The organism is Streptomyces sp. ISL-66 (genome assembly GCF_018614135.1).
Lineage (GTDB): Bacteria > Actinomycetota > Actinomycetes > Streptomycetales > Streptomycetaceae > Streptomyces.
Window position 1 is genome coordinate 1 of record NZ_JAGGOW010000040.1, and the last position, 81,413, is coordinate 81,413.

The following is an 81,413-nucleotide window of genomic DNA, read 5'->3' on the forward strand; positions in this document are numbered from 1 at the left end:
TCTGGACTCCAGACAGGACCTAAGGCGACGGGGGATTCCAGCGTGGTCGTCACAGTGAGACTTCCTCTCTCGACGCTTGGGGCCTGGTTACGCGGCGGGCGGGTGCGGGAACGTCTCGCCGCCCTCCTTGTCGCCGGGGTCGGTCATCGCTTCACCTCCTTCGGTTGATCAGGGGGCTCCGGCTTTCCCTGGTGCCGGAGCGTTGCCCTCACCGCCCAGGGCGGCACCCCGGCAAAGGGGCGGACCGGGGGGAGAACCTGAGCACGTCAACTCAGACGGGACACGTCGTGTCCCTGTTCAAGCCTTGTCCGGTCGGGGGTCTACCTGTCTCCCGTCGGGAGGGCGGCGGTGACAGGATTCTGAGAACGGCTCAGCGAGCCAAGGGGTCCCGCAGTGCTTCCGCTATCTGCTCCACCACGTCAGCCGGGACAGTCCCGAGCTCGACGTAGGCGCGACCGGTCTTCGTGACCACAGGCCGAACGCTGCTCCACGCGGCCTCAGGGACATCCAGCGCAGCCAGAGCCGCGCGTATCGCCTCGGCGGCGTCCGTGGCCCGGGTCCAGCTGTCTCGCCACGTCTGCATGTCCATCACGCGGCCACGCTCACGCTCGGGCACTCGTTCGCGTGTTGGTAGATCACCACAGGAGAGGCCGAGGCCCGCTCGATGGCACCCCGGCGAACCGGCTCAAGGGGTTTGATGCCTTGCCGACACGCAGAGCACCGGCTTCCCGTCGGTGCGTAGGTCACGTACTCCCACAACTGTTCCGCCAACTGCGTGGTGCCCGTCATGGCGCCCTCCCGATCGCTTCCGAGGTCGATGGAAGGACCCTAGGAAGTGAGCAGTGCCGGGCTCCACAAACTTGCATGAGCTTGCACAGCAATTCGCTTGGTTGGTAGCACTATTGACGCTGTCTCTGCTGCTCAGCCAAGCTCATGCAAGCCCCAGCAAGCACCTAGACCAGGGAGCCAGCCATGGCCGTAGAGTTCGTCGGAATCGACCCCAACACCGACCGGGACCACTGCCCCACTGTGTGGGCGGACGCGGAAGCTCAGGAGATCTTGTTGCAGGGATGGAAGCCGAGCCCCGAGACTCAGACGGAGTGCGAGGGGAGCAGCCCCGCGAACGGTCCGGTGCCCGACAGTGAAGCCATCGTCAGGATTCCGGCCCGGATGATCCCGATGATCAGGGAGGCGTGTGATGCCGTCGAGCGTGCCCAGCTTCGCTGAGCTGCTTGGCCGGTGCGAGCGGTCCGCCGTCCATCTGGAGTTGCGTGATTCCTACGCCCCAACGGACCGGTTCGAGGCATGGAAGCGGGGCGAGCGGATCAATTGGGAGGACCGCGAATCCTGGTGGCATCCCTATGACCAGTTGATCACGGATACCGTGGCCCGGGGCGTGGCGATCCGCCGGGCCCGGGTGATCTCCGAGCCCGTATCGGAGTACATCCGCTGGGAGCATTACGTCACTCACGCCAACGTCACTGCGGGTGAGGAGGTCCGGTGGCTGCCACGGCGACGGTCCACGAGTATCCCCCTGCCGGGGAATGACTTCTGGCTGTTCGATGGTGCGTTTCTCCGGGTGCACCACTTCTCGGGTGACGGGGTGGTGGTGGAGGACGAGATCACGGCCGACCCGGAAGCCGTGAAGCTGTGCTCCAACGCCTTCGAAGCGGTCTGGGAGCGAGCGATCCCGCACCACCTGTACGAGATCTGACGAAGGCCGGCTCCATGCCCACACACCCCTCTTCCAGCGTGCAGAAGGCCCGCGAAGACCTTGCCGGGCGGCTGCGTGAGATCCGGAAGGATGCGGGGATCAGCGGGCGGGAGCTGGCTGTCAGGTGCTGCTGGTCCGAGTCGAAGTCGTCCCGGATCGAGAACGCCAAGACCCCTCCCTCCGACGCGGACATCAAGGCGTGGTGCCTGGCCTGCGCCGCTGACGATCAGGTCCCTGACCTGATCGCAGCAAACAGGCAGTCCGCCGATGCTCATGTGCAGTGGAGGCGACTCCAGCAGAGCGGCCTCCGTCGCCTGCAAGAGTCCACAGGCGACCTGTACCAACAAACCAAGATGTTCCGGGTCTACGTTTCCGACGTGATCCCCGGATTCCTCCAGACGCCCGGATACGCCGCCGCCCTTCTGTCGTCCATCGCGGACTTCCGGGGAACCCCCAACGACGTGAGTGACGCCGTGGCGGCCCGCATAAGGCGTAACGCGGTGCTGAGCAACGGCGCACGCCGGTTCTCGTTCGTCCTGGAGGAGTCAGTGTTGCGGTACCGGCTGTGCAGCGCCGAAACGATGGCGGCACAGCTTGGCCACCTGCTCGGGGTCATGGATCTCCAGAACGTCGCCGTGGGGATTGTCCCGCTCTCTACGCAACGGACCGTATGGCCCATGCCCACCTTCACGATCTTCGATGACACCAAGGTGCACGCGGACACGCTGGATGCCGCTTCCACCCTCACGCAGCCTAGCCAGGTCGAGCTGTACGTCCGAGCCTTTGAGCGGCTCGCACAGGGGGCAGCGCGGGGAGCTGCGGCACGATCTCTCATAGCGGGGGCGTTGGCGTCCCTGGACTGAGTCCGGTGGCGGCCAGCAGGAGGCTCTACTGCCCGGAGCTGGACCGGTTGACCACGTGACCAACGCATGACCAACAGCGGTCCGGAACAGGCAGAAACAGCAGGTGAGCGGGGCCAACCGTGGCAGCCCCGGAGGCCTTCACAGGGGTATTCATGCAGGTCAGGGAACTAACAAGCTGGTGCCCGAGTGGAGAGTTCAAGTCCCCCCTCGGACACCAAGCGAAAACCCCACTTCACGTGGGGTTTTCTGCGTTGGGGGGCCGCGCTCCCGGCGGATCGGCCGCGGCCGGGTGGGGATATTCTGCTGGGGTGAACCAGAATCTTCCCCCTTGTCCCACATGTTCCTGTGAGTACACCTACGAGATGGACGCGCTCGTGGTGTGCCCCGAGTGCGGTCACGAGTGGGTGCCCGCCGAGGGCGGTACGGACGGCGCCGAGGGCGGCGGGAGCCCCGGCGAGCGGGTCGTGAAGGACTCCGTCGGCAACGTGCTCCGGGACGGCGACACCGTGACGGTGGCCAAGGCGCTCAAGGTCAAGGGCAGCCCGTCGGGGATCAAGGCCGGCACGAAGGTGCGCAACATCCGCCTCGTCGACGGGGTCGACGGCCACGACATCAACTGCAAGATCGACGGCTTCGGCGCGATGCAGCTGAAGTCAAGCGTGGTCAAGAAGGCCTGACCGGTGCCCGGGCGACCCGGAACGAAGAGGAGAGGGACCCCGCCTCGGCGGAGTCCCTCTCGTCGTACCGCGTCCCGGTCAGCCGCGCGGGGCGTGCGGGGCGTGCGGGGCGTGCGGGACCTGCTCCACCGACTCCGCCGCCTGGTCGAGGCGGAAGGCCTCGTTGCCCAGGCCGATGCGGGCGTGGACCTCGGGGCGGGTGGAGCGCAGGACCAGGCCGTACGCCACGCCCACGACGGCCGCGGCGGCGATGATCCCGGGCAGGACCCAGCTGAGGGCGGAGCCCTCCTCGGCGCCGACCAGGACCCCGAAGTCCTTGACGGTCCAGAAGGCGATGCCGAGCAGCGCGAGGCCCGCGAGCCCGGCCGCGACCAGGCGCCAGACCTGGGCTCCGGCGGTGCCGCGGCGGACGAAGAAGGCGATGACGGCGAGGGAGGCGGCGGCCATCAGCAGGGTCACGCCGAGGGCGCCGACGCTGCCCATCCAGGTGAACAGGTGCAGGACGGGCGCGGTGGGGTCGCCGGTCGGCAGGTCGTCGGTGAACGCGAAGGCGAGGACGACGACCACGGAGACCACGGTCTGCAGGAGCGAGCCGGTGGCGGGGGCGCCGGTACCGGCGTTGGTGCGGCCGAAGGAGGCCGGGAGCAGGCCCTCGCGGCCCATCGCGAAGGCGTAGCGGGCGACGACGTTGTGGAAGCTGAGCATCGCCGCGAACATGCCGGTCACGAACAGGACGTGCAGGGTGTCGGTGAAGGCGCCGCCCAGGCGGCTCTCGGTGAGCTGGAAGAGCAGTCCGGGGCCGGCCTCGGCGGAGGCCTTGACCACCTCGCCGGGGCCGGTGGCGACGGTGAGGGCCCATGCGCTGAGCGCGAAGAAGAGGGCGACGAAGCCGACGGCCAAGAACATCACCCGGGAGACGACGATGTGCGGCTTGCTGGTCTCCTCGGCGTACACCGGGGACTGTTCGAAGCCGACGAAGGCGGCGATGCAGAAGCACAGGGCGGTGCCCAGTCCCGCGCCGCCCAGGGTCTCGGGGTTGAACGCGTGCAGCGAGAGGCCGTCGGGCCCCGGCTTGCCGAGGGCGGCGAGGTCGAAGACGACGACGAGGACGACCTCGATGAGCAGGAGGAGGCCGATGACCTTGGCGTTGAGGTCGATCTTGAGCCAGCCGAGGGCGCCGGTCAGCACGACGGCGGCCAGGGCCGGTATCCACCAGGCGAGTTCGATGTCGAGGTAGGTGGCGAAGAGGCCGGAGACCTCGAAGCCGAGGATGCCGTAGACGCCGACCTGCATCGCGCTGTACGCGACGAGGGCGACGAGCGAGGCGCCCGCGCCGGCGGTGGGGCCGAGCCCGCGCGCGATGTAGGCGTAGAAGGCGCCGGCGTTGTGGACGTGGCGGCTCATCTCGGCGTAACCGATGCTGAAGAGCGCGAGGACGGCGCCGAGGATGACGAACAGCAGCGGCTGTCCGACGATGCCCATGACGCCGAAGGTGGTGGGCATGACGCCCGCGACCACCATCAGGGGCGCGCTCGCCGCGAGTACGGAGAGCAGCAGGCCGGCAGTGCCGAGGCGGTCGGCGCGCAGGGCACGGTCCTGGCCCTTGTACGTGCGGATCTCGGCCGGGCCGGCGGGGCCTGCCGGGTCCGTGAGCGTGGTGGATCTGCCCGTCGGCATGGCGGGTCGTCCTTTCGGGGCGGGGACTGAACGGGGCTGAGCGGGACTGAGCGGGGCTGAGCGGGACTGGTCCGGGGTCAGGCGGTGCCGAGCGCGGCGCTGCGCGCGGCGAGGAAGGCCTTGTGCGGGTCGAGGTCGGGGTAGGACCACGGGGCGCGGGTGGCGTGGCTGCCGATGCGGTGGAAAAGCGCGGCGGCTTCGGCGGGGCGGCCCTCGCAGAGCTTGGCGTGGGCCAGGAAGTTGAGGTCCACGCGGTTGCGCGGGTGGTCCTCGCGCTCCCATTCCAGCCACCAGTCGAAGGCGGACCGCAGCACCTGGCGGGCGCGGCGGCCGGACCAGTGCTCGGTGATGCCGCCGGGGGTGTGCCCGTGGACCGAGGCGAGGACCCGGTAGCGCTCGGCGTGGGCGATGACGGGGAGCACGGCGAGCGGGGAGTCTGCCGGGGACTCCTCGGCGGCCCAGGCGGCGAAGTCGTAGACCTCGTGGAGCGGGTCGTGGCCGGCGCCGGGGGTGCGTTCCGCGAGTTTGGAGACCATCAGGTGGTGGGCGTGGTGGTGCTCGCGGTGGCGGGCCCGGACCTGGTCGAAGTGGCGGCTGAACTCCTCTTCGGTGCCGAAGGCGCGGGTGAGGAGGAGCAGGCCGAGCCAGGGGGTGGGGTCGGCGGGCAAGAGGGCGGCGGCCCGGCGGCAGGCTTCTTCGGCTGCCTCGGGGGTGCCCTTGCGGCGCAGGGCGTTGAAGACGGCCGCGCAGGCGAGGAGGGTGACGGCGTCGGCGCTCTCCGGTTCGGCGAGCAGCCATTCGCGGGCCCAGGCGGTGGCGGCCGGGGTCTCGGCGAGGACGACGAGCCGGTGGCCGCGGCGGTCCCAGTCGTCGCCGGTGGTGACGAGGAGGGAGCGCGCCTTCGCCCAGCGGCCCTGGGTGAACTGGGTCCGCACGTCGACGAGTTCGGTGTCGCACAGCGCCGGGTCGAAGAGCTGGGCGTCCCGCTTGCGGGCGCGGCCGAGGGGCGGCGGAGGCGGAGACATCCGCGGATTCCCTCCAGGACGCGGGCGGTTGGACTGTGTTGCCGGATGATCACACACAGCAAAGCGGTACGCACAGCTCCGAGTCAAGGTCCAGTCCACTGCGTGGCCAGTTTCAACTGGTCCTGTGATCCACCCAGTTGAGACGGTTGTTCGGGTTCGCGCCGGGTCGCTCCGGGTTCGCGCCGGGTTCGGCCCGGCCCCGGCCCGGCCCCGGCCCGGTCCCGCGTGGGGTCGTAGAGTGGGATCCATGACCGCGTACGAGGACCTCCCTCCCGCTCTGTTCGCCTTCCCGGGGCCGCTGCGCGACGCGCTGGTGGCCGCGGTGCTGAGCGGGGCCAAAACCACGACGACGGGGCTCCTGGCCGACTACGAGGCCGCGGGAGACCCGCTGCCGGTAGCGGGTGACCTGAAGGCGGTCATCGACTCCGCCGGGTGTCCGGTGGGTGTCATCGAGGTGACGGACGTACGGGTGCTGCGGCTGGCGGAGGTGGACCTGCGGCACGCCCTGGACGAGGGCGAGGGGTATGCGTCAGTGGCTGAATGGCGATCCGTTCACGAGGGGTTCTGGCACGGCCCGCAGATGCGGGAGGCCCTCGGCGACCCGCACTTCACGGTCGCCGACGACACCCCGGTGGTGGCGGAGCGGTTCCGCCTCGTCACCCTCCTGCCTCAGGACACGGCCGCCCCGGCGGCGCGGCCCGCCGCGCGGCCCGAGAAGATGCAGCCGCCGAGGAACGTGCCCTCCAGCGCGCGGTAGCCGTGGACGCCTCCGCCGCCGAACCCGGCGGCCTCGCCCGCCGCGTAGAGCCCGGGCAGCGGGTCGCCCGTGTCCGTGAGGACGCGGGAGGAGAGGTCGGTCTGCAGGCCGCCCAGCGACTTGCGGGTCAGGATCGAGAGCCGGACGGCGATCAGCGGGCCCGCCGCCGGGTCCAGGATCCGGTGCGGGGCGGCGGTGCGGATCAGCTTGTCGCCGAGGTACTTGCGGGCTCCGTGGATCGCGGTGACCTGGAGGTCCTTGGTGAAGGGGTTGGCGATCTCCCGGTCCCGGGCGACGATTTCACGGCGCACCGTTTCCTCGTCCAGGAGTCCTTCCTTCGTGACCGCGTTCATGCCGCGCACGAGGGCGGAGAGGTCCTTCTCCACGACGAAGTCGACGCCGCTGTCCATGAAGGCCTTCACCGGCCCGGGGACGGCCTGCCGGGCCCGGTCGATGACCCCGCGGACCGACTTTCCGGTGAGGTCCGGGTTCTGCTCGGAGCCCGAGAGTCCGAACTCCTTGCCGATGACGCGCTGGTTGAGGACGAACCAGGTGTGGTCGTGGCCGGTCTTCATGATGTGGTCGAGCGTGCCGAGGGTGTCGAAGCCCGGGAACAGCGGTACGGGCAGCCGCTTGCCCGTCGCGTCCAGCCAGAGCGAGGAGGGGCCGGGCAGGATGCGGATGCCGTGCTTGGCCCAGATCGGGTTCCAGTTCTCGATGCCCTCGGTGTAGTGCCACATCCGGTCCTTGTTGATGTGGCTGGCGCCCGCGGCCTCGGCGATGCCCAGCATCAGGCCGTCCACGTGCGCCGGGACCCCGGAGAGCAGCCGCTCCGGAGGGGTGCCGAGACGGGCCGGCCACTGCTTGCGCACCAGGTCGTGGTTGCCGCCGATGCCGCCGCTGGTCACGATCACGGCCTGGGCCCTCAGGGAGAACTCCCCGGTGGCCTCGCGGCCGCTCGCCGTGCCCCGTACGGCGTCGCAGGGGGCCAGGACCTCGCCGGTCACGGTGTCGAGCGTGCCCGTCGTGCGGGAGAGCCCGGTGACCCGGTGGCGGAACCTCAGCTGGACGAGGCCGCGGGCCACCCCGGCCCGTACGCGGCGCTCGAAGGGCTCCACCAGCCCGGGGCCGGTCCCCCAGGTGATGTGGAAGCGTGGGACGGAGTTGCCGTGGCCGTTGGCGTCGTAGCCGCCGCGCTCCGCCCAGCCGACGACGGGGAAGAAGCGGACGCCCTGGGCGTGCAGCCAGGGGCGCTTCTCGCCGGCCGCGAAGTCCACGTAGGCCTCGGCCCAGCGGCGCGGCCAGGCGTCCTCCTCGCGGTCGAAGCCGGCGGTGCCGGACCAGTCCTGGAGGGCCAGCTCGCGGGTGTCCTTGATCCGCATGCGGCGCTGCTCGGGCGAGTCGACGAAGAACAGGCCGCCGAAGGACCAGTGCGCCTGCCCGCCGATCGACTGTTCGGGCTCCTGGTCGAGCAGGATGACCTTGCGGCCGGCGTCGACGAGCTCGGCGGTGGCCACGAGACCCGCGAGTCCGGCCCCGATCACGATCACGTCTGCGTCGTACGTCATGCGAAACCCGTCCTCCGTCGGTGGTGGGGCGATCCTTTGCTACGGAGCGGTAACCAGTCAACAGGAGTGGGAGAACGAAGCCATGAGCGCGGCCGACGAGGTACTGGACGTGGTGGACCGGGAGGACCGGGTGACGGGGCGGGCGCGGCGCGGGGACGTGTACGCGGCCGGGCTCATCCACCGGTGCGTCTTCGTACTGGTCCGGGACGGTCTGGGACGGGTCTTCGTCCACCGGCGGACCGCGTCGAAGCTGGTCTTCCCCTCGCACTACGACATGTTCGTGGGCGGGGTGCTCGGCGCCGGCGAGAGCTACGCGCGGGCCGCGCTGCGGGAGGCCGAGGAGGAGCTGGGGGTGGCGGGGCTGGCGCAGCCGGAGCCGCTGTTCAAGTTCCTGTACGAGGGCCCGGGCGGTGCCTGGTGGTCGTACGTGCACGAGGTCCGCTGCGAGCTACCGGTCCACCCGCAGGTCTCGGAGGTGGCCTGGCACGCGTGGCTCCCGGAGGAGGAAGTGGCCGAACGGGCCGCGGACGGTTCCTGGCCGTGGGTGCCGGACGGGCTGGAGGCCTACCGGCGGCTGCGGGAGTTCCGGGGGCCGGCGGACGTCCGGTCGGAGCGCCGGTAGGGCGGGGCCCCAGTAGATTGGCCGGGTGATCGACTTCGTCAAGGACGTGCGGCTCTGGTTCGCCCCCGAGCGGGTGAAGGAGGAGGGCGAGACCCCCGACTACCGTTTCTCGCTGGCCAACGAGCGCACCTTCCTGGCCTGGATCCGGACCGCCCTGGCCCTGGTCGGCGGCGGGTTCGCCGTGGACCAGTTCCTGCCCGACCTGCGGTGGGGGGTGCGCGTCGGGATGGCGTTCGCGCTGCTCGCGGTGGGCGCGGCCTGCGCGCTGCGGGCGGTGAACCACTGGATGCGGTGCGAACGGGCGATGCGGCGCGGCGAGGACCTGCCGCTGTCCCGGTTCCCGGTGGTGCTGAGCCTGGGAGTGGGGCTGGTGGCGGTGGCGATGGTGGTGGTCGTGCTGCTGGGCTGGACCACGGGGCGGTGAACACCCCGGCCGGGGCGGACGCCCGTGACGCCGGGCTGCAGCCGGAGCGGACCCGGCTCGCGTGGCGGCGTACGACGCTGTCGTGCTCGGTGACGGCCGTGCTGGCGCTGCGCCACGCCCTGCACGGAAGCGGCTCCCCGGTGGCGCTGGCCGGGGTGGCGGTGATCGCGCTGCTCTGGGTGGCGTTCCTGTGGGTGGCGCACCGGCGGGTGCGGGGGCTGGCGGCGGCGCGGCCGGGCGCTCCTTCGCCGGGTGCGGTGCTGGCGGCGACGGCGTGCACGGTGGCGTTCGCCGTCTTCGCGATGGCGCTCATCGTCTGAGGGATCAGCATCGGGGCGCTCATCGTCCGACCCGACGAACCGATGATCCGCCTTTGCGCGCCACTCCGGCGCGCAGCGGACACAACGGGCGATACGGGCCCGTCCCCCACTAGCCTCGGCGCCATGACGACCATGCACCGAGAGCACCCCACGGACGAGCACGCGCACGGTCCGGACTGCGGCCACACGCGGGTCGAGCACGGCGACCACGTCGACTACGCGCACGACGGACACCTGCACCGCGAGCACTCCGGCCACTGGGACGAATGCGAGCCGGCCGCGCACACCGAGCACGTGGCCCACGCGCACGCGCACGGCTCGGACTGCGGGCACGCGTCCGTCCGGCACGGGGACCACGTCGACTACCTGCACGACGGCCACCGGCACGCCGAGCACGACGGCCACTACGACGACCACTGACGGGGCCTGACGACCGCGCCCCCGCCCTCCCCCCGCGCCGCCGCGACTGACAGGATGCCGACGGCCCGTCACAGCGACCCGGGGAGCACGCGGATGCCCGTAGCAGAGCCGTACCTCGTCCAGCCCGCGGCCGGGGTGTACGCCTACGTGCAGCCCGACGGCGGCTGGTGTCTGAACAACGCCGGCTTCGTGACCGGCGGCGGGCGGACCCTGCTCGTGGACACCGCCGCCACCGAGCGGAGGGCGCTGGCCCTGGGGGCCGCGGTGGAGGCCGCCGGGGCGCCCCTCCCCCGCACGGTGGTCAACACCCACCACCACGGCGACCACACCTACGGCAACGGCGTGTTCGCGCCCGGGGCGCTGGTCCTGGGGCACGAGAACGCCCGGTCCGAGCAGCTCGCCGCCGGGCACCAGTTGGAGATGATCTGGCCGGCGACCGATTTCGGCGCGATAGACATCACCGCGCCCGACCTGACGTACAGCGACCGCATGACGCTGTACGTCGGGGAGACCGAGGTGCGGGTCATCCACCCGGGCGTCGCGCACACCACCGGCGACTCGATCGTGTGGCTGCCCGAGCAGCGCGTCGTGTTCACGGGGGACCTGGTCTTCGCGGAGGGCACGCCGTTCCTGGCGATGGGCTCGCTGGCCGGGTCGCTGCGGGCGCTGGAGCTGCTGCGCTCGCTGGGCGCGGAGACGGTCGTACCGGGCCACGGCCCGCTGACGGACCCCGGCGCCTACGAGGCCACCGAGCGCTATCTGCGGTACGTGGCCGAGCTCGCCCGGGAGGGCCGCGCGAAGGGGCTGACCCCCCTGGAGGCGGCCCGGCAGGCCGATCTCGGCGAGTTCGCGGCCTGGCGGGAGAGCGAGCGGCTGGTGGCCAACCTGCACCGGGCGTACGCGGAGCTGGCCGGGGAGCCGGAGGGCGTCCCGCTGGACATCCTGGGGGTGCTGCGGGACATGACGGTGATGAACGGCGGGACGCCGATCCTCTGCCACGCCTGATCCGGGCGGCCGGCCGGAGGTGTTTCTTCGACTCGCTTTCTTCGGCCCGCCCCTGGACGGCATACCGACTGGTCGGCATGATGGGTCGCGTCCGTTCCGTCACCGACAACTCCGTACGGAGGTGCGCACCATGACCGCAGCGCCGCCATCGCCATCGGCCCCATGCGGCCCGCGAGGCCTCGATCTGGAGCGGCTGCGAGGCCATCTCGACCGAGTACGGCCGGGCCTCGTGGCCGGGCCGCTGACCGGCCGGCTGATCGAGGGCGGCCGCTCGAACCTGACCTACGAGGTCGGCGACGGCGGCTCCCGCTGGGTGGTGCGCAGGCCGCCGCTGGGCCACGTACTGGCGACCGCGCACGATATGCGGCGCGAGCACCGGGTCATCGCCGCCCTGCACGGCACGGCGGTCCCGGTGCCCGAGCCGCTGCTGCTCTGCGAGGACGAGTCGGTGCTGGGAGCGCCGTTCTACGTCATGGAGTACGTGGACGGGGTGCCCTTCCGCACGGCCGGCCAGCTGGCCGCGCTCGGCCCCGAGCGGACCCGCCGGGCGGTACTGGGCCTCGTGGACACCCTGGTCGACCTGCACGCGGTGGACCCCGAGGCGGTGGGGCTGGGCGATTTCGGCCGGCCCGAGGGCTTCCTGGACCGGCAGCTGCGGCGCTGGGGCAAGCAGCTCGCGGCCTCCCGGGGGCGGGAACTGGCCGGGATCGACGAACTGCACGGCGCGCTCGGCCGCGCCCTGCCGGACTCCCCCGCGCCCACGGTGGTGCACGGGGACTTCCGGCTCGACAACGTGCTGATCGGGGGATCCCCGTCCGGCACCGACACGATCCGGGCGGTGCTGGACTGGGAGATGTCCACCCTCGGCGACCCGCTGACCGACCTCGGGCTGCTGGTGATGTACAGCTCCGACCTGGGTCTGACCGACTCCCCGGTCAGCACGACCAGCGGCGCACCCGGCCACCCCTCGCCCGCCGAGCTGATCGAGCGGTACGCGGCGCGCTCGGGCCGGGACGCCTCGCGGATCGCCTGGTACACGGCCTTCGCGTGGTTCAAGCTCGCGGTGATCCTCGAGGGCATCCACTACCGCTTCACGCTCGGGCAGACCGTCGGCGCGGGCTTCGACCGGATCGGCGAGCTGGTTCCGGTCTTCATCGAGCACGGTCTGACCACCCTCCAGGAAGGCTGAGGAGCCACGATGGATTTCGCATTCGACGCCCGGACCGAGGAACTGCGCGGACGGCTGCTCGCGTTCATGGAGGAGTACGTCTACCCGGCGGAACCCGTCGCCGCCGAGCAGCGCGCGCGGCTGGCCTCGCCCTGGGACACCCCGGCCGTGTTCGGTGAACTGAAGGCCGAGGCGCGCCGTCAGGGGCTCTGGAACCTCTTCTTGCCGGATGCCGAGTACGGCGCCGGTCTCACCAACGTGCAGTACGCCCCGCTCGCCGAGATCACGGGCCGCAGCCCGCACCTGGCACCGATGGCGACGAACTGCGCGGCCCCGGACACCGGGAACATGGAGCTGCTCGCGCAGTTCGCAAGCGAGGAGCAGAAGAAGCAGTGGCTGGAGCCGCTGCTGGCCGGGGAGATCCGGTCGGCCTTCGCGATGACCGAGCCCGAGGTGGCCTCCTCGGACGCGACGAACATCGAGACCCGGATCGAGCGGGCGGGTGAGGAGTACGTGGTCACCGGCCGCAAGTGGTTCATCTCCGGCGCCATGAACCCGGATTGCAAGGTCTTCATCGTCATGGGCAAGACCGACCCCGACGGGGCCGACCCGCGCCGCCAGCAGTCCATGGTCCTGGTCCCCCGCGACGCCCCGGGCGTCGAGGTCCGGCGGGCGATGACGGTGTACGGGTACGAGGACCACGACCACGGCGGCCACGCCGAGGTCGTCTTCGACGGGGTCCGGGTCCCGGCGGCGAACCTGATCGGCGAGGAGGGCGACGGCTTCGCCATCGCCCAGGCCCGGCTGGGGCCGGGCCGGATCCACCACTGCATGCGGCTCATCGGGATGGCGGAGCGCGCCATCGAGCTGATGTGCCGGCGCGCGATCGGCCGTACGGCTTTCGGCAAGGAGCTGGCCGCGCAGGGCGTCGTGCAGAACTGGATCGCGGACGCCCGGGTGACGGTCGAGCAGCTGCGGCTGCTGGTGCTGAAGACGGCCTGGCTGATGGACACGGTCGGGAACCGGGGCGCGCACACGGAGATCCAGGCCATCAAGATCGCGACTCCGCGGGCGGTCGTCGGGATCCTCGACCAGGCGGTGCAGCTGCACGGCGCGGGCGGGGTGAGCCAGGACTTCCCGCTGGCCGAGCTGTGGGCGGCGGCGCGGACGCTGCGGCTGGCGGACGGGCCGGACGAGGTGCACCAGCGCTCGCTGGCGTACCGGGAGCTCAAGCAGTACCGGGGCTAGCGTCCCAGCGCGCCTCGGCCGGTCCGTACGCGCGCGGGCCGGCGGGCTACACCGACTATCCCGCGCTCCTACGGGCGCAGCGCCCGTAGGAGCAGGTCCGCGAGGTGGTCGGCCACCTGCTGCGGGGTGAGCGGGCCGTCCTCCCGGTACCAGGTCGACAGGTGGTGGACGGAACCGAAGTGGTAGTCCACCACCAGGTCGGCCGGGGTCGCGGTGGAGAAGACCCCGGTGCGCTGGCCCTCCTCGACCAGCGCCCGGAACCGCTCGTGGTAGCGCCGGCGCTCCGCCCGCACCTGCTTGAACTTCTCCGGGCTCAGCTGGTGCATCGACCGGAAGAAGATCGACGCGTCGTCGAGGTTCTCGATGGTGGTGACCACCACGTCGGCGGCCGCGGCGCGCAGCCGCTCCTCGACGGGCGCACCGGATTCGGCCACCGCGTCGAGCCGCTGCTGCTGGAGCCGCAGCATGCGCGCGTACACCTCGTGCAGCAGATCGTCCTTGGAACCGAAGTAGTGGTAGAGCGCGCCCTTGGTGACCCCGGCCGCCTCGACGATCTCCTGCACCGAGGTCCGGTCGTAGCCGCGCTCGGCGAACAGCCTGGTCGCGACGGCCAACAGCCGCTGCGGTACCGGGGCCTCGTGTGCGCCGACGGTCTCCGTCGTGGTCCTGGCGGCCATGGCGCTCGCCTTCCTTTCGTGATCCCTCGCGTCGACCCGGCCCGCGGCTCTTTTCAGCCGAGGTCCCGGTCGCGCAGTACCCGTCGCAGGATCTTGCCACTGGTCGTCTTCGGAAGGACAGGCAGGATCTCCACCTGGCGCGGGTATTTGTACGCGGCGATGCGCTCGGCGCAGTACGCGGACAGTTCCGCGGGGTCGGCCGTGGCCCCGGGGCGCAGGCTGACGTAGGCCTTCACGCTCTCGCCGCGGTAGGGGTCGGGGACGCCGACGACGGCCGCCTCGCGCACGGCGGGGTGGGTGTAGAGGACGTCCTCCACCTCGCGCGGCCAGACCTTGAAACCGGACGCGTTGATCATGTCCTTCTTGCGGTCGACGACGTAGAGCCAGCCGTCCGCGTCCATGAACCCCACGTCCCCGGTACGCAGTTCGCCGTCCGGGAAGGCCTTCGCGGTATCGGCGGGCAGTCCCCAGTAGCCGGGGACGACCTGCGGTCCGCGGACGGCTATCTCGCCGGTCTCGCCGAAGGGGACCTCGGCTCCGCCCTCGTCGAGGATGCGTACGACGGTGTCGGCGCCGGGCAGGCCCACGGAGAGGGTGCCGGAGACGGGGTCCACGGGTGCTTCGAGGTGCGCGGGCACGGATGCGCAGGGGGCGGTGCACTCGGTGAGGCCGTAGCCGTTGCGCAGGTAGAAGCCGAAGGCCGCGCGGAGGCGTTCGACGAGGGCGGGCGGGAGCGGGGCTCCGCCGGAGGAGACCACCTGGAACGAGGTGAAGTGGTCGGGGGTGGCGCCGGGGTGGGCGGCGAGCGCCATGAAGGCGGTGGCTGGGCCGACGGTGTAGGCGGGGCGGTGTTCGAGGAAGGCGTCGAGGACCACGCCGGCGTCGAAGCGGTGGGCGAGGACGAGGGTGCCGGCGTTGGTGAAGCAGGCGGCGAGCTCGCAGACCATGCCGGTGATGTGGAAGAGGGGGGCGAGCGCGAAGTAGCCGGAGCCCTCGGGGAGGGGGTGGCCGGTGACCTGGCGGGTGGCGTTGTGGGTGAGCGCTCCGTGGAGGTTCATGGCGCCCTTGGGGGTGCCGCTGGTGCCGGAGGTGTAGCTGATGAGGGCGGTGTCGGCGGCGGTCAGACCCGGGTCGGGCGGGGCGGGGTGGCGTCGGCGGGCGACCGTGGCGAGGTCGGCGGTGTCGGGGGTGGGGGTGGGGGTGGTGGTGTCGGTGGCATCGGCGGCCGGGGCGCTGGCCGTTGCGGTGGTGGCGTCGGTGGCATCGGCGGTGGGGCCTGTGGCCTTCGCGGCGGTCTCGGCGTCGGCCGGTGGGGCCGGTTGCTGGGCCGGTGCGAGGACGCGTGGATCGTCCCGGGTCTGGAAGTCCCGGTCGCGGGCGGTCAGGACGGTCCGCACTCCGGTCCCCCGCGAGGCTTCGCGCAGGTACGCCGGCCAGGCGCGGGCGTCGCACACCAGCGCGGCGGCCCCGGAGTCGCGCAGGACGTGGCCCACCTCGCCCGCCTTGTACATCGGGTTGATCGGGACCACGACCGCCCCGGCCTTCCAGGCGGCCAGGACGGCGAGCACGAAGTGCGGGGTGTTCTGGAGCATGACCGCGACCCGGTCCCCGCGGCCGATGCCGCGGGCGGCGAGGTGGCCGGCGAGGGAGTCGGAGAGCTCGTCGGCCTCGGCGTAGCCGATGCGGCCGTCGAAGTAGGCGAGCGCGGTGCGGTCGGGGGCGCGGGCGACCGCGGCGCGGAAGGCGTGCAGCACGCTGGGCGGGGGCGTGATCGGGGCCCGCTGAACCGGGCTGAGGCGGGCGAGCCAGGGCCTGGCGGCGTAGCGGGAGGCGGCCGCGGGCTCGGTGGCCGACGGCGCGGTATTCGGGGTCGGCGCGGCTGGCGCGGCCGGGGCGCCGAGGATGCCGGGGACGGGCACGGCAGGGCTCGGCGCGGACGGGGCCGCGGGGGTGCCGGGGGCGGGCGCGGACGGGGTCGGCGCGGACGGGGCGGCGGGGGTGCCGGGGGCGGACGGGGTCGGCGCGGACGGGGTCATTCGCCCTCCCATGTGCGCTGGAGGCGGTTCATGCCGCTGAGCCAGCGGTCCGGCTCGGTGGCGCGGGCCGCGTAGAAGTCCGCGACCTCGGGGTGCGGGAGGATCAAGAACCGGCCCTTCTCCATGCCGTCGAACAGTGCGTCCGCGACCGCTTCCGGCTCGATCGCGGTCGGCGCGAGGACCAGCTCGCCCGCCGATCCCGCGGCGGTGAGCATGTCGGTCCGGACCCCCTGCGGGCAGATGGCGTGGACCAGGAGCCCGCGGTGGCGGTAGGTCAGCGAGAGCCATTCCGCGAAGGCGAGCGCGCCGTGCTTGGTGACACTGTACGGCGCCGCTCCGATCATGGTCAGCAGCCCGGCGGCCGAGACGGTGGACACGAAACGACCGCTCCCGCGCTCCAGCCAGTCGGGCAGCAGCAACCGGGCGGCGCGGACGTGGGCCATGACGTTGGTGTCCCAGGCCGCCTCCCAGACGGCCTCCTCCGCGAAGGCGTCGCCGCCGGAGGCGAGGCCGGCGTTGGCGCAGTACACGTCCACCGTGCCGCCGAGCGCCTCGCGGGCCTGCAGGGCGACCGCGGAGGCGTCGCCGGGCACGGCCACGGCGCGGGCGCCGATCTCGTCCGCGACGGCCGCGGCCCTGGCGGGGTCGAGGTCGTTGACCGCGACCGTGGCCCCCTCGGCGGCGAAACGACGGGCGAGGGCGGCTCCGATGCCGCCGCCCGCGCCGGTGACGACGACTCGCTGGTCCTGGAACGCGTTCACGGGTCCACCCTTCGTGGCCTGCTGCCGATGCCGGATCACCGGCAGACTAACCAGTCGGTATGTCGGGGCGGAAGGGGTCAGCGCCCTAGTTTGGCGCGATGACGCTGTCGCGACGCGGGTTGCTGGGACTGGCCGGTGCGGCGGGGAGCCTGGGGGTCGCCGGGGCTGCTGGGGCTGCTGGGGCTGCTGGGGCTGCTGGGGCTGCTGGGGCTGCCGGAGCCTCCGTGGTCCCAGGTGCTGCAGGTACCCCAGGGGCTGCGGGCGCTGCGGGTGCTGCCGCGAGCAGTGCTTCGGCCGCCGGGCGGGGCCGGGTCCCCGGCCCCGTGCGGACCGGCTTCGAGTGCCTCGCCGCCGACGGGTACGCCGTACTGGCCGGTCAGCGGGTCGGCGTGGTCACCAACCCCACCGGGATCACCGCCGACGCCCGCCACCTGGTCGACGTACTGCACGCCGACGAACGCGTGGACCTGGTCGCCGTGTTCGGCCCCGAGCACGGCTTCCGCGGGACCGCGCAGGCCGGTGGTTCGGAGGGGGCGGGGCGGGATCCCGCGACCGGGCTGCCCGTGTACGACACGTACGACAAGAGCGGCCAGCGCCTCGCGGACGTCTTCACGGCGGCCGGTATCGACACCGTCGTCTTCGACATCCAGGACGTCGGGGCCCGTTTCTACACCTACATCTGGACCCTCTACGACTGCATGCGCGCGGCCGCCCTCGCCGGCAAGGCGGTGGTGGTGCTGGACCGGCCCAACCCGGTCGGCGGCCGGCGGGCGGCCGGGCCCGTCCTGCAGCGCCCGTACGCGAGCTTCGTGGGCCGGGAACCGATCGCGCTCGCCCACGGCATGACGGCGGGCGAGCTGGCCGGCCTCTTCGCGGGCGAATTCCTCCAAGGAGGCGGCCCCGCCCGGGGAGGCGGCCCCGGCGCGCGGTCCGTCCGGCTGCGCGTGGTGCGGATGGCCGGGTGGCGGCGGGAGTCGTTCTTCGACGCGACAGGGCTGCCCTGGGTGCCGCCGAGCCCGAACATGCCGACCCCGGGCACGGCCCTCGCGTACGCCGGCACCTGCCTGTTCGAGGGGACGAACCTGTCCGAGGGCCGCGGCACGACCACCCCCTTCGAACTCCTCGGCGCGCAGGGCGTGGACCGGCGGTGGGCGGAGGCGGCGAACGCGCTGGAACTGCCCGGGGTGTGGTTCCGGGAGGCCTATTTCACGCCTTCCTTCTCCAAGCACTCCGGGAAGGCCTGCGGAGGGCTCCGGCTGCTCGTGCACGACCGGGACACCTTCGACCCGGTACGGGCCGGCATCGGGCTGCTGGTCACCGCGCGGCGGACGTGGAGCGGCTTCGCGTGGCGGCCGGACCACTGGATCGACCGGCTGACGGGCTCGGACCGAGTGCGGCTGATGGTCGACGCGGGGGCGGGGGTCGAGGAGATCGCGGGCGACTGGGCGGCGGGGCTGGCGCGGTTCGCGGCGGTGCGGGAGAAGTACCTGCTGTATCCGTGAGCCGGGCGGCCTCCGGCGGGACGGCTCCCGCCGGGGGGCTGGCCGGACGGGCCCGTCCGCAGGATGCTGTCGGGGAGGGAACGGCGTGGAGGGGGGACGTCATGGTGGGCATCGGCGCACTGGCTACGGGGGCGGCGGGGATCGGGGTCCGCCCGTACGTGGAGCTGACCTTCGACTCCGAGGGCGACGCGGCCCCGGGCGCGAGGGAGGCGGTCTTCGGGATCGAGGCCACCGATCTGCTGGTCTTCGCCCACGGATGGAACTCCGACCGATCCACGGCGGTCCGCCTCTTCGACCGCTTCTACGCCCCCTTCGCGGATCTGGTGGGGACCGGGGCGCGGCTGGGGTACGTGGGGGTCGTGTGGCCCTCGATCCGCTTCTCGGACGAGCCGATACCCGACTTCGACGGCCCCGGCGGGGCGTTCGGCTCTCCGGTCGGCGGTGCGGCCACCGGGCCGGTCGGCGGGCTGGGGGACGGACTGGTCGGCGGGCCGGTCGGCGGGCCGGGGGGCGGTGCGGTCGGCGGGCCGGGGGGCGGTGCGGAGCCGGTCCACGGGGTGGCGCTGGACCGGACCACCCGGCAGGCGCTCGGGGCGTTCTGGCCGGGCCGGGCGGCGGAGCTGGACCGGATCGCCGAACTGCTGGCGTTGCGGCCGGCGCACGAAGGGGCGTTCGCCGAGTTCGGGGCGCTGGTGCGGGAACTGGCCGGGGTCGACGGAGTCGGCGCGGGCGACGACCTGGCGGCGGCCTTCGCGCCGCGCGAGGTACCCGCCTTCCTCACGGAGGACGTCATCGAGGTGTGCCGGACCTTCACCGAGGCGCTGGCCCGGGCGGGCGCCCGGCTGCCGGAGGAATCCGCCGAGGGCTCCGTCGAGGGCTCCTCCGTAGGCTCCTCCGAGGGCTTCCCCGGCGCCCGATTCTCGGTCGGCGGCGGGCTGCGGACGCTGTGGAACGGCGCCAAGGAAGTGCTGCGCCAGGCGACGTACTACCAGATGAAGGCGCGGGCCGGGGTGGTCGGCGAGCACGGTCTCGGACCGGTGCTCGCGGAGCTGTCCGGCCGCCGGCCCGCCCTGCGGGTCCACCTCATCGGCCACAGCTTCGGCGGCCGGGTCACATCCTTCGCGCTGCGCGCACTGCCCGTCGGCGCACGGAACGTGAAGTCGGTGACGCTCCTCCAAGGAGCCTTCTCCCACTACGCGTTCGCCGAAAGCCTGCCCCACGACCCGGGCCGCGGCGGCGCCCTGCGCGGACTGCAGGCCAGGGTCGACGGCCCGGTGTCGGCCTGCCACTCCCCCCACGACTCCTCCCTCAAGGTCTTCTACCCGCTGGCCTCCCGGATGGCCGGCGATTCGGCCGGTCTCCTCGGCTTCGACGAACGGTGGGGCGCGATCGGGCACGACGGGGTGCGGGGCGTGCCGGGAGCGCCGCGGCTGACCCTCGACGCGGCCCTGCGCGGTGGTCTCCCGACCACGGGCTGCGTCAGCGTGGACGCGGGTTCCGTGGTCCGCCGGGGCGGCGCCCCCTCGGGGGCGCACAGCGACATCTGCCACGAGGAGCTGGCCCGGCTGGTGGTCACCGCGGGGCGCATGGGGCGCTGACTTCCGGCCATGTGCCACCCGCACGCCTCGACCGCCCCCGCATGCGCCCACACCAGTCAGGGCATGTTGGGCACACGGGAGCAGATCAATGCGCGGTACGGGTGCGCGGCGGAGGTGAAGGTGTGATGGCGGGTTTCCGGAGTCTGGCCCACCAGGTGCGCGATGCGCGCAACGACCGTGCCCTGCGGCGTCATTCGCTGCGCCGCTGCCTGGAGCGGTTCGCCCCCTACGGCCACCGCGCGACGTGGTGGCACCTGTGCGACCGGCACGGGATCGGCCCGGAGGACCGGGCCGCCGATCCGTCGCGGCTGGTGGCCGCGCTGGAGGAGCTGGAGGAGGCGCGGGCGGTCTGGCTGGAGTACGAGCGCCAGTTCGCGGAGCGCCGGCGACGGGAGAAGCACGACGGGCTGCGCCGGCCCGAGTGGGCCTGGGGCGGGAGCGGGGACGCGGTGGTGCGGTGCGCCGACCCGGGGATCCGGCCGCAGGGGGCGCTGGGCGAAGTGCTGCGGCGGCTGGTCGTGGCACTGGAATCGGAGCCGGGGACGGTGTGCCCGGTCTGCGGGACGCGGGAACTGCACTGGCCGACGGCCTCGGTGCCCGGCGCGGTCGCGGTGTGGGGATGGGACGGACCGGTGTGCGCGGGCTGCGGAATCGTGGTGCCCAGACCGGCCCTCGCGGAATCCCTGTCGGCCGGAACGGGGCTGGCGGGCGCGGCATGAGACCGTCGGCCACGGGATCCGGGGCGGCGGGGTGCGGGGCGACTGGGTCCGGGACTGCGGGATCCGGGAATGCGGGCTGCGGGGCAGCGGGATCCGGGACTGCGGAGTCCGGGATGCAGAGCTCCGGGGCCGCAACGCCGGGGGCGCCGGACTGCGGGGCGACGACGTCCGGGACAGCGGGGCGCGGGACGGCGGTGCCCGGGGCGGCTGGGTCCGGGACTGCGGGATCCGGGACTGCGGAGTCCGGGGCGCAGAGCTCCGGGGCGGCAACGTCGGGGGCGCCAGACTGCGGGGCGACGACGTCCGGGACAGCGGGGCGCGGGACGGCGATGTCCGGGGCGGCTGGGTCCGGGACTTGGCCGTTCCGGCGGCCCCCGCTGTTGGTGTCGTTGAACGGTTCGCGGGGTGCTGCGGACGGCCCGGCCGTGCCCCTGTCCCCCGGGGACCTGGTGCAAGCGGCCCTGGAGGCCGTGGCCGCCGGGGCCGGTGAGGTACTGGTGCATCCGCGCACCCCGTGCGGGCGGGAGAGCCTCTCGCCCCGGGTGGTCGGACCCGTCCTGGAGGCCTTGCGGGGCGCGGTGGCGGGCGTCGGCGGCGGCACGATGGCCGGTGGCCGCGCGGAAGAGCCGGCCGGGGCCCGATCCCTCGCCGGTGGCGGCGTCCGAGAACCGGCTGGGGCCGGGGCTGAAGTAGGGGCCGGGGTCGGGATTGGGGCCAGGACTTGGGCCGGAGCCGGGACCGGGTCCGGGGTCGGGTCCGGGGTCGGGGTCGGGTCCGGGGTCGGGGTCGGGGTCGGGGTCGGTGTCGGTGTCGGTGTCGGGGGCGGGGTCGGGGGCAGGGCTTGCGCCGGGGTTGGGGGCGGGTCCGGGGTCTGCGTGCAGCTCTCCGTGCTCGCCAGTGTCCCCGCCGAGCCCGATCCGGCGGGGCGCGTGGCGCGGGTGCGGTCATGGACGGTACTGCCGGACCGGGCGGTGGTGCGGTTCGCGGAGCCGGGGGCCCGGGAGCTGGCCGAGGCGCTGCTGGAGCGCGGCGTCGCGGTGGACGCGGAGGTCCCGGTGGGCGGGTCGACCGAGCCGCTGGCCCGCTTCCTGGCCTGGCCGGTACGGGATCCCGCGCGGGTCCGCATCCTGGCCGAACTGGCCTCCGCCGACCCGGGGTCGACCGTCGAACTGCTGCGGCGGCTGCCGCCGGTGCCGGTGCTGCTGTTCGGGCGGGACGCTGCGGCCTGGCCGGTGCTGCGGCTGGCCGCGCGGTGCGGCACGGGCGCGCGGATCGGCGTAGGAGACGTGCTGCACCTGCCGGACGGGCGGTCGGCCCGCTCCAACGCGGAGCTGGTCGCGGCGGCGGTCGCCGTGCGGGAAGCCGGGGCCTGAGCCGGAGACGAGCCCGGGACCGGGGCAGAGACCCGCCGGAACAGGGACCCGGCCCAGGACACAGACCCGGCCCGGGACACAGACCCGGCCCGGGACAGGGACCCGGGCCGCTACAGCCTGGAGCCCGTGAGGCGGTCGCCGAAGACGTCGTCCGGGTTGGACAGCGCGCAGTTCTCCAGGGAGAGGCAGCCGCAGCCGATGCAGTCGGTCAAGTGGTCGCGCAGGCGGCTCAGTTGGTCGATCCGGTGGTCGAGCTCGGCGCGCCAGCTGACGGAGAGGCGGGCCCAGTCCTCGCGGTTCGGGGTGCGTCCTTCGGGGAGTTGGGCGAGGGCGTCACGGATGCTGGCGAGGGGGATCCCGACGCGCTGGGCGGCGCGCACGAAGGCCACGCGGCGCAGGGCGTCACGGCTGTAGCGGCGCTGGTTGCCGGAGGTGCGGCGGCTGGTGATCAGGCCCTTGGTCTCGTAGAAGTGCAGCGCGGAGACGGCGGCGCCGCTGCGCGCGGACAGCTGGCCGACGGTGAGCTCGTGGACCTTCTCGGGAATCTGCGGCACACCGCCGAGCGTAGTCGGCCGGTCCGACGGCGGCGGACGGACCCGTCGTTGACAGATACATACGGTCGCAGCATGCTGGGCGCGCTGAGCAAGCGCTTATTAGCCAGGAAGAGGTACGGGCATGTCCGAGCCGAGGATCTTCACGTCCGCCGAGGAGCTGACCGCCGGGGTCGGCGAACCGCTCGGCCCGAGCGACTGGCTGGAGGTGGACCAGAAGCGGATCGACCTCTTCGCGGACGCCACCGGCGACCACCAGTGGATCCACGTGGACCCGGAGCGCGCGGCGGGCGGGCCCTTCGGCTCCACCATCGCGCACGGATATCTCACACTGTCGCTGCTGCCGAGTCTGGTGCCGCAGATCATGCGGGTCGAGGGCATGAAGATGGGCATCAACTACGGGGTCGACAAGGTGCGCTTCCCAGCGCCGGTACCCGTCGGCTCGCGGCTGCGCGCGACCGCGCTGATCACGGAGGTCGTGGAGGCGGGCGGCGGCGTGCAGGTGTCGGCGACCGTCACGGTGGAGCGCGAGGGCGGCGAGAAGCCGGTGTGCGTGGCGCAGTCGGTGTCCCGCTACTACTTCTGAGTCCCGGGTTGCCCGCTCGCGAACCGCTCCCCGCCCCGAAGCGCTTCCGGGCCCCTCGCGGGCCTTGGCCTTCCGGGCTATTTCCGGGCGTCCCCGCCGGCGCCGCCCGTGCCGGCGCCCACCATGCGGAGTACGAGGTCGGCGTAGAGGGAGCCGACCTCGTCGGGCGTTCGGCGGCCGTCCGTGCTGAACCAACGGGCGACGTCGATGCAGAGCGAGAGGACGGCGAGGGTGGTGCCGGGGACGTCTGGGACGTCGAACTCCCCCGCGGCGACCCCGTCCGCGATGATGCGGCGGACGGCGGCGTCGCTCCGCCGGCGCAGCGCCACGATTTCGGAGCGGTGCTCCGAACCGAGAGCATCGAGCTCGTACTGGACCACGCGCGCGGTGGTGTGGTGGGCCGCGTGCCACCGCACGAAGGACCGTACGGCCTCGGTGAGCCGATCGGCGGCGGTTCCCGGGCCGGAGGCGGCCGTGTCCAGGATCTCCAGGGCCTTGTCGTGGCCGATCCGGCTGATCCGGTGGAGCAGCTCTTCCTTGGTCTTGTAGTGGATGTAGAGGGCCGCGGGGCTCATGCCGGCCCGCCCGGCGATGTCACGCGTGGTGGTGGCGTGGTACCCGCGCTCCGCGAAGGCCTCGACGGCGGCGACGAGCAGCCGCCGCGCGGCGTCGGGAGTGACCTCCGACCACGGCTGGTAGCCGCCGGCCGTCTCCTGCGCGCTGTCCATCGCCGTCTCACCCTCTTCGCGAACGCTGCCCCGCAGTGCCCTGACTCACTGGTGCACTGGTGCACTGGTGCACTGATCCCTCACCCCCTGGCCCCCTGACGCTCTGATGTCCTGACGCCCTGATGCCCTGGTGGGAAGGGACAGCCTACCGGAGGGTGAGCAAGCGCTTAGGCCGCCTGACCGCCGTGCGCCTTCGGCTTCGGCGCGTAGGGGTCGTACTCCGCCATCATCTTCTCCATCCGGGCCTGGTCGACCCGGCTGACGATCTGCGTGACCTCCTGCCGGTCGCGGACCACCTTGGCGAGGGTGAAGGCCGAGGTGGTGAGGTACAGGATCGCGATGCCGAGAAAGGCGCGCACCCAGCCGTCGGCGTCCATGTTGTAGATCCCGAGGGACACCGCGGCGATGGCGATGCCGAAGGAGGCGACGGCCTGCCCGTAGTAGGCGCCCGTGTTCTGCTGCTTGACCGGTGTCTCGTTCATGGGTCCAGCTTGGCGCGGGGGTGGGCCCGTCACATCCGCGCTCGTACTCACGCGCGTACTCATCCCGCGCCGAGGGTCCACTCAGAACGCCGAAACTCCCGTACGGGCTCGGCCGATCAGCAGCTTCTGGATCTGACTGGTGCCCTCGTACAGGGTCATCACCCGGGCGTCGCGCAGCAGCTTGCCGGCCGGGTACTCGTCGACGTAGCCGTAACCGCCGTGCACCTGGAGGGCGTTGCTCGCCGCGCGGACGGCCGCCTCGGAGGCGAAGAGCTTGGCCGTGGAGGACTCGGTGGCGAAGGGCCGCCCGCGGTCGATCAGGTCGGCGACCCGCCAGGTCAGCAGGCGCGCCGCGTCCACGTCGACGGAGATGTCGGCGATCAGCTCCTGGACCAGCTGGTGCCCGGCGATCGGCTTGCCGAACTGCTCGCGCTGGGCGGCGTAGGCGACGGCCGCGTCGAGCGCCGCCTGGGCGATGCCCACGCAGCCGGCGGCGACCGACATCCTGCCCTTGGCCAGGGCCGACATGGCGACGGAGAAGCCCTTGCCCTCGGGGCCGAGCATCGCGGAGGCGGGCACGCGGACGCCGTCGAGGGTGAGTTCGGCCGTGGCCTGGCCGCGCAGGCCGAGTTTGCCGTGGATCTCGCGGCGGGTCAGGCCGGGGGCGTCGGCGGGGACGAGGAAGGCGGAGATCCCGCGGTGGCCGGGCTCTTCGTTGGTGCGGGCGAAGAGCAGGACCACGTCGGCCCAGGTCCCGTTGGTGATGAACGTCTTGCCGCCGCTGATGACGTACGCGTCCCCCTCGTGCGCGGCGCGGGTGGTGAGGCTGCCCGCGTCGGAGCCGGTGCCCGGCTCGGTGAGACCGAAGCAGCCGAGCGCTTCGCCCGAGCACAGGCGGGGCAGCCAGGACCGCTTCTGCTCCTCGTTCCCCCAGGCGGCGATGGTCTTGGCGACCAGGCCGAGGGAGACGGAGACGATCCCGCGCACGGCGGAGTCCGCGCGGCCTAGCTCCTCGGTGACCAGGACGTAGGAGAGATGGTCGCCGCCGGAGCCGCCGTACTCCTCGGGGACGGTCAGGCCGAGGAAGCCGACGGCGCCGAGCTTCTTCACGATGGCCCGGTCCACGCTCTCGGCGCGGTCCCATCCGGCGGCGTACGGGGTGATCTCGCGCTCGGCGAACGCGCGGGCGAGATCGCGGACGGCGGACTGCTCCGCGCTGAGCTCCAGGTTCACCGGGCACCTCCGGTTGGTCGGCGCGAGGTCAAGGTCAAGGTCAAGGTCTACGAGACATTAACTAGCACCGGTAGTTTTTGGCGGGCAGCCCCTACTATGTGGCGCATGGCCAGACCGCGCAAGCCCCTCCTCAGCAGAGACCGCATCGTCGGGGCGGCGGGTGCGCTGGTGGACGCGGAGGGCCTGGAAGCCCTCTCGACCAGGCGGCTGGCGGCGGCGCTGGGGGTCAGCGGACCCTCGCTCTACAACCACTTCCGCACGAAGGACGAGATCCTGGACGCGGTCGCGGACGCGGTGAGCGCGCGGGTCGACTTGTCGATGTTCGAGCCGGACGACCGGCGGGAGTGGCGGCTCGCGCTCCACGACTGGGCGCACTCGTACCGGGCCGCGCTGTCCGACCATCCGAACATCGTGCCGGTACTGGCGCGGGGCCCGGGCCGCCGGCCGGCCGGGCTGCGGGTGGCGGACGCCGTCTTCGGCGCGATGACCGCGGCGGGCTGGCCGCCGGCGCAGGCGACCCGGATCGGCGCGCTGATGCGGTACTTCATCCTGGGCTCGGCGGTGGCCTCCTTCGCCCGGGGTTTCGTGGACGACCGGACGGCGTACGACCCGTCGGACTACCCGCACCTGGGCCAGGCCCACCTCCTGGCGGAGCGTCAGCAGGAGGTGGACGAGGGCGCCTTCGAGACGGGCCTGGCGGCCCTCCTGGACGGACTGGCCCTGCAGTACGAGGCGCTGAAGGAGCCGGAGGGGGAGCCGTGACGGACGCCGGGCCGGAGAGCGTCGTAGCGGTCCGGGCGGGGACGCCGAGCCGTGGCGGCCCCGGCGGGCTGCGCTGACCGAGTGCTGGCGCTGCTGGGCACCGGAGCGGATCCGGGCGCCCCGGGTACCGGCGGGCTGCCCCTCCTGCGGGGGCGTGTCCGGGCTCCTCGACTTCGACGCCACACGGACGCGACGACCCCGGATGGCGACACGAGCAGGGCACCGGCCGGGCACGGCACGGGCAGGGTGCGGGCACGGGCACGGCACGGGCAGGGTGCGGGCAGGGCACGGGCACGGCACGGGCACGGCACAGGCAGGGCACGGCGAGGCGCGGGCCTCACCGGGCCGTGCCCGGGCCCCGCGCCAGCCCGGGGCTAGAAGACGATCAGCGAGCGGCCGCCCTTGCCCGCGAGCATCGCGTCGAAGGCGGCCGGGATGTCGTCGAGGGTGATGTGGTCGGTGACCAGGGCGCCGAGGTCGAGCCGGCCGGCGCGGACGTGCGCGGCGATCACCGGGAGGTCGCGGGCCGGGTCGCTGTTGCCGTAGACGCAGCCGGTGAGGGTGCGGGCGAAGTGGAAGATCTCCAGCGCGTGGAAGGTGACCTGCTGCTCCTTGCCGCCGATGCCGACGACCGTCGTACGGCCGCCGCGCCGGGTGGACTCCCAGGCACCGCGGATGGTTTCGGCCCGGCCGACGCACTCGATGGCGACGTCCGCGCCGTGCCCGCCGGTCAGCGTGCGGATCTCCTTCGCGGTGGTGTCGGAGGCGAGGACGAACTCCGTGGCCCCGGCCGCTCGCGCCAGCTCCTCCTTGGCCGGGGAGACGTCCACGGCCACGATCGGGCCCGCCATGGCGATGCGGGCCGCCTGGAGTGCGGCGAGTCCCACTCCGCCGACTCCGAAGACGGCCACCGATTCGCCCGGGCGGACCTGGGCGCTGTGGTGGACGGCTCCGTAACCGGTGAGGACGGCGCAGCCGAGCAGGGCTGCCTCGGTGAGTGGAATACCGGCGGGAGCGGGCAGCACGCAGTTGGCCGCGACGACCGTCTCCTCGGCGAAGGCGGCCACGTTCAGCCCGGGGTGGAGTTCGACTCCCCTGGCGTCGTGGGCGTAGACGTCCCCGACGCCGGCGAGGGCCTTGACGCAGAGCCAGACCTCGCCGATGGAGCAGTGGTGGCACTTCCCGCAGGACGGGGCCCAGTTGAGCACCACCCCGTCGCCGGGCGTCACGTGCGTGACCCCTTCCCCGACGGCGAGGACCGTGCCCGCGCCCTCGTGACCGAGGACGGCGGGTACGGGGACCCGCATGGTGCCGTTGGTGAGGGAGAGGTCGGAGTGGCAGACCCCGGCGGCGGCGAGCCGCACCCGGACCTGCCCGGGGCCGGGCTCGGGCAGCACGATGTCCCGGATCTCCAGCGGTGCTCCGACGGCGGGCAGGATGGCGGCGCGGACCATGGTCGTCGTCTCCGTGGGGTGCGGCTTTGCGGGCGGGTGTGCGGGCGGATGCGTGAGCTTGTGCGCCGATATGACCGAGTATCGGGTGATACGCGGTACGGGTCTGTCGGCGTACGGGTTCAGAACTGCAGGGACTTGGTCTGCAGGTACTCGGCGAGGCCGTGTGGGCCCAGTTCGCGGCCCACGCCCGACTTCTTGTACCCGCCGAAGGGCGCGAGCGGGTTGAAGCGGCCGCCGTTGATGTCCACCTGGCCGGTGTCCATCCGGCGGGCGAAGGCAACCGCCGTCTCCTCGTCCGCCGCCCAGACCGCCCCGCCCAGCCCGTAGTCGGTGCCGTTCGCGATGGTCAGGGCCTCGTCCTGGTCCTCGTAGGGCAGGATCGACAACACCGGGCCGAAGATCTCCTCCTGCGCGATGGTCATCCCGGGCGTGACGTCGGCGAACACGGTCGGGGCGATGAAGTACCCCTGCTCGTGCGGCGTCTCGGTGCCGCCCGCGACCAGGCGCGCGCCCTCCTCCACGCCCTTGGCGATGAAGCCGCGCACGCGGTCGCGCTGCTTGGCGTTGACGACCGGGCCCAGGCGGGTGCCCGGGTCGCGGGGGTCGCCGGAGGGGTACTTGGCGACGGCGGCGGCCGCCAGCGCGACCGCCTCCTCGTACTCGTCCCGGTGGACGAGCATCCGGGTGAGCGCGTTGCAGCTCTGGCCGGCATTGTTCATGACGTGGCCCACGCCTGCCGCGACGGCCTTGGCCAGGTCGGCTCCGGGCAGGATGACATTGGCCGATTTGCCGCCCAGTTCGAGGGCGACCCGCTTGACGGCGGCGCCGGCCGTGGCGCCGATCTGCTTGCCGACAGCGGTGGATCCGGTGAAGGAGACGAGGTCGACCCCCTCGTGCGCGGCCAGGGCCTGGCCGGCGACCGGGCCGGTGCCGGTCACCAGGTTGAAGACCCCGGCCGGTATCCCCGCCTCGTGCACGGCTTCGGCGAAGAGCTGCGCGGTCAGCGGGGTGTCCTCGGCGGGCTTGAGGACGAGGGTGCATCCGGCGGCGAGAGCGGGCGCCACCTTGGCAACGATCTGGTGCAGCGGGTAGTTCCAGGGCGTGATCGCCCCGACCACGCCGACCGGTTCCAGCAGCACGGTCGAGTTCCCGATCCGCTCCTCGAAGGCGTACGAGGCCCCGAGCTCGGCGAACGAGGACGCCACCGCGATCGGCGCCCCCACGTGCACCATCTCCGAGAAGCCCAGCGGGGAGCCGAGCTCAGCGGTGATCGTCTCGGCCATCTCGCCCTTGCGGGCGACCAGTACGTCGCGCAGGGCCCCGATCAGGGCCGCCCGCTCGCCCGGAGCCGTGGCCGCCCACGACGGGAAGGCCGCGCGGGCCGCCCGTACGGCCGCGTCGACGTCCTCGGCCGTGCCGGCCGGGACCGAGGCGATGAGCTGCTCGTCGGCGGGGTTGAAGACCTCGATGTGGCCGCGTCCGACGGCGGCCCGCCACTCGCCGCCGATGTACATCCCGTCGTGGGCCTTCATGGCATTCCTCCCGAGCACGCACGAGCGCGTAGGCCTGTGGACCTGACGTCGCCGACAGCCTACAAACTAGCGTCGGTAGTTTTGCGGGCGCCAGGGGCGGGCGGGGTCAGATGATGCCGAAAAGCATCCCTGCGCCGAGGACCACGAGGGAGGTCAAAGCCGCCCATTTCACGGTGAACCGGGTGTGGTCGGCAAACTCGACCTTGGCCATGCCGACGAGGACGTAGACGGCCGGAACCAGCGGGCTCGACATGTGCAGGGCCTGGCCGACCAGCGAGGCGCGGGCGATTTCGAGCGGGGAGACCCCGTGCGCGGCGCCCGCCTCGGCGAGGACGGGCAGGACCCCGAAGTAGAAGCCGTCGTTCGACATGAAGTAGGTGAGCGGGAGGCTGAGCAGGCCGGTGACCAGCGCCATGTGCGGGCCCATCCCCTCGGGGATGGCACCGACGAGCCAGTCGGCCATGTGCTTGACCATGCCGGTACCGGTGAGGACGCCGGTGAAGACCGCGGCGGCGAAGACCATGCCGGCGACGTTGAGGACGTTGTCGGCGTGGGCGGCGATGCGCGCCTTCTGGTCCGGCATGTGGGGGAAGTTGACGGTGAGGGCGAGGGCGGCGCCGAGGAGGAAGAGCACCGGGATCGGGAGCAGCTCCATGATCATGGCGGTGAGCAGGGCCACGGTCAGGGTGGCGTTGAACCAGTAGAGGCGGGGGCGCAGGGTCGCGCGGCGCGGGTCGAGGCCCTGGAAGCCGTCTTCGTCGGCGGCCGCCACGGAAACGGAGCCTGCGCCGCCGGTACCGATGGGGGCGGCAGCGGGGGCCTCGGAGGTGGCGGACGAGGCGGACGAGGCGGACGAGGCGGACGAGGCGGACGGTGTACGGGAGCCTCCGTCGGCCTGGCCCGTACCGGCGGCGACCAGGATCTGGTCCTCGGCCTCGACGCCGGCCGTCCGGGCGTCGGCGGGGAGCGACAGCAGGCCGATCCGGCGGCGCTCCCTGAGGCCTAGGACGTAGGAGAGGACGAAGACGAAGACCAGGCCCGCCGCGAGCGCGGGGATCATCGGCACGAAGATGTCGGCGGCATCGAGCTTGAGGGCGGTGGCGGCGCGGGCCGTGGGACCGCCCCAGGGCAGGGTGTTCATGACGCCGTTGGCGGTCGCCGCGACACCGGTCATCACGACGAGGCTCATGCCGAGCCGCTTGTAGAGCGGGTACATCGCCGAGACGGTGATCATGAAGGTGGTCGAGCCGTCGCCGTCGAGCGAGACGATGGCCGCGAGGACGGCCGTGCCGACCACGACGCGCATCGGGTCGGCCTTGCAGAAGCGCAGGATCCCGCGCACCACCGGGTCGAAGAGCCCGACGTCGATCATCAGGCCGAAGTAGACGATGGCGAACATGAGCATGGCGGCGGTCGGCGCGAGCTTGCCGACTCCGTCGATGACGTAGCCGCCGAGCTGCGCGCCCTGTCCGGCGAACACGCAGAAGAGCGCGGGAATGAGGACGAGCGCCGCGATGGGCGACATTTTCTTCAGCATGATCAGGACGAGGAAGGTCGCGATCATGGCGAAGCCGAGGAAGGTCAGCATGGGGGGAACCTAGGTGCCGCCTCCTGGGCCCAACAAGACGTCCGGACGTGAGCAATACGAGCAAAACCCCAGCTCAGGGGAGGGGTGTCAGTTCGACGGGGAAACCGTTGAGCACGGCCGTGCCGGAGAGCGGGTCGAGCCGGGTGCCGTCGAGGAGCTGATTGACGTTGGCGCCGGGCGTGGCCGAGGCCACCGAGAGGCGGGTCCCGGAGCGGTCGTGGCCCCAGCCGTGCGGGAGGCTGACGACCCCGGCGCGGATGGAGTCGGTGACCTCGACGGGGACCTCCAGACTGCCGCCGTCGGCGGTGATGCGGGCCAGGCCTCCGTCGGCGAGGCCGAGCCGGCCGGCGTCGTCCGGGTGGACGTGCAGGGTGCAGCGGTTGGAACCTCCGGTGAGGGCCGGGACGTTGTGCAACCAACTGTTGTTGGACCGCAGATGGCGGCGGCCCACGAGCACCAGGCCGGCGGGGCGGTCGGCGAGGGCCGCGCGCAGCCTGGGGAGCTCGGCCGCGATCGGGTCCGGCAGCAGCTCGATCCTGCCGCTGCGCGTCTTGAGCAGCCCGGGCAGCCGGGGCCGCAGCGGGCCCAGGTCGATCCCGTGCGGGTGCGCGAGCAACCGCGCCAGGCCGAGGCCCGGCCCGGCCCCGGCGTCGATGCCGTCCGAGTCCGAGTCCGAGTCCGAGTCCGCGCCCGCGTCGGCGCCGGCTCCCGAGCCCGCGCGGAAGCCCATGGCTGCGCCCGAGCCCGCGCGGAACGCCGTAGCCGCGTCCGCGCCGCCGGGCAGGCCGGCGGGCAGGCCGAACCGGTCGCCGTACGGCCCGATCCGGAGCATCAGGTCGAGCCGGCGCTCGGGGCCGGTGACGCCGGTCAGGAGTCCAGCGAGGCGGGCCGGGTCCTGCCCGTGCAGCGGGGAACACGGGTCGGCGGTCTCTCTGGCGAGCGTGGTCTGGATCGCCAGGTCGTCCACGGCCTCCGGCTCGGTTCCGTGCATGCCGGAGACGGCGAGGACGAGGCGCGCGTGGATCTCGCACTCGTCCATCCCCCCGTCTTCCAGCGGAACGGCGGGCGGCGAGTAGCGGACTTGGTTGCGGATGGCGAAGCTGTTGAAGGAGAAGTCGAAGTGGGCGCTCTGCGAGGGCGGCGGCGGGGGCAGGACGACGTGCGCGTGGCGTGAGGTCTCGTTGAGGTAGGGGTCGACGCTGATCATGAAGTCGAGCCCGGCGAGGGCCGCGTCGAGCCTCCGGCCGTCGGGTGCGGACAGCACGGGGTTCGCCGCGATGGAGACGAGGGCACGGATCTGCCCCTCCCCCGGGGTCTCGATCTCCTCCGCCAGGGCGGCCATGGGGAATTCGGCCTTGGCCTCGGGATGGCCGCTGACCCTGCTGCGCCAGCGGCCGAGGCCGAAGCCCTTGCCGGGAGCGGCCGGCCGTGGTGCGCGGTCGGTCGCGGAGAGCGGGAACAGGGATCCGCCCGGCCGGTCGAGGTTGCCGGTCAGGACGTTCAGTACGTCGACCAGCCAGCTGGCCGGCGTGCCGTACGCGACGGTGCTGCTGCCGATCCGCCCGTAGACGGCGGCGGTGGGCGCGGCCGCGAGAGCGCGGGCGAGGTCGCGGATCTCATCGGCCGGGAGGTCGCAGGCGGGGGCTACGGCCTCAGGAGTGAAACTGGCGAGCGCTCCGGAGAGTTCCCCGAATCCGTCGGTGTGTTCCGCGAGTTCCCCGAGGTCGGTCAGCTTCTCGGCGAGCAGCGTGTGGGCGAGGGCGGCGAGGAGCAGCGCGTCGCTGCCGGGGCGCGGCGCGAGGTGGCGATCGGCGAGCTGGGCGGTGCGCGTTCGTCGGGGGTCCACGACGACGAGGGTGCCGCCGCGGGCGCGCAGCGCCTTGAGTCGGCCGGGGAAGTCGGGGGCGGTGCACAGGGAGCCGTTCGACTCGAGCGGGTTGGCACCGAGGAGGAGCAGGAAGTCGGTGCGGTCGAGGTCCGGGACGGGGATGGCGAAGGGGTCACCGAAGAGCAGGCCGCTGGAGACGTGCTTGGGCATCTGGTCGAGGGTGCTCGCGGTGAAGAGGTTGCGGGTGCCGAGGGCCTTGAGGAGCAGCGGCGGGTAGAGCTGGCCGGCCATGGTGTGGACGTTCGGGTTGCCGAGGACGACCCCGACCGACTGGGCGCCGCGTTTCCGCACGAGGGCGGGTACGGCTGCGGCGATGGCCTCGTAGGCCTCCTCCCAGGTGGCCTCCTCGAGCCGGCCGTCACGCCGGACCAGGGGGCTCCGGAGCCGGTCGGGGTCGGCGTCGAGGGCCCCGAACGCGGCGCCCTTGGGGCAGATGAAGCCGTGGCTGAACACGTCTTCGCGGTCGCCCCGGGCGCCGGTGACGGTGCTGCCCTCGATGGTGAGGGTGAGGCCGCAAGTGGCTTCGCAGAGGGGGCAGATGCGCAGGGCGGTGCGGGGCATGGGCCCTCCAGGGAGGCAGGCTGCGGCACGGGCGCGCGGGCCGTTCGGCACGCGGGCGGACCGAGCATACCGACCGGTAGGGAGGGAGGAGAGGGGTCTGCGCAACCCGAACCGCGCCGGGGACCGGCGGGCTGGTCTCGAGCGGGCGGGCGGAGCCCGGCAGCGGGCCCGGCGGGCCGGGTCTCGCGCGCGGGCGAACGCCGGGGCAGGACGCGGCCGGTGCCAGTGCCGGTGCCGGTGCCGGGCGTCAGTCCAGGACGCGGGCGAGGTAGGCGTGCATCATCGCGCGGGTCTCGGCGACGATGTCCGGGTCGCCCGAGGGGTCGTTGCGGAAGGCCAGCTGGATCAGGGCGTCGGTGGCCTCCACCGCGACCAGGACGGCCCGTTGCAGCGCGGCGTCCGGGGTGAGGGCCAGGTGGGCGCTGAGCAGCTCGGTGAGGCGGACGGCGACGAGGTGGTTGGGATCGGAGGCCGGGCCCTCGGGCGGCGGCGCGGGCACCCCGAAGTCGACGAGGGCGAAGCCGGGGACGCCCTGCTTCATGGCGAGGTACTCGTCCAGCACGGCGTCCAGGACCGGCCGCCAGTCCGTGGCGGGGAGATCGGCGAGCCGCTGCTCGATGCCGTCCGCGTAGTGGTCGAGATTGCGGTGGGCGAGGGCGATAGCCATCGCCCGCTTGTTGCCGAAGAACCGGTAGACCGAACCGATGGGCACGCCGGCACGCAGGGCGACGGAACGGGTGCTGAGGTTCTCGTACCCGGTCTCGTCGAGGAGTTCGGCGCAGGCGTCGAGGATCCGGGCGAGCCGGTCGGCGCTGCGCTGCTGGATCGGCGTACGGCGCAGGGAGTGGGCTGGGGGCACGGGGTCCATCATGCCGCTCCTGGAGGTCCGGCTCGGCGGCGGTGTCGGTTCTCGGGGCTCCGGCGGCCGCCTCAGTTCAGCAGCAGGCTGAGGCCGCCGACCGTGTACGTGATCATCAGCGCCAGCATCGGCAGTTGTCCGGCGACGGCTTTCGCGGGCGGGAAGAGCCGTACGGAGCGGTCGTGCGCGGCGATCACGCCGAGCACGTGGCCGGTGACGACGGCGATGACCTGGAGGGCCGCGAGGCCGCCGGGATCCAGTGGGGACAAGGGTTCGGGGGCGTTGTCAGTGCCCAGCGCCATGATGACCGTGCGTGGTCCTTCGACTACAAGGAGGGAGAAGTAGTGGGCGATGAGATAGCCGAGGGCGATCGGTACGAGTGAGTGCGCGAAGGCGGTCAGCGGGCCGGGGTGCGGGCCGCAGACGAGGCGGGTGGCCGCCGCGCAGAGGCAGTAGAGGGCGGCGACGAGGGCGATGGAGCCGAGGAGTCCGAGGGTGGTCGTGGGGGTGCGGCCGAGGGGGGAGGTCTGGATCGCGTTGATCCATGAGGGGTTGTCGGAGAAGCCGTCGTAGGCGGTGGATCCGAGCAGGACGCAGACGGTGGCGACGAGTCCGGGCCGCTCGGGCGTCGCGTCGAGTCCGTGGAAGGGGTTGCGGAGTACGAGGCGGCCGTCGCTGCGGCGGCCGAGGGGGGAGAGAGCGGCCAGGAGGGCGGAGTACGCCTCGAAGGCGTCTCCGACGGCGAACCAGCGCTCGCCGAAGCGGGCGGCGAGCAGGAGCTGGGCGACGGCGTAGCCGGTCAGGGCGATCAGGAGGGTGGTGGTGGAGGCGGGATCGGCAGAGACGAGTTCGAGCCAGGTGAAGGCGAACAGCCCGGCGGCGGCGGGCCATTGCCCCAGCCGGGCGGGGAGGGGGCGAGGTCGGGATCCCGGGTGCCACAGCGGGGAGAGCAGGCGGTGCAGGGCTCGGAGTGGGCTGAGGAGGCGCCAGGCGGGGCCGAGGAGGAGGGAGGCGGGGACGAGGCCGACCCAGAGGAGGACGTAGACGGCGCCGGGAGCGGGGTTCCGGGCGGGGTCGTCGGGACCGAGAAGGAGGTACAGGAGGACGGCGAGCGCGGCCGCGAGGCCGAGCCCGCGCAGGGCGGTGCGGGTGGCCGGCGCGTCGGCCACCCGCTGGAACCCGGCGGGCAGGGCGATGCCGGAGCGGTCGCCGCGGAAGCGGGAGGCGGACCAGAGGAGGGCGAGCGCGAGGAAGGAGACGAAGAGTGCGGTGAAGGCGCCGGCGAACGCGTAGAAGGGAGAGATGGGCAGATCGTGCTGGGACCCGATGCCGTGTGCGAGCACGGTGAGCGGATCGGCCGGGTGTCGGACCACGCCCTGGCCGTACCCGCCGCCGGACGACGCGTACGGCAGGACACCCGGCACGGACGGGGACACGACCGGCCACCCCTGCGGCGCCGCAGCCGCCGCTGCCACTGCGGCCGGGGCCGGAGCCGGGGTCAACGCCGCCCGCCCGGGGGCGGGGCCACCATCGGGCGCGGGCGGGTGCGCGGGCACGGGTCCGGGCACAGGTCCGGGAATGGGTCCAGGCCCCGGTCCGGGAATGGGTCCGGGAGTGGGCCAGAGCCCAGATGCGGGAGTGGGCCGAGGTGGGTGGGTTTTGACGGACGGGGCTTCGGGTGGGTCATCGGACGAGGAGTTGGGTCAGGACCAGGTCGGACTCGTGGGTCTCGACCTCGAAGAGGCCGGTGCGGTCGGCCGTCAGGACCAGGGTGGCCTCCTGGCCTGCCGGCAGGGCGAGTTCCTTGTCGAAGCCGTGGACGTGCAGGGTGTCCGCGCGGTCGCTGGTGACGCGCAGGGCCACGCGTTCGCCTCGGGCCAGCTCGACGCGGCCCGGGGCGGGGATGACCTTGCCGTCCCGGACAGTGATGGTGACCGTGCGGTCGGCCTGCGCCGCCTCCGGGGACGGAGGCGGGGGCGGGGCCGAGGCTGGGGATGAGGACGGGGGCGGAGCCGGGGGTGAGGACGGGGTGTGGGTGTGGCCCGTCTCGCCGGGGGCGGTCTGGCCGGGGGCGGTCTGGCCGGGGGCGGTCTGGCCGGGGGTGGCCGTGAGTTGGAGGGTGCCCTCGACCGGTTTGCCGGAGACGGCCCAGGCGGTGTGGTCGTCCGCGTAGAGGCGGACGGTCAGGGTGTGCGCGCCCTGGGGTACCTGCGCGGCCGGCAGGTGGAACCAAGGGCCGTACAGGCGGGCCAGTTTGCGGCCGTCCAGCTCCAGGTGAGCGTGCCCGGCGCCCCGCAGGGCGGCGCCACCGGTGCTGTCGGGGGTGAAATGGAAGTTCTTCACCGTCAGCTGGAGGTTCCAGCCGTCCTCGGAGTCCGGCCGGGCGGCGAGCTGGACCTCCGGCGCGCCCTCGGCCGGGACCTCGCGGAGCCGGTGGCCGGCCCCGTCGTCGGTCGTGAGCAGGGTGCCCGCGTTGCCGGAGGCCTGCTCGTGGCTGGTGCCGGGCTTGTGGTGGGTGGTGGCCCTCCCGCCGCAGCCGGCCACCGCGCCGCCGGCCAGAAGCACGGCCAGGGCGAGCAGCCCGGCGGTCCGCACTCCCCGCCCGGGCCGGCGCGGCGGGCAAGGGGGACCGCAGGCGAGACCGCAGGCGTCGCAGCGGACCCGGTTCTCGGGGCGACACCCGGCGGTCCGCACTGCCCGTGGGGGCCGGCGCGGCGGCGAGTGCGGACCGCAGGCGTCGCAGCGGACCCCGTTCTCGGGGTGGTCGCCCTCGTACGCGGTCACGGCCGCGCCCCGTCGGCCGGGCCGGTCTTCGGCTCGCGGGCGGCCTCCGTGCCGAGGGCCGGGTCCGGACCCGCCGGTACGGGGACGCGGTCGCCCGCCGGGTCGTCGCCCGGTCCCGCGGGGTGGGCCGGGGCGGCGCTCCGCGGGCCCGGCCGGGCGGCGGCGATGACGGCCCACAGGGTCCACAGCACCGCGACGAGGGCCCGTATCCAGGCGGGGCCTAGGGGGATCCAGGGGATCATCAGGACGGCCTTGTCGAAGGCGTCGAGGAGGGTGAGCGCGGCGAGGAGGAGGGTGAGGCGGGCCAGCCAGGGGCGGTCCGGGCGCAGGGCGACGCCGATGCCGGTCCACCACAGGCCGAGGCAGAGCAGCGCGAGGGCGGGCACCGGGCTCGCGACCAGCTCCATGGTGGAGCCCGCCACGTCCAGGGCCAGGCCCGCGAGGCCGAGCAGGGTGGCCGCCGTTGCGAGCCGGGCCAAGGCGGGGCGGATGCGTCGCAGGCGGCGCCACCACAGGAGGCCGCCAACCAGGAGCAGGACGGCCGCGACGGCGAGGGCGATCTGCGTCTCCACCCGCTGGAGGCCCCGGGCCCCGTACCAGTCGCAGCCGGCGGGGAGTTTGCGCGCCTGGACGCTGTAGTCGGCGCAGACGAGGAGTTGGGCGAGCTTGACCGGTTCGCCGGCCAGGCGGGTGGAGCCGCCGGAGACGGAGCCGCGGCGCTCACCGCACTCCGGGAGCGTGCCCGGGGTGGAGCCGTCGGGGCCCTGTCGCCAGCAGTTCCCGCGGCCCTGGCCGTCCCACCAGACGTCCATGCCGTTGGGGCGGGAGGCGCCGGACTTGTCCTTGCCGAGGATGTTGCCGGCGTAGCGGTTGTGGTGGGAGGTGTCCGCCTGCTTGGACCACTCCTCCTCGCCGCGGATGAAGGCGGGCACCGCCGAGAGGAAGAAGCCCGCGCGCTGGTGCCCGTACACCCAGTTGTTCTCGTAGAGGTTCCAGTTGCCGCCCGCGGTGATGATGCCGGTGCCGGGGGGCATGGAGATCTGCGGGCAGACCGTTCCCTGCTCGTAGCCGCGCTCGATCGGAGGTTTGGCGCAGGTGCCGTCGGCGACGAAGTGGTAGTAGTCGGCGTTGTTGTCGTGGATGAGGTTGCGTTCGAAGTGGGCGTGGTTCTGCGGGAGGCCGGGGTGTCCGGGGAAGGCGCTGTCCATCGAGGCGCCGCCCATGTTCTGGTCGAACTCGTTGTCGTGCACCCACACCGAGTCGCCCGCGGTGCCGGAGTAACCGACCATGTTGTGGTGGCTGCGGCAGCCGGTGATCTCGATGGAGTAGCGGGGGACGTCGTAGCCGCGGCCGTCGTTGATGTCGGAGGCGCTGCCGGGGTAGATGCCGGAGTCCCCGTTGCCGTACGACTCGCAGTTCTTGTAGAGGCCGTGGTCGCTGGCGAAGGTCAGGAAGCCGTACTCGTCGTTCCAGCGGGTCAGGACGTCGTCGATGACGAAGCCGTCGCCCGCGAGCACATAGAGCGAGTTGAAGGTGGTGCGCTGCGCGGTGAAGTTGCGGAAGTAGATGCCGTTGGACTTGTCCGCGCGGATCGCGTTCAGCTTCTGGTACTTGGCGTCGATGACGACGTCCTGCCGGGACGCTCCGGTGCCTTCGATCTGCAGATCGGTCTTGCCGAGGATGGCGATGAGGTTCTGGTTGTGGCGGCAGGCCAGCTGCTGCTCGTAGCTCAGGATCTGGTAGCCGAGCGAGGAGTTGGGGGCCTTGAGGGAGGCGCACTCACCCGTCGGCTTGGGGAGCGAGGGCTCCTCCTCGTAGAGGCCGGGGAGGATCGCGATGTTCATGCCCGGACGGTCCACGGCGTCGACGGCCGCCTGGAGGTCCCGGAAGCCGTTCTTCTCGCAGCGCTCGTAGAGGACGAGGTTGCGCTCCTTGAGGGTGTCCGGGAAGGCCGATATCCGGCGCTCGAAGGCGGGCCGGTCCGTCTTGCAGACGATCAGGTCGGGCTCGCCGGCCCGGTAGCGGGGTACGGAGCCGGTGCCGTTGGGCAGCTCGACGGGGCGTTCCTCGTGCGCGCTCGCGACGGGCGCGGCGGCGAAGAGGGACAGGAGGGTCAGGAGGGCGGCGAGGAGCGCCGCCGGCACGGCAGGGAACCTGCGGGTCCACGACATGCGCGTGAGAGTAGAGCAATGTTCACCTTTTGGGATCCCCTCCCGCGCGAATCGGCTTCCGCCCGAGGGATTTCGACATCGGGGCGGGCTCCGGGCTCGCCCGGACGGGCGTTCGATCCCGCCTCCGGGCCCACCTCCCGGCCCACCTCCGGGCCGACCTCCGGGCCCACCTCCGGGCCCACCTCGGGGCCGACCTCGGGGCCGACCTCCGGGCCCACCTCGGGGCCGACCTCCGGGCCGACCTCCGGGCCGACCTCCGGGCCGACCTCCGACTGAGGCGCCCGCAGGCCCCGCCCCGTACGCCCCGGACAGCAGCGGCCAACAGCAGCAGCCCCTCCCCGTACGCCCCCGAGACACCCCAGGACACCCCGCGACCGGTTTCTCCCGTTGACGCACCGGCCCAGGAATCCTACTGTCAGGCATAGGATTCCTTCGGCAGACCGGGAGCGTGCAATGAGTGGCGGCGGCAGCAGCAACGGTGGCGGCAGCGAACAGGCCCGGAAGACGGCGGAGGCGCTGAGCCACCTCACCGGGTTCGGCAACGAGCACAGCTCGGAGGCCGTCCCCGGTGCGCTCCCGATCGGCCGGAACTCGCCCCAGCGCTCCCCCCTCGGCCTCTACGCCGAACAGCTCAGCGGCAGCGCGTTCACCGAGCCGCGCGCCCTCAACCGGCGCTCCTGGCTCTACCGGATCCGCCCCTCCGCCGCGCACCCGCCCTTCACCCGGGCCGACAACGGCGCGCTGCGCACCGCGCCCTTCACCGAGGCCCCGGCGAACCCCAACCGGCTCCGCTGGAACCCGCTGCCCGACCCGGCCCCCGGCACCGACTTCCTGGCCGGCCTCTGGACCCTCGGCGGCAACGGCGACGCCACCCAGCGCAGCGGCATGGCCATCCACCTCTACGCCGCCAACTCCCCCATGACCGACCGCGTGTTCAGCGATTCCGACGGCGAACTGCTGATCGTCCCGGAGCGCGGCGGCCTGCTGCTGCGCACCGAGTTCGGCCTGCTCAGCGCCCGTCCCGGCGAGATGGCCCTGATTCCCCGCGGGGTCCGCTTCCGCGTCGAGCTCCTCGACGCCGACGCGCGCGGCTACGTCTGCGAGAACTACGGCCGCCCCTTCGAGCTGCCCGACCTCGGCCCGATCGGCGCCAACGGCCTCGCCTCCGCACGGGACTTCCGGGCGCCCGTGGCGGCGTACGAGGACGAGGAGCGCCCGACCGAGGTGGTCAACAAGTTCTGCGGCAACCTCTGGACCGCGACCTACGACCACTCCCCGCTCGATGTGGTCGCCTGGCACGGCACGCACGTCCCGTACGTCTACGACCTGCGCAGCTTCAACGTCCTCGGCTCCATCAGCTACGACCACCCCGACCCGTCGATCTTCACCGTGCTGACCTCGCCCTCCGACACCCCGGGCCTGGCGGGCGTGGACTTCGTGGTCTTCGCCCCGCGCTGGCTGGTCGGCGAGGACACCTTCCGCCCGCCGTACTTCCACCGGAACGTGATGAGCGAGTACATGGGTCTGATCGAGGGCGCCTACGACGCCAAGGCGGAAGGCTTCGTCCCTGGCGGCGGCTCGCTGCACAACATGATGTCCGCGCACGGCCCCGACCGGGAGACCTTCGACCGGGCGAGCGCCGCCGAGCTGAAGCCGCAGAAGATCGACGACGGCCTGGCCTTCATGTTCGAGACCCGCTGGCCCATCACGGCCACGGCTCAGGCCGCCGCGGCGGACCACCTCCAGAGCGGATACGACGACGTCTGGCAGGGGCTCCAGCGTCACTTCCGCGCCTAATATCACGAGCACTGCCGTGCCACGGCGCAACCGCGCCACCGCGCGACCCCGCCACGACGCGGCAGTGCTCCCACGTTCACCCCGTCGTACGGAGAATGACCCGTGACCGCCTTCGCCCCCGACTCGCTGGTACTGAACCGGAAGCTGCCCCTCTGGTACCAGGTATCCCAGTCGTTGCGCGCCTCGATACTCGGGCGCACCGCGGACGCCTCGCTGCGGCTGCCCACCGAGGAGCAGCTCGCCGAGCACTACGGGGTGAGCGTGCTGACCATGCGGCAGGCGCTCAAGGAGCTGGAGACCGAGGGCCTCATCAGCCGCCACCGGCGGCGCGGGACCTTCATCGAACCGGCGGCGATGCGCGGGGCCCCGGTCCGGCTGCTGGGGTCGGTCGACGCGATCGTGGCGCAGCAGTCGGGTGATCGCACGACGATTCTCGGCCATGAGCGGACACCGGTCTCCGGGGAGCTGCTGGCGCACTTCCCGGACACGCCGGAGGTGGTCACCTACCGCAGGCTGCGCCACGACAGCGAGAGCGGAGAGCCGACCAACTGGGCGGAGAACGCGGTTCTTCCGGAGCTGGCCAAGGCCATCGACCTCGCGGATCTGGTGCGTTGGCCCATGACGAAGGTGCTGCGCGACATCGCGCAGGTCCAGATCAGCCGCATCACCGACACCGTCGAGGCGCGCCTGGCCGACCCGCTCACGGCCGAACTGCTCCAAGTGCCGCTGCTGAGCCCGATCTTGCACTACACGGGCGTGACCTACGACAAGAGCGGCCGGGTGGTCGACGTCGCGCGGATCCGGTACCGGGGCGACCGCTTCTCCTTCACGGTGACGGTCGACGCCTCCTGACGCCGCGCGGGCCGCGGCGCCAGGGGTCCGCTACTTCTCGTCGTCCTCCTTGCCGCGCTCACCCTCCGCCTGCGACGGCGTGGTCCGCGACGTCTGGGCGTGACGCTGCTTCTTCTGAACCTCGTCCATGTCCTCGTCGAGCCGCTCCCCCTCGGCCTGCGAGGGAGTCGAGTACTCGTCGTACTGGCTCATGACCGCCTCCTGGGTCGCACAGGTCGCACAGATCCGTACATAAGGAGCCTAACTCTCCGGCCTGGACGCGGCCCGGCCACCGGACGGCATCGCTACCATCTGCCGGGTGAGCGCTGACGCACCTCCACGGACCCCGCTGCTGGACGATCTGATGCCCTGGGCCGTGGGCCCCCTGAGCCTGGGCCGCGCCTGGGTGGCGGCCCCCGACCCGGCGATCCTGCGCACCCGCTGGGCCACCCTGACCGGCGCCGACGCCCCCGAGCGGGAACGACTGTTCCGCCCGACCCGGGCCCGGACCCCCGCCGCCGGGGCCGCCGCACTGCCGGGCCAGCGCGCGGGATCCACCGCCCGGTTCACGGACACGCCCGGACCCTGCCCCGATCCCGTACGGGTGCTGCGCGATCCCTTCGACGAGCAGTGGCTGCTGCCCGACCAGCGGCTCATCGACCGGGCCCGCCCGGAGCTGTGGCGGGTGCTGGACGAGCACCAGCTCTTCACCGTCGAGTCCCCGCAGGCGGCCGGGCTGCTGGTCACCGCACACCTGCCCGCCGGCCGGCTCGGCCGGATCCGCCCCCTGCACCGGCGCCCCGGGGGCGCCGAGCCCAATCTCGCCCCCGGCCTGCTGCCGCTGCTCGGCGACCGCTACGGCACCTGGGTCACCCCCGAGGACGTGCTGTGCTGGATCCTCGCCGCCGGACGTCCGGGGCCGCGGGGGTACGAGGTCCCGCTCACCGCCGACCCCGAGCGCTGGCGGGCCGGGCTGGAGCTGGGCCACCGGCTGCTCGCGGTCCAGCTGCGCGGGGCGCGCGGCGGCGAGGCGCCCCGGCTGCCCGGCGGGCGCCGGCCCTACGTCCGCTCCGCGCTGCCGCTCTGGCCGCGCGAGCTCGCGTACGACCCGGAGAGCGAGACCCTCCGCATCGGCGGCGGGACCGTCTCCCCCGTCCCCGCCGGGGCGTGGGAGTACGAGGTCCAGGGCGTGCGCGTCCTGGAGGCGTGGTTCGGTGCCCGGCTCGCCCACCGGGACCCTCAGGCCGACGGACTGGAGGCGCTGGGTCCGGCCGAGTGGCCGCAGGACTGGACCTCGGAGCTGCTGGCCCTGGTGACGACCCTGGCGCTGCTGGCGGACCTGGCACCGGAGCGGACCGCCTTCGAGCCCGGACCCCCGCTGGGCGACGCCGGGCCGCACGCGGCCGGAGTTCTGCCGCCGCCCTCCTGGGCCCGGCGCCCGGCTTCGGTACTGGACCACCAGGAAGAGGGACCCGGCGGGCAGTTCGCACTCCTCTGAGCCGCGCCGGAGACCTGCGGCGGGCCGGGCGCCGCGCCGGGGCCGGCCCTGCCCGCCCTGCCTCCATTCCGTGGCCGCCTGCCCCGCCTTGCCCTGTTGCGCTCCGCCCGCCCCCGCCCGCGAGGGTCCGAAACGGGACCGGCTATTCCCCCCAAGCCCCCAGCAGCCGTGACACCGACCGGTCGAACACCTCGTCCGGTTCGGTCAGTTCGCCCGGCACCCCCGGCGCGGACGCGAGCACGCCCGCCAGGAGCGGGTACTCCCCCGTCGCCAGCCGGGAGCCGAGCCAGGCCGCCCGTACGCCCTGTTCGGCGGCCTCGCTCCAGGGGAGCTGGCGGGCCCGCTCGGCCAGGGCCAGTTCGCCCGCGACGAAGGCGGCCACCGTGCCGTTGATGGCGGCGATCAGCTCCAGTTTCTCCCCGCCCGGGGCCCGGAGCGGCGCCAGGCAGGCCAGGCTGTGCTCGAGGTACCGCAGGGCGTTCGGCCCGAATCCGTAGACCGGGCTCAGCAGCCGGGGCAGCCATGGGTGCCGGTGCATGATGCCCCGGGTCTGGCGGGCCAGCGCGAGCTGGTCGGCCCGCCAGTCGCCGGCAGGCGGCGCGAGCTCGTACTCCCCGCTGACGGCGTCGACCATCAGCTCGTACAGGTCCTCCTTGCGCGGCACGTAGTTGTAGAGGGACATGGTCCCGGCGCCGATGCCGGCCGCCACGCGCCGCATGGAGACGGCCTCGATCCCTTCGCCGTCGGCGATCCGCACCGCCTCGGCGGCGATCGAGTCGCGGCTGTGCGCGGGCCGCGGGCCGCGGCCGGCCCGCGGCGGGCGGGCCCAGATCACTTCGGGTTCAGCGGAGCGGCCGCTGGGTGTCATCGCTCATCACCTCGTCCATCGCTCACCATCGTAGTTACGTACGACGTACGTAGTCAGGTAGGGTGCACCGCATGACTACTACGTACGCCGTACTTAGTGAGGGTCTGGAGAAGAACTACGGCGAGGTGCACGCCCTTCGCGGCCTCGATCTCGCCGTCCCCGAAGGCGCGGTCTGCGGCCTCCTCGGCCCCAACGGCGCGGGGAAGACCACCGCCGTCCGGATCCTCGCCACCCTCACCGCGCCCACCGGCGGCCGCGCCCTCGTCGCCGGCCACGACGTCGTGCGCGACCCGGCCGCCGTCCGCCGCGCCATCGGGGTCACCGGCCAATCCGCCTCGGTCGACGGGGACTTGACCGGCCGCGAGAACCTGCGGCTGTTCGCCCGCCTCGCCGGACTGCGCGGCCGGGCCGCCCGGGAGCGCGCCGACGAGCTGCTGGACCACTTCGGCCTCGCCGGGGCCGCCGACCGGGTGGCGGGCACCTGGTCGGGCGGCATGCGCCGGCGCCTCGACCTGGCCGCCGGGCTGGTCACACGGCCCCGGGTGCTCTTCCTCGACGAGCCGACCACCGGCCTCGACCCGGCCGCCCGCGAACAGATCTGGACGGCCGTACGGAGCCTCGCGCGGGAGGGGACGAGCGTGCTGCTCACCACCCAGTACCTGGAGGAGGCCGACCGGCTCGCCGACGACATCGTGGTCGTGGACCACGGCCGGACCGCCGCCACCGGCACCCCGGCCGAGCTCAAGGCGCGGATCGGCTCCTACGCCGAGGCCACCGTCGCCGGGGCCGGGGCCCTCGCGGGCGCGGCCGCCGTGCTCGACCAGCTGACCGGGGGCCTGCCCGTCCTGGACCGGGACCGCCTCACCGTCGGCGTGACCGTGCTCGACGCCGGACTCACGCTGCCGCGGATCGTCCGCGCACTGGACGCGGCCGGGATCGCCGTCACCGACGCGAGCCTGCGCCCGCCCACCCTCGACGAGGTCTTCCTGCGCCTCACCGGGGCCCGTCCCGCCACCACCGAGCCCAAGGAGCACGCCGCATGAGCACCCTCCTGTCCGACGGCGGCGCCGTCCTCACCCGCCAGTTGCAGAAGGCCCGGCACGCCCCGGCGCTGCTGATCCTGACCCAGACCATGCCGGTCGCCATGCTGCTGTTCTTCGGCTACGTCTTCGGCAGCGCGCTCGCCATGCCCGGCCGGGAGTACCGGCAGTTCCTGGTCCCGGGACTGCTCGCCGCCACCGCCGCGAACGGGCTGATGGCGGGGATGTTCACGGCGGCGCAGGACGCGCACCGCGGGGTGACGGACCGCTTCCGGACCCTGCCGATGAGCCGGACGGCCGTGCCGCTGGGACAGACGGCCGCGGATCTGCTGACCACCGCCGTCTCGATGGTGCCGCTGATGCTGGTGGGGCTGGCGATGGGCTGGCGGGTCGAGAACGACCCCGCGGGGGCGCTCGGAGCCCTCGGTGTGCTGCTGCTCTTCCGCTTCGCCACCGCGTGGGTGGGGACGTACCTCGGCCTGCTGAGCAAGAGCGAGGAAGCGGCGGGCCAGCTCGGAAGCGCCACGTTCCTGCTGCCGATGCTCTCCGCCGCGTACCTGCCGACGGCGGGCCTGCCCGGATGGCTGCGTACCGTCGCCGAGTGGAACCCGATCAGCGCCGTCGCCACCGCCGTGCGCGTGATGTGCGCAGGCGCCGGCGGCGAAGCCGCAGAGGCCGCGGCGGGCGCCGCCTGGCCGGTCGCGCACCCGGTGGCCGGGGCGCTGCTCTGGTCGCTGGTCCTGCTCGCCGTCTTCGTGCCGGCGGCCACGCGCCGGTACGCGCGCGGCCGCGACTGAGCGGAAGCCGGAGCAGGAGCGGAGACCGGGCCCGGCGGCATGGGACGGGGTGGCCCCCGCCCCCGCCCCCGTCCCCGTCCCCGCACAGACCCGGGCCGCGCGGCCCCCGCCACCCGGAGCCCCGAGGCCCGGGGAGCCCCGCGGCCCGGGAGCCCGGCGGCCCCGACCGGCCCGGAGGGTGACAGATCTCCTCCGGGCCGGTAGGCAGAGGGTCATGGAACCCGATACGCACGCCACCGACCCGCTGCCGCTCGACGGAATCACCGTCGTCGCCGTGGAGCAGGCCGTCTCGGCCCCCTTCGCCACCCGCCAGCTCGCCGACCTCGGCGCGCGGGTCATCAAGGTCGAGCGGCCCGACGGCGGCGACTTCGCGCGCGGTTACGACACCGCCGCGCACGGTCTCGCCTCGCATTTCGTCTGGGCCAACCGGGGCAAGGAGTCGATCGCGCTCGACCTCAAGGATCCGCGCGGCCGCGAGCTCCTGCACGGGCTGCTCGACGGGGCCGACGTCTTCGTCCAGAACCTCGCGCAGGGCGCCGCCGCCCGGCTCGGGCTCGACTCGGCCGCGCTGTGCGCGCGTTACCCCCGGCTGGTCGCCGTGGACGTGTCCGGCTACGGACCCGAAGGCCCGTACGCCCACAAACGCGCCTACGACATGCTCGTCCAGTGCGAGGCCGGCCTGGTCTCGGTGACCGGCACGCCCGAGCGGCCCGTCAAGGCGGGCATTCCGGCGGCGGACATCGCTGCCGCCATGTACGCCTTCTCGGGGGTGCTCGCGGCCCTGCTGCGGCGCGGGACCACCGGGCGCGGGGGCAGGGTGGAGGTGTCGATGCTGGACGCGCTCGCCGAATGGATGGGGCACCCGCTGCACCACACGATGCACGGTGGGGAGCAGCCGGTGCGGACCGGGCTCGCGCACGCCGTCATCGCGCCCTACGACGCCTACCCGACGGCGGACGGAGACCGGGTGCTGCTCTCGGTCCAGAACGACCGGGAATGGCGCAGGCTCACGGAACAGGTGTTGGAGCGCCCGGAGTTGGCCGACGACCCGGGATTCGCGACGAACGCCGCGCGCACCGCGAACCGGGAGAAGACCGATGCGGTGGTGGCGGACGCGCTGGGCCGGCTCGGCGCGGCCGAGGCGATCGGCCGACTGGAGGAGGCGGGCATCGCCTGCGCGCGGCTGAACTCGGTGGCCCAGCTCGCGGCGCACCCCCAGCTGGCGGCCCGGGACCGCTGGCGGGAGGTGGGCTCGCCCGCGGGTCCGCTGCGGGCCCTGCTGCCGCCGATCGGACTGCCCGGCGGCGCGGCACCGCACATGGGTGCGGTGCCCGCGCTCGGCGAACACACCGAAGCCCTCCTGCTCGCCCTGGGGATGACGGGTGAACAGATCACGGCATTGCGCCGGGACGGCGTAGTGCGCTGACGGGGCAGAATCGATCGGGCCGCCGATCGGGCCGGGAACGAAGCGGCGTGAGTGCTGGGACGGGACGTCTACGAACGGCGGCTGCCGAAGAGCGTGCGACGCAGCCGACGCAGCGGTGCGAAGAGCGAGACGCGCGCGCTCCGGCTCCGCAGGCGGTGCGTGTGGTCGCGCGAGGTGAGCTCGCGCATGAGCAGCGTCGCCTCGGCTGACTCGCGGTGCGGGACGGCGGGACCGCCCAGCACGGCGAGATGGCGGTCGAGGCGCGAACTGGTCGCGCCGCTACCGCAGGTGATGGCAGGCACGCGAGGCGGCCTGCTGCGCATTGCTATCTGTTCCATGTCTCTCCCCACCCGTACGAGGGCACCCGGCCCACCGGGCAGGTTAAACCCTACCGCCCCCGCGTCGCGCCCGGGTATCCCGGTGGTGTGAATTGCCCCTGTGGCGAGCGGGAGTTGACGATTACTCAGCGGAGTCACCCGTCACTCTCCGCGCAAACCGAGGGCTCCGCAGGGCCTTGCGGGGGCTTCCCGCCGCCGCAGGACCCGCGGGCGGCCCCACGCGGACTCCCTGCACCTCCACGCCGACCCGGCGGCGGGGCGCCCGGAGCCGCAGCTCCCCCTCGGGGCGTGACGGGAGCCACACCGTGCGCGCTGCGCTAACTTGGAGTGATCGCCCGGTAACGCTGTTGGGGGCGCACGTGAATGAGGCTTGGAGTGACTGAGTCTGCGTCGAACGACGGCGAGAACGCCGCGCGGGTCATCGCCGGGCGCTACCGCCTGCTGGGCCCGCTCGGGCACGGCGGGATGGGAACCGTGTGGCGGGCCCGCGACGAGGTGCTCGGCCGCGAGGTCGCCGTCAAGGAGGTGCGGGCACCGGCCGGGATGGACCCCGCCGAGGTGAGCCGCATGTACCGGCGCCTGGAACGGGAGGCCTGGGCCGCGGCCCGCGTCTCGCACCGGGGCGTCGTCACCGTCTACGACGTGGCCACCGAGGACGGCCGACCGTGGATCGTGATGGAGATCGTACGGGGTCTCTCGCTCGCGGAGGTCCTGGAGGGCGACGGGCCGCTCCCCCCGCAGCGGGCCGCGCACATCGGCGAGCAGGTGCTGTCCGCGCTACGCGCGGCGCACGAGGCGGGGGTGCTGCACCGGGACGTGAAACCGGGCAACGTGCTGATCGCCAACGACGGCCGGGTGGTGCTCGGCGACTTCGGGATCGCGAGCCTGGAGGGCTCCACCGCCATCACCATGACGGGCGAGGTGGTCGGATCCCCGGAATTCCTTTCTCCGGAGCGGGCGTTGGGCCGGGAACCGGGTCCCGAGTCGGACCTGTGGGCGCTCGGGGTGATGCTGTACACCGCCGTCGAGGGGGTCCCGCCCTTCCACCGGGACACGCCGGTGGCCACGCTGCGGGCCGTGGTGGACGAGGACTTCCCGCCGCCGGTGCGCGCCGGGGCGCTGGCTCCCGTACTGGAGGGACTGCTGGTCAAGGATCCCGGGCAGCGGCTGCCCGCGACGGAGGCGGCCCGGATGTTGCGGATCATCGGCGCGGGCGGAACCGTACGGGGCTTCGGCGGACCGGTGTCCGGGCCGACCGTGGCGCTTGCGGCGGGGGCCGCGTCGGGGCCGACGGTGGGTCCGGACACCCCGGTCTCCCTCGTGCGGCACCGCCACGGCCGTCCCACGCCGCCGGCGCCGGTGCCCGCGCCGATGTCCGCCCCCGGGACCGGCGGACCGCGCCGGCAGGGCGGGGCCGGGGCGGTCCTGACCGCCGGGATCGTGCTGCTGGTGGTCGTGGTGGCCCTGCTGGGCTGGCTGCTGTGGAGGGACCTGCGGGACACCGGCGGCGACGGCGGGGTCCGCCCCACGCTCCCGGCGACCCCCACCGCGAGCGCCGACGCCTCGCCTTCGCCCAGCCCCTCCCCGAGCCCGTCCGAGAGCCCGTCCGCGTCCCCTTCGGCGTCCCCCTCGGCCACTGCGCCGGCGAATCTCACCGTGTCCGCGGTCCAGGCCGTCCGCGACGGCTACCGCGGCACCTGCCCGGCGCCGGCTGCCGAAGCGCCCGCCTTCACGGCCACCGTGACCGTGGACCGGACCCCGGCCGTGCTGGAGTACCGCTGGGCCACGCGGAGCGGGGAGACCTCCGGTCCCGGCTGGCAGTCGGTCACCTACCGGGCGGGCGGGCCCGCGAGCATGCGGCTGGACCACACGGAGCTGACGTACTACCCGGACGCGACCTTCGAGGACGCGGTGCGGCTGGAGATCCGGAGCCCGGCGGAGGTGTCCTCGGCCTGGCTGGAGTACTCCGTGACGTGCGAGGAGGAGACCCCGACGGACGGGGCCTCCTCCCCTGGCGCTTCCGGTCCGAGCGGCTCCCCGTCACCGGAGCCGGGAGCGACCGTCAGCCCTTGAGCGCGCTTCGCGGGCCGTTGGACCCTCAGGCCGCGCCGGTGAAGACGGGCAGGTAGCCGCCGGACTGTCCGGCGGCGGTCGGGTGGTACGACTCGCCGATGTCGAGCCAGTTGAGGCTGTGCAGCCACTCGCTACCGGAGCAGATCTCGTGGCCGGTGAAGGCGCCGGCCACCGAGGCGAAGGCGAAGCCGTGGTTGGCGGCGCGTTTGGCGATGGCGGCGTTCAGGTAGTCGGAGGCGCCGTTGATGGCCGTGCGTTCGCCCTCGGTCAGTCCGGCGACGCAGGTTCCGTTCAGCTTGTAGAAGCGGGGATAGCCGAGGACGACCACGCGGGCGCCCGGGGAACGGCTGTGGATGGCGTTGTAGACCTGGTCGAGCTGGCCGGGGAGGGTGGAGTCCACGTACGCCTTGGCCTGGTTGACGCGACTGATGCACGCGGACTCGGACTGGAGCACACAGGTCGTCATGACGTCGGAGAATCCGGCGTCGTTGCCGCCGATGGTGATGCTGACCAGGTCGGTGCCGGAGTTCAGCGGGGTGAGCTGGCCGTTCATCACGTCACCCGTGCGGGCGCCCGAGCAGGCGGCGAAGGAGAAGGTCTGCGGGGCGTGGGCGGCGGCCCAGAGCGCCGGGTAGGCGCGCGTGGTGCGCTTGCAGTTGCCGCTCGAACTGTCGTAGTTGCCGGCGCCGACTCCGGACGAGTACGAATCGCCGAGCGCGACGTAGCCGAAGTCGGCCGCGGCGGAGGCCTGTCCCGCCCCGAACAGGGCGGCGCCCGCGGCGAGTAACAGGGCGGAGGCGAGGGCTGCGAAGCGCGGCATTCTCATGCTCATGTATGCGGCTCCTTGTGGGGGGTTACTCCTCAGTCCGTGATACAAGGAGCGGAGCCTTGCCGGAAGTGTTCATGTCAAGAATGTTCCGGGTGGACATGGGGTCCGAATCTTCACCCGCACCGGGTTTGAAGAGGGGACTCCGCCACTCGATCCGGCTAAACACGGGTGCACGGGGCCAGTTCGTGCCGGATCATGGGCGCCATGCCAGCCAACCCTCAAGACGCGCTGCCGATCCGGCTCAACGTCGACGACAGCGACTCCCCGTCGGACGTCGTCGACGCGCTGTTCCTCGGCCGCTTCGCGTCCGGCGAGCAGCCCTACTCGCACAGCGTCTCGATCGAGCGGGTGAAGGCGGGCGCGACGCTCCTGCCGCCCCAGGCCACCGTGTTGCGCTCAGCGCGCGACACCGACCGCAGCGCGACGCTCGCCGAGGGCGAGGGATGGACCATGCTCGTCTCCCGCTGGAGCCGGGGCGCGGACGTCACCGTCACGGCCGTCAGCGACGAACTCGCCGCCGGAGTGCTCGACGAGGCCACGGACGGGGCGCAGGACGAGCCCGAACCGCAGCCCGAGAACGTCACCATGGGGTTCTGGTACGTCTCCCCGCGCCGCGGCCCGTACCGCACGACCCGGCAGATCGCGGCCGGGACCTGGGCCGAGGTGCGGCCCAACTACACGGCCCCGGTGGCCGGGGCGATGGACCGGCTGATGAAGGTCACCCCGGACGACATCTCGGGCCGACTGCTCCTGCTGCACGGCCCGCCGGGCACGGGCAAGACCTCCGCGCTGCGCACGCTCGCGCGGTCCTGGCGGGACTGGTGCCAGGTGGACTGCGTGCTGGACCCGGAGCGGCTGTTCAACGACGTCGGCTACCTGATGGACATCGCGATCGGCGAGGACGAGGGCACGGCGAAGGGCCGTTGGCGGCTGCTGCTGCTGGAGGACTGCGACGAGCTGATCCGCGGCGAGGCCCGGCACACCGCCGGGCAGGCGCTGTCCCGGCTGCTCAACCTCACGGACGGGCTGCTCGGCCAGGGGCGCAACGTACTGGTGGGCGTAACGACCAACGAGGACCTGGAGCGGCTCCACCCGGCCGTGGTCCGGCCGGGCCGCTGCCTGGCCCGGATCGAGGTCGGCCGGCTGACGCACCGCGAGGCCGTGGACTGGCTCGGCACGGACGAGGGCATCTCCCGCGAGGGCGCGACGCTGGCGGAGCTCTACGCCCTGCGCCGCGGCGCGACGGGCCCCGCGGCCCTACTGCCGCCGCAGAGCCAGGACTCCGAGGCGGGGCTGTACCTGTAGGGCCCGGCGGGCGGGGTGCGCGAGATGCGCCGGGCCGGCGCGCGGGGCGACGACAATGGGGGCGCGGCCCGAAGCCCGCCCCCGTCGGCCGTGTACACCCGTGCCACACCCGGGGGCCCACGAACAGGAGAACCCACCGTGCTCGAACCGGCGCAGGAGAACCCCTACCCCGACAGCCACGTCCTCGGTGAGGGTCCCGAGCCGCATCCACAACTCCAGCCGGTGCTGGGCCTCATCGGGCGCTGGCACGGGCGGGGAAGCGGTGAGTACCCGACCCTGGAGCAGGGCTTCCGGTACGAGCAGGAGATCACCTTCGGCCACGACGGCAGGCCCTTCCTCTGCTACGAGTCGCGCGCGTGGCTCGTCGACGGGTCCGGGAAGGCCCTGCGCCCCGCGGGGCGGGAGACCGGGTGGTGGCGGATCCTGCCGGACGCCTCCATCGAGGCCACGCTCGCCCACCCGACGGGAATCGTCGAGACGTACGTCGGGCGCGTGTCCGGCACGGAGATCGAGATGGCGACGGACACGGTGGGGCTGACCCCCCGGGCCAAGGAGGTGACCGGCATGCGGCGCCGGTACGTGCTCCAGAACGGCGAGCTGACGATCGAGCAGGACATGGCCGCGGTGGGACAGCCCATGCAGCACCACCTCCGCGCGCGGCTGCTGCGGCGCAAGGGCTGACCCCCGCGGGGCGCCGGACGCCGGGTCAGGGGGTGCGGGTGCCGGTCGGCAGGGGTGTCAGCCGTCACGGGTGCCGGTCGGCAGGGGTGTCACCCGGCAGGGGCACCAGCCCGCAGGGGTATCAGCCGGCGTACCGCGCGCGCAGCGCGTCCAGCGCCGCCGCCACCGCTTCGTCGAAGGTCAGGCCCAGCCGCCGCGCCCGCTCCGCATAGGCCTGCGCGGCGGCGGCCGCCTCCCGGGCCGCGCCGTCGCCCGCCGCCGCGACGAAGCTGCCGCCCCGGCCCCGCGTCTCGATCACCCCGTCCGACTCCAGCGCCCGGTACGCCTTCGCGACCGTGTTCGCCGCCAGCCCGAGCTCCTCCGCGAGTCCGCGCACGGTGGGCAGTTTGAAGCCGACCGGCAGCCGACCGGCCCGCGCGCCCTCGGCGATCTGGGCGCGCAACTGCTCGTACGGGGCGGCCGCGCCGGCCGCCGCGTCGATCCGGATCTTCAGGTTCGTGGAAGTCGAGGTCACACCCCGATTGTCCCCCATCGGCCCCGGCCCCGACCCTGAGACCGGCCCGGACCCGCCCCGGACCCCGGTCCGTGCGCACCCCGCACACCGCCCCGCACGCGCCCCGGACACCGCCCCGCAGGCGCCCCGCACGCACCCCGGACGCGCCCCGGACGCGCCCCGGACCCCGCTCCGACACCGGTCTGGACACGCGCCGCGGCGCCACGCCCGCACCGGCGGCGAAAATCGAAGGCGCGCGCACCCCTCGCACCCCTACCGTCGCGCACATGAGCCCGAGCATTCGCGACCTGCGCCCGAACGACCCTGAGGACAGCGAGTCCATCGTGAGGGTGCGCCGCGCGGCCCTCCCCTTCATGATCAGCTCCGCCCCGGGAGTGGCCTTCGAGGTGACTTCCGCGCACCCCGACAAGCGCTACCGCCTCCTCGTCGCCGAGACCGGCGACGGCCGGGTCATCGGCACCGCGCAGGTCGGCATCGCCTACAACAGCCCCGTCCCCGGCCAGGGCTTCGTCAACACCTACGTGGATCCCGCGGCGCGCGGGCTCGGCGCCGGGAGCGCCCTGCTGCGCGCCGCCGAGGAGCACCTCGCCGCCGAGGGCGCGAAGGACTCGTACGCCTGGGTGCTCGACGAGCCGCCCCACCGCGCCTTCGCCGAGCGCCACGGGTACCGCGCCTCCCGCTCCGCGCACTTCCTCCGCCTCGACCTGGCCTCGGCCGCGCTGCCCACGCTCCCCGGGACCCTGCCGGCCGGTGTCGAGCTGCGCCCCGGTTCGGCCTACGCCGCCGATCCGCGCCCGCTCTTCGAGGCGGATGCCGCGGCTTCGCTCGACGAACCGGGCGACGTGACGGTCGAGTTCGACGACTACGAGGACTGGCTGCGGCACACCTGGAACAACCCGTACCTCGACCACGAGCTCACCACCGTCGTGCTGGTCGACGGCGGGGTCGCCGCCTTCACCGCTGCCCACACCGACGGCGCGACCCGCTACTCCTCCGCCATGACCGGCACCCTGCGCGCGTTCCGCGGCCGCGGGCTGGCCAAGCTCGCCAAGACCGACTCGCTGCTCCGGGCCCGCGCGGCCGGCTACACGGAGGCGTTCACCGGCAACGACACCGGCAATGCCCCGATGCTCGCCGTCAACACCTGGTTCGGGTACGAGATCTGCGCCACCGAGACCCGCTTCGCCAAGCCCCTCGCCCCGTCCGCCGACTGAACGACCGGACGACCGGACGACCGGACGACCAAGAGCAAAGGATCCACCCCGATGACCGACCGGTTCACCGTCACCCTCACCAAGGCGGGCCGCACCAAGATCAGCTACCCGGCGGAGCTGGTCGCCGATACCGGCACCCGGATCACCGTACGGGCGCCCTGGGCGGCCGAAGGAGTGCGGGACTTCGGGTTCGTGCGCTTCGAGCCGGGCGACGTGTTCACCGAGCACTTCTGGCGCGACCGCTGGTACGCGGTCAAGGAGGTGCGGACCGGGGGGGGCCTCCTCAAGGGCTGGTACTGCGACGTGACCCGGCCCGCGGTGGTGACGGACGGCGCGATCCTGGTCGAGGACCTGGACCTGGACCTGTGGGTGTCGGCGGACGGCTCCGAGGTACTGCGCCTGGACGAGGACGAGTTCGCCGAGAGCGGGCTCGCGGACGCCGACCCCGCCGCGGCCGCCGCGGCCGTACGGGCGCTGGATTCCCTGGAGGCGCAGGCCCGTTCGGCGGCCGGACTGGGCGCGCTGCTGTCCTGAGGTACGGGGTTTGCCCCGGTTCCGGACGGGATCCGACCCGGTTCCTGTGGCCCCGCTTAGCGGTTCCTTAACGGGGCCCTAAGGATCGGCTCCGGGGGGCCGAAGTCGGCGAAACGCCGGGTGCGGGCGGTTAGTTTGGCTGGGCCAGGGAGGGCCGGAGGCGGCGCCGCGCACCCGTGAGGGGCGGCGCCGCCCAGCCTCGGCCCCCTGGTGCACCCCAGACTCGCGCTGCCCCGTGCCGCGCCCCGGAGGAGATCCACCATGTCCGCACGCCGTACCGCCGCCCGTATCGCCGCCGCCGGTTTCGCCCCCCTCGCGGTGGCCTCGTACGCCGTCTCGTCGGCGGCCGCCCACGGTTCGATGACGGACCCGGTCAGCCGGGTGGCGGCGTGCTACGCGGAGGGCCCGGAGGCCCCGAAGTCCGCGGCCTGCAAGGCGGCGGTCGCGGCGAGCGGGTCGCAGGCGTTCTACGACTGGAACGCGGTGAACATCGCCAACGCGGCCGGGCAGAGCAAGTCCCTGATCCCGGACGGGCAGCTGTGCTCGGCGGGCAACAGCAAGTACAAGGGGCTGGACCTGGCGCGCGCCGACTGGCCGGCGAGCCCGCTGGCCCCGGGCGCGCACACCTTCCGCTACAAGGGGACCGCCCCGCACAAGGGCTCCTTCGAGCTGTACGTGACGAAGGACGGCTACGACCCGTCGAAGCCGCTGAAGTGGTCGGACCTGGAACCGGCGCCGTTCGTGAAGGTCACCGATCCGGGGATGCGGAACGGCGAGTACGTGTTCTCCGGCACCGTCCCGAACAAGACCGGCCGGCACCTGGTCTACAGCGTCTGGCAGCGCTCGGACAGCCCGGAGGCCTTCTACTCCTGCTCGGACGTGGTCTTCGGCAAGGACAACGGCGGGAGCGGCGCCGGTACGGGTACGGGTACGGGTACGGGTACGGGTACGGGTACGGGTACGGGGAGCACGGGCGGCGCCGGAACGGGCGGCACGAACGGCAAGCCGACCACGCAGCCGGGTTCCAAGCCCTCCGGCCTGCCCTCGGACGCGCCCTCCGCTGCCCAGCCGTCGGAACAGCCGTCGGAACAGCCGTCGGCCCCCACGGACCAGCAGATCGCCGCCGGCGCGGGCAAGTCCACGGTGGAGCACAACGGCCACGGGGACAACGACCCGAAGACGAACGCCCAGGCCGCCCCGTCCCCGGTCCCCTCGCGGAGCGAGGCCGACCTCGCGGAGACGGGCGGCAGCAGCGCCACCCCGGCGATCGCGATCGCCGGGGCCGGCGTCCTGGCCATCGGTGCGGCCGTGCTCTTCGGGCTGGCCCGCCGCCGTGGAACGCCGGGCCGCCACGGCCGCTGACGGCGGTGACGGACACCAGCGACCGCTGATGGCTGCCGACAGTGAACAGGGGGCTGCCGGCAGCCGTCAGCGGGGAGGGGGGCGGCCGTCCGGAACGATCACCGGACGGCCGCCCCGTGGCGTCAGGCGAAGACCGACGCGCAGGTGGTCCGCTCGGCGTGTGCCGGATCGAGGGCGTTGACGGCCTCGTGCCAGGCGATCCGGTCGGTGAGGCCGATGGCCACGTGCTCCGACAGGTCCACCGCGCACAGGTCCTGGAGCAGCACGTTGCGGACGTTCGGCCCGTCGAGGAACTGGCTCCGGTACGGGGTGACCACCTCGTCGTAGCGGGTGGCGATCACCGTGTACGTGACCCCGGGGACGGTGTCCCCGCCGGCGTTCAGCTTGTTCTGGAAGGCGGATCCGGCGATCTGGTCGGCGAGCCCGGGTGTGGCGGCGCTGATCAGGTCCTCGGCTCCGGGGAAGTACGGGAGCAGCTGGGTGAGCCCGTTGAGGGTGGTCCCGTGGTTGTCGGGGGCGAGGCCGACCAGGGCGTTGACCTTGGCGCCGCCGCCGAGGAACTTCAGGTAGTAGCGGGGCATCATGCCGCCCTGGGAGTGGCCGACGATGTCCGTCTTGGCCGCCCCGGTGGAGGCGAGCACCTTGTCCACGAAGGTGTCGAGCTGGCCGGCCGACTGGTCGATGGGACCGAGCCCGTTGAAGAGGGGTACTCCGGGCAGCTGCCCGTAGTCGAGGGAGTAGACGCAGTAGCCCCGGTGGACGAGGTACGGCGCGAAGCCGAGCCAGTTGTCCACGGAGTTCCCGAAGGTCCCGTGGACCAGGACGACGGGGCGGGGGTGGGCGGCGGACGGTTTGCAGGACCAGTTGTTCCAGCCGCTGCTCGGCGCCGAGGCGGCCTGGGCCGCGCCGGTGGGGGCGACGAGTGCGGCAGCGGTCAGGGTGAGGACGGCCAGCGGGCGGAGCAGGCGTCTCCAGGGCAGCATCGTGTGATCTCCTTGCGGTTCAAGGGGAGTAACGAGGGATGGCGCGGGAAGTACGTGGGGGTTCATCCCGTGATCCGGATCACAAGGGGTGCTGCAGCCGCCAAATTACGGGCGAGTAGCAAAACTGGGAAGTTACGCGTCGGTAAAAGATGAGCCCGGTTCGGAATCGGAAGAGGACGAAGAGGACCGCCCGAAGCGTCCTTCATCCGTTCGGCCCACCCCTGCTGCGCCCGGTCCCCGGTGCGCCGAGCGTGTGAGACATGACCCAGCCCACCGGTACAGACGCAGGCCCGCCCCTCGGGTTCCTCGCCGAGATCAAGGACGCCGTGACCACCCGGGCCGCCCTGCTGGTCCTGGGCGTGCTCGCGCTCCAGCTCGCCTTCATCACCTCGTACATCGGCGCCTTCCATCACCCGCGGCCGAGCGGGATCCCCTTCGCCGTGGCCGCGCCCGCCGCGCCGGTCGCCGAGCGGTCCGCGCAGCAGCTCGACACCCTGCCCGGCACACCGCTCGACGCCCGCACCGTCAGGGACGAGGCGGCCGCGGTCGAGCAGATCATGAACCGGCGGGTGGACGGCGCGCTGGTCATCGACCCGGCCGGCAAGACCGACAAGCTGCTGGTCGCGAGCGGCGCCGGGGCTTCCCTGTCGCAGGCCGTCGAGGAGATCGTCGGCCTCGTCGAGAGGAGCGGGGGCCGTACCGTCCGGGTCGTCGACGTGGCCCCGGTCACGGCCGGTGACGGGCGCGGCCTGAGCTCCTTCTACCTGGTCGTCGGCTGGTGCGTGGGCGGCTACCTGTGCGCCGCGATCCTCGCGATCAGCGCCGGCGCCCGCCCCGCGAACATCCACCGGGCCGTCATCCGGCTCGGCGCGCTGCTCGTATACGCGATCGCGGCCGGGCTGCTCGGCGCGGTCATCGCCGGCCCGGTCCTCGGGGCGCTGCCCGGCAGCATCACGGGCCTGTGGGGGCTGGGCACGCTGGTGGTCTTCGCGGTCGGCGCGATCACGCTGGCCTTCCAGGGCATCGCGGGCGTGATCGGCATCGGCCTGGCGATCCTGCTGGTGGTGGTCTTCGGCAATCCGAGCGCGGGCGGCGCCTATCCGTACCCGCTGCTGCCTCCGTTCTGGAAGGCCATCGGCCCGTGGCTGCCGCCGGGCGCCGGTACGTACGCCGCGCGCTCGATCGCGTACTTCAAGGGCAATGACGTCACCGGGCCGCTGCTGGTCCTGAGCGGCTGGGCCGTGCTCGGCTCGGCCGTCACCCTGGCCTGCGCGGTGTTCCGCAGGGGCAGGGCCGGCGCGGCGGTGGGCAGCGGGCTCCCCGGCGGACCCGACGACGCGGACGTGTCCGGTGCGCCGTCGGAGGCGGGCGGCCGGTGAACCGTCCCGTCTCGCGCAACCTTCAGGGGCCGGCCGAACAGGCCGTATCCGTCCAGCGGATGGAGCCCGGCGTGCGGGACGCCCACGGCACCGCGGGAAGCGGCTGCTCGGCCGTATCCGCGCGTGCCCGGCGAGCGCCCGGGCGGGGACTGCGGTCCACGCGGTCCACGCGGTCCACGCGTCAGGCCGACGGCCGGGACGGCGTGTGGCGGTGGGCCTCCGTGCCCGCCACCACCTCGCCCGCGACGACCACCACCTCGGCGACCGTGCCCGGGATCCGCTCCGGGGCCACGGTCAGGATGTCCCGGGACAGGACCACGAAGTCCGCGGCCTTGCCCACCGTCAGGGAACCCCGGTCCGCGTCCAGGAAGTTGGCGTACGCGGAGCCCATCGTGTAGCCGTACACCGCCGTCGCCGCGTCCACCGTCTCCTCGGGCTGCCAGGGGTCGCCGCCGTCGAGCGGGCGCCGGGTCAACGCCGTGTAGATGCCGACCATCGGGTCCATCTCGGCGACGTTCCAGTCGCTGGAGAACGCCAGTACCGCCCCGGCCTCGTAGAGGCTGCGCATCGGCCACGCCTTGTGCCAGCGCTCCTCGCCCACGTTCTCCGCCCAGTCCTGGCCCGGACCGGCGATCTCCGGCGCGCAGTGCCTGGGCTGCATGCAGGCGACCACCCCGAGCTCCTCGAAGCGCGGAACGTCCTGCGGATCCAGGCACTCCACGTGCACGACCTGGTGGCGGGCGTCGCGCGGGCCGTTCACCGCCCGTGCGTGCTCGACGGCGTCGAGGACCGTGCGGATGCCGCGGTCGCCCGTCGCGTGGACGAAGCACTGGAAGCCGCGCGCGTCCAGGCGGGCGAGGAGCTCCGCGAACTCCCGCGCCGGGTAGAAGGTCTCGCCCCGGTGCGAGCCGCAGCCGGTGTACGGCTCCAGCAGCGCGGCCGTGCGCGGCTCCACCACGTCGTCGATGTACAGCTTGAGGGGGCCCACCCGCAGCCGGTCCCCCGAGTAGGTGCGGGCCGCCGCCTCGAAGAGGTCGAGGTCCTCCTCGGTGGTGCCGCGCGGGTGGAACAGGGCGGCTACGATCCGCGAGCGCAGCCGGCCCTCGGCGCGCGCCCGCTCGTACAGTTCGAGGTCGTCCAGGGAGTTCTGGGGTTCCACGACCGTGGTGATGCCGAAGCCGATCGCGTCGTCGAGGCTCTTGGTGAGGCGGCCGTACTGGCGGTCCGGCGAGGCCCACGGCACGCCGAGGTCGCGCAGGGCGCGGTGGCCGTCGCGGGAGAGGCCCTTGATGGCGAAGTCCTTGACGAAGCCGGTGGGCTCGCCGGTCCGCGGGTCCACGGCGGCCGTGCCGAAGGGCAGGTCGGTACGGTCCTTCGCGACCCCGAGGCGGTGCATCGCCGCCGTGTTCAGCCAGGCCGTGTGCACGTCGTAGGAGAGCACGATCGCCGGGACGTCCCCGGTGACCGGGTCCAGATCGGCGGCGGTGGGCATGCGTCCGCCGGGGACGGCGGAGTAGTCGAAGGCCTCGGCCTCGATCCACTCGGCGTCCGGGTTGGCCTCCCGCCAGGCGCCGATCCGGTCGAGGACGGTGTCCAGCGTCCGCGCCCCGGCGAGCTGCACGCACGCGCCGTCGGAGCCGAGCCGGACGTGGTTGTGGGCGTCGATGAAGCCGGGCAGCACCAGCCGGCCGCCCGCCTCGATCCGCTCGGTACGGGGCCCCGCCCAGGCTTCGGCCTCCGCGTCCGGGCCGACCCAGACGATCCGCCCGTCGAGCACGGCGAGGGCTTCGGCCTCGGGCAGGCCGGGGTCCACGGTGTGGATGCGGGCTCCGGTGAGCAGCAGGTCGGCGGGGGTGGGGTGCGGCATGGGGTGGTGCTCCTGTGCAGAGGGGGTACGGATGGGCCGTGCGGGGAGGGAGGCCTCAGGCGGCCGGGGCGTGGGCGGGCATCCGGGGGGCGAGCGCCCAGTACGTGGTCCCGGCGACGACCGAGCCGAGCAGGGTGAGGTCGGCGCCGCCGAGCGGGGCCACGAGCGGCCCGGTCCACAGCTCGGAGTCGCAGGTCAGGGCGGCGAAGGCGATACCGGCGAGCAGGGCGGTCATCCCGGCCGGGTGGTAGCCGGAGCGGTACCAGTAGGCGCCCGTGCTGCCGGCGTGCAGCGCGCCGGAGTCGTAGCGGCAGCGGCGCATCAGCATGTCGGCGAGGAAGACCCCGCCCCAGGGGGCGAACACGATGATCAGCAGGGAGAGGAAGGAGAGCAGCGAGGTGGTGAAGTCGGTCAGGAACAGTGCGGCGAGCGATCCGGCGGCGGTCACGGCGGCGCTGATCACGATGGCCCGGGCCCGGCTCCACGGGATGCCGAGGACCTGGAGGTTGAGGCTGGAGGAGTAGAGGGTGATGATCGAGTTGGTGACGGAGCCGCCGAGGACGAGGGCGAGGAACAGCGGCTGGAACCAGCCCGGCAGCAGGCTCTCGGCTCCGGCCACGGCGTCGGTCATGTCGGTGCGGGTGGCGGCGGCGACGCCCGCGATCCCGAGGGCGACGGAGGAGACGAACCCGCCCAGGGCGCCCATCCACGTGATCGACTTCAGCGAGGTGGTGCGGGGCAGGTAGCGGGTGTAGTCGGCGGGCATCGGCAGGTACGAGAACGGCCCGGCGAGCATCACCACGAAGGCCAGGCTCCAGCCGGACAGGCCCGGGGCCACGGCGTCGGCCGGGGCGGCGGTCTCGGCGCCGGGCAGGACGAAGACCAGCAGCGCTCCGAAGCCGACGGCGAGCACGTAGGCCATCCAGCGTTCCGCGAACTGCACGGTGGCGTGGCCCCACATGGCGACGGCGAAGGTGAGTGCGAGGGTGGTGCCGAGCGCGAGGGCCCGGATCAAGGTGCCTTCGCCGAGCCCCACTTCGGCGAAGAAGACCTCCAGCGCCAGGGTGCCGACGACGGTGTAGCCGATGCTCACCACCCAGTTCAGGACGCCGGCCGGCCAGTTGCCCCGTACGCCGAATGCGGCCCGGGAGATGACCAGGGTGGCGGTGCCGGTGCGGATGCCGCTCAGTCCGGCGGCGCTGACCGCGAAGAAGGAGAGCCCGCTGATCACGACCACGGCGGTGGCCTGCCAGAAGGAGAGGCCGAAGGCGACGGCGAGGGCGCCGTTGATCACGTAGGTGAAGGTGAGGTTGGAGCCGAACCAGAGCCAGAAGAGGTCCTTGGCGCCGCCGTGGCGCTCGCCGTCGGGGATGGGGTCGATGCCGTGCGTCTCGACTCTGAAGACCTCGTCGACGTCGGCCGTCGTCTCCTGCTGCGTCATGCGTCTGCCCCTGCCTTCGGACCGGCGAACCCTTGAGCGACCTTGAATGCCGTTCTAAATTCTTGAATGGCATTCAAGATGCGCTGCCGACCCGGAGCCCGTCAAGACCCTGCCCGGGATAGGGTCGGAACACGGAGACCGGGAAGGCGGCACGCGTGGCGGGAGCGGCACGGCGGCGCGACGGGCGGATCGCCCAGGAGCGGATGCTGGAAGAGGCCATGACGGCGATCGCCGAGGACGGGCTGGCCACGCTCACCATGTCCGCGCTCGCCGAACGGCTCGGCACCAGCGGCGGCCACATCCTCTACTACTTCGGCAGCAAGGACCGGCTGCTGCTGGCCGCGCTGCGCTGGAGCGAGGAGCAACTGACCGTCGAGCGCGCCCGGTTGATGGGACGCAGGGTCACCGCCCACCGCAAGCTCGCACTCTTCCTGGAGCTGTACCTGCCGCGCGGCCCCCGCGATCCGCGCTGGACCCTCTGGATCGAGCTGTGGGCCCGCACCCCGTCGAACGAGCCGCTGCGCCTCGCCCAGCAGGAGATCGACGACGGCTGGCAGCGGGATCTGGAAACGCTGCTCGCCAAGGGCGTGGAGCAAGGCCGCTTCCCCGCCGGCCTGGACGTCCCCGCCCGCGCCTCGGAGCTGCTCGCCCTGCTGGACGGGCTGAGCACCCGCGTGGTGCTGGGCCAGCGCGACGTCGACCGGACCGCCGCGCTGGAGCGCGCCCGCTCCGCGGCGGCCCTGCTGATCCCCCACACGTAGGGCGCGCGCCCCGGTGGTCGACCCGCCCCTGGTTGAACGACGCGAACCGGTCGAGTGCGCCCTACCGCGCTCCTCCCCCAGCGAGCACAATCCCTGTGACGAGTCGCGTCGACCGTGAGGGGGAGCGCGTGCGCAGTCAGGTGCGCGTCGCGGACGGACGGAATCTGACGGTGGAGCGCTGGGGCGACCCGGACGGCAAACCCGTTTTCCTGCTCCACGGCACCCCCGGAAGCCGGCTGGGCCCCGCGCCCCGGGGCATGGTGCTCTACCAGCGCCGGATGCAGATCATCGCCTACGACAGACCCGGCTACGGCGGCTCGGACCGCCACCCGGGCCGCACGGTGGCGGACGTGGCCCAGGAAGTGGCCGCGATCGCCGATTCCCTCGGGCTGGAGACCTTCGCCGTGGCCGGCCGCTCCGGCGGCGCCCCCGGCGCCCTGGCCTGCGCCGCCCTGCTGCCCGACCGGGTCACCCGGACGGCGGCCCTGGTCTCCCTGGCCCCCCGGGACGCGGAGAACCTCGACTGGTTCGAGGGCATGTCTCCGTCCAACGTCCGGGAGCACTCCACGGCGGGCCGGGATCCCGAGGAGCTCGCCGCCCGGCTGATCCCGCGGGCCGCCGGCATCGCCGAGGACCCCGGCCGGCTCCTGGACGAACTGCGCCGCGAGCTCACCGACAGCGACCGCTTGATCGTCGCGGACGCGGGCCTGCGGGCCATGCTGCTGCGCAACTACCGCGAGGGGGTCCGCACCTCCGCCTACGGGTGGATCGACGACGCCCTCGCCTTCAGCAACCCGTGGGGCTTCGATCCGGCGGACATCCGCTGTCCGGTGCTGATCTGGCACGGGGAACTCGACGTGTTCTCGCCCGTGGGGCACTCCCGCTGGCTGGGCCGCCGCATCCCCGGAGCCACCACCACCATCGTCCCCGCCGTCGCGCACTTCGCGGCGCTGCACGCACTGCCCGACGTACTGACGTGGCTGCTCAGAGAGCTGCCGGCGCCGCCCGTCACCGAGCAGCAGCCGGCCTAGGAACGGGCGGCGGGGGGCCCGGGAAGAGGACGGAAAGGGAACATGATCTTGCCGTCGGGCAAACGGCCGAATACAGGACCCCTCGACATTCGGTCATTTTTTCCACGGACGCTTGACCGTTCGTCACGTCGGGGCGTTCGGCAGCTCACGTTATAGGCGTCCTGTAGGGCGTTTAGCGCGACGATCGAGACGTGGGGAGGTAAAGTCCGCGCCAGACACTGGCTCCTCGCCAATGTCGACCCTTCCCCTTTCCACGACCTCCCCGAGGACGGCGTCATGAGCACCTCCGCAACCCCCCCGACCAGCACCGTCAAGTCCTCTCGCGTCCCGCTCGACCGGATCGATGTCCGCGGTACGCGCGCGGCCGCGACCCTGGGCCGCGTCCTGCCGACGGAATCCGGCCGGCAGGTTCAGTCGCCGATCTTCAACTCCGCGCTCTGACACGGAAGTATGCGCTCTAGACTGGTGGAATGACCGGCCTGATCGCTTTCCGCGAGATCGTCCTGAAGGTTCACAGCAGATGCGATCTTGCTTGTGATCACTGCTACGTCTACGAACACGCAGATCAGAGCTGGCGAGCCCGGCCGAAAGTGATCTCCCCCGAGGTCATTTCGCATACCGCGTCGCGGCTCGCCGAACACGCGAGAGCACACGCACTTCCCTCCGTCACAGTGATCCTGCATGGAGGGGAACCGCTATTGGCGGGGACCAGCCGACTCAGGCTGGTCTGCGAGGAATTCACCCGCGCCCTCGACGGAATCGCCGCCCTCGACCTGCGCATCCACACCAACGGCCTCCAGCTCAGTCCCCGTTATCTCGACCTCTTCGCCGAATACGGCCTCAAGGTCAGCGTCTCCCTCGACGGAGACCGCGCGGCCAACGACCGCCACCGCCGCTTCGCCGACGGACGCACCAGCCACCCCCTGGTCCTGGCCGCCGTGGACCTCCTGCGCACCGAGCCCTACCGCCACCTCTACCAGGGTCTGCTCTGCACCGTGGACGTGGCCAACGATCCCGTCGCCGTGCTCGACGCCCTCATCGAACTGGCGCCCCCGCGCGTGGACTTCCTCCTCCCCCACGCCACCTGGCAGACGCCGCCCGTCCGCCCCGACGGCGCCCCCGACGCCTACGCGCGCTGGCTGCTCCAGGTCTTCGACCACTGGGAGCGCCGCGAACGGCCGGTCCCCGTGCGGATCTTCGACTCGCTGTTCTCCACCCTGAACGGCGGCCCCAGTCTCACCGAGTCACTCGGCCTCGCTCCCACCGACCTGGTCGTGGTGGAAACCGACGGGAAGCTCGAGCAGGTGGACTCCCTCAAGAGCGCCTTCGACGGCGCCGCGGCCACCGGTTTCAACGTCTTCGACCACGCGTTCGACCAGGTCGCGGCCCATCCCGGGGTCCGCGCCCGGCAGCTGGGCCTGTCCGGCGTCAGCGATACGTGCCGCCGGTGCCCCGTCGTACGCTCGTGCGGGGGCGGGCTCTACACGCACCGCTACAAGGCCGACGCGGCCGACCCGGACGGCGCCGGGAACTTCGACAACCCCTCGGTCTACTGCACCGACCTGCGCGAGCTCGTCGACGGCGTACAGGGCCGTACGAGCGCCCGCTCGGGCGCGCCCGAGCTGTCCGACCCGGCCCGGCTCGCCGGCTCCCAGGAACAGCTCACCCGGGACCTGCTCGCCCTCCTGAACGACGGCCGGACGGGTGACCCCGACTGGGCGCGGGCCTGGGAGGTGCTGGGGGCCGTGGAGCGGGCCGGGGACGCGGGCGCGGACGCGCTGGACGCCGTACTGGCCCACCCGTTCACCCGGACGTGGGTCATGGCCGCGATCGCGGCCGAGCGGGCAGGCCGCGGCGACGGCCCGGAGGCGGCCCGCAGGCTGACCGCGCTGGCCGCGGCCGCCGTCCTGCGCGGCGGGCTCGACCTGCCCGCGGAGGTCGCCTACCGGGACGGCGAGGTGTACCTGCCGACGCTCGGGCTGCTGCGCCTGGGCGAGCCCGGCACCGACGGGCGGGCCGCCCTGCACGTCACCGACGAGGGGTACGCCGTACGCGAGGAGGGCCGCCGCGAGCACCGCTTCGGGCCCGCGGCGGGCGACGCCCGCTGGCAGCCCGTACGGACCTGGTCGCCCGGGCCGGACGCGGCCCCGGTGGCCCTGGAGGACCTGGACCCCCACCGCAACTGCTTCGCCCGTCCGCCCCGGCTGCGCCTGGGCGCCGGGGAGGCCGAGGAGTGGCGGGCACGCCTGGACGGAGCATGGGACCAACTGCACCAGACCGTACCGGAGTTCGCGCGGGCGGCGGCCACCGGACTGACCACGCTGACCCCGCTCGCGGGCGGCCCGCGGGCCGGCGGCTGGGGCGAGGCCGGACGGCACGGGCCGGGCGCGCTCGGAGTGCCGTACGCGGCGGGGGTGCGGGAGACCGCGCTCGCGCTGCTGACCGGGCAGCGGCGGGGCCGGCTCCAGGCGCTGACCGAGGTGGCCGACCTGTACGCGCTGGACGGGCAGTGGCAGCACCCCTCGCCGTGGCGGGAGCGGCCGGTGCCGGTGTCCCGGCTGCTGGCCGACGTGCACGAGCGGGTGGCCGTGGAGGCCTACCGGCGGGCCGCGGCCATGGCCGAGCCCGGCGGGACGGACCGGATCAACCGGGCCCTGGACCGCTTGTCGGAGGCGGCCGAGCTCACCACCACCGGCAAGCTCCTGGTGGAGCAGCTGCGCTGGGAGCTGAAGGCGGTCGACGCGTGATCCCGGCGTCCGGGGCGGGCACCGCGTCCGGGGCCGGGTCCGGCACCGGCACCGCGTCCGCGTCCGGCACCGGCACCGCGTCCGCGTCCGGCACCCGCACCGCGTCCGCTTCCGCGTCCGGTACGGACCTCGCCGACGACCTCCGCCGGCTCGGCCTGCGCCCCGGCGCGCGCGTGATGGCGCACGCCTCCCTCGGCGGCACCGGACTGGGCGCCGACGCGCTGCGCGACGCCCTCGTCGGCGTCCTCGGCCCGCGCGGCACCCTGGTGGTCCCCGCCTTCACCCCGGAGAACTCCAAGACCTCCAGCGCCCACCTGGCGCGGATCGCGGGCCTCACGCAGGCGCAGGTGCGCGCCTACCGCGAGCGGATGCCCGCCTTCGACCCGGAACTCACCCCCAGCCAGGGCATGGGCGCCCTCGCCGAAAGCGTCCGCACCGCCCCGGGCGCCGCGCGCAGCGAGCACCCGCAGACTTCCTTCGCCGCGGTCGGCGAGGGGGCCCTGGAACTGTGCTCGGGGCACCCCCTGACCAGCCATCTGGGTGAGGAATCCCCCCTGGGAAAGATGTGCGGGGAGGGCTGGGAGGTACTCATGATCAATGTGGGATTTTCCGTCTGCACCGCTTTCCATCTCGCGGAGTATCGAATTCCGAAGCCCCTCTTGCGCATGTACGAGTGTGTGGTGAAGGTGAACCAATCGGTGCTTCCGGGGGGGCGGCCCGGAGAACCGCAGGGGGAAGGGTGGACCGCGTACGAGGACATTGCGCTGGATGACAGCGATTTCGCCGAGATCGGCAGGTCGTTCCCGGAAGACCGGGTACACCGGGGAAGGGTCTCAGGAGCATCGGCCATGCTCTTCTCCCTTCCGGCCGCGGTCGATCACGCGCTGAAGTGGATGACCGAAAACAGACGCTGATTGACTGAACCATGAGGGGATGCGGGGAAGAAGCTCCGGAATGATGTTTCTTCGCTCGCATCTTCGGGACGGGGGTCGTGTGCCCGCATCAGTGCAGCCGTACTTTTTTCTCAGTTATGCGCATACACCGAGGTTCGGCGCGGGGGGACCCGATCCGGACATGTGGGTGGAGCGCCTTTTTCGCGATCTCTGCAGCCATGTGATGGCGCTGACGAACCTGCCGGCCGGAGCCGAAGCCGGCTTCATGGACCGGGAGATACGCAGCGGCGAAGGCTGGTCGGAGCGGCTCGGGGCGGCGCTCGCCACCTGCCGCGTCTTCGTCCCCCTGTTCTCACCGCGCTACTTCGCCAGCGAGATGTGCGGGAAGGAGTGGTTCGCCTTCGCGCAGCGCACCATCCAGCACGAGGCGCTCAGCAACCAGCCGGCCGAGGCCATCGTGCCGGCCTTATGGGTTCCGGTTCCGCCTTCGCAACTGCCGCTCCCGGCCGAGCGGTTGCAGTTCAACCACAACACCTTCGGCGAGCGCTACGTCACCGACGGGCTGTACGGCCTGATCAAACTGCGCGGTTACGCCGAGCAGTACGAGAGCGCCGTGTACGAGCTCGCCAAACGGATCGTCCGGGTCGCCGAGACCGTCCGCCTCGATCCGATCCGCCCGCTGGACTACCGGCTGGTGCCGAGCGCCTTCGGCTCCCCCAGCAGCACCGCCCGCACCCTGCACGTCACCGTGGCCGCCGCCTCGCGCCACGATCTGCCGGAGGGCCGCAGCCCCGAGTACTACGGGGACAGCGCGATCGAGTGGAACCCGTACCACCCGGTGTCCCAGCGGCCCATCGCCTTCGTGGCCGAGGACCTAGTCCGCAACCTCAACTACCAGACGTCCGTGGGCTCGTTCGACGACGAGGCCGGGCACTTCGACTCCAAACAGGCGCCGACCCGGCCCGAGATCCTGATCGTCGACCGGTGGGCGGTCGAGGACGAGCAGCGCAGGGCGCGCCTCGCCGCCTTCGACCAGGAATCCCGTCCGTGGATCAACGTGGTCGTGCCCTGGAACCGCTACGACCACCAGAGCCGCGCCAAGGAGAACGAACTGGCCCGCCGGCTCGAGGACACGATGCCCGTCAAGATGAGCCAGGGCCGGGCCGCCTGCCGGGCCGCTGCCAACGGCGTGGCCAACATGGAGACCCTCGGGCAGATCCTGCCGCAGGTGGTGGAGGCCGCCGCCCAGCAGTTCCTGCGGCACGCCCAGGTCTACCCGCCGGCGGGCACCCCGGCCGGCGGATCGGAACGGCCCCGGCTGATCGGTCCGATGGGGATGAACAGCCCGCCCACCGTGCCGTCCGCCCCCTTCCCACCGGATACGGGCTCGGACGCCGGCTCGGACACCGGTTCCGACACCGGTTCCGACGCGGGACCGGACACGCGCACGGGAACGGCCCCCGGCTTCGCCCCGGGAGCAGGCTTCGGAAGGCTCGGCGGCCACGGCCGAGCCGGTGGGGCCGACCGGCCCGACCGGTCAGACCGGTCCGACCGGGCCGACCACAACAAGGACAACGACCGGGGGGACGCGGATGACAGCGAGTCGTGACAACCAGAACAGCCGTGACGAACACCGCGAGGGGCGGATCGTCACCTTCTACTCGTACAAGGGCGGCACGGGCCGCACGATGGCGCTGGCCAACACCGCCTGGATCCTCGCCGCCAACGGCAAGCGGGTCCTCGCCGTCGACTGGGACCTGGAGGCTCCCGGCCTGCACCGGTTCTTCCATCCCTTCCTGGACCCCTCCACCCTCGGCGCCACCACCGGCGTCATCGATCTGATCAGCGAGTACGCGTGGGCGGCCACCAGCCCGGTGCAGCGCGCCGACGACTGGCACACGGACTACGCGCGGATCCAGCCGCACGCCGTCTCGCTCACCCCCGAGACCCTCGGCTGGGAGTTCCCCGACGGCGGCACCCTCGACTTCGTCTCGGCGGGCCGGCAGAACCGCGAGTACTCGGCGACCGTCTCCACCTTCGACTGGGACAACTTCTACGACCGCCTCGGCGGCGGCCTCTTCTTCGACGCCTTACGGGCCGACATGAAGCGCAACTACGACTACGTCCTGATCGACAGCCGCACCGGCCTCTCCGACATAGCCGACATCTGCACGGTCCACCTCCCCGACGTCCTGGTCGACTGCTTCACCCTCTCCGACCAGTCCATCGACGGAGCCGCCTCCGTGGCCCGGCAGATCGACGAGCGGTTCAACGACCGCGGCATCAAGATCTTCCCGGTCCCGATGCGCATCGACGAGGGCGAGAAGGAGAAGGCCGACGCCGGCCGCGCCCTGGCCCGGATCAAGTTCGACCGCTTCCCCAACGGGCTGATGGGGGACGAACTCACCTCCTACTGGGGTGCGGTGGAGATCCCCTACCGCCCCTACTACGCCTACGAGGAGACCCTGGCCACCTTCGGGGACGAGGCCGGGCTCACCAACTCCCTGCTCTCCGCCTTCGAACGCCTCACCGCGGTCGTCACCGAGGGCGACGTCACCTCCATGCCGGCGATCGGCGAGGAGGTGCGCCTGCGCATCCGCGACGCCTTCACCCGGCGCCGTCCCGCCCTGCCCGCCGACCTCTTCCTGTCCTACGTCGCCGAGAACCGCATGTGGGCCGACTGGATCGAGTCGGTGCTCACCCGGGCCGGCTTCCGGGTCGTGCCCAAGGACGTCTCGGCCGAACGGGCCCCGGGCGCGGCCGTCGGGGACACCCTGGGCGGGGGGGCCGGCATCAGCGTGGACACCGCCGCCCGGACCGTGGTGCTGCTCTCCAGCGCCTACCTCAAGTCCGCCCGCGCGGTGGACGTCTGGGAGCGGGCCGCGGCCGAGGACCCGACCGGGGGCCGGCGCCAGCTGGTGCCGCTGAGGGTGGGCGACGTACGCCTGTCCACCCCGTACATCGACCGCAATCCCGTGGACCTTTTCCGCCTCGACGAGGTGCACGCCACGACCGCGCTGCTGCGCGCGGTGGAACGGCCGATGGCGCTGCCCGACAGCGTCACGAGCGCCTCCGCACCCGGCCCCCGATTCCCGGGGACGGTCCCGAAGATCTGGAACGCACCGCCCCGCAACCCCGGTTTCACCGGACGTTCCATCGTGCTGGAGCGGATGCGCGACCAGCTCGGCGGCGGCATGGCCGTGGTGCTGCCGCAGCCGCAGACCCTCTCCGGACTCGGCGGCGTCGGCAAGACCCAGGTGGCACTGGAGTACGTGCACCGCTTCATGGCCGACTACGACCTGGTGTGGTGGATCTCCTCGGAGCAGACCGACGACGTGGTCGCCGCCCTGGCCGAACTGGCGGTGCGCCTGGGCGCGCAGACCGGCGAGGACATGTCGGCCGCCTCCCAGGAGGCGATCGACCTGCTGCGGCGGGGAGTCCCCTCCTCGCGCTGGCTGCTCGTCTTCGACAACGCCGACGACCCCGAGACGCTCAAGCGGTTCTTCCCGCCGGGCGGCCCGGGGCACGTGCTCGTCACCTCCCGCAACCAGTCCTGGTCGCAGTACGGCGACGCGCTCCCGGTGGACGTGTTCCTGCGCGAGGAGTCCATCGAGCACCTCCAGCGCCGGGCACCCGGACTCAGCAAGGACGACGCCGAGCAGGTGGCCGTCGCGGTCGGCGACCTGCCGCTCGCCGTCGAGCAGGCGGGCGCCTGGATCGCGGAGACCGCGACCCCGGTGTCCGCGTACATCGAGCAGCTGGCCCAGCAGGCCGCCCGGGTCCTGGCCCTGAACCAGCCGCCCGGCTACCCGCAGCCGGTGGCCGCCACCTGGAACGTCTCCATAGAGCGGCTCCAGTCCCGTTCCCCCGCCGCCGTACGGCTGCTCCAGCTGTGCGCCTTCTTCGCGCCCGAGCCGATCTCGGCGAACCTGCTCTACAGCAAGGAGATGATCGACACCCTCAAGCCGTACGACTCCTCCCTCCAGGAGAAGCTCGTCCTCGGCCGCGTGATCCGGGAGATCGGCCGCTTCGCCCTGGCCAAGGTCGACCAGGTCAGCAACAGCATCCAGGTCCACCGGCTGGTGCAGGCCGTGATCCGGGCGCAGCTGTCGGAGGAGGAGCAGCGCGAGGCCCGGCACGCGGTGCACCGGATCCTGGCGGGTGCCCGGCCGGACGACGACGAGCCGATAGACAACCCCGAGACGTGGCCGCGGTTCAACACGATCTGGCCGCACCTGACCCCGTCGGAGGCCCGGTTCTGCAAGGAGCCGGAGACCCGCCGGCTGCTGATCGACCGCGTCCGGTACCTGTGGAAGCGCGGCGACTTCAAGGCGGCGTACGCGCTGGGCGAGGAGCTGCGCGAGACCTGGCGCGAGACCCTGGGCGGCGACGACCTCCAGTACCTGTACCTGCGCTTCCACCTGTCCAACATCCTGCGCTCGCAGGGCCGGTTCGTGGAGGCCATGGAGCTGGACGAGGGCACGCTGGAGCGCCAGCAGGCGGCGCTGGGCCCCTCGCACCCGCACACGTACATGACCACCAGCGGTCTGGCGATGGACCTGGGCGCGCTCGGCAGGTACGGCGAGGCGATGGAGCTGGCGGCCGCGGCGCACGAGGGCTTCGGGCAGATCTTCCACGAGGCGCACCCGCGCACCCTGGCCGCCGCGAACAACCTGGCCCTGAACCTGCGCATGATCGGGCAGTACGCGCGGGCCAGGGAAATCGACCAGGAGGTCTTCGACCGGCGCACCGAGGTGCTGGGCACGGACCACCCGTACACCCTGTCCTCGGCGCAGAACCTGGCGCGGGACCTGCGCGAGGTCGGCCGGTACGACGACTCCGTGCAGCTGCTGAGCCGGACGTACGAGATCTACAAGCGGACGCTGGGCCGGGCCTTCCCGGGCACCCTGTCGGCGGCGAAGAACCTCGCGGTGTCGCTGCGCCGGGCGGGCGACGTGGAGGACGCGCTGCGGCTGACGACCGCGACCCGCAACCGCTACCGGGCCAAGTACACCTCGGTCAACCCGGACCTGCTGGCCTGCGAGTTGAACCTGGCTGCGGACCTGTTCGCGACCGGGGACGCGGGCGGGGCGCGGGACCTGGCCCAGGAGGTGGTGGACGAGTACGTCAAGGTGCCGGGCGAGCGCCACCCGTACACCCTGGCGGCGGTCAACAACCTCGCGGTGTTCCACTGGGGCACGGGCGCGGCGGAGACCGCCGAGCCGATGCTGCGCCAGACCGTCCACCACATGCGCGAGGTGCTGGGGGACAACCACCCGCACACCATCTTCGCCAATCTCAACCTGGCCAACGCCCGTGCGGACCTGGGCGATCCGGAGGGGGCCCTGGAGCTGGAGCGGATCTCGGTGATGCGGCTGCGCGAGGCCCTGGGCGTGCACCACCCGGAGACCCTGGCCAGCGCCTCCAACATGGCGGTCAGCCTGGACATGATGGGCCGCAAGGAGGAGGCGAACCGGGTGCGGGCCGAGGCGGTGGCCGAGCTGACGCGGCTGCTCGGCGAGGACCACGGTCTGACCCGGTACGCGCGCGACGAGCGGCGGGTCCACCGGGACCTGGAGCCGCTGGCGGTGTGATCCGGCGGGGGCGGCTCCGCCGGGGCCGCCCCCGCACGTCCTTTCTGCACACCTGATTCCAGACTGGGGGGTGCGCTGTGAGTAGCAGCATGACCTTTCGCAACGAGGACCTGCCGGCCCTCTTCCACCACACCGACCAGGCGGCGATCTCCCGGCAGCGGGAGTCCACCCAGGCCACGCGCGCCCAGCTGGTGCTGCTCGTCGCGGCCGCCGGGGCCGCCGCCCTGCCCGAGGGGCCGAAGCTCGGGTCGATGTACCTGTTCGGGCTGCTGAGCGTGGTCTCCTACGCGGGGGTGCTGGCCGTGGGCATCCGGGCGACCCGGCGCCGGGCCCGCCCGCAGTGGCAGCTCAACCGCAGCGCGGCGGAGTTCATCAAGTCGCTGGCCTGGCGGTACGCCGTCCACGGGGCCCCGTTCGGCAGCGATGTCCCGGGGCCCGAGGGCGCGTACCGGACGCGGCTGGAGGCGGGGCTGGACGAGCTGCGGAAGATGGGCTGGAGCGATCCGCGGACCGCCGGGCTGGTCCCGGAGGGCGGGGAGATCACGGGCGCGATGCAGCGGCTGCGCGGGCTGGACTACCAGGTGCGCAGGGAGACCTACGTACGGGACCGGCTGATCGAGCAGCGCAACTGGTACCAGCGCCGGACGGAGGTGTCGCGGCGGGCGACGGCCCTGTGGTCGTGGTCGATCGTGCTGCTGACCTGTCTGGCGCTGCTGTTCGCGCTGGTCGGGGCGTTCGGGTCGGGTCCGGGGCCGAAGCTGACCGGGCTGTTGAGCGCGGCGGCGGCGGCCGGCATCGCCTGGAACGAGGTGCGGCGCCACCATCCGCTGATCGAGGCGCACACCCTGATCGAGCAGGACCTCTCGGCGATGATGGTCGTGATGCAGACGACCATCACCGAGTCGCAGTGGCCGTCCTCCGTCTACGAGACGGAGCGGTACGTGTCCCCGCAGCACACGGACTGGCTGGCCCGGCACAGCAGTTGAGACCTGGGCGGCGCGGGGGGCGTGGCCTCAGTCCCGGGTCACGCCCTCGCGCCAGATCACGGTGACGGGCTTGCCGAGCGCGCGGGCGTAGGCGACGATCTCGGCGGTTCCGCCGTGCCCGCGGGCCGGCAGGCCGTCCCAGACGGCCACGAGGCGGTCGCAGGTGTCGGCGATGTAGGTGCCGGCGGCGTAGTAGGCCTCGTCGGTGGAGCGGGCGAAGTCCATCCGGACCTCCTGGGCGGCCCGGTCCTTGAGCCCCAGGTAGCGGTCCAGGGCCTCGGCGTCCTCGAAGCCCTCCTCGTAGTCCCCGCTGGGGATGACCACGGTGAGGTCCGCGCCGTATTCCAGCGCGATGGCGGCGAACAGCTGGTCCGCTCCGTCGGCGAGGCTGGAGAGGGCCTCCAACGGCCCCTCATGGCCCGCCAGTACGGCTCGCAGACCTTCCTCCACGTGTCCGAGCGCCTCGTCCGGGATCGACCGGTGTCCGGTCACGCCGATACGTTTCATGCGGAAACCAGCCTCCCCCGCGGGCATGTGCCCTGGACATCCTCCCAGAAGGCGGGAGGACGTCCAGGGGTGCGGCGGGGGCGCATGGATCTCTAGTAGACGCTGACCCCGTACGCGTTGAGTGCCTCGACCACGGGCTGGAAGTACGTGGTGCCGCCGGAGGAGCAGTTGCCGCTGCCGCCGGAGGTGAGGCCCACGGCGCGGGTGCCGGAGTAGAGCGGGCCGCCGCTGTCTCCGGGCTCGGCGCAGACGTTGGTCTTGATCATGCCGTAGACGATGTCGCCGCCGCCGTAGTTCACCGTGGCGTTGAGGCCGGTCACCGAGCCGCTGTGGGTGCCGGTGGTGGAGCCGCGCCGGGTGACGGACATGCCGGTGGTGGCGTTGACGGCGCTGGTGATGTCCTGGCCGCCGACGGTGCCGGGCGGCACCGGGGAGTTGCTCGCGTACTTGATCAGGCCGTAGTCGTTGGTCGGGAAGCTGGAGCCGACGGTGGACCCGATGACGGTGGTGTGCGAGGAGTTGGTCCACCAGGTGCCGGCGCCGTCGGTGCAGTGGCCGGCGGTAAGGATGTAGTAGGTGCTGCCGCTGCGCACGTTGAAGCCGAGCGAGCAGCGCCAGCTGGAGGCGTAGATGGCGTCGCCGCCGGAGAGCAGCTTGGTCAGCTTGCCGGGGGTCCGCTCGATGCGCAGCGCGGAGGCGTCGGCCCCGGCCTCCCGGCGGATCCTCGCGATGCTCGCGGCGGAGACCGTGGAGTCGGCGGTGACCACGAGGGTCCCGGTGGCGGGGTCGGTGTGCCATGCGGTGCCGGCCACGTCGGCGCGCAGGACCGAGGCGCCGACGATGGCGAGCCGGTCGGCGCCGAAGCCGCCGTCGGCGTGTGCGGTGGGGGCGGCCAGGGCGGCCACGGCGGCCATGCCGGTGGCCACGGCGAAGAGCCTGGAGCCGATGATGCGGGTGATCCTCACTTGTCGTCCTCCCGGAGGGGATCGGGGGCCCGGACGGTGTGGGGTGCCGGAACCCGTGGAGGGCTGCCGGGGACACGGCGGACGTGAGGCCGTTCGTCGTGCCCCTGACAAACCCGGAGAGACGCTGTCGGGAGTGTGCTGGCGTCAGATGGCGCCAGCAAGGGCGCCTTTCAGCCGTCGTTCGCCCGCCGCCAGCTCGAACGGCAGCGTGTTGCCGGGCGGCGGGAAGGGACAGATGAAGTGGTCCGCGAACGCGCAGGGCGGCAGCTGTACGCGGTTGAGGTCCACGGTGATCGAGCCGTCCGCGGCCGGGATGCCGGGCTTGAGGAACCGGAAGCGGTAGCTGGAACGGCCGCCCGTGGCGTCCCCGATGACGGCCCACAGGCTGCCGTCGCCCTCGTCCACGGCGACCTGGAGGGCGTGGCGGGCGCCCTCGAACTCGAAGCTCAGTTCGCCGCCGAGGCCGAGGCCGCGCGAGCGCCCGTCGGCGTTCTCCACCTGGACCGTCCGGCTCGCGCCGTACGGCCGGAAGCGGCCCGGCACGGCGTACGCCGGGTCGTACGGGGTGGCCTCGATCCCCTCGAAGGCCGCGCGGCCCGGCGCGGCGGGGTCGAAGACGCGTACCGCCCAGTCCCCTTCGCGCCGGAGCACGACGAGCCGTACGTCGCCGACGGCGACCCGGGAGTGCGAGGGCGGGGCGCCGTCGGCGGCGAGGACGGCGTCACCCGTGAAGGGCTCCGCGTCCAGGCTGATCCCGTCGCCCTCGGCCGCGGTCAGGGTCACCCCGCCGTCGGTGGCGTGCCAGACCCCCGGAACGGCCGGAATTCGACCTTCCGAGTAGTCGGCGAGCCAGTGGGTGCCGGTCAGCGAGAGGGGCCCGTAGGGGGCGGACACGGTGGCCGTCCGATGCTCGTGCCACCGCTTCCAGGCGGTGGCCGGGTCGTCCGCGAGGACTGCGTCAGCGCTCATGCCGCTCAGCCCTTCCACACCGGCCCGGCCGGGAACCGCACGGTACGCCGTCCGGGCCAGTGCCGATCCGGGCAGGGGGCGCAGACGCGGCCCAGTGGGGCTGACGGGTCCTCAGCAGCCGTCGCAGGGACAGCAGCAGCAGTCGCCGCACCCGCAGTCTCCGCAGCATTCGCAGCCGTCGCAGCAGCCACCGGCATCGCACCACGGGTCCCGCCGCTGCCGCGACCAGGGGCCGTCGTGTTCCGTACAGCACAGCTGGCAGGTGCAGAACAGCCCGATGGCCACCGCGCAGCCCGGCACCAGGCCGCGGCGCGGCCTCTGCGGGGGCGGCGGCGGGCCGAAGCCCACCGGGGGCGGGCCGAAGGCGCCCTGTACGCCGTGTTCCGTCACGGTATGGGCACAGGCCGCCGTCCCGAAGGCCCGGTCCACCGAGGTGCGCAGCTCGTGCACGAGCAGCCGGTGGGCGAGGCCCGCGTCCGCGAACTCCGCTTCGCGCAGTGCGAGCCGGATGCCCGTGAGGGCGTCGTCGCAGAGCCTGCGCGCCTCGGCGCGCGAGGTCCCGGTGGCGGTCAGCGGGTTCCAGGCGCCCGCCGCGGCGTCGGCGCCCTGGTCCTCCACCGCGTCCAGCAGGTGCGCGAGGCGTCCGAAGTAGCGGCCCGCCTCGGCGAGCGCGGCGGCGTTGCCTGGCCGTCCGGCGAGGGTCGCGGTATGGGCGAACGCGGCGGCCGTGGCGGTCTCGGTCGGCTCCGTCACCACGAGCACCGGCGTGCCGGGGCCGGCCAGGGTCTCGATGCCCGCCTGGCGGTCCACGGCGTCGACGAGGACCGCCGTGTCGAAGCCGAGCGAGGCCCCCGTGCGGGCGCCCGCCCGGTCCCATCCCTTGGCCACCCGGCGGGCCGCCAGCGCGATCGGGGCCCGGGCCAACAGCCCGTCCCGGTCGGCCACGTGGTCCCGCACCTTCGCCGAGGCCAGGACGAGCGAGACGGCGGCCGCGAGCCGCGCCCCCTCGCCGTTGGCCACCGGGGCGGTGCGCATCCCGCGCAGCGGACAGGGACCGGCGGTGCGCCGGCCGGACGCGGCGGGCCCGGACTGAGCCTCCGTCAGAACGGAGACGAGCAGCCCGTCGTAGTTGGTCACGATCCTCGCGAACTGGCCGTGGTCACCCCGAAGTGCCAGGCACAACCCGCACAGATGAGCCATCCACTCCGCCTTGAACCGCTCACCGAGCCGGTGCGTACATGGTCTGACGATGCCGAACAAAACGCTTCCCCCGTGTGTATACCCGTGCTCGACGGGCATCGTAGCGGGACCGCGCTTCACCCGTACGTCCCCCTCGACCACCCGTACGGTCGCACCGGTCGTATTTTCACTCAGTCAGCAGCGGTAGCCGCCAGGAGGCTTGACGGTGCAACGGATGTTCTGCACCAGTACCGTCACGAAACCCCTGCGCGGCGACTATCCACTTGGCGCGTTGTCAGCATCATGGACGACGATAGGGACGCGGAAGAGAAGACAGACTGACCGCGATGAAAGGAGGCGTCCATGGGTTCGGTGCGCAAGGCGAGTGCCTGGCTGGGTCTCGTAGAGGACAGCGACGACGAGCGTTATTACGACGACGACTACGCGGAGGCCCCGCAGGGGGGTTCTGTGGTCGGCCCCGGCGAGCAGTGGGTCACGGACCCGCGCGTCAAGGTGGCCTCGGAGTCCGCCGTCGAGCAGGGCCGCCGCATCGCGACGGTCACCCCGGACGGTTTCCGTGACGCGCGCGGCATCGGCGAGCTGTTCCGCGACGGTGTCCCGGTCATCGTGAACCTCTCCTCGATGGACCCGGGCGACGCGAAGCGCGTGGTCGACTTCGCGGCCGGCCTGACCTTCGGCCTGCGCGGTTCGATCGAACGGGTGGCGACCAGGGTCTTCCTGCTGACCCCGGCCGACACCCAGATCGTCAACGGCGAGTCCGGCGGCCGCTCGCGCGACTTCTTCAACCAGAGCTGAGCCCGGGGGCACCTCCCAGCGGTAGCTGGGGGACCCTCACCGGCCGCCTCCGTTCCCCGGTCCTCCCTGACCTACCGGAAGGCGTCGAGTCCGGTGAGCGCCTTGCCCAGCACCAGCTGGTGCATCTCGACGGTGCCCTCGTAGGTGAGGACCGACTCGAGGTTGGTGGCGTGCCGCATGACGGGGTACTCCAGGGAGATCCCGTTGGCACCGAGGATCGTCCGCGCGGTGCGGCAGATGTCGATGGCCTCGCGGACGTTGTTGAGCTTGCCGAAGCTGATCTGCTCGGGCCGCAGGGTACCCGCGTCCATGCGCCGGCCCAGGTGGTGGGCGAGCAGGATCCCCTTGTGGAGCTCCAGCGCCATGTCGGCCAGCTTGGCCTGGGTGAGCTGGAAGCCGCCGATGGGCCTGCCGAACTGCTCGCGCGTCTTCGCGTAGTCGAGCGCCGCCTCGAAGCTGGCGCGCGCCGCGCCCATGGCCCCCCACACGATCCCGTACCGCGCGTGGCTGAGGCAGCCGAGCGGCCCCTTGAGCCCGGTGACGCCCGGAAGCACGGCGTCGGCGGGCAGCCGTACGTCGTCCAGGACCAGCTCGCTGGTCACCGAGGCGCGCAGGGACCACTTGTGCTTGATCTCCGGCGCGGAGAATCCGGCGGTGTCCGTGGGCACGGCGAACCCGCGGATCCCCTCGTCGGTCTGCGCCCAGACGACGGCCACGGCCGCCACCGACCCGTTGGTGATCCACATCTTGCGGCCGTTGAGCACCCAGTCGGTGCCCTCGCGCTTCGCGTACGTGCGCATGGCGCCCGGGTCGGACCCGACGTCGGGCTCGGTCAGCCCGAAGCAGCCGATGAGCTCGCCGGCGGCCATACCGGGCAGCCAGCGCTGCTTCTGCTCCTGCGAGCCGTACTTCCAGATCGCGTACATGGCGAGCGAGCCCTGTACGGAGACCAGCGAGCGGATCCCGGAGTCGGCGGCCTCCAGCTCCAGGCAGGCGAGCCCGTACTGGACGGCGCTCGCTCCGGCGCAGCCGTACCCCTCGAGGGACATCCCGAGGGCCCCGAGCGCCCCCAGTTCCTTGGCGAGCTCCCGGATCCCGGGCAGTTCGCCGTTCTCGTACCACTCGGCGATGTGCGGTAGCACCCGGTCGGCGGCCCAGCCGCGCACGGTGTCGCGGATGGCGAGGTCCTCCGGCGCGAGGAGCTCGTCGAGACCGAGCGGATCTGTGGGTACGAAGGACACGGAGCCTCCTGGCAGGCCGGGGTCGAATTCTCGGAAACCTGGTGCTGTGGCCGGAAGGTTCACCGGACTAGCGGTGCTAGTTTGTCGTCCCGACCCCGTGCGGTCCACCCGTTCCTCCTGCGGAACGGGCCGCGACCGCCGGATCGGCACGCTCGGCTTCGACCCGGAGTCCGGGAGCCCCGTCCGGGAGCCCCGTCCGGGAGCCGGCCAGCCCCAGGGCAGACTGCGGGCATGCTCGAGACTTCCGCGCGACTGCTGCGCCTGCTGTCCCTGTTGCAGGCCCACAGGGAATGGACCGGCGCCGATCTGGCCGATCGGCTCGGGGTGACCGCGCGCACCGTGCGGCGGGACGTGGACCGGCTGCGGGAGCTCGGCTACCCCGTGAACGCCAGTCCCGGCACCGGGGGCGGCTACCAGCTGGGGGCCGGGGCCGAGCTGCCGCCGCTGCTGCTCGACGACGACGAGGCCGTCGCCGTGGCCGTGGGCCTGCGGACCGCCGCCGGGAACGGGGTCGAGGGCATCGGGGAGGCCTCCGTACGGGCGCTGGCCAAGCTGCAGCAGGTCCTGCCGTCCCGGCTGCGCGGGCGGGTGTCGGCGCTGAACCAGTTCACCGTGCCGATGCTGAGGGGGGCCGGCGCGTCCACCGTAGACTCCGGCGTCCTGACCGAGCTGGCGACGGTCTGCCGCGACGCCGAGCGGCTGCGCTTCGGGTACCGGGACCACGCGGGCAGCGTCACCCGGCGGACCGTCGAACCGCACCGGCTGGTGTGCACCGAGCGGCGCTGGTACCTGGTCGCCTGGGACCTGGACCGGCAGGACTGGCGGACCTTCCGGGCCGACCGGATCGAGCCCAGATCGCCGCACGGTCCCCGCTTCACCCCGCGCCCGCCGCCCGCCGAGGATCTCGCCGCGTACGTCTCCGAGGGGATCTCCCAGGGTGCCTACGCGGCCCGGGCCGTCGTCCGTCTGCGGGTTTCCCTGGCGGAGGCCGCGCGGATCATCGCGCCGAGCCACGGAACCCTGGAGCCCCTCGACGACGCGAGCTGCCTGCTGCGCACGGGCGCGGTGAACCTCGACGTCCTGGTGATTCACATCATGCTGATCGGGTGTGAGTTCGAGGTCGTCGAGCCGGCCGCACTGGCGGACCGGATCAGGGCCGCGCGCGATCTCCTCACCCGGTCTCTGGAGCCCCGCGAAGTGGAGAAGATGTAAGGAAGCGGAGGGGAAGCGGAGGGGATCCGGGGCGCAGTCCGAAGCGCAGCCCAGAACCGAGTCCGGCGGGAATTGCGGGAAGTTCGAGGGGAATTCGAAAGAGAATTTATGCCGGGCGTGTCGCGCCACGGCAAATAAAAGGTCCCCCCAAAGCCGACGGCGGATCGGCTGTAGACAATTCGTGACACAAGCGTGACCCGGTACGGAGGAACGTCCGGGCGTGCCGCTGACGGGCACGCACCCGGGCGCGGAAACGAAGACGGCGGGCCCCGGTCGTCGTCGACCGGGGCCCGCCGTCCTGAGCGCGGTGGCGTGCGTACCGTCCGGCTCAGCCGCCGGTGGCCGGGCGGGCGGCCGCCGCGCCGCGCACCGGGGCGCGCTCCGCGTGGGGCGGGCGGCGGC

The 81,413-nt window shown here is 73.0% G+C and carries 71 protein-coding genes and 2 pseudogenes; 42 read left to right on the plus strand and 31 right to left on the minus strand.

The genetic code is table 11. The features are described from left to right. The first annotated feature begins 972 nt into the window (after window positions 1–972). The 4 genes from J7E97_RS09200 to J7E97_RS09215 all read left to right on the plus strand — a co-directional run bounded on the left by J7E97_RS09200 (window position 973) and on the right by J7E97_RS09215 (window position 3,254). Window positions 973–1,227 carry a hypothetical protein gene (locus J7E97_RS09200; protein ID WP_215024319.1) on the plus strand — a complete coding sequence of 85 codons (255 nt, stop codon included), beginning with the start codon at window positions 973–975 and terminating at the stop codon, window positions 1,225–1,227. Next, window positions 1,199–1,714: a DUF6879 family protein gene (locus tag J7E97_RS09205; RefSeq protein ID WP_215024322.1), complete on the plus strand. Its 516-nt coding sequence runs from the start codon at window positions 1,199–1,201 to the stop codon at window positions 1,712–1,714. The genes J7E97_RS09200 and J7E97_RS09205 overlap by 29 nt, the downstream gene beginning before the upstream one ends. Window positions 1,715–1,728: 14 nt before the next feature. Further along, window positions 1,729–2,577 (plus strand): helix-turn-helix transcriptional regulator, encoded by an 849-nt coding sequence (locus J7E97_RS09210; protein ID WP_215024324.1) that lies wholly within the window; start codon window positions 1,729–1,731, stop codon window positions 2,575–2,577. A 308-nt stretch (window positions 2,578–2,885) separates the two neighbouring features. After that, on the plus strand, window positions 2,886–3,254 hold the full coding sequence (locus tag J7E97_RS09215; RefSeq protein WP_308346436.1) for a zinc ribbon domain-containing protein YjdM: 369 nt from the start codon (window positions 2,886–2,888) through the stop codon (window positions 3,252–3,254). Between the two features lie 78 nt (window positions 3,255–3,332). Here the strand turns inward: J7E97_RS09215 and J7E97_RS09220 are convergent, their stop codons facing one another. Next, the gene (locus tag J7E97_RS09220; RefSeq protein WP_215024325.1) at window positions 3,333–4,931 is read right to left on the minus strand and encodes an APC family permease; all 1,599 of its coding nucleotides are present in this window, start codon (window positions 4,929–4,931) and stop codon (window positions 3,333–3,335) included. A 77-nt stretch (window positions 4,932–5,008) separates the two neighbouring features. Then, window positions 5,009–5,956, minus strand: a complete 948-nt coding sequence (locus tag J7E97_RS09225; protein WP_215024327.1) for a hypothetical protein — start codon at window positions 5,954–5,956, stop codon at window positions 5,009–5,011. A gap of 247 nt (window positions 5,957–6,203) precedes the next feature. Here J7E97_RS09225 and J7E97_RS09230 point away from each other — a divergent pair. Further along, window positions 6,204–6,623 (plus strand): annotated as a pseudogene (locus tag J7E97_RS09230) (ASCH domain-containing protein); the annotation flags it as partial. Between the two features lie 2 nt (window positions 6,624–6,625). Here the strand turns inward: J7E97_RS09230 and J7E97_RS09235 are convergent. Beyond that, window positions 6,626–8,281 carry an FAD-binding dehydrogenase gene (locus J7E97_RS09235; protein WP_215024331.1) on the minus strand — a complete coding sequence of 552 codons (1,656 nt, stop codon included), beginning with the start codon at window positions 8,279–8,281 and terminating at the stop codon, window positions 6,626–6,628. Between the two features lie 82 nt (window positions 8,282–8,363). Here J7E97_RS09235 and J7E97_RS09240 point away from each other — a divergent pair, with 82 nt between their 5' ends. The 7 genes from J7E97_RS09240 (at window position 8,364) to J7E97_RS09270 (ending at window position 13,488) form a co-directional block, all read left to right on the plus strand. Continuing rightward, window positions 8,364–8,903 carry an NUDIX hydrolase gene (locus tag J7E97_RS09240; protein WP_215024333.1) on the plus strand — a complete coding sequence of 180 codons (540 nt, stop codon included), beginning with the start codon at window positions 8,364–8,366 and terminating at the stop codon, window positions 8,901–8,903. Window positions 8,904–8,928: 25 nt separating this feature from the next. After that, window positions 8,929–9,327 (plus strand): DUF202 domain-containing protein, encoded by a 399-nt coding sequence (locus tag J7E97_RS09245; protein WP_215024335.1) that lies wholly within the window; start codon window positions 8,929–8,931, stop codon window positions 9,325–9,327. Next, window positions 9,324–9,647 (plus strand): DUF202 domain-containing protein, encoded by a 324-nt coding sequence (locus J7E97_RS09250; RefSeq protein WP_215024337.1) that lies wholly within the window; start codon window positions 9,324–9,326, stop codon window positions 9,645–9,647. The genes J7E97_RS09245 and J7E97_RS09250 overlap by 4 nt, the downstream gene beginning before the upstream one ends. A 123-nt stretch (window positions 9,648–9,770) precedes the next feature. Further along, window positions 9,771–10,067 carry a hypothetical protein gene (locus J7E97_RS09255; protein WP_215024339.1) on the plus strand — a complete coding sequence of 99 codons (297 nt, stop codon included), beginning with the start codon at window positions 9,771–9,773 and terminating at the stop codon, window positions 10,065–10,067. A gap of 93 nt (window positions 10,068–10,160) precedes the next feature. Then, window positions 10,161–11,072 carry an MBL fold metallo-hydrolase gene (locus J7E97_RS09260; RefSeq protein ID WP_215024341.1) on the plus strand — a complete coding sequence of 304 codons (912 nt, stop codon included), beginning with the start codon at window positions 10,161–10,163 and terminating at the stop codon, window positions 11,070–11,072. Between the two features lie 130 nt (window positions 11,073–11,202). Beyond that, window positions 11,203–12,261 carry a phosphotransferase family protein gene (locus J7E97_RS09265; RefSeq protein WP_215024343.1) on the plus strand — a complete coding sequence of 353 codons (1,059 nt, stop codon included), beginning with the start codon at window positions 11,203–11,205 and terminating at the stop codon, window positions 12,259–12,261. Between the two features lie 9 nt (window positions 12,262–12,270). Further along, complete coding sequence (locus J7E97_RS09270) at window positions 12,271–13,488, plus strand: acyl-CoA dehydrogenase family protein (RefSeq protein ID WP_215024345.1); 1,218 nt, start codon at window positions 12,271–12,273, stop codon at window positions 13,486–13,488. 68 nt (window positions 13,489–13,556) lie between these two features. On the opposite strand, the gene J7E97_RS09275 is transcribed toward J7E97_RS09270, so the two are convergent. Genes J7E97_RS09275 through J7E97_RS09285 form a run of 3 tightly spaced genes read right to left on the minus strand, consistent with a single transcriptional unit; the run spans window position 13,557 to window position 16,962 of the window. Further along, on the minus strand, window positions 13,557–14,165 hold the full coding sequence (locus tag J7E97_RS09275; protein ID WP_215024347.1) for a TetR/AcrR family transcriptional regulator: 609 nt from the start codon (window positions 14,163–14,165) through the stop codon (window positions 13,557–13,559). 53 nt (window positions 14,166–14,218) lie between these two features. Further along, window positions 14,219–16,201, minus strand: a complete 1,983-nt coding sequence (locus J7E97_RS09280) for a class I adenylate-forming enzyme family protein (RefSeq protein WP_251054147.1) — start codon at window positions 16,199–16,201, stop codon at window positions 14,219–14,221. Next, on the minus strand, window positions 16,198–16,962 hold the full coding sequence (locus tag J7E97_RS09285) for an SDR family oxidoreductase (RefSeq protein WP_215024348.1): 765 nt from the start codon (window positions 16,960–16,962) through the stop codon (window positions 16,198–16,200). Before J7E97_RS09285 ends, J7E97_RS09280 begins: the two co-directional genes overlap by 4 nt. Window positions 16,963–17,060: 98 nt before the next feature. Between J7E97_RS09285 and J7E97_RS09290 the strand changes: the two genes are divergently transcribed. The 5 genes and pseudogenes from J7E97_RS09290 (at window position 17,061) to J7E97_RS36785 (ending at window position 22,154) form a co-directional block, all read left to right on the plus strand. Then, the gene (locus J7E97_RS09290) at window positions 17,061–18,464 is read left to right on the plus strand and encodes an exo-beta-N-acetylmuramidase NamZ domain-containing protein (protein WP_215024350.1); all 1,404 of its coding nucleotides are present in this window, start codon (window positions 17,061–17,063) and stop codon (window positions 18,462–18,464) included. 101 nt (window positions 18,465–18,565) lie between these two features. Continuing rightward, window positions 18,566–20,062: a serine-threonine protein kinase gene (locus J7E97_RS09295; RefSeq protein ID WP_215024352.1), complete on the plus strand. Its 1,497-nt coding sequence runs from the start codon at window positions 18,566–18,568 to the stop codon at window positions 20,060–20,062. Window positions 20,063–20,187: 125 nt separating this feature from the next. Then, window positions 20,188–20,781, plus strand: a complete 594-nt coding sequence (locus J7E97_RS09300) for a hypothetical protein (protein ID WP_215024354.1) — start codon at window positions 20,188–20,190, stop codon at window positions 20,779–20,781. Between the two features lie 329 nt (window positions 20,782–21,110). Next, window positions 21,111–21,347 (plus strand): annotated as a pseudogene (locus tag J7E97_RS36780) (3-keto-5-aminohexanoate cleavage protein); the annotation flags it as partial. Between the two features lie 309 nt (window positions 21,348–21,656). Further along, window positions 21,657–22,154 (plus strand): 3-keto-5-aminohexanoate cleavage protein, encoded by a 498-nt coding sequence (locus J7E97_RS36785; protein WP_308346439.1) that lies wholly within the window; start codon window positions 21,657–21,659, stop codon window positions 22,152–22,154. Window positions 22,155–22,264: 110 nt separating this feature from the next. Here J7E97_RS36785 and soxR read toward each other — a convergent pair whose 3' ends face one another. Beyond that, a complete protein-coding gene (soxR, locus tag J7E97_RS09310; protein WP_215024358.1) occupies window positions 22,265–22,708 on the minus strand; it encodes a redox-sensitive transcriptional activator SoxR in 444 nt (147 codons plus the stop codon). 121 nt (window positions 22,709–22,829) lie between these two features. Here soxR and J7E97_RS09315 point away from each other — a divergent pair, with 121 nt between their 5' ends. Next, window positions 22,830–23,291: a MaoC family dehydratase gene (locus tag J7E97_RS09315; protein ID WP_215024360.1), complete on the plus strand. Its 462-nt coding sequence runs from the start codon at window positions 22,830–22,832 to the stop codon at window positions 23,289–23,291. A 77-nt stretch (window positions 23,292–23,368) separates the two neighbouring features. On the opposite strand, the gene J7E97_RS09320 is transcribed toward J7E97_RS09315, so the two are convergent. The 3 genes from J7E97_RS09320 to J7E97_RS09330 all read right to left on the minus strand — a co-directional run bounded on the left by J7E97_RS09320 (window position 23,369) and on the right by J7E97_RS09330 (window position 25,734). Beyond that, window positions 23,369–24,019: a TetR/AcrR family transcriptional regulator gene (locus J7E97_RS09320; protein WP_215024362.1), complete on the minus strand. Its 651-nt coding sequence runs from the start codon at window positions 24,017–24,019 to the stop codon at window positions 23,369–23,371. 167 nt (window positions 24,020–24,186) lie between these two features. Further along, window positions 24,187–24,501: a YiaA/YiaB family inner membrane protein gene (locus tag J7E97_RS09325; protein ID WP_215024364.1), complete on the minus strand. Its 315-nt coding sequence runs from the start codon at window positions 24,499–24,501 to the stop codon at window positions 24,187–24,189. An 81-nt stretch (window positions 24,502–24,582) separates the two neighbouring features. Continuing rightward, window positions 24,583–25,734: an acyl-CoA dehydrogenase family protein gene (locus J7E97_RS09330; RefSeq protein ID WP_215024366.1), complete on the minus strand. Its 1,152-nt coding sequence runs from the start codon at window positions 25,732–25,734 to the stop codon at window positions 24,583–24,585. 105 nt (window positions 25,735–25,839) lie between these two features. Between J7E97_RS09330 and J7E97_RS09335 the strand changes: the two genes are divergently transcribed. Further along, window positions 25,840–26,496 carry a TetR/AcrR family transcriptional regulator gene (locus J7E97_RS09335; RefSeq protein ID WP_215024368.1) on the plus strand — a complete coding sequence of 219 codons (657 nt, stop codon included), beginning with the start codon at window positions 25,840–25,842 and terminating at the stop codon, window positions 26,494–26,496. A 374-nt stretch (window positions 26,497–26,870) separates the two neighbouring features. Here the strand turns inward: J7E97_RS09335 and J7E97_RS09340 are convergent, their stop codons facing one another. The 8 genes from J7E97_RS09340 to J7E97_RS09380 form a co-directional block, all read right to left on the minus strand. Then, a complete protein-coding gene (locus tag J7E97_RS09340; protein WP_215024370.1) occupies window positions 26,871–27,950 on the minus strand; it encodes a Zn-dependent alcohol dehydrogenase in 1,080 nt (359 codons plus the stop codon). A gap of 119 nt (window positions 27,951–28,069) precedes the next feature. Next, window positions 28,070–29,482 (minus strand): aldehyde dehydrogenase family protein, encoded by a 1,413-nt coding sequence (locus J7E97_RS09345; protein ID WP_215024372.1) that lies wholly within the window; start codon window positions 29,480–29,482, stop codon window positions 28,070–28,072. Between the two features lie 106 nt (window positions 29,483–29,588). Beyond that, on the minus strand, window positions 29,589–31,070 hold the full coding sequence (locus J7E97_RS09350) for a CitMHS family transporter (protein ID WP_215024374.1): 1,482 nt from the start codon (window positions 31,068–31,070) through the stop codon (window positions 29,589–29,591). 73 nt (window positions 31,071–31,143) lie between these two features. Next, window positions 31,144–33,519: a molybdopterin oxidoreductase family protein gene (locus tag J7E97_RS09360; protein ID WP_251054149.1), complete on the minus strand. Its 2,376-nt coding sequence runs from the start codon at window positions 33,517–33,519 to the stop codon at window positions 31,144–31,146. Window positions 33,520–33,766: 247 nt separating this feature from the next. Continuing rightward, window positions 33,767–34,387 carry a TetR/AcrR family transcriptional regulator gene (locus J7E97_RS09365; protein ID WP_215024444.1) on the minus strand — a complete coding sequence of 207 codons (621 nt, stop codon included), beginning with the start codon at window positions 34,385–34,387 and terminating at the stop codon, window positions 33,767–33,769. Window positions 34,388–34,449: 62 nt separating this feature from the next. Then, complete coding sequence (locus tag J7E97_RS09370; protein ID WP_215024446.1) at window positions 34,450–35,751, minus strand: hypothetical protein; 1,302 nt, start codon at window positions 35,749–35,751, stop codon at window positions 34,450–34,452. 310 nt (window positions 35,752–36,061) lie between these two features. Next, complete coding sequence (locus J7E97_RS09375; protein WP_215024448.1) at window positions 36,062–36,958, minus strand: cupredoxin domain-containing protein; 897 nt, start codon at window positions 36,956–36,958, stop codon at window positions 36,062–36,064. Between the two features lie 200 nt (window positions 36,959–37,158). Beyond that, window positions 37,159–39,333: a right-handed parallel beta-helix repeat-containing protein gene (locus J7E97_RS09380; protein ID WP_215024376.1), complete on the minus strand. Its 2,175-nt coding sequence runs from the start codon at window positions 39,331–39,333 to the stop codon at window positions 37,159–37,161. 453 nt (window positions 39,334–39,786) lie between these two features. On the opposite strand from J7E97_RS09380, the gene hmgA reads away from it, so the two are divergent. After that, window positions 39,787–41,130 carry a homogentisate 1,2-dioxygenase gene (hmgA, locus tag J7E97_RS09385; RefSeq protein ID WP_215024378.1) on the plus strand — a complete coding sequence of 448 codons (1,344 nt, stop codon included), beginning with the start codon at window positions 39,787–39,789 and terminating at the stop codon, window positions 41,128–41,130. 102 nt (window positions 41,131–41,232) lie between these two features. Continuing rightward, a complete protein-coding gene (locus J7E97_RS09390) occupies window positions 41,233–41,982 on the plus strand; it encodes a GntR family transcriptional regulator (protein ID WP_215024380.1) in 750 nt (249 codons plus the stop codon). 30 nt (window positions 41,983–42,012) lie between these two features. Here J7E97_RS09390 and J7E97_RS09395 read toward each other — a convergent pair whose 3' ends face one another. Then, a complete protein-coding gene (locus J7E97_RS09395; protein WP_215024382.1) occupies window positions 42,013–42,174 on the minus strand; it encodes a hypothetical protein in 162 nt (53 codons plus the stop codon). A gap of 151 nt (window positions 42,175–42,325) precedes the next feature. On the opposite strand from J7E97_RS09395, the gene J7E97_RS09400 reads away from it, so the two are divergent. Next, on the plus strand, window positions 42,326–43,459 hold the full coding sequence (locus tag J7E97_RS09400; protein ID WP_215024450.1) for a type ISP restriction/modification enzyme: 1,134 nt from the start codon (window positions 42,326–42,328) through the stop codon (window positions 43,457–43,459). Window positions 43,460–43,601: 142 nt separating this feature from the next. On the opposite strand, the gene J7E97_RS09405 is transcribed toward J7E97_RS09400, so the two are convergent. Further along, on the minus strand, window positions 43,602–44,327 hold the full coding sequence (locus J7E97_RS09405) for a TetR/AcrR family transcriptional regulator (RefSeq protein ID WP_215024384.1): 726 nt from the start codon (window positions 44,325–44,327) through the stop codon (window positions 43,602–43,604). A 71-nt stretch (window positions 44,328–44,398) separates the two neighbouring features. Here J7E97_RS09405 and J7E97_RS09410 point away from each other — a divergent pair, with 71 nt between their 5' ends. The 3 genes from J7E97_RS09410 to J7E97_RS09420 all read left to right on the plus strand — a co-directional run bounded on the left by J7E97_RS09410 (window position 44,399) and on the right by J7E97_RS09420 (window position 47,590). Then, window positions 44,399–45,370, plus strand: coding sequence for an ATP-binding cassette domain-containing protein (locus J7E97_RS09410; RefSeq protein WP_215024386.1), 972 nt, complete (start codon window positions 44,399–44,401; stop codon window positions 45,368–45,370). Continuing rightward, entirely contained in the window at window positions 45,367–46,164 is a 798-nt protein-coding gene (locus tag J7E97_RS09415) for an ABC transporter permease (protein WP_215024388.1), read from the plus strand. The genes J7E97_RS09410 and J7E97_RS09415 overlap by 4 nt, the downstream gene beginning before the upstream one ends. Window positions 46,165–46,378: 214 nt before the next feature. Next, window positions 46,379–47,590 carry a CaiB/BaiF CoA-transferase family protein gene (locus J7E97_RS09420; protein ID WP_215024390.1) on the plus strand — a complete coding sequence of 404 codons (1,212 nt, stop codon included), beginning with the start codon at window positions 46,379–46,381 and terminating at the stop codon, window positions 47,588–47,590. Between the two features lie 68 nt (window positions 47,591–47,658). Here J7E97_RS09420 and J7E97_RS09425 read toward each other — a convergent pair whose 3' ends face one another. Further along, complete coding sequence (locus J7E97_RS09425) at window positions 47,659–47,928, minus strand: hypothetical protein (protein WP_215024392.1); 270 nt, start codon at window positions 47,926–47,928, stop codon at window positions 47,659–47,661. A gap of 375 nt (window positions 47,929–48,303) precedes the next feature. Here J7E97_RS09425 and J7E97_RS09430 point away from each other — a divergent pair, with 375 nt between their 5' ends. Then, window positions 48,304–50,001 carry a serine/threonine-protein kinase gene (locus tag J7E97_RS09430; RefSeq protein WP_308346437.1) on the plus strand — a complete coding sequence of 566 codons (1,698 nt, stop codon included), beginning with the start codon at window positions 48,304–48,306 and terminating at the stop codon, window positions 49,999–50,001. A gap of 25 nt (window positions 50,002–50,026) precedes the next feature. On the opposite strand, the gene J7E97_RS09435 is transcribed toward J7E97_RS09430, so the two are convergent. After that, window positions 50,027–50,827, minus strand: coding sequence for an SGNH/GDSL hydrolase family protein (locus tag J7E97_RS09435; protein ID WP_215024452.1), 801 nt, complete (start codon window positions 50,825–50,827; stop codon window positions 50,027–50,029). A gap of 207 nt (window positions 50,828–51,034) precedes the next feature. Here J7E97_RS09435 and J7E97_RS09440 point away from each other — a divergent pair, with 207 nt between their 5' ends. Both J7E97_RS09440 and J7E97_RS09445 read left to right on the plus strand, forming a co-directional pair. Continuing rightward, window positions 51,035–52,135, plus strand: a complete 1,101-nt coding sequence (locus J7E97_RS09440; protein WP_215024396.1) for a DUF5925 domain-containing protein — start codon at window positions 51,035–51,037, stop codon at window positions 52,133–52,135. 138 nt (window positions 52,136–52,273) lie between these two features. Continuing rightward, window positions 52,274–52,816, plus strand: a complete 543-nt coding sequence (locus J7E97_RS09445; RefSeq protein WP_215024397.1) for an FABP family protein — start codon at window positions 52,274–52,276, stop codon at window positions 52,814–52,816. A 121-nt stretch (window positions 52,817–52,937) separates the two neighbouring features. Here the strand turns inward: J7E97_RS09445 and J7E97_RS09450 are convergent, their stop codons facing one another. After that, window positions 52,938–53,348 (minus strand): GntR family transcriptional regulator, encoded by a 411-nt coding sequence (locus J7E97_RS09450; RefSeq protein ID WP_215024399.1) that lies wholly within the window; start codon window positions 53,346–53,348, stop codon window positions 52,938–52,940. Window positions 53,349–53,596: 248 nt separating this feature from the next. Between J7E97_RS09450 and J7E97_RS09455 the strand changes: the two genes are divergently transcribed. The 3 genes from J7E97_RS09455 (at window position 53,597) to J7E97_RS09465 (ending at window position 56,440) form a co-directional block, all read left to right on the plus strand. Further along, window positions 53,597–54,544 carry a GNAT family N-acetyltransferase gene (locus J7E97_RS09455; protein WP_215024402.1) on the plus strand — a complete coding sequence of 316 codons (948 nt, stop codon included), beginning with the start codon at window positions 53,597–53,599 and terminating at the stop codon, window positions 54,542–54,544. A 51-nt stretch (window positions 54,545–54,595) separates the two neighbouring features. Further along, entirely contained in the window at window positions 54,596–55,078 is a 483-nt protein-coding gene (locus J7E97_RS09460; RefSeq protein WP_215024404.1) for a DUF402 domain-containing protein, read from the plus strand. 261 nt (window positions 55,079–55,339) lie between these two features. Beyond that, complete coding sequence (locus J7E97_RS09465) at window positions 55,340–56,440, plus strand: lytic polysaccharide monooxygenase (RefSeq protein WP_215024407.1); 1,101 nt, start codon at window positions 55,340–55,342, stop codon at window positions 56,438–56,440. Between the two features lie 122 nt (window positions 56,441–56,562). Here J7E97_RS09465 and J7E97_RS09470 read toward each other — a convergent pair whose 3' ends face one another. Next, window positions 56,563–57,423 carry a triacylglycerol lipase gene (locus J7E97_RS09470; RefSeq protein ID WP_215024409.1) on the minus strand — a complete coding sequence of 287 codons (861 nt, stop codon included), beginning with the start codon at window positions 57,421–57,423 and terminating at the stop codon, window positions 56,563–56,565. Window positions 57,424–57,683: 260 nt separating this feature from the next. Between J7E97_RS09470 and J7E97_RS09475 the strand changes: the two genes are divergently transcribed. Further along, complete coding sequence (locus J7E97_RS09475; protein ID WP_215024410.1) at window positions 57,684–58,802, plus strand: DUF3533 domain-containing protein; 1,119 nt, start codon at window positions 57,684–57,686, stop codon at window positions 58,800–58,802. Window positions 58,803–58,983: 181 nt separating this feature from the next. Here the strand turns inward: J7E97_RS09475 and J7E97_RS09480 are convergent, their stop codons facing one another. Both J7E97_RS09480 and J7E97_RS09485 read right to left on the minus strand, forming a co-directional pair. Further along, the gene (locus J7E97_RS09480; protein WP_215024412.1) at window positions 58,984–60,669 is read right to left on the minus strand and encodes an amidohydrolase; all 1,686 of its coding nucleotides are present in this window, start codon (window positions 60,667–60,669) and stop codon (window positions 58,984–58,986) included. Between the two features lie 55 nt (window positions 60,670–60,724). Then, window positions 60,725–62,110, minus strand: a complete 1,386-nt coding sequence (locus J7E97_RS09485) for a cytosine permease (protein WP_215024414.1) — start codon at window positions 62,108–62,110, stop codon at window positions 60,725–60,727. Between the two features lie 155 nt (window positions 62,111–62,265). Here J7E97_RS09485 and J7E97_RS09490 point away from each other — a divergent pair, with 155 nt between their 5' ends. The 8 genes from J7E97_RS09490 to J7E97_RS09525 all read left to right on the plus strand — a co-directional run bounded on the left by J7E97_RS09490 (window position 62,266) and on the right by J7E97_RS09525 (window position 74,122). After that, window positions 62,266–62,871 carry a TetR/AcrR family transcriptional regulator gene (locus J7E97_RS09490; protein ID WP_215024416.1) on the plus strand — a complete coding sequence of 202 codons (606 nt, stop codon included), beginning with the start codon at window positions 62,266–62,268 and terminating at the stop codon, window positions 62,869–62,871. A 128-nt stretch (window positions 62,872–62,999) separates the two neighbouring features. Then, entirely contained in the window at window positions 63,000–63,902 is a 903-nt protein-coding gene (locus J7E97_RS09495; protein ID WP_215024418.1) for an alpha/beta fold hydrolase, read from the plus strand. A 276-nt stretch (window positions 63,903–64,178) separates the two neighbouring features. Beyond that, window positions 64,179–64,343 carry an FxSxx-COOH cyclophane-containing RiPP peptide gene (gene fxsA / locus J7E97_RS09500; RefSeq protein ID WP_215024420.1) on the plus strand — a complete coding sequence of 55 codons (165 nt, stop codon included), beginning with the start codon at window positions 64,179–64,181 and terminating at the stop codon, window positions 64,341–64,343. A 29-nt stretch (window positions 64,344–64,372) separates the two neighbouring features. Then, window positions 64,373–66,649, plus strand: coding sequence for a radical SAM/SPASM protein FxsB, inactivated metallohydrolase extension form (gene fxsB, locus J7E97_RS09505; RefSeq protein ID WP_215024422.1), 2,277 nt, complete (start codon window positions 64,373–64,375; stop codon window positions 66,647–66,649). Between the two features lie 155 nt (window positions 66,650–66,804). Continuing rightward, the gene (locus J7E97_RS09510) at window positions 66,805–67,563 is read left to right on the plus strand and encodes an aminoglycoside N(3)-acetyltransferase (RefSeq protein WP_251054161.1); all 759 of its coding nucleotides are present in this window, start codon (window positions 66,805–66,807) and stop codon (window positions 67,561–67,563) included. A 43-nt stretch (window positions 67,564–67,606) separates the two neighbouring features. Continuing rightward, window positions 67,607–69,151 carry a TIR-like protein FxsC gene (locus tag J7E97_RS09515; RefSeq protein WP_308346440.1) on the plus strand — a complete coding sequence of 515 codons (1,545 nt, stop codon included), beginning with the start codon at window positions 67,607–67,609 and terminating at the stop codon, window positions 69,149–69,151. Further along, window positions 69,135–73,136, plus strand: a complete 4,002-nt coding sequence (gene fxsT / locus J7E97_RS09520) for an FxSxx-COOH system tetratricopeptide repeat protein (RefSeq protein WP_215024424.1) — start codon at window positions 69,135–69,137, stop codon at window positions 73,134–73,136. Before J7E97_RS09515 ends, fxsT begins: the two co-directional genes overlap by 17 nt. A gap of 89 nt (window positions 73,137–73,225) precedes the next feature. After that, on the plus strand, window positions 73,226–74,122 hold the full coding sequence (locus J7E97_RS09525) for a DUF4231 domain-containing protein (protein ID WP_215024426.1): 897 nt from the start codon (window positions 73,226–73,228) through the stop codon (window positions 74,120–74,122). A gap of 27 nt (window positions 74,123–74,149) precedes the next feature. Here the strand turns inward: J7E97_RS09525 and J7E97_RS09530 are convergent, their stop codons facing one another. The 4 genes from J7E97_RS09530 to J7E97_RS09545 form a co-directional block, all read right to left on the minus strand. Continuing rightward, window positions 74,150–74,629: a hypothetical protein gene (locus tag J7E97_RS09530; protein WP_215024428.1), complete on the minus strand. Its 480-nt coding sequence runs from the start codon at window positions 74,627–74,629 to the stop codon at window positions 74,150–74,152. 92 nt (window positions 74,630–74,721) lie between these two features. Then, the gene (locus J7E97_RS09535) at window positions 74,722–75,543 is read right to left on the minus strand and encodes a S1 family peptidase (protein WP_251054162.1); all 822 of its coding nucleotides are present in this window, start codon (window positions 75,541–75,543) and stop codon (window positions 74,722–74,724) included. A gap of 195 nt (window positions 75,544–75,738) precedes the next feature. Then, window positions 75,739–76,563 carry a DUF1684 domain-containing protein gene (locus tag J7E97_RS09540; protein ID WP_215024432.1) on the minus strand — a complete coding sequence of 275 codons (825 nt, stop codon included), beginning with the start codon at window positions 76,561–76,563 and terminating at the stop codon, window positions 75,739–75,741. Between the two features lie 111 nt (window positions 76,564–76,674). Further along, window positions 76,675–77,823, minus strand: a complete 1,149-nt coding sequence (locus tag J7E97_RS09545) for a DUF5685 family protein (protein WP_215024434.1) — start codon at window positions 77,821–77,823, stop codon at window positions 76,675–76,677. Window positions 77,824–78,105: 282 nt separating this feature from the next. Between J7E97_RS09545 and J7E97_RS09550 the strand changes: the two genes are divergently transcribed. Beyond that, a complete protein-coding gene (locus J7E97_RS09550) occupies window positions 78,106–78,558 on the plus strand; it encodes a cell division protein SepF (protein WP_215024436.1) in 453 nt (150 codons plus the stop codon). 71 nt (window positions 78,559–78,629) lie between these two features. On the opposite strand, the gene J7E97_RS09555 is transcribed toward J7E97_RS09550, so the two are convergent. Further along, entirely contained in the window at window positions 78,630–79,799 is a 1,170-nt protein-coding gene (locus tag J7E97_RS09555) for an acyl-CoA dehydrogenase family protein (RefSeq protein WP_308346438.1), read from the minus strand. A 231-nt stretch (window positions 79,800–80,030) separates the two neighbouring features. On the opposite strand from J7E97_RS09555, the gene J7E97_RS09560 reads away from it, so the two are divergent. Beyond that, window positions 80,031–81,011 (plus strand): YafY family protein, encoded by a 981-nt coding sequence (locus J7E97_RS09560; protein ID WP_215024438.1) that lies wholly within the window; start codon window positions 80,031–80,033, stop codon window positions 81,009–81,011. Window positions 81,012–81,413: the final 402 nt, after the last annotated feature.

Coding starts and splice junctions, on each gene's coding strand:
- J7E97_RS09460 (WP_215024404.1), top strand. CDS start 54,596: ATGACCGACCGGTTCACCGTCACCCTCACCAAGGCGGGCCGCACCAAG.
- J7E97_RS09450 (WP_215024399.1), bottom strand. CDS start 53,348: ATGGGGGACAATCGGGGTGTGACCTCGACTTCCACGAACCTGAAGATC.
- J7E97_RS09455 (WP_215024402.1), top strand. CDS start 53,597: ATGAGCCCGAGCATTCGCGACCTGCGCCCGAACGACCCTGAGGACAGC.
- J7E97_RS09295 (WP_215024352.1), top strand. CDS start 18,566: ATGGTGGGCATCGGCGCACTGGCTACGGGGGCGGCGGGGATCGGGGTC.
- J7E97_RS09540 (WP_215024432.1), bottom strand. CDS start 76,563: ATGAGCGCTGACGCAGTCCTCGCGGACGACCCGGCCACCGCCTGGAAG.
- J7E97_RS09405 (WP_215024384.1), bottom strand. CDS start 44,327: ATGACACCCAGCGGCCGCTCCGCTGAACCCGAAGTGATCTGGGCCCGC.
- J7E97_RS09550 (WP_215024436.1), top strand. CDS start 78,106: ATGGGTTCGGTGCGCAAGGCGAGTGCCTGGCTGGGTCTCGTAGAGGAC.
- fxsA (WP_215024420.1), top strand. CDS start 64,179: ATGAGCACCTCCGCAACCCCCCCGACCAGCACCGTCAAGTCCTCTCGC.
- J7E97_RS09365 (WP_215024444.1), bottom strand. CDS start 34,387: ATGGACCCCGTGCCCCCAGCCCACTCCCTGCGCCGTACGCCGATCCAG.
- hmgA (WP_215024378.1), top strand. CDS start 39,787: ATGAGTGGCGGCGGCAGCAGCAACGGTGGCGGCAGCGAACAGGCCCGG.
- J7E97_RS09225 (WP_215024327.1), bottom strand. CDS start 5,956: ATGTCTCCGCCTCCGCCGCCCCTCGGCCGCGCCCGCAAGCGGGACGCC.
- J7E97_RS09315 (WP_215024360.1), top strand. CDS start 22,830: ATGTCCGAGCCGAGGATCTTCACGTCCGCCGAGGAGCTGACCGCCGGG.
- J7E97_RS09535 (WP_251054162.1), bottom strand. CDS start 75,543: ATGGCCGCCGTGGCCGCCCTGGCCGCCCCCACCGCACACGCCGACGGC.
- J7E97_RS09470 (WP_215024409.1), bottom strand. CDS start 57,423: ATGCTGCCCTGGAGACGCCTGCTCCGCCCGCTGGCCGTCCTCACCCTG.
- J7E97_RS09380 (WP_215024376.1), bottom strand. CDS start 39,333: ATGTCGTGGACCCGCAGGTTCCCTGCCGTGCCGGCGGCGCTCCTCGCC.
- J7E97_RS09525 (WP_215024426.1), top strand. CDS start 73,226: ATGACCTTTCGCAACGAGGACCTGCCGGCCCTCTTCCACCACACCGAC.
- J7E97_RS09280 (WP_251054147.1), bottom strand. CDS start 16,201: ATGACCCCGTCCGCGCCGACCCCGTCCGCCCCCGGCACCCCCGCCGCC.
- J7E97_RS09435 (WP_215024452.1), bottom strand. CDS start 50,827: ATGAGAATGCCGCGCTTCGCAGCCCTCGCCTCCGCCCTGTTACTCGCC.
- J7E97_RS09220 (WP_215024325.1), bottom strand. CDS start 4,931: ATGCCGACGGGCAGATCCACCACGCTCACGGACCCGGCAGGCCCCGCC.
- J7E97_RS09210 (WP_215024324.1), top strand. CDS start 1,729: ATGCCCACACACCCCTCTTCCAGCGTGCAGAAGGCCCGCGAAGACCTT.
- J7E97_RS09335 (WP_215024368.1), top strand. CDS start 25,840: ATGGCCAGACCGCGCAAGCCCCTCCTCAGCAGAGACCGCATCGTCGGG.
- J7E97_RS09205 (WP_215024322.1), top strand. CDS start 1,199: ATGCCGTCGAGCGTGCCCAGCTTCGCTGAGCTGCTTGGCCGGTGCGAG.
- J7E97_RS09560 (WP_215024438.1), top strand. CDS start 80,031: ATGCTCGAGACTTCCGCGCGACTGCTGCGCCTGCTGTCCCTGTTGCAG.
- J7E97_RS09350 (WP_215024374.1), bottom strand. CDS start 31,070: ATGCTGACCTTCCTCGGCTTCGCCATGATCGCGACCTTCCTCGTCCTG.
- J7E97_RS09480 (WP_215024412.1), bottom strand. CDS start 60,669: ATGCCGCACCCCACCCCCGCCGACCTGCTGCTCACCGGAGCCCGCATC.
- J7E97_RS09485 (WP_215024414.1), bottom strand. CDS start 62,110: ATGACGCAGCAGGAGACGACGGCCGACGTCGACGAGGTCTTCAGAGTC.
- J7E97_RS09320 (WP_215024362.1), bottom strand. CDS start 24,019: ATGGACAGCGCGCAGGAGACGGCCGGCGGCTACCAGCCGTGGTCGGAG.
- J7E97_RS09530 (WP_215024428.1), bottom strand. CDS start 74,629: ATGAAACGTATCGGCGTGACCGGACACCGGTCGATCCCGGACGAGGCG.
- J7E97_RS09360 (WP_251054149.1), bottom strand. CDS start 33,519: ATGCCCCGCACCGCCCTGCGCATCTGCCCCCTCTGCGAAGCCACTTGC.
- J7E97_RS09400 (WP_215024450.1), top strand. CDS start 42,326: ATGCCCTGGGCCGTGGGCCCCCTGAGCCTGGGCCGCGCCTGGGTGGCG.
- J7E97_RS09415 (WP_215024388.1), top strand. CDS start 45,367: ATGAGCACCCTCCTGTCCGACGGCGGCGCCGTCCTCACCCGCCAGTTG.
- J7E97_RS09395 (WP_215024382.1), bottom strand. CDS start 42,174: ATGAGCCAGTACGACGAGTACTCGACTCCCTCGCAGGCCGAGGGGGAG.
- J7E97_RS09465 (WP_215024407.1), top strand. CDS start 55,340: ATGTCCGCACGCCGTACCGCCGCCCGTATCGCCGCCGCCGGTTTCGCC.
- J7E97_RS09425 (WP_215024392.1), bottom strand. CDS start 47,928: ATGGAACAGATAGCAATGCGCAGCAGGCCGCCTCGCGTGCCTGCCATC.
- J7E97_RS09300 (WP_215024354.1), top strand. CDS start 20,188: ATGGCGGGTTTCCGGAGTCTGGCCCACCAGGTGCGCGATGCGCGCAAC.
- J7E97_RS09265 (WP_215024343.1), top strand. CDS start 11,203: ATGACCGCAGCGCCGCCATCGCCATCGGCCCCATGCGGCCCGCGAGGC.
- J7E97_RS09325 (WP_215024364.1), bottom strand. CDS start 24,501: ATGAACGAGACACCGGTCAAGCAGCAGAACACGGGCGCCTACTACGGG.
- J7E97_RS09345 (WP_215024372.1), bottom strand. CDS start 29,482: ATGAAGGCCCACGACGGGATGTACATCGGCGGCGAGTGGCGGGCCGCC.
- J7E97_RS09410 (WP_215024386.1), top strand. CDS start 44,399: ATGACTACTACGTACGCCGTACTTAGTGAGGGTCTGGAGAAGAACTAC.
- J7E97_RS09440 (WP_215024396.1), top strand. CDS start 51,035: ATGCCAGCCAACCCTCAAGACGCGCTGCCGATCCGGCTCAACGTCGAC.
- fxsT (WP_215024424.1), top strand. CDS start 69,135: ATGACAGCGAGTCGTGACAACCAGAACAGCCGTGACGAACACCGCGAG.
- J7E97_RS09275 (WP_215024347.1), bottom strand. CDS start 14,165: ATGGCCGCCAGGACCACGACGGAGACCGTCGGCGCACACGAGGCCCCG.
- J7E97_RS09240 (WP_215024333.1), top strand. CDS start 8,364: ATGAGCGCGGCCGACGAGGTACTGGACGTGGTGGACCGGGAGGACCGG.
- J7E97_RS09475 (WP_215024410.1), top strand. CDS start 57,684: ATGACCCAGCCCACCGGTACAGACGCAGGCCCGCCCCTCGGGTTCCTC.
- J7E97_RS09200 (WP_215024319.1), top strand. CDS start 973: ATGGCCGTAGAGTTCGTCGGAATCGACCCCAACACCGACCGGGACCAC.
- J7E97_RS09235 (WP_215024331.1), bottom strand. CDS start 8,281: ATGACGTACGACGCAGACGTGATCGTGATCGGGGCCGGACTCGCGGGT.
- J7E97_RS09420 (WP_215024390.1), top strand. CDS start 46,379: ATGGAACCCGATACGCACGCCACCGACCCGCTGCCGCTCGACGGAATC.
- J7E97_RS09340 (WP_215024370.1), bottom strand. CDS start 27,950: ATGGTCCGCGCCGCCATCCTGCCCGCCGTCGGAGCACCGCTGGAGATC.
- J7E97_RS09260 (WP_215024341.1), top strand. CDS start 10,161: ATGCCCGTAGCAGAGCCGTACCTCGTCCAGCCCGCGGCCGGGGTGTAC.
- fxsB (WP_215024422.1), top strand. CDS start 64,373: ATGACCGGCCTGATCGCTTTCCGCGAGATCGTCCTGAAGGTTCACAGC.
- J7E97_RS09515 (WP_308346440.1), top strand. CDS start 67,607: ATGTTTCTTCGCTCGCATCTTCGGGACGGGGGTCGTGTGCCCGCATCA.
- J7E97_RS09270 (WP_215024345.1), top strand. CDS start 12,271: ATGGATTTCGCATTCGACGCCCGGACCGAGGAACTGCGCGGACGGCTG.
- J7E97_RS09255 (WP_215024339.1), top strand. CDS start 9,771: ATGACGACCATGCACCGAGAGCACCCCACGGACGAGCACGCGCACGGT.
- J7E97_RS09290 (WP_215024350.1), top strand. CDS start 17,061: ATGACGCTGTCGCGACGCGGGTTGCTGGGACTGGCCGGTGCGGCGGGG.